General features: G+C 64.9%; 108 protein-coding genes, 6 tRNA genes and 3 pseudogenes (1 of these 117 only partly in view). 40 read left to right on the top strand and 77 right to left on the bottom strand.

Annotated elements, in window-relative coordinates; all coding sequences use genetic code 11:
- The 8 genes from fliA to AC25MA_RS21430 form a co-directional block, all read right to left on the bottom strand.
- Positions 1 to 549: the 5' portion of an RNA polymerase sigma factor FliA gene (gene fliA / locus AC25MA_RS21465; protein ID WP_028691004.1), read on the bottom strand. It extends 192 nt beyond the left edge of the window; 549 of the gene's 741 nt are visible here — the first part of the coding sequence; it begins with the start codon at positions 547 to 549; its stop codon lies off the left edge, out of view.
- Positions 546 to 1379 (bottom strand): flagellar synthesis regulator FleN, encoded by an 834-nt coding sequence (gene fleN / locus AC25MA_RS21460; protein ID WP_016393812.1) that lies wholly within the window; start codon positions 1377 to 1379, stop codon positions 546 to 548. The genes fliA and fleN overlap by 4 nt, the downstream gene beginning before the upstream one ends.
- Before the next feature lie 114 nt (positions 1380 to 1493).
- Positions 1494 to 2807 carry a flagellar biosynthesis GTPase FlhF gene (flhF, locus tag AC25MA_RS21455; protein ID WP_028691003.1) on the bottom strand — a complete coding sequence of 438 codons (1314 nt, stop codon included), beginning with the start codon at positions 2805 to 2807 and terminating at the stop codon, positions 1494 to 1496.
- 11 nt (positions 2808 to 2818) lie between these two features.
- Positions 2819 to 4948 carry a flagellar biosynthesis protein FlhA gene (flhA, locus tag AC25MA_RS21450; protein WP_028691002.1) on the bottom strand — a complete coding sequence of 710 codons (2130 nt, stop codon included), beginning with the start codon at positions 4946 to 4948 and terminating at the stop codon, positions 2819 to 2821.
- A 394-nt stretch (positions 4949 to 5342) separates the two neighbouring features.
- Positions 5343 to 5903, bottom strand: coding sequence for a DUF1285 domain-containing protein (locus AC25MA_RS21445; RefSeq protein ID WP_069017529.1), 561 nt, complete (start codon positions 5901 to 5903; stop codon positions 5343 to 5345).
- A gap of 11 nt (positions 5904 to 5914) precedes the next feature.
- The gene (locus AC25MA_RS21440) at positions 5915 to 6520 is read right to left on the bottom strand and encodes a DUF4823 domain-containing protein (protein WP_062361693.1); all 606 of its coding nucleotides are present in this window, start codon (positions 6518 to 6520) and stop codon (positions 5915 to 5917) included.
- A gap of 66 nt (positions 6521 to 6586) precedes the next feature.
- A complete protein-coding gene (locus tag AC25MA_RS21435; protein WP_463401948.1) occupies positions 6587 to 7555 on the bottom strand; it encodes a GTP 3',8-cyclase MoaA in 969 nt (322 codons plus the stop codon).
- A gap of 129 nt (positions 7556 to 7684) precedes the next feature.
- Positions 7685 to 8320, bottom strand: coding sequence for a TetR/AcrR family transcriptional regulator (locus AC25MA_RS21430; protein ID WP_486972370.1), 636 nt, complete (start codon positions 8318 to 8320; stop codon positions 7685 to 7687).
- A gap of 74 nt (positions 8321 to 8394) precedes the next feature.
- Between AC25MA_RS21430 and AC25MA_RS21425 the strand changes: the two genes are divergently transcribed.
- A complete protein-coding gene (locus tag AC25MA_RS21425; protein WP_486972369.1) occupies positions 8395 to 9528 on the top strand; it encodes an aminotransferase class V-fold PLP-dependent enzyme in 1134 nt (377 codons plus the stop codon).
- A 241-nt stretch (positions 9529 to 9769) separates the two neighbouring features.
- Here the strand turns inward: AC25MA_RS21425 and AC25MA_RS21420 are convergent, their stop codons facing one another.
- From AC25MA_RS21420 to AC25MA_RS21365, 12 genes are all read right to left on the bottom strand, one after another.
- Positions 9770 to 10552: a TatD family hydrolase gene (locus AC25MA_RS21420; protein ID WP_186597294.1), complete on the bottom strand. Its 783-nt coding sequence runs from the start codon at positions 10550 to 10552 to the stop codon at positions 9770 to 9772.
- A gap of 33 nt (positions 10553 to 10585) precedes the next feature.
- Positions 10586 to 11572: a DNA polymerase III subunit delta' gene (locus AC25MA_RS21415; RefSeq protein ID WP_028690995.1), complete on the bottom strand. Its 987-nt coding sequence runs from the start codon at positions 11570 to 11572 to the stop codon at positions 10586 to 10588.
- The gene (gene tmk / locus AC25MA_RS21410) at positions 11565 to 12197 is read right to left on the bottom strand and encodes a dTMP kinase (protein ID WP_232853710.1); all 633 of its coding nucleotides are present in this window, start codon (positions 12195 to 12197) and stop codon (positions 11565 to 11567) included. Before tmk ends, AC25MA_RS21415 begins: the two co-directional genes overlap by 8 nt.
- Entirely contained in the window at positions 12194 to 13369 is a 1176-nt protein-coding gene (gene mltG, locus AC25MA_RS21405) for an endolytic transglycosylase MltG (RefSeq protein ID WP_486972368.1), read from the bottom strand. The genes tmk and mltG overlap by 4 nt, the downstream gene beginning before the upstream one ends.
- A gap of 3 nt (positions 13370 to 13372) precedes the next feature.
- On the bottom strand, positions 13373 to 14188 hold the full coding sequence (gene pabC / locus AC25MA_RS21400; RefSeq protein WP_028690992.1) for an aminodeoxychorismate lyase: 816 nt from the start codon (positions 14186 to 14188) through the stop codon (positions 13373 to 13375).
- Entirely contained in the window at positions 14188 to 15432 is a 1245-nt protein-coding gene (gene fabF / locus AC25MA_RS21395; protein WP_028690991.1) for a beta-ketoacyl-ACP synthase II, read from the bottom strand. Before fabF ends, pabC begins: the two co-directional genes overlap by 1 nt.
- A 162-nt stretch (positions 15433 to 15594) precedes the next feature.
- Entirely contained in the window at positions 15595 to 15831 is a 237-nt protein-coding gene (gene acpP / locus AC25MA_RS21390; protein ID WP_028690990.1) for an acyl carrier protein, read from the bottom strand.
- A 204-nt stretch (positions 15832 to 16035) separates the two neighbouring features.
- Positions 16036 to 16776 (bottom strand): 3-oxoacyl-ACP reductase FabG, encoded by a 741-nt coding sequence (fabG, locus tag AC25MA_RS21385; protein ID WP_023630496.1) that lies wholly within the window; start codon positions 16774 to 16776, stop codon positions 16036 to 16038.
- Positions 16777 to 16792: 16 nt separating this feature from the next.
- Entirely contained in the window at positions 16793 to 17731 is a 939-nt protein-coding gene (gene fabD, locus AC25MA_RS21380) for an ACP S-malonyltransferase (protein WP_028690989.1), read from the bottom strand.
- Positions 17732 to 17879: 148 nt separating this feature from the next.
- The gene (gene plsX, locus AC25MA_RS21375) at positions 17880 to 18890 is read right to left on the bottom strand and encodes a phosphate acyltransferase PlsX (RefSeq protein ID WP_081791573.1); all 1011 of its coding nucleotides are present in this window, start codon (positions 18888 to 18890) and stop codon (positions 17880 to 17882) included.
- A 3-nt stretch (positions 18891 to 18893) separates the two neighbouring features.
- On the bottom strand, positions 18894 to 19076 hold the full coding sequence (rpmF, locus tag AC25MA_RS21370; RefSeq protein ID WP_028690987.1) for a 50S ribosomal protein L32: 183 nt from the start codon (positions 19074 to 19076) through the stop codon (positions 18894 to 18896).
- A 13-nt stretch (positions 19077 to 19089) separates the two neighbouring features.
- Complete coding sequence (locus tag AC25MA_RS21365) at positions 19090 to 19617, bottom strand: YceD family protein (RefSeq protein WP_023630499.1); 528 nt, start codon at positions 19615 to 19617, stop codon at positions 19090 to 19092.
- Between the two features lie 96 nt (positions 19618 to 19713).
- On the opposite strand from AC25MA_RS21365, the gene AC25MA_RS21360 reads away from it, so the two are divergent.
- Positions 19714 to 20292 carry a Maf family protein gene (locus AC25MA_RS21360; RefSeq protein ID WP_028690986.1) on the top strand — a complete coding sequence of 193 codons (579 nt, stop codon included), beginning with the start codon at positions 19714 to 19716 and terminating at the stop codon, positions 20290 to 20292.
- Between the two features lie 93 nt (positions 20293 to 20385).
- On the opposite strand, the gene AC25MA_RS21355 is transcribed toward AC25MA_RS21360, so the two are convergent.
- From AC25MA_RS21355 to rluC, 3 genes are read right to left on the bottom strand one after another with little or no spacing between them, the layout of a single operon-like run.
- A complete protein-coding gene (locus AC25MA_RS21355; protein ID WP_028690985.1) occupies positions 20386 to 21372 on the bottom strand; it encodes a S49 family peptidase in 987 nt (328 codons plus the stop codon).
- Positions 21373 to 21374: 2 nt separating this feature from the next.
- Positions 21375 to 22055 carry an HAD family hydrolase gene (locus tag AC25MA_RS21350; protein WP_486972367.1) on the bottom strand — a complete coding sequence of 227 codons (681 nt, stop codon included), beginning with the start codon at positions 22053 to 22055 and terminating at the stop codon, positions 21375 to 21377.
- A gap of 3 nt (positions 22056 to 22058) precedes the next feature.
- Positions 22059 to 23012 (bottom strand): 23S rRNA pseudouridine(955/2504/2580) synthase RluC, encoded by a 954-nt coding sequence (gene rluC / locus AC25MA_RS21345; protein WP_280060805.1) that lies wholly within the window; start codon positions 23010 to 23012, stop codon positions 22059 to 22061.
- Between the two features lie 795 nt (positions 23013 to 23807).
- On the opposite strand from rluC, the gene rne reads away from it, so the two are divergent.
- Positions 23808 to 27023 (top strand): ribonuclease E, encoded by a 3216-nt coding sequence (rne, locus tag AC25MA_RS21340; protein WP_182324764.1) that lies wholly within the window; start codon positions 23808 to 23810, stop codon positions 27021 to 27023.
- A gap of 112 nt (positions 27024 to 27135) precedes the next feature.
- Here the strand turns inward: rne and murB are convergent, their stop codons facing one another.
- The 8 genes from murB to AC25MA_RS21300 all read right to left on the bottom strand — a co-directional run bounded on the left by murB (position 27136) and on the right by AC25MA_RS21300 (position 34041).
- A complete protein-coding gene (murB, locus tag AC25MA_RS21335) occupies positions 27136 to 28155 on the bottom strand; it encodes a UDP-N-acetylmuramate dehydrogenase (protein ID WP_028690981.1) in 1020 nt (339 codons plus the stop codon).
- Entirely contained in the window at positions 28152 to 28616 is a 465-nt protein-coding gene (locus AC25MA_RS21330) for a low molecular weight protein-tyrosine-phosphatase (RefSeq protein ID WP_486972366.1), read from the bottom strand. Before AC25MA_RS21330 ends, murB begins: the two co-directional genes overlap by 4 nt.
- Positions 28616 to 29380 (bottom strand): 3-deoxy-manno-octulosonate cytidylyltransferase, encoded by a 765-nt coding sequence (gene kdsB / locus AC25MA_RS21325; RefSeq protein WP_088852510.1) that lies wholly within the window; start codon positions 29378 to 29380, stop codon positions 28616 to 28618. The genes AC25MA_RS21330 and kdsB overlap by 1 nt, the downstream gene beginning before the upstream one ends.
- A complete protein-coding gene (locus AC25MA_RS21320; protein WP_011532874.1) occupies positions 29377 to 29562 on the bottom strand; it encodes a Trm112 family protein in 186 nt (61 codons plus the stop codon). The genes kdsB and AC25MA_RS21320 overlap by 4 nt, the downstream gene beginning before the upstream one ends.
- A 34-nt stretch (positions 29563 to 29596) precedes the next feature.
- Positions 29597 to 30601: a tetraacyldisaccharide 4'-kinase gene (lpxK, locus tag AC25MA_RS21315; RefSeq protein ID WP_088852511.1), complete on the bottom strand. Its 1005-nt coding sequence runs from the start codon at positions 30599 to 30601 to the stop codon at positions 29597 to 29599.
- Positions 30601 to 31035: an ExbD/TolR family protein gene (locus AC25MA_RS21310; RefSeq protein ID WP_028690977.1), complete on the bottom strand. Its 435-nt coding sequence runs from the start codon at positions 31033 to 31035 to the stop codon at positions 30601 to 30603. Before AC25MA_RS21310 ends, lpxK begins: the two co-directional genes overlap by 1 nt.
- Positions 31032 to 31667 (bottom strand): MotA/TolQ/ExbB proton channel family protein, encoded by a 636-nt coding sequence (locus AC25MA_RS21305; RefSeq protein ID WP_028690976.1) that lies wholly within the window; start codon positions 31665 to 31667, stop codon positions 31032 to 31034. The genes AC25MA_RS21310 and AC25MA_RS21305 overlap by 4 nt, the downstream gene beginning before the upstream one ends.
- A 160-nt stretch (positions 31668 to 31827) precedes the next feature.
- Positions 31828 to 34041 carry a DNA internalization-related competence protein ComEC/Rec2 gene (locus AC25MA_RS21300; RefSeq protein WP_486972365.1) on the bottom strand — a complete coding sequence of 738 codons (2214 nt, stop codon included), beginning with the start codon at positions 34039 to 34041 and terminating at the stop codon, positions 31828 to 31830.
- A gap of 144 nt (positions 34042 to 34185) precedes the next feature.
- Here AC25MA_RS21300 and AC25MA_RS21295 point away from each other — a divergent pair, with 144 nt between their 5' ends.
- A complete protein-coding gene (locus AC25MA_RS21295) occupies positions 34186 to 34827 on the top strand; it encodes a DUF2062 domain-containing protein (RefSeq protein ID WP_139121109.1) in 642 nt (213 codons plus the stop codon).
- Here AC25MA_RS21295 and AC25MA_RS21290 read toward each other — a convergent pair.
- The 3 genes from AC25MA_RS21290 to AC25MA_RS21280 form a co-directional block, all read right to left on the bottom strand.
- Complete coding sequence (locus AC25MA_RS21290) at positions 34711 to 35490, bottom strand: ABC transporter permease (protein ID WP_028690974.1); 780 nt, start codon at positions 35488 to 35490, stop codon at positions 34711 to 34713. The two genes, AC25MA_RS21295 and AC25MA_RS21290, sit on opposite strands and share 117 nt — an antisense overlap.
- A complete protein-coding gene (locus AC25MA_RS21285) occupies positions 35487 to 36419 on the bottom strand; it encodes an ABC transporter ATP-binding protein (RefSeq protein ID WP_028690973.1) in 933 nt (310 codons plus the stop codon). Before AC25MA_RS21285 ends, AC25MA_RS21290 begins: the two co-directional genes overlap by 4 nt.
- 132 nt (positions 36420 to 36551) lie before the next feature.
- Positions 36552 to 37175, bottom strand: a complete 624-nt coding sequence (locus tag AC25MA_RS21280; protein ID WP_069017520.1) for a glutathione S-transferase — start codon at positions 37173 to 37175, stop codon at positions 36552 to 36554.
- A gap of 546 nt (positions 37176 to 37721) precedes the next feature.
- Here AC25MA_RS21280 and AC25MA_RS21275 point away from each other — a divergent pair.
- From AC25MA_RS21275 to AC25MA_RS21260, 4 genes are all read left to right on the top strand, one after another.
- Positions 37722 to 37961, top strand: coding sequence for a hypothetical protein (locus AC25MA_RS21275; protein ID WP_062361654.1), 240 nt, complete (start codon positions 37722 to 37724; stop codon positions 37959 to 37961).
- Complete coding sequence (locus AC25MA_RS21270) at positions 37958 to 38197, top strand: DUF3077 domain-containing protein (protein ID WP_028690971.1); 240 nt, start codon at positions 37958 to 37960, stop codon at positions 38195 to 38197. The genes AC25MA_RS21275 and AC25MA_RS21270 overlap by 4 nt, the downstream gene beginning before the upstream one ends.
- Positions 38198 to 38403: 206 nt before the next feature.
- The gene (locus AC25MA_RS21265) at positions 38404 to 40851 is read left to right on the top strand and encodes an acyl-CoA dehydrogenase (RefSeq protein ID WP_028690970.1); all 2448 of its coding nucleotides are present in this window, start codon (positions 38404 to 38406) and stop codon (positions 40849 to 40851) included.
- Positions 40852 to 41050: 199 nt separating this feature from the next.
- Entirely contained in the window at positions 41051 to 41461 is a 411-nt protein-coding gene (locus AC25MA_RS21260; RefSeq protein ID WP_263157002.1) for a PA2817 family protein, read from the top strand.
- A 63-nt stretch (positions 41462 to 41524) separates the two neighbouring features.
- On the opposite strand, the gene AC25MA_RS21255 is transcribed toward AC25MA_RS21260, so the two are convergent.
- The 6 genes from AC25MA_RS21255 to AC25MA_RS21230 form a co-directional block, all read right to left on the bottom strand.
- Positions 41525 to 41749 carry a hypothetical protein gene (locus tag AC25MA_RS21255; RefSeq protein ID WP_028690968.1) on the bottom strand — a complete coding sequence of 75 codons (225 nt, stop codon included), beginning with the start codon at positions 41747 to 41749 and terminating at the stop codon, positions 41525 to 41527.
- A 247-nt stretch (positions 41750 to 41996) separates the two neighbouring features.
- Positions 41997 to 42072 (bottom strand) — tRNA-Gly (locus AC25MA_RS21250).
- Between the two features lie 80 nt (positions 42073 to 42152).
- A tRNA-Gly gene (locus tag AC25MA_RS21245) sits at positions 42153 to 42228 on the bottom strand.
- Between the two features lie 5 nt (positions 42229 to 42233).
- Positions 42234 to 42309, bottom strand: a tRNA-Glu gene (locus AC25MA_RS21240).
- A gap of 92 nt (positions 42310 to 42401) precedes the next feature.
- Positions 42402 to 42477: transfer RNA gene (locus AC25MA_RS21235), tRNA-Gly, on the bottom strand.
- 4 nt (positions 42478 to 42481) lie between these two features.
- Positions 42482 to 42557: transfer RNA gene (locus AC25MA_RS21230), tRNA-Glu, on the bottom strand.
- A 433-nt stretch (positions 42558 to 42990) separates the two neighbouring features.
- Here AC25MA_RS21230 and AC25MA_RS21225 point away from each other — a divergent pair.
- Positions 42991 to 43758, top strand: coding sequence for a hypothetical protein (locus tag AC25MA_RS21225; protein WP_028691717.1), 768 nt, complete (start codon positions 42991 to 42993; stop codon positions 43756 to 43758).
- Positions 43759 to 43835: 77 nt separating this feature from the next.
- Here AC25MA_RS21225 and AC25MA_RS21220 read toward each other — a convergent pair whose 3' ends face one another.
- Both AC25MA_RS21220 and AC25MA_RS21215 read right to left on the bottom strand, forming a co-directional pair.
- Complete coding sequence (locus AC25MA_RS21220) at positions 43836 to 44318, bottom strand: GAF domain-containing protein (protein WP_486972364.1); 483 nt, start codon at positions 44316 to 44318, stop codon at positions 43836 to 43838.
- Positions 44319 to 45206, bottom strand: a complete 888-nt coding sequence (locus tag AC25MA_RS21215; protein ID WP_028691719.1) for an ATP-binding protein — start codon at positions 45204 to 45206, stop codon at positions 44319 to 44321.
- A gap of 103 nt (positions 45207 to 45309) precedes the next feature.
- Between AC25MA_RS21215 and AC25MA_RS21210 the strand changes: the two genes are divergently transcribed.
- Positions 45310 to 47664 (top strand): response regulator, encoded by a 2355-nt coding sequence (locus tag AC25MA_RS21210; protein WP_028691720.1) that lies wholly within the window; start codon positions 45310 to 45312, stop codon positions 47662 to 47664.
- On the opposite strand, the gene AC25MA_RS21205 is transcribed toward AC25MA_RS21210, so the two are convergent.
- Both AC25MA_RS21205 and msrB read right to left on the bottom strand, forming a co-directional pair.
- Complete coding sequence (locus AC25MA_RS21205) at positions 47654 to 48142, bottom strand: glutathione peroxidase (protein WP_028691721.1); 489 nt, start codon at positions 48140 to 48142, stop codon at positions 47654 to 47656. The genes AC25MA_RS21210 and AC25MA_RS21205 overlap by 11 nt on opposite strands.
- Positions 48143 to 48154: 12 nt before the next feature.
- Positions 48155 to 48550 (bottom strand): peptide-methionine (R)-S-oxide reductase MsrB, encoded by a 396-nt coding sequence (gene msrB / locus AC25MA_RS21200; RefSeq protein WP_028691722.1) that lies wholly within the window; start codon positions 48548 to 48550, stop codon positions 48155 to 48157.
- Positions 48551 to 48717: 167 nt separating this feature from the next.
- Here msrB and AC25MA_RS21195 point away from each other — a divergent pair, with 167 nt between their 5' ends.
- Entirely contained in the window at positions 48718 to 49929 is a 1212-nt protein-coding gene (locus AC25MA_RS21195; RefSeq protein ID WP_028691723.1) for a pyridoxal phosphate-dependent aminotransferase, read from the top strand.
- A 219-nt stretch (positions 49930 to 50148) separates the two neighbouring features.
- The gene (gene htpX / locus AC25MA_RS21190) at positions 50149 to 51036 is read left to right on the top strand and encodes a protease HtpX (RefSeq protein ID WP_028691724.1); all 888 of its coding nucleotides are present in this window, start codon (positions 50149 to 50151) and stop codon (positions 51034 to 51036) included.
- 85 nt (positions 51037 to 51121) lie between these two features.
- Here the strand turns inward: htpX and AC25MA_RS21185 are convergent, their stop codons facing one another.
- A complete protein-coding gene (locus tag AC25MA_RS21185) occupies positions 51122 to 51772 on the bottom strand; it encodes a thiopurine S-methyltransferase (RefSeq protein WP_028691725.1) in 651 nt (216 codons plus the stop codon).
- A gap of 101 nt (positions 51773 to 51873) precedes the next feature.
- Here AC25MA_RS21185 and AC25MA_RS21180 point away from each other — a divergent pair, with 101 nt between their 5' ends.
- A complete protein-coding gene (locus tag AC25MA_RS21180) occupies positions 51874 to 52626 on the top strand; it encodes a DODA-type extradiol aromatic ring-opening family dioxygenase (RefSeq protein ID WP_213884080.1) in 753 nt (250 codons plus the stop codon).
- Between the two features lie 111 nt (positions 52627 to 52737).
- Here AC25MA_RS21180 and AC25MA_RS21175 read toward each other — a convergent pair whose 3' ends face one another.
- Together AC25MA_RS21175 and AC25MA_RS21170 are read right to left on the bottom strand one after the other, a co-directional pair.
- Positions 52738 to 54414: a DEAD/DEAH box helicase gene (locus AC25MA_RS21175; RefSeq protein WP_028691727.1), complete on the bottom strand. Its 1677-nt coding sequence runs from the start codon at positions 54412 to 54414 to the stop codon at positions 52738 to 52740.
- Between the two features lie 319 nt (positions 54415 to 54733).
- Entirely contained in the window at positions 54734 to 55489 is a 756-nt protein-coding gene (locus AC25MA_RS21170) for a spermidine synthase (RefSeq protein ID WP_028691728.1), read from the bottom strand.
- A gap of 116 nt (positions 55490 to 55605) precedes the next feature.
- On the opposite strand from AC25MA_RS21170, the gene AC25MA_RS21165 reads away from it, so the two are divergent.
- Positions 55606 to 56952, top strand: coding sequence for a class II 3-deoxy-7-phosphoheptulonate synthase (locus AC25MA_RS21165; protein WP_028691729.1), 1347 nt, complete (start codon positions 55606 to 55608; stop codon positions 56950 to 56952).
- On the opposite strand, the gene AC25MA_RS21160 is transcribed toward AC25MA_RS21165, so the two are convergent.
- On the bottom strand, positions 56933 to 58153 hold the full coding sequence (locus AC25MA_RS21160; protein ID WP_213884081.1) for a winged helix-turn-helix domain-containing protein: 1221 nt from the start codon (positions 58151 to 58153) through the stop codon (positions 56933 to 56935). The two genes, AC25MA_RS21165 and AC25MA_RS21160, sit on opposite strands and share 20 nt — an antisense overlap.
- 76 nt (positions 58154 to 58229) lie before the next feature.
- A complete protein-coding gene (locus AC25MA_RS21155; protein WP_062361634.1) occupies positions 58230 to 58448 on the bottom strand; it encodes a DUF1127 domain-containing protein in 219 nt (72 codons plus the stop codon).
- A gap of 96 nt (positions 58449 to 58544) precedes the next feature.
- Between AC25MA_RS21155 and AC25MA_RS21150 the strand changes: the two genes are divergently transcribed.
- Complete coding sequence (locus AC25MA_RS21150) at positions 58545 to 59396, top strand: LysR substrate-binding domain-containing protein (protein WP_069017542.1); 852 nt, start codon at positions 58545 to 58547, stop codon at positions 59394 to 59396.
- Positions 59397 to 59547: 151 nt separating this feature from the next.
- On the opposite strand, the gene AC25MA_RS21145 is transcribed toward AC25MA_RS21150, so the two are convergent.
- Entirely contained in the window at positions 59548 to 60297 is a 750-nt protein-coding gene (locus AC25MA_RS21145; RefSeq protein ID WP_088851867.1) for a sulfite exporter TauE/SafE family protein, read from the bottom strand.
- 117 nt (positions 60298 to 60414) lie between these two features.
- Here AC25MA_RS21145 and AC25MA_RS21140 point away from each other — a divergent pair, with 117 nt between their 5' ends.
- The 3 genes from AC25MA_RS21140 to AC25MA_RS21130 all read left to right on the top strand — a co-directional run bounded on the left by AC25MA_RS21140 (position 60415) and on the right by AC25MA_RS21130 (position 62441).
- Entirely contained in the window at positions 60415 to 61371 is a 957-nt protein-coding gene (locus tag AC25MA_RS21140) for a LysR family transcriptional regulator (RefSeq protein WP_213884072.1), read from the top strand.
- Between the two features lie 55 nt (positions 61372 to 61426).
- Positions 61427 to 61882 carry a MarR family winged helix-turn-helix transcriptional regulator gene (locus tag AC25MA_RS21135; protein WP_062361615.1) on the top strand — a complete coding sequence of 152 codons (456 nt, stop codon included), beginning with the start codon at positions 61427 to 61429 and terminating at the stop codon, positions 61880 to 61882.
- Between the two features lie 130 nt (positions 61883 to 62012).
- A complete protein-coding gene (locus AC25MA_RS21130) occupies positions 62013 to 62441 on the top strand; it encodes an organic hydroperoxide resistance protein (protein WP_027596038.1) in 429 nt (142 codons plus the stop codon).
- A 101-nt stretch (positions 62442 to 62542) separates the two neighbouring features.
- On the opposite strand, the gene efp is transcribed toward AC25MA_RS21130, so the two are convergent.
- On the bottom strand, positions 62543 to 63112 hold the full coding sequence (efp, locus tag AC25MA_RS21125) for an elongation factor P (protein WP_028691737.1): 570 nt from the start codon (positions 63110 to 63112) through the stop codon (positions 62543 to 62545).
- A 48-nt stretch (positions 63113 to 63160) separates the two neighbouring features.
- Positions 63161 to 64294: an elongation factor P maturation arginine rhamnosyltransferase EarP gene (gene earP / locus AC25MA_RS21120; RefSeq protein ID WP_213884071.1), complete on the bottom strand. Its 1134-nt coding sequence runs from the start codon at positions 64292 to 64294 to the stop codon at positions 63161 to 63163.
- A 135-nt stretch (positions 64295 to 64429) separates the two neighbouring features.
- Between earP and AC25MA_RS21115 the strand changes: the two genes are divergently transcribed.
- Both AC25MA_RS21115 and AC25MA_RS21110 read left to right on the top strand, forming a co-directional pair.
- A complete protein-coding gene (locus AC25MA_RS21115) occupies positions 64430 to 64828 on the top strand; it encodes a hypothetical protein (RefSeq protein ID WP_028691739.1) in 399 nt (132 codons plus the stop codon).
- 2 nt (positions 64829 to 64830) lie between these two features.
- Complete coding sequence (locus tag AC25MA_RS21110) at positions 64831 to 65313, top strand: GreA/GreB family elongation factor (protein WP_028691740.1); 483 nt, start codon at positions 64831 to 64833, stop codon at positions 65311 to 65313.
- A gap of 21 nt (positions 65314 to 65334) precedes the next feature.
- Here AC25MA_RS21110 and AC25MA_RS21105 read toward each other — a convergent pair whose 3' ends face one another.
- The gene (locus AC25MA_RS21105) at positions 65335 to 66276 is read right to left on the bottom strand and encodes a LysR family transcriptional regulator (protein WP_062361610.1); all 942 of its coding nucleotides are present in this window, start codon (positions 66274 to 66276) and stop codon (positions 65335 to 65337) included.
- Between the two features lie 116 nt (positions 66277 to 66392).
- Here AC25MA_RS21105 and AC25MA_RS21100 point away from each other — a divergent pair, with 116 nt between their 5' ends.
- On the top strand, positions 66393 to 67142 hold the full coding sequence (locus tag AC25MA_RS21100) for a 3-oxoacyl-ACP reductase family protein (RefSeq protein WP_213884070.1): 750 nt from the start codon (positions 66393 to 66395) through the stop codon (positions 67140 to 67142).
- A gap of 74 nt (positions 67143 to 67216) precedes the next feature.
- On the opposite strand, the gene AC25MA_RS21095 is transcribed toward AC25MA_RS21100, so the two are convergent.
- Positions 67217 to 68095 carry a LysR family transcriptional regulator gene (locus AC25MA_RS21095; RefSeq protein WP_213884069.1) on the bottom strand — a complete coding sequence of 293 codons (879 nt, stop codon included), beginning with the start codon at positions 68093 to 68095 and terminating at the stop codon, positions 67217 to 67219.
- Positions 68096 to 68203: 108 nt separating this feature from the next.
- Between AC25MA_RS21095 and AC25MA_RS21090 the strand changes: the two genes are divergently transcribed.
- Positions 68204 to 69391 carry an MFS transporter gene (locus tag AC25MA_RS21090; RefSeq protein ID WP_182322991.1) on the top strand — a complete coding sequence of 396 codons (1188 nt, stop codon included), beginning with the start codon at positions 68204 to 68206 and terminating at the stop codon, positions 69389 to 69391.
- Between the two features lie 97 nt (positions 69392 to 69488).
- Here the strand turns inward: AC25MA_RS21090 and AC25MA_RS21085 are convergent, their stop codons facing one another.
- The 5 genes from AC25MA_RS21085 to AC25MA_RS21065 form a co-directional block, all read right to left on the bottom strand.
- On the bottom strand, positions 69489 to 70841 hold the full coding sequence (locus AC25MA_RS21085; protein ID WP_028691745.1) for a TolC family outer membrane protein: 1353 nt from the start codon (positions 70839 to 70841) through the stop codon (positions 69489 to 69491).
- 10 nt (positions 70842 to 70851) lie between these two features.
- Positions 70852 to 72144 carry an HlyD family type I secretion periplasmic adaptor subunit gene (locus AC25MA_RS21080; RefSeq protein ID WP_028691746.1) on the bottom strand — a complete coding sequence of 431 codons (1293 nt, stop codon included), beginning with the start codon at positions 72142 to 72144 and terminating at the stop codon, positions 70852 to 70854.
- The gene (locus AC25MA_RS21075; RefSeq protein WP_213884068.1) at positions 72141 to 73862 is read right to left on the bottom strand and encodes a type I secretion system permease/ATPase; all 1722 of its coding nucleotides are present in this window, start codon (positions 73860 to 73862) and stop codon (positions 72141 to 72143) included. The genes AC25MA_RS21080 and AC25MA_RS21075 overlap by 4 nt, the downstream gene beginning before the upstream one ends.
- A 44-nt stretch (positions 73863 to 73906) precedes the next feature.
- Positions 73907 to 74272, bottom strand: coding sequence for an AprI/Inh family metalloprotease inhibitor (locus tag AC25MA_RS21070; RefSeq protein WP_232108913.1), 366 nt, complete (start codon positions 74270 to 74272; stop codon positions 73907 to 73909).
- A 66-nt stretch (positions 74273 to 74338) separates the two neighbouring features.
- A complete protein-coding gene (locus AC25MA_RS21065; RefSeq protein ID WP_028691749.1) occupies positions 74339 to 75796 on the bottom strand; it encodes a serralysin family metalloprotease in 1458 nt (485 codons plus the stop codon).
- Between the two features lie 440 nt (positions 75797 to 76236).
- On the opposite strand from AC25MA_RS21065, the gene AC25MA_RS21060 reads away from it, so the two are divergent.
- Complete coding sequence (locus AC25MA_RS21060; RefSeq protein ID WP_028691750.1) at positions 76237 to 76614, top strand: hypothetical protein; 378 nt, start codon at positions 76237 to 76239, stop codon at positions 76612 to 76614.
- A gap of 261 nt (positions 76615 to 76875) precedes the next feature.
- Positions 76876 to 79008 carry a TonB-dependent siderophore receptor gene (locus AC25MA_RS21055; protein WP_486972363.1) on the top strand — a complete coding sequence of 711 codons (2133 nt, stop codon included), beginning with the start codon at positions 76876 to 76878 and terminating at the stop codon, positions 79006 to 79008.
- A gap of 129 nt (positions 79009 to 79137) precedes the next feature.
- On the opposite strand, the gene AC25MA_RS21050 is transcribed toward AC25MA_RS21055, so the two are convergent.
- A tRNA-Ser gene (locus AC25MA_RS21050) sits at positions 79138 to 79227 on the bottom strand.
- 290 nt (positions 79228 to 79517) lie between these two features.
- Here AC25MA_RS21050 and AC25MA_RS21045 point away from each other — a divergent pair.
- The 3 genes from AC25MA_RS21045 (at position 79518) to AC25MA_RS21035 (ending at position 82163) form a co-directional block, all read left to right on the top strand.
- Positions 79518 to 80207, top strand: coding sequence for a crotonase/enoyl-CoA hydratase family protein (locus tag AC25MA_RS21045; protein WP_263156104.1), 690 nt, complete (start codon positions 79518 to 79520; stop codon positions 80205 to 80207).
- Between the two features lie 189 nt (positions 80208 to 80396).
- Positions 80397 to 81116, top strand: a complete 720-nt coding sequence (locus tag AC25MA_RS21040; RefSeq protein ID WP_028691753.1) for a lysophospholipid acyltransferase family protein — start codon at positions 80397 to 80399, stop codon at positions 81114 to 81116.
- 75 nt (positions 81117 to 81191) lie between these two features.
- Entirely contained in the window at positions 81192 to 82163 is a 972-nt protein-coding gene (locus AC25MA_RS21035; protein ID WP_028691754.1) for a magnesium and cobalt transport protein CorA, read from the top strand.
- A 42-nt stretch (positions 82164 to 82205) separates the two neighbouring features.
- Here the strand turns inward: AC25MA_RS21035 and AC25MA_RS21030 are convergent, their stop codons facing one another.
- The gene (locus tag AC25MA_RS21030) at positions 82206 to 82931 is read right to left on the bottom strand and encodes an amidotransferase (RefSeq protein ID WP_062361585.1); all 726 of its coding nucleotides are present in this window, start codon (positions 82929 to 82931) and stop codon (positions 82206 to 82208) included.
- Positions 82932 to 83459: 528 nt separating this feature from the next.
- Here AC25MA_RS21030 and AC25MA_RS21025 point away from each other — a divergent pair.
- A complete protein-coding gene (locus AC25MA_RS21025) occupies positions 83460 to 84263 on the top strand; it encodes a c-type cytochrome (protein ID WP_486972362.1) in 804 nt (267 codons plus the stop codon).
- A 14-nt stretch (positions 84264 to 84277) separates the two neighbouring features.
- Here AC25MA_RS21025 and AC25MA_RS21020 read toward each other — a convergent pair whose 3' ends face one another.
- From AC25MA_RS21020 to AC25MA_RS21005, 4 genes are all read right to left on the bottom strand, one after another.
- Positions 84278 to 84610, bottom strand: a complete 333-nt coding sequence (locus AC25MA_RS21020) for a ribonuclease E inhibitor RraB (RefSeq protein ID WP_028691757.1) — start codon at positions 84608 to 84610, stop codon at positions 84278 to 84280.
- A 185-nt stretch (positions 84611 to 84795) separates the two neighbouring features.
- Complete coding sequence (locus AC25MA_RS21015; RefSeq protein ID WP_028691758.1) at positions 84796 to 85032, bottom strand: hypothetical protein; 237 nt, start codon at positions 85030 to 85032, stop codon at positions 84796 to 84798.
- Between the two features lie 144 nt (positions 85033 to 85176).
- A complete protein-coding gene (locus tag AC25MA_RS21010) occupies positions 85177 to 87252 on the bottom strand; it encodes an LTA synthase family protein (protein ID WP_088851856.1) in 2076 nt (691 codons plus the stop codon).
- A gap of 186 nt (positions 87253 to 87438) precedes the next feature.
- Positions 87439 to 87630, bottom strand: coding sequence for a PLDc N-terminal domain-containing protein (locus AC25MA_RS21005; RefSeq protein ID WP_023629733.1), 192 nt, complete (start codon positions 87628 to 87630; stop codon positions 87439 to 87441).
- Between the two features lie 126 nt (positions 87631 to 87756).
- Here AC25MA_RS21005 and AC25MA_RS21000 point away from each other — a divergent pair, with 126 nt between their 5' ends.
- Positions 87757 to 88695, top strand: coding sequence for a ZIP family metal transporter (locus AC25MA_RS21000; protein WP_028691760.1), 939 nt, complete (start codon positions 87757 to 87759; stop codon positions 88693 to 88695).
- 169 nt (positions 88696 to 88864) lie between these two features.
- Here AC25MA_RS21000 and AC25MA_RS20995 read toward each other — a convergent pair whose 3' ends face one another.
- The gene (locus AC25MA_RS20995; RefSeq protein WP_062361581.1) at positions 88865 to 89395 is read right to left on the bottom strand and encodes a hypothetical protein; all 531 of its coding nucleotides are present in this window, start codon (positions 89393 to 89395) and stop codon (positions 88865 to 88867) included.
- 60 nt (positions 89396 to 89455) lie between these two features.
- Positions 89456 to 89977, bottom strand: a complete 522-nt coding sequence (locus AC25MA_RS20990) for an ankyrin repeat domain-containing protein (RefSeq protein ID WP_028691762.1) — start codon at positions 89975 to 89977, stop codon at positions 89456 to 89458.
- 284 nt (positions 89978 to 90261) lie between these two features.
- On the opposite strand from AC25MA_RS20990, the gene AC25MA_RS20985 reads away from it, so the two are divergent.
- The gene (locus AC25MA_RS20985; protein ID WP_028691763.1) at positions 90262 to 90534 is read left to right on the top strand and encodes a DUF3509 domain-containing protein; all 273 of its coding nucleotides are present in this window, start codon (positions 90262 to 90264) and stop codon (positions 90532 to 90534) included.
- An 80-nt stretch (positions 90535 to 90614) separates the two neighbouring features.
- Here AC25MA_RS20985 and AC25MA_RS20980 read toward each other — a convergent pair whose 3' ends face one another.
- From AC25MA_RS20980 to aroC, 3 genes are all read right to left on the bottom strand, one after another.
- Positions 90615 to 91151 (bottom strand): oxidase, encoded by a 537-nt coding sequence (locus tag AC25MA_RS20980; RefSeq protein WP_486972361.1) that lies wholly within the window; start codon positions 91149 to 91151, stop codon positions 90615 to 90617.
- Complete coding sequence (locus AC25MA_RS20975; RefSeq protein ID WP_486972360.1) at positions 91151 to 92305, bottom strand: MFS transporter; 1155 nt, start codon at positions 92303 to 92305, stop codon at positions 91151 to 91153. Before AC25MA_RS20975 ends, AC25MA_RS20980 begins: the two co-directional genes overlap by 1 nt.
- A 128-nt stretch (positions 92306 to 92433) precedes the next feature.
- Complete coding sequence (aroC, locus tag AC25MA_RS20970) at positions 92434 to 93519, bottom strand: chorismate synthase (RefSeq protein WP_028691766.1); 1086 nt, start codon at positions 93517 to 93519, stop codon at positions 92434 to 92436.
- A 152-nt stretch (positions 93520 to 93671) separates the two neighbouring features.
- Between aroC and AC25MA_RS20965 the strand changes: the two genes are divergently transcribed.
- Positions 93672 to 94631 carry an alpha/beta hydrolase gene (locus tag AC25MA_RS20965; RefSeq protein WP_486972359.1) on the top strand — a complete coding sequence of 320 codons (960 nt, stop codon included), beginning with the start codon at positions 93672 to 93674 and terminating at the stop codon, positions 94629 to 94631.
- A 151-nt stretch (positions 94632 to 94782) separates the two neighbouring features.
- Positions 94783 to 95565: a hypothetical protein gene (locus tag AC25MA_RS20960; RefSeq protein ID WP_062361571.1), complete on the top strand. Its 783-nt coding sequence runs from the start codon at positions 94783 to 94785 to the stop codon at positions 95563 to 95565.
- A gap of 146 nt (positions 95566 to 95711) precedes the next feature.
- On the opposite strand, the gene prmB is transcribed toward AC25MA_RS20960, so the two are convergent.
- Complete coding sequence (gene prmB / locus AC25MA_RS20955) at positions 95712 to 96620, bottom strand: 50S ribosomal protein L3 N(5)-glutamine methyltransferase (RefSeq protein ID WP_028691769.1); 909 nt, start codon at positions 96618 to 96620, stop codon at positions 95712 to 95714.
- A gap of 179 nt (positions 96621 to 96799) precedes the next feature.
- Between prmB and AC25MA_RS20950 the strand changes: the two genes are divergently transcribed.
- The 5 genes from AC25MA_RS20950 (at position 96800) to AC25MA_RS20930 (ending at position 99521) form a co-directional block, all read left to right on the top strand.
- Positions 96800 to 97390 (top strand): cysteine hydrolase family protein, encoded by a 591-nt coding sequence (locus tag AC25MA_RS20950; RefSeq protein WP_028691770.1) that lies wholly within the window; start codon positions 96800 to 96802, stop codon positions 97388 to 97390.
- A gap of 88 nt (positions 97391 to 97478) precedes the next feature.
- Positions 97479 to 97799, top strand: coding sequence for a hypothetical protein (locus AC25MA_RS20945; protein WP_028691771.1), 321 nt, complete (start codon positions 97479 to 97481; stop codon positions 97797 to 97799).
- Between the two features lie 116 nt (positions 97800 to 97915).
- On the top strand, positions 97916 to 98476 hold the full coding sequence (locus AC25MA_RS20940; protein WP_062361568.1) for a Smr/MutS family protein: 561 nt from the start codon (positions 97916 to 97918) through the stop codon (positions 98474 to 98476).
- Between the two features lie 69 nt (positions 98477 to 98545).
- A complete protein-coding gene (folE, locus tag AC25MA_RS20935; RefSeq protein WP_028691773.1) occupies positions 98546 to 99091 on the top strand; it encodes a GTP cyclohydrolase I FolE in 546 nt (181 codons plus the stop codon).
- Positions 99092 to 99149: 58 nt separating this feature from the next.
- Positions 99150 to 99521 carry a glutaredoxin family protein gene (locus AC25MA_RS20930; protein WP_486972358.1) on the top strand — a complete coding sequence of 124 codons (372 nt, stop codon included), beginning with the start codon at positions 99150 to 99152 and terminating at the stop codon, positions 99519 to 99521.
- Between the two features lie 30 nt (positions 99522 to 99551).
- On the opposite strand, the gene AC25MA_RS20925 is transcribed toward AC25MA_RS20930, so the two are convergent.
- Positions 99552 to 100154 (bottom strand): glutathione S-transferase family protein, encoded by a 603-nt coding sequence (locus AC25MA_RS20925; RefSeq protein WP_263156106.1) that lies wholly within the window; start codon positions 100152 to 100154, stop codon positions 99552 to 99554.
- A gap of 144 nt (positions 100155 to 100298) precedes the next feature.
- On the opposite strand from AC25MA_RS20925, the gene AC25MA_RS20920 reads away from it, so the two are divergent.
- A complete protein-coding gene (locus AC25MA_RS20920; protein WP_486972357.1) occupies positions 100299 to 101489 on the top strand; it encodes a benzoate/H(+) symporter BenE family transporter in 1191 nt (396 codons plus the stop codon).
- A 30-nt stretch (positions 101490 to 101519) separates the two neighbouring features.
- Here AC25MA_RS20920 and AC25MA_RS20915 read toward each other — a convergent pair whose 3' ends face one another.
- The 3 genes and pseudogenes from AC25MA_RS20915 to AC25MA_RS20905 form a co-directional block, all read right to left on the bottom strand.
- Positions 101520 to 102383: a methyl-accepting chemotaxis protein gene (locus AC25MA_RS20915; RefSeq protein ID WP_374982302.1), complete on the bottom strand. Its 864-nt coding sequence runs from the start codon at positions 102381 to 102383 to the stop codon at positions 101520 to 101522.
- A pseudogene (locus AC25MA_RS20910) lies at positions 102378 to 102605 on the bottom strand (HAMP domain-containing protein); the annotation flags it as partial. The gene AC25MA_RS20915 and the pseudogene AC25MA_RS20910, both read right to left, overlap by 6 nt.
- 969 nt (positions 102606 to 103574) lie before the next feature.
- Positions 103575 to 104972 (bottom strand): aminotransferase-like domain-containing protein, encoded by a 1398-nt coding sequence (locus AC25MA_RS20905; protein WP_197866340.1) that lies wholly within the window; start codon positions 104970 to 104972, stop codon positions 103575 to 103577.
- A gap of 123 nt (positions 104973 to 105095) precedes the next feature.
- Between AC25MA_RS20905 and AC25MA_RS20900 the strand changes: the two genes are divergently transcribed.
- Complete coding sequence (locus tag AC25MA_RS20900) at positions 105096 to 106277, top strand: MFS transporter (protein WP_486972356.1); 1182 nt, start codon at positions 105096 to 105098, stop codon at positions 106275 to 106277.
- Here AC25MA_RS20900 and AC25MA_RS20895 read toward each other — a convergent pair.
- Positions 106228 to 106440, bottom strand: a pseudogene (locus tag AC25MA_RS20895) (SDR family oxidoreductase); the annotation flags it as partial. The gene AC25MA_RS20900 and the pseudogene AC25MA_RS20895 sit on opposite strands and share 50 nt — an antisense overlap.
- Before the next feature lie 126 nt (positions 106441 to 106566).
- On the opposite strand from AC25MA_RS20895, the gene AC25MA_RS20890 reads away from it, so the two are divergent.
- On the top strand, positions 106567 to 108417 hold the full coding sequence (locus AC25MA_RS20890) for an LTA synthase family protein (protein WP_486972355.1): 1851 nt from the start codon (positions 106567 to 106569) through the stop codon (positions 108415 to 108417).
- Between the two features lie 279 nt (positions 108418 to 108696).
- On the opposite strand, the pseudogene AC25MA_RS20885 reads toward AC25MA_RS20890, so the two are convergent.
- A pseudogene (locus AC25MA_RS20885) lies at positions 108697 to 109601 on the bottom strand (IS5 family transposase); the annotation flags it as partial.
- Positions 109602 to 109695 lie beyond the last annotated feature (94 nt).

Genomic DNA, 109695 nt, shown 5'->3' with positions numbered 1-109695 from the left:
CTGGAAGCGCTCGTCCTCCAGGTCCCGCGATGGCTCCAGCTGGCCGCTGGCTCCGTCCTCGTGCAGCCCCTCGTGTTCGCCGTCCTGCAGCAGGTCGTCGAAACTGAACAGGCGACTGCCCAAGGTGTCGTTCAGAATCCCGTAGTAATCATCGAGACTCAATTGGAGTTCGGCAGCAACCTCGTGATCTTTAGCGTCGCGCCCTGTCTTTGCTTCAACACAGCGGATCGCGTCGCTGACCATACGCGTGTTGCGGTGCACCGAGCGCGGTGCCCAGTCGCCCTTGCGCACTTCGTCGAGCATGGCGCCGCGGATGCGGATGCCGGCGTAGGTTTCGAAGCTGGCGCCCTTGCTGGCGTCATACTTGTTGGCCACTTCCAGCAGGCCGATCATCCCAGCCTGGATCAGGTCCTCGACCTGGACGTTGGCCGGCAAACGCGCCAGCAGGTGGTAGGCGATGCGCTTGACCAGCGGCGCGTAGCGCTCGATCAGCTCGTACTGAGCGTCCTTGGCGGCCTTGCTGTACATCTTGAAACCGCTCGCGTTCATAGCACCGGCCCTGCACTGGTGGGCTGCACCAGGCGCTCGACGAAGAATTCCAGGTGTCCGCGCGGGTTGGCAGGCAGCGGCCAGCTGTCGACCTTCTGCGCAATGGCCTTGAAAGCCAGCGCGCACTTGGACCGCGGGAAGGCCTCGTATACAGCCCGCTGCTTCTGCACGGCCTTGCGCACACATTCGTCGTACGGCACGGCACCGACGTATTGTAGGGCGACGTCAAGGAAACGATCCGTGACCTTGGTCAACTTGGCGAACAGGTTGCGCCCTTCCTGCGGGCTCTGGGCCATGTTGGCCAGCACGCGGAAGCGATTCATCCCGTAGTCGCGGTTGAGCAGCTTGATCAGGGCGTAGGCGTCGGTGATCGAGGTAGGCTCGTCGCACACCACCAGCAGCACCTCCTGGGCGGCGCGGACGAAGCTGACTACCGAGTCACCAATACCCGCAGCGGTGTCGATCACCAGCACGTCGAGGTTGTCGCCGATCTCGCTGAAGGCCTGGATCAGGCCGGCATGTTGGGCTGGCGCCAGGTGCACCATGCTCTGGGTGCCGGAAGCCGCCGGGACGATGCGCACACCGCCAGGCCCCTGCAGCAGCACATCGCGCAGCTCGCAGCGACCCTCGATGACATCGGCCAGGGTACGCTTGGGCGTGAGCCCCAGCAGAACGTCGACATTGGCCAGGCCCAGGTCGGCGTCCAGCAACATGACCCGGCGGCCGAGCTCGGCTAACGCCAGAGACAGGTTCACTGAAACGTTAGTCTTGCCGACGCCACCTTTGCCACCGGTCACGGCGATCACCTGTACGGGATGCATGCTACCCATGTCTGTTCTTTACCTTGTCTCGCTTGGACCCAGGCCACATGAGGGGCTGAACGTTCAAGGCCACGGTACGGCCGGGCAACCCCATGATGTAGGTACTTTGCACAGTATTCACCCTCAACCCGCACGCTTGCCAGGGTTGTGGTAGAGATCAGCGAACATGTCGGCCATGGCCTCGTCGCTGGGCTCGTCCTGCAACTGCACACTGACCGCGCGACTCACCAGCTGGTGCTTGCGCGGCAGTTGCAGGTCGTCAGGAATGCGCGGCCCATCGGTCAGATAGGCCACCGGTAGTTCATGACTGATGGCTAGGCTCAGCACTTCGCCGAGGCATGCCGTTTCATCGAGTTTGGTCAGGATGCAACCGGCCAGGCCGCAGCGTTTGTAGCTGTGGTAGGCGGCGGTGAGCACCTGCTTCTGGCTGGTGGTCGCCAGCACCAGGTAATTCTTGGCGGCGATACCGCGCCCGGCCAGGGTCTCGAGCTGCATGCGCAGCGCCGGGTCGCTGGCCTGCAGGCCGGCGGTGTCGATCAGCACCACGCGCTTGCGCAGCAGCGGCTCCAGCGCCTGGGCCAGCGACTCGCCCGGATCGACATAAGTGACCGGCACATTGAGGATACGCCCGAGGGTCTTGAGCTGCTCCTGGGCACCGATGCGGAAGCTGTCCATGCTCACCAGCGCCAGGTTGTTCGCGCCGTACTTGAGTACATAGCGCGCGGCCAGCTTGGCCAGGGTGGTGGTCTTGCCCATGCCGGCCGGGCCGACCATGGCGATGACACCGCCCTCCTCGATCGGTTCGATCTCAGGTATGTCGATCATCCGCGCCAGGTGCGCCAGGACCATGCGCCAGGCATGACGCGGCTCTTCGATCTCGGCAGTGAGGTCGAGCAGCTCGCGCGCCAAGCCGCCTGACAGACCCAGGCGCTGCAGGCGGCGCCAGAGGTTGGCCTGCTGTGGCTTGCTGCCCTGCAACTGACTCCAGGCGAGCGAACCGAGCTGGACTTCCAGCAGCTCGCGCAGACCGGTCAGTTCGAAGCGCATGGCGTCGAACAGGCGCGGATCAACCGGGGCCGGCGCTGCGGCGGCGATCGGTGCAGGCTCATCCACATGCGCTTCGATCAACGGCTCGGACGCGGTCAGCGACTGGCCGGCGAACAGCTGACGGTTGCCGCCCTCGACGGCATCGCCGCGCCCGGTCAGTTCGGCCTGGGCGGTGACGATGCGCGACTGGGTCTTGCGTAGCTCGTCCTCGAGCTCCGCATTGGGCACGCGTGGGGCCAGGGCGGACAGTTTGTAGTCCAGCGCAGCCGTCAGTTCGACACCGCCAGCGATGCGCCGGTTGCCGATGATGGCGGCGTCGGAGCCGAGCTCATCCCGGACCAGCTTCATGGCCTGACGCATATCGGCGGCGAAAAAACGCTTAACTTGCATAACCCACTACCTCAGCCGTTCGGGCCCACGGTGGCAACGATGGTGACTTGCTTGTTGTCAGGTATTTCCTGATACGCCAAAACATGCAAATTCGGTACTGCCAGGCGACCGAAGCGCGACAGCATGGCGCGGATCGGGCCGGCAACCAGGAGGATAGCCGGCTGACCCTGCATTTCCTGACGCTGGGCCGCCTCGATCAACGAGCGCTGAAGCTTTTCGGCCATGCTCGGCTCAAGAAGAACACCATCTTCCTGACCCTGCCCGGCCCTTTGCAGACTATTGAGCAAGATCTGTTCCAACCTTGGCTCCAAAGTGATCACAGGCAGCTCGGACTCAACGCCAACAATGCTTTGCACGATGGCGCGGGACAATCCGACCCGCACCAACGCAACCAGCGCGGCGGTATCTTGACTCTTTGTCGGATTGTTGGCGATGGCTTCGGCAATGCTGCGGATGTCACGCACCGGCACCTGTTCGGCGAGCAACGCCTGCAAGACCTTGAGCAGGCCCGACAAGGAAATGACACCCGGCACCACCTCCTCGGCCAGTTTCGGCGAGACCTTGGCCAGCACCTGCAGCAGCTGCACCACCTCCTCGTGCCCGATCAGCTCGTGGCAGTGCTTCTGCAGGATCTGGTTGAGGTGGGTGGCGACCACGGTGCTGGCGTCGACCACGGTATAGCCCAGCGACTGCGCCTGGGCGCGCTGGCCGACATCGATCCACACCGCCTCCAGGCCGAACGCCGGATCGCGCGAGGCGATGCCGTTGAGGGTACCGAATACTTGGCCGGGGTTGATTGCCAGCTCCCGGTCCGGGTAGATCTCGGCTTCGGCCAGGATCACGCCCATCAGGGTCAGACGATAGGCGCTGGGTTGCAGGTCAAGGTTGTCGCGAATGTGCACGGTGGGCATGAGGAAACCCAGGTCCTGGGACAGTTTCTTGCGCACGCCCTTGATCCGCGCCAGCAGTTGGCCGCCCTGGTTGCGGTCCACCAGCGGGATCAAGCGATAGCCGACCTCCAGGCCGATCATGTCGATGGGGGTGACGTCGTCCCAGCCCAGCTCCTTGGTTTCCATGGCGCGCTGCGGCGATGGCAGCAGGTCCTGCTGGCGCTGGGCCTCCTGTTGGGCGACGGCTTTGGCCTTCTGTTGTTTCTTCCATACCAGGTAAGCGCCGCCACCGGCCAGTGCGCCGAGGCTGAGGAAGGCGACATGCGGCATGCCTGGGACCAGGCCCATGATGATCATCAGCGCGGCCGACACACCCAAGGCCTTCGGCGAGTCGAACATTTGCCGGTTGATCAGCTTGCCCATGTCCTCGGAGCCCGAGGCACGGGTGACCATGATCGCGGCCGCGGTGGACAGCAGCAGCGATGGCAATTGCGCCACCAAACCGTCACCGATGGTCAGCAGGGCATAGACCTTGCCGGCATCGGCAAAGGTCATGTTGTGCTGCAGCATACCGATGAGCATGCCGCCGATGAGGTTGATGAAGAGGATCAGCAGGCCGGCAATGGCGTCACCGCGGACGAACTTGCTGGCACCGTCCATGGAGCCGTAGAACTCGGCCTCCTGGGCGACCTCGGCGCGACGGGACTTGGCCTGGGCCTGGTCGATCAGGCCAGCGTTGAGGTCGGCGTCGATGGCCATCTGCTTGCCCGGCATGGCGTCGAGGGTGAAGCGCGCGCTCACCTCGGAGATGCGCCCGGCGCCCTTGGTCACCACGACGAAGTTGATGATCATGAGGATGGCGAACACCACCGCACCGACGACGTAATTGCCGCCAATCACCACTTCACCGAAGGCCTGGATCACCTTGCCCGCGGCGCCGTGACCTTCCTGGCCGTGGAGCATGACCACTCGGGTGGAAGCAACGTTCAGCGCCAGGCGCAGCAGCGTGGCCACCAGCAGGATGGTAGGGAACGCGGCGAAATCCAGAGGACGCAGGGCGTAGACGCAGACCAGCAAGACCACGATCGACAGGGCGATGTTGAAGGTGAAGAACACGTCGAGCAGGAACGGCGGGATCGGCAACATCATCATTGCCAGCATCACCAGCAGGAGCAGCGGCACGCCGAGGTTGCCCCGACCGAGACCGGCCAGGTTGTTACGGGCGCTGCTGATTAACTGAGTGCGATCCACCGCGATTCCTCTTCAAGCAAAACTTTGACGCCTGCGTGGCGACTGGCGCTGCCTTTGCAAGAAGCTTTCCAACTTTTCTGGGGGGGCTTTTCGGGGGGTCGGGTTCGGGTTCGGGTTCGGGTTCGGGTTCGGGTTCGGGTTCGGGTTCGGGTTCGGGTTCGGGTTCGGGTTCGGGTTCGGGTTCGGGTTCGGGTTCGGGCAAAGAGTGTGGGCTTTGATTTCCGCATGCGCACTCTTTGGCGCTGTCGCCGCTCACTCACCTTTCAGTACGGGCGAACAAGCGTCGACATTGCCAATGAATGCGCATACAACTTACAAAACCACCGCACAATCGGTAATCGGCCAACCCATTAAAGCTGCCTTTGAAAGGGGCTATGGAAGCCCAGAAAAACCACTACCCATTGCGCCCAATAAGATAAAACTCACCCCGACTCCAAACCCCAAGCCACTCCTCCCCGTCGATCTCCCGGGAAACCGCCAGTTCCACCAACTGATAGAACACATTGCGATGCACCAGCGCTTCAAGGTTTCCACGCATCAACAGGTAAGGAGAGGGTTCATCGGTAACCGGATCGAGCTCCACCCGCAGCGGATGGCCCGGCCCAGCCTCGACCTGATCGTCGACATTGCTGGTAAACCGCAGCACCTGCTGCTCCCCGCTGCCCTCGACATCCAGTAGCACGGCGACAAATGGTGCGTCATCGACCCGGATCCCGACCTTCTCCACCGGCGTAACCAGGAAGTAGTCGTCCCCGTCACGCCGAATGATGGTAGAGAACAACCGCACCATCGGCTTGCGACCGATCGGCGTCCCCAGGTAGTACCAGGTCCCGTCCCGGGCGATCCGCATGTCGATGTCACCGCAGAAGTCCGGGTTCCACAGGTGTACCGGGGGCAGCCCCTTGTGCGCGGGGATCTGCGCCAGCAGATCGTTGGCCTTGCCGGAATCGCTCATGACACGCTCGCTCAGTTGCTCATGCCCAGAAGGCTACGAGCGTACTCGCGCATCGGCGCGGCAAGCAAATCCTGTGGCGTGTTGTCGTGGAACGTCAACAAACCGCCGCGACTCTTGATACGCGCGGTGTCGATCAGGTAGCGCGTGCTGGTTTCGATCAGCATCATCTGCACCACGCCACGGTCCCAACCCAGGCGATCGACAGCCTGCTCGTCATACCACTCGTCACCGTTGCCGATGCGATCGTCGGTGCGGGCGAAACGGGTGTAGAGCACATAGTCGGCACCCACCGCGCGGGCCTCGGCGATCGCGTCTTCCAGACCCAGCGGCCCCTGGGCGCGACGCACCAGCGGGAAGTACTCGACGAAGCTTTTGAAGGCCTCCTCGGCGACTGCGTTCTGCCGTGGCAGCGGCCCCTTGCCCGGCGGCACGAATGCGCCCTGGCCGATGAAGATGAACGAGTCCGGCTGCAGGCGGATCGACAGGGTACGGGTGGTGTCGCTGTGGTCCAGCAAGCCCGCATCACTCATGTGGTAACGGACGCCCTCCCCCATATCGCTGACATTCATGCAGCCGCCCAACGCCATCAGCGCCAGCAGCAAGACCAGGCTACGCATCTTTCCTCCAGAAACCGGTGACGAAAAACCGGCGAATAGCCGCAGGATGCAGCTTTTGCGCCAGAGTCAGCCGCCGATTACCTTCATCACCATCACATCGCCAGAGAACGCCACGTCCTGCTTGTCCGCCAGGGCCCTCACCAGCAGCCTCTGCAATGCCGGGAGCGCCTGATGTCGGGGCTTGTCCAGCAGGTCGCCGACAAAGTGACGATTGCTCGACGACAGGCAGCCATGCAGCCAGCCGGTGGACGACAAGCGCAGGCGCGAACAGCTGCGACAGAACGGCACGCTCTCGTTGGCGATCACGCCGAAATGCCCCCTGCCGGGAATGCGGTAGCGCAGGGCCGTGGCATCCAGCGGGCGCGGCGCCTGCTCATAGCTGTACGACTCGCCGATCAGCGCCAGCAGTTGCTCCAGGCCAACGAACTGCTGCAGGAAGGCATTTGCGTCGCGCGCCAGGTGGCCCATGCGCATCAGCTCGATGAAGCGCAGCTCGTAGCCCCGTTCGAGGCAGTAGTCGAGCAGTGGCAGCACCTGATCGAGGTTCTGTCCGCGCATGGGCACCATGTTGACCTTGATCGCCATGCCCGCAGCACCGGCCTGCGCCATGCCCGCCAGGACGCTGGCCAGGTCGCCGCCCCGGGCGATCCGGCGAAAGGCACTGGCGTCGAGAGTGTCGAGGGAAACATTGAGCCGGCGGATACCGGCATCACGCAGCAGCGGCAGCTTGCGGGCGAGCAACTGACCGTTAGTGGTCAGGCTGATGTCGTCCAGCCCCAGGCCCGCCACCGCGCCGAGAAACGCTTCCAGTCGCGGGCTGACCAGCGGCTCGCCGCCAGTGATGCGCAGCCGTTCGACCCCGGCCGCCTCCACCAGGTAGGCCACGCCCCGGGCCAGGGCATCCGCCGTGAGCTCGTCCTGCGCCGCTACCAGGCGCTTGCCATCGGGCACGCAGTAGGTGCAGGCATAGTTGCAGGCAGCAGTCAGGCTGACGCGCAGGTTGCGAAAGCGCCTGCCTTGACGATCGACGATCATGGATGACTCCGGCGTGGAAGATTCTGGCGGGCAAAACCTGACTCAAAAATCAGGTTTTTGCAAGCCTTCCCGTCGAAGCCTGGATGCAACGCGCCCGCCGAAGACTCGACGGGCGCGCCTTGGACGGCTTTAGTTCGGGGCTTCCGGGTCGCGCTTGCGCTTGTTGCCCATGCGCACGCCGATGTCCATGAGGAACTGGAAGAAACCTTCCTGATCTTCGAGCACATTGCTCCAGAACGGCGAGTGGTACAGCGCCACCGCGCCATGGACCAGCGCCCAGGCCGCGCAGTAGTGGAAGTACGGCGGCACGTCCTCGAGCTTGCCCTCGCTGATGCGCCCCTTGATCAGCTGGGTGAGGCGATCGAAGTTGGAGGCGCGGATGCTGTGTAGCTGCTCGACCATTTCCGGCACCTGATTGCCCTTGACCACCTTCTCTTCCAGGCGGTCGAACAACCGGTAGCGCTGCGGGTCGCGCATGCGGAACTCGAAGTAGGCACGCGACAGGGCTTCCTTGTCGCGGTCGACGTCAGCCGAATGCAACAGCTCATTCAGGTCGCGCTCGTAGTCGAGCATCAGGCGCAGGTAGATTTCCGCCTTGGACTTGAAGTGCTTGTAGATCGTGCCTTTGCCGATACCGACGGCGTCGGCGATCATCTCGACGGTGACGCTGTCTTCACCCTGTTCGAGAAACAGCTTGAGCGCCGTGTCGAGGATCTCTTGTTCGCGACGGCGAAACTCACGGACCTTGCGAGGTTCTTTCTGCATAAAGAAGGACTGGGATGACAATCGAAGCGGATTATTATGCCTAACTGGCGGCAAATTGCACGGATCTTCCAACCATGTCTGTGTTTCTTGATGAGTTCGAGCAGGCGCCGGGCCTGTGCTACCTGAATCACGCGGCGATCGCCCCCTGGCCGCGCCGGACCGCCGAGGCCGTGGCGCGCTTCGCCCAGGATAACGTCCGCCTGGGCGCCCACGAATATCCCGCCTGGCTGGCCACCGAGCGCCGCCTGCGCGAACGCCTGGCACGCCTGCTGAATGCGCCCACCATCGGCGACATCGCCCTGGTGGGCAACACCTCCCAGGCGCTGTCGCTGGTGGCCTTTGGCCTGGACTGGCGGCCCGGCGACCAGGTCGTCATCAGCGACGAGGAATTCCCCTCCAACCGCGTGGTCTGGCAGGCCCTGGCTGATCGCGGGGTCGAAGTGGTCGAGGCAAGCCTGGCCGTCGCCGATCCGGAAGCGGCGCTGATCGCCGCCTGCGGCCCGCGAACGCGCTTGCTGTCGGTCAGCGCCGTGCAGTTCGCCGGCGGCCTGCGCCTGGACCTGGCACGCCTGGGCGCCGCCTGCCGCCAGCGCGGCGTGCTGTTCTGCGTCGATGCGATCCAGCAGGTCGGCGCCCTGCCCTTCGATGTGCAGCACTACCAATGCGACTTCGCCATGGCCGACGGCCACAAGTGGATGCTCGGCCCCGAGGGGCTGGGGGTGTTCTATTGCCGTAGCGAGCTGCGTCGGCAGTTGACGCTGCATGCCTATGGTTGGCACATGCTCGAACGCCTTGGCGACTTCGAACGCCGCCAGTGGCAACCGGCGCGCAGTGCGCGGCGCTTCGAGTGCGGCAGCCCGAACATGCTCGGCGCCTGCGCGCTGGAGGCCAGCCTGTCGCTGCTGGAGGATGTCGGCATGACGGTGGTCGCCGAACAGTTGGCGCAGCGGATCGAGCAGCTGTATCGAGGGCTCACGGCCATCCCTGGTGCGCAGTTGCACAGCCCGGGCGATCCTTCACGGCGGGCCGGCATCGTCAGTTTCAGCCTGGACGGCCATGCCAACGCCGACATTTATCGGGCCCTGAGCAATAACGGAGTAATTTGTGCAGTACGCGGCCCTGGGGTACGGTTTTCCCCACATTTCTATACCGACCACCGCCTGATCGACGAAGTACTGCGGCAGGTAGGACAGATTGCCATGCACTGAACGCGCAAGGGGCTGCGATCGTATTCCAAATCTGTTTAAAAAACGATCAATCGCCGCTGGCGAGGCGCCAATCCTGACCAATACTTGAAGTGTTGGCGCGGCGCATCCCCCCCAAGTGGCGCGTCGATAAAGGTGCCCAGGGACCGTGTGCCTTTGTTTTACTCCTAATGGTCTTAACCCGGATTCCCCCCCCAGAACCCGGGTTTTTTTTGCCCGGCTCGGAAGGTTCGGCGCAGCGACTTCAGGCCACTCTTGCCAGCGGGAACAGTCGCTTGAAGTTGCTGGTCGTCTGCCCAGCCAACTGCTCGTAGCTCACCCCGCGCAGCGACGCCACATACTCGGCCACTTCTCGCACATACTGCGGCAGGTTCGGCTTGCCGCGATGCGGGATCGGCGCCAGGTACGGCGAATCGGTCTCCACCAGCAGGCGATCCACCGGCACCTGCCGGGCCACCTCGCGCAGGGCGTCGGCATTGCGGAAGGTGACGATGCCGGACAGCGAGATGTAGTAGCCCAGGTCCAGCGCGGCCCTGGCCATCGGCCAGTCCTCGGTGAAGCAGTGCAGCACCCCGGCCTGGGGCAGGCTGGCCTCGCGCAGCAGCGCCAGGGTGTCCTCGCGGGCCGCCCGGGTATGCACGATGACCGGCTTGCCGGTCTGCCGCGAAGCCTCCAGATGCAGGCGGAACGAGGCCTGCTGCAACTCGGCGGCCTCCGGCTCGTAGTGGTAGTCCAGCCCGGTCTCGCCAATGGCCACCACATGCGGGTGGGCCAGTTCGCGCAGCAGCCACTCCAGGGCCGGCGTCTCGCCGGGCGCCAGGTCGAGCGGGTGCACGCCCACCGAGCAGTCCACGTCGGCATAGCGCTCGCTCAGCGCCTTGACCGCGCCGGCATTCTCGGCGCTCACGCCGATGCACAGGAAGTGCCCTACCCCGCGCTCACGGGCCGCCTGCAGGGCGGCGTCGAGAGAGCCCTGGTGGGCGCTCAGGTCGAGACGGTCGAGGTGGCAATGGGAATCTACGAGCATGGGAACACGACACACATGAATGAACGGTGGAAATCAGCGCATGCCCGGCAGCTGCACCCAGTGGGCGAGCAAGGCTTCGAGCAGCAGTACACGGTTGAGGTTGGCCTTGCCCAGCACCTTCTGGCGCTGTTCGAGGATCCACGCCTGGACCTCCAGCACCTTGCCCTGGCGGCTCTTCTGCGCCAGGTACTGCAGCACCTTGCGCATGTCGGCCAAGCCTAGTCCTTCCTCATCCTGGGTCAACTGGTAGCGCAGGATCAGGTGCGACCAGTCGCAGAACCAGTCGAACAGCAGCAGCAACGGCACGTTGCTCCAGGCCTCGGCCAGCTGACTGGGCGACTGCTGCTGCTTGAGCAACTTCTTCACCCCCTCGGCCACCAGCGCACGCTGCTCGCGCACGCCCTGGGCCTGCAGGCTCACGGCCATCAGCGGCGAACCGGCGGCCAGGGTCAGCAGCTCCTCGCGCTCTTCCTCGGCGCTGCCGGCAAGGGCGGCGGCCAGCCAGGCGCGGCTCTGCTCCTGGCTCGGCTGCGGGCAGGCGACCTGCTGGCAGCGGCTCTTGATGGTTGGCAGCAGACGGCTGGGCTGGTGGCTGACCAGCAGCAGCACGGTATCGCCGGAGGGCTCTTCCAGGCTCTTGAGCAGGGCGTTGGAGGCATTGATGTTCATCGCCTCCACCGGCTCGATCAGCACCACCTTGCGCCCGCCCTGCTGGGCGGTTTGCACCACGAACGACACCAGATCACGCACTTGGTCGATCTTGATCGGCTTGTCGGCCTCCTCCGGCTCCAGCACGAAGTTGTCCGGGTGGCTGCCTGCCTTGAGCAACAGGCACGACTTGCACTGGCCGCAGGCATCCAACCCCTGCGGCTGCTGGCACAGCAGCCGCGCCATCAGGCGCTCGGCCAGGGCGCGCTTGCCGATGCCCTGGGGGCCGTGCAGCAGGTAGGCATGGGCATGCTGGGCACGCCCGGCCAGTTGTTGCCAGAGCGCCTGCTGCCAGGGGTAGGCATCAGCCACGGCAACGCTCCAGGATACCCGGCACCAGGGCGTCGATGGCCTGCTGCACCGCGCTCAGCGGCTGGGCGGCGTCCAGCAGCCGGTAGCGCTGCGGCTGCTGGCCGGCACGCTGCAGGTAGGCCTGGCGCACCGCCTCGAAGAAGGCCTGGCCTTCCTGCTCGAAGCGGTCCAGCCGGCCACGGGCCGCGGCACGGGACAGGCCGACCTCCACGGGCAGATCGAAGACCAAGGTCAGGTCAGGACGCAGCTCGCCCTGGACGAAGGCCTCGAGGATGGCGATGCGCTCCACCGGCAGGCCGCGGCCGCCGCCTTGGTAGGCGTAGGTGGCGTCGGTAAAGCGATCGCACAGCACCACGGCGCCACGGGCCAGCGCCGGGCGGATGACTTCGGCCAGGTGCTGGGCACGGGCGGCGAACATCAGCAGCAGCTCGGTGTCGACCGCCATGCGCTCCTCGCTCGGCGCCAGCAGCAGTTCGCGGATGCGCTCGGCCAACGGCGTGCCACCAGGCTCGCGGGTCATGACCACATCGACGCCCTGCTCGCGCAAACGTGCCGCCAGGTAATCGCGGTTGGTGCTCTTGCCGGCGCCTTCAGGGCCTTCCAGGGTGATAAACAAACCGCTCACGAGTGTTCCTTAGTGTCTGCTGGCACCGACGTGTCGGCCGGCGCGGATTCATCGGTGGGGGCCGGCGCATCGCTTTGCGGCGCGGGAGCAGGCGCCGCGTCCGGGGTCGCCTGCGGCGCTGACGTCGCCGGCTCGGCCTGCGGCGCAGGGCTGGAACGATAGTCTGCCCGACGCTTGAGCTGGAACTCGCGCACCGCGCTGTTGTGATCATCCAGGTCGTCGGAGAACACATGGCTGCCATCACCCCGGGCAACGAAGTACAGGCTCGAACCGTCGCTGGGGTTTAGCGCGGCGTGAATCGCCTCGCGTCCGACCATGGCGATCGGCGTCGGCGGCAAGCCGGTCATGGTGTAGGTGTTGTAAGGGGTCGGCTCGCGCAGGTCGGCGCGGGTAATCTTGCCGTTGTAGCGCTCGCCCATGCCGTAGATCACGGTCGGGTCGGTCTGCAGCATCATGCCCAAGCGCATGCGCCGCACGAACACGCCAGCGATCTGCCCACGCTCCTGGGGAATGCCGGTTTCCTTTTCCACCAGCGAGGCCATGATCAGCGCCTGGTACGGATCGCGATACGGCAGGTCGGCGCTGCGTTCGGCCCACTCCTTGGCCAGCACTTCGTCCAGACGCATGTAGGCCTGCTGCAGCAGCTCGACGTCGCTCATGCCGCGCACGAAGCGATAGGTGTCGGGGAAGAAGCGGCCCTCAGGGAACACACCGGTGTGGCCGAGCTTGTCCATCACTTCGGAATCGGACAAGCCTTTGAGGGTGTGCTTGAGCTTTTCATGCTTGGCCACCGCGGCACGCACCTGGCGGAAGGTCCAGCCCTCGACCAGGGTGAGGTTGTACTGCACCACGTCACCGCGCTTCCAAGCGTCGAACAACTGCCCCACGGTCATGCCCGGGGTCACCCGGTATTCGCCGGTATGCAGCGGCGTGCCCGCCATGTTGAAGCGCCAGTAAAGGCGCAGCCACAGCGGATCGTCGAGCAGGCCTTCGCTTTGCATGCGATAGAACATACGGTTGGGCGTCGTGCCGCCGGGCACGTCGAGCAGGCGCTCCTGCGCCACTTGCAGGGGCTGCTCCAGGACCGAGTTGACCTTCCAGGCGGCCCAGCCCAGTGCCAGGCCGGCGAGGATCAAGCTCATTTCCAGCAGCAGCAGGAATTTGCGTCTCACGAATCAGGTATCCAGTAACGTACGGGCAACGGCCTGCAGTTTACGGGTGAGCGGCCCGGCCGGCCAGTTCAGCGCGGCGAATTCACGCACGGGCCAGATGCCGTAGACACTGTTGCAGACGAACACTTCGTCGGCCTGCTCCAACGCCTCCAGCGGCAAGTCCCGTACCTGGGTGGGAATACCCAGCAACCGCGCCTGCTCCAGCAATGCCGCGCGCATCACCCCGGCCACGCCACAACGGCTCAGCTCGGCAGTCAGCAGCACGCCGTCACGCACCAGGAACAGGTTGCTGTACACCCCTTCGATCACCCGCCCTTGGGCGTCACGCATCAAGCCCTCGGCAAACGCCGGATCCTGCCATTCGGCGCGGGCCAGCACCTGCTCGAGGCGGTTGAGGTGTTTGAGCCCGGCCAGCAGCGGTTGTTCCGCCAACCGCGTCTGACAGGCGTACAGGCGCACGCCCTGTTCGGCATGTTCGCGAGGATAGGCCGGCAAGGGGCTGCCCTGAAGGATGCGCCGCGCCTGGGCGCCAGCCACCGGGGCATAGCCACGCTGACTGTCGCCGCGGGTCAGGATCAGCTTGGCGACGCCCTCGCCCAGCAGCTGGGCGAATTGCAACAGTTCATTGCGAACCAGCGCCAGGTCGGCCTCGATCGCCAGCCGCTGGCAACCCAGCGCCAGGCGGTCGAGGTGCAGGGCCAGCAGGCTGGGCCTGCCGCCGCGCACGGCAATGGTCTCGAACAGGCCATCGCCGTAGGCCAGGCCGCGGTTCTGCAGATTGACCGCAGCCGCGTCCTGGCCATCGATCCAGCTGTGCATCAGTCGGCGAACCGACGGAATACCAGCGAACCGTTGGTGCCACCGAAGCCGAACGAGTTGGACAGCACCACGTCGATCGGCATGCTGCGCGCCTGGTGAGGCACGAAGTCCAGGTCGCAGCCTTCATCGGGCTCGTCCAGGTTGATGGTCGGCGGCGCCATCTGGCTGTTGATCGCCAGGACGCTGAAGATCGCCTCCACCGCGCCGGCGGCGCCGAGCAGGTGGCCGGTCATCGACTTGGTCGAGCTGACCGCCAGCTTGTAGGCATGCTCACCGAACACGCGCTTGATCGCGGCCACTTCGGCCACGTCGCCGGCCGGCGTCGAGGTGCCGTGGGCGTTGATGTAGCTGACATCCTCAGGCTGGATGCCGGCATCACGCAGGGCATTGGCCATGCAGCGGGCAGCACCTTCGCCGGAGTCGGGCGGCGAGGTCATGTGATAGGCGTCGCCGCTCATGCCGAAGCCGACCAGCTCGGCGTAGATGGTGGCGCCACGGGCCTTGGCGTGTTCCAGCTCTTCGAGCACCAGGGCGCCGGCACCGTCGGACAGCACGAAGCCGTCTCGGCCCTTGTCCCACGGCCGGCTGGCACGGGCCGGCTCGTCGTTGCGGGTCGACAGCGCGCGGGACGCACCGAAGCCGCCCATGCCCAGCCCGCAGGCGGCCATTTCGGCGCCACCGGCGATCATCACGTCGGCTTCGCCGTAGGCGATGTTGCGCGCGGCCATGCCGATGCAGTGGGTGCCGGTGGTGCAGGCGGTGGCGATCGCGTAGTTCGGCCCTTGCAGACCCAGGTGGATCGACAGGAAGCCGGAGATCATGTTGATGATCGAGCCCGGCACGAAGAACGGCGAGATCCGGCGCGGCCCTTGCTCGTGCAGGGTCTTGCTGGTCTCTTCGATGTTGGTCAGGCCGCCGATGCCCGAGCCCATGGCCACGCCGATGCGCTCGCGGTTGGCGTCGGTGATTTCCAGGCCGGCGTTGCGTACCGCCTGGAAGCCGGCCGCCAGGCCGTACTGGATGAACAGGTCGAGCTTGCGGGCCTCCTTGGCCGACAGGTACTGCTCGACTTCGAAGCCCTTTACCGAGCCGCCAAAACGGGTGGAGTAGGCAGACAGATCCGTATGCTCGATCGGACCGATGCCACTGCGGCCAGCCAGAATGCCCTGCCAGGTGCTCGGTACATCGGTACCCAGTGGCGACAGCATACCCATACCAGTGACCACGACGCGTCTACGCGACACAGTACTCTCCTCATTTCCAAATTACAGAGTCTCTTGCCAGTGCACTGGCGCGGCCAATGGCCTGGCAACAGACTCCGCTGATTGCAGGGCTTGCAAAGAAAAAACCGCACGCCGGCGACGGCAGTGCGGTTTTTCCCGACAAGTAGCGTCGACTGAAACGTCTTAGGCCTGGTGGGCGTTGACGTAGTCGATGGCAGCTTGAACGGTAGTGATCTTCTCGGCTTCTTCGTCAGGGATTTCGGTCTCGAATTCCTCTTCCAGAGCCATCACCAGCTCAACGGTGTCAAGCGAATCGGCACCCAGGTCCTCAACGAAGGAAGAGGTGTTCTTCACTTCATCTTCCTTGACGCCCAGTTGCTCGGCGACGATTTTCTTGACGCGTTCTTCGATGGTGCTCATACCTAGTTTTCACTCCTAATGGACATATGTCAGGCAGCTGGCCGGTGACCAAGTTTATAGGAAGACGCCTGCTTTTCAAGCGTAACGCGCCTTCCACCAGGCCACCGGGCCCTCTGCCCGGAATCTGGTTGCAGCTTTATAACGGATTTTAGGCTCGCAGTATGACTCTTTTTTGAAGCAATCCGTCACATTGAGTTGCGGTTTTTACATGTACATCCCGCCGTTCACCGGCACGGTGGCGCCGGTGACATAGGCTGCGCCGTCGGAAGCCAGGAAGGAAACCACTTTCGCGATCTCCTCGGCCTGGCCCAGGCGGCCCAGCGGAATCTCTTTTTGCAGGGCCTCGCGCTGCGCTTCTGGCAGCTCGCGGGTCATGTCGGTGTCGATGAAGCCCGGGGTCACCGAGTTGACGGTGATGCCACGCGAGCCCACTTCACGGGCCAGGGCACGGCTGAAGCCTTCCAGGCCGGCCTTGGCGGCGGCGTAGTTGGCCTGGCCGGCGTTGCCCATGGCACCCACCACCGAACCGATGCTGATGATACGACCCCAGCGGGCCTTGGTCATGCCGCGCAGCACGCCCTTGGACAGACGGTAGAGGCTGTTGAGGTTGGTGTCGATCACGTCGAACCACTCGTCGTCCTTCATCCGCAGCATCAAGTTGTCGCGGGTGATGCCGGCGTTGTTGACCAGGATGGCCGGCGCGCCGAACTGCTCGCCGATGGCGCCCAACACCGCGTCCACGGACTCGGCACTGGTGACGTTCAGCTCAAGACCGGTACCGTTGATGCCGTGTTCTTTCAGGGTGGCGGCAATGCGCTCGGCGCCAGAGGCGGTGGTGGCGGTACCGATCACGGTCGCGCCCTGGCGGCCCAGCTCGAGGGCGATGGCCTGGCCGATACCACGGCTGGCGCCGGTGACCAGTGCAACTTTACCTTGCAGGCTCATGCAAGCTTCTCCGAATTCAGGCCAGCGCCGCACGGGTGGCGGCGACAGCGTCTGGGGTGTTGAGGTTGTAGGTGGTCACGCCGTCGGCGCAACGCTTGTTCAGGCCGGCCAGGACCTTGCCCGGACCGCATTCGACCAGGTTCACCGCGCCGCGCTCGGCCAGGGCCTGCACGCACTCGACCCAGCGTACCGGCTGATACAGCTGCGCCAGCAGGTCCTGCTTGAGGGCGTCGAGGTCGGCGGCGATGGCGGCAGTGACGTTCTGCACCACCGGGATCTGCGGGGCCTTCCATTCGATGGCGTTGACCGACTCGGCGAAACGCTCGGCGGCCGGCTTCATCAGCGCGCAGTGCGACGGCACGCTGACCGCCAGCGGCAGGGCGCGCTTGGCACCGGCCTCTTTGCACAGCTCCATGGCGCGATCCACCGCTGCCTTGTTGCCGGCGATGACCACCTGGCCAGGGGAGTTGAAGTTTACCGCGCTGACCACTTCGTCTTCGGCAGCCTTGGCGCAGATCTCGACCACGACCGCGTCGTCCAGGCCAAGGATCGCGGCCATCGCGCCATGACCGGCCGGCACGGCTTCCTGCATCAGCTGACCGCGGCGCTCGACCAGGCGCACCGCGTCCTTCAGCGACAGGCTGCCAGCGGCGACCAGGGCGCTGTATTCACCCAGGCTATGACCGGAGACGTACGCAGGCTGCGCGCCACCCTCTTCCAGCCACAGGCGCCACAGGGCAATCGAGGCGGTCAGGATGGCCGGCTGGGTCTTGTCGGTCTGGTTGAGTTGTTCTTCCGGGCCTTCCTGGACCAGTTTCCACAGGTCGTAGCCCAGGGCCTCGGACGCTTCCTTGAAGGTCTCGACGATTACCGGTTTTTCGGCGCCCAGCTCCTTGAGCATGCCCAGCGACTGGGAACCTTGACCAGGAAAGACGAATGCGAGGGATGCAGACATTGAACAAGCCCTTATGATCTTGTCGTCGGATGGGGTGCGCCGGGCCTTGGGCCGGGCGCGCAATCTGAAAGCTTGGATGGAGCGGCAGACCAAGCGGTCACATTTAAGCACTTCATTGCGGATATGCCTAAGACCTGTTTTAGCCTTATCACGGCAACAGGTCTTCGAGGCGTCCGTGCAGACGCTGCGGCAGGTTTTCCTGGATCTCGATCAACGCCCGCTGGATCGCACTCTGCAAGCCCTGCACGCCGGCAGAACCATGGCTCTTGATGACGATGCCCTGCAAGCCCAGGAAGCTTGCGCCATTGTGTCGCGCCGGCGCCAGGTCGGCCTGCAGGCGCTTGAGCAACGGCATGGCCATGGCCCCGGCCGCCCGCGCCAGCAGCCCGCCACGGAACAACGCCTCGATGCGCGCGCCGATCATGGTCGCCAGGCCTTCGCTGGACTTGAGCAGGATATTGCCGACGAATCCATCGCACACCACCACGTCCGCCTCGCCGCGGTACAGCCCGTCGCCTTCGACGAAGCCGATGTAGTTCAGGCCCCGGGCGTTCTGCAGCAGACTGGCGGCCAGCTTGACCTGCTGGTTGCCCTTGATGTCCTCGGTACCGATATTGAGCAGCGCCACCCGCGGCCGGTGCACGCCCAGGGCCTGGGCGGCCACCGCGCCCATCACGGCGAACTGGTAGAGGTTTTCCGCGCTGCAATCGACATTGGCGCCGAGGTCGAGCAACTGGCAATAGCCCGCCTGGGTCGGAATCGCCGCCACCATCGCCGGGCGATCGATACCAGGCAGGGTCTTGAGCACCAGGCGCGACAGGGCCATGAGCGCGCCGGTGTTGCCGGCACTCACGCAGGCCTGGGCCTTGCCATCACGCACCAGTTCGAGGGCGACGCGCATCGACGAGTCCGGCTTGCCACGCAACGCCTGCGATGGCCGCTCGTCCATGCCGATCACTTCGCTGGCCGCGACAATCTGCAGGCGCGCGCGATCCGCAGCCGCAAGGCCGCTGAGGAGATCTTCAAGGAGGGAGGGTTGACCGACAAGGGTCAGGTGCAGCGAGGGGGTAGCCGAAAGGCAGGCAATGCTAGCCTGGACAATGTTGCGGGGACCGAAGTCCCCGCCCATTGCGTCGATCGCGATGATCTGAGCGGACAAGGATTACTCGTCGGCGCCCTTGTCGATCACTTTGCGACCACGGTATACGCCTTCTGGCGATACGTGGTGACGCAGGTGTACTTCACCGGTGCTCTTCTCTACCGACAGAGCTTCTGCCGACAGGGCGTCGTGCGAACGGCGCATGTCACGGGCAGAGCGGGATTTTTTGTTCTGCTGAACAGCCATAATTGATTAACTCCTAAACGTTTGGGTCACGCTTTAACTGCGCCAATACACTGAACGGGTTGGACCGCGATACCTCGTCCTTGCTCGGCTCGGGCTCATCGAGTCCCGCCGGCTGCTGGCATTCTTCCGGATGATGAGCAGGCACGATCGGCAGGGCGAGCAACAGCTCTTCCTCGACCAACGCCTGCAGATCCAAAGGATCTTCGCCCAGTTCCAGCACGTCATAGCCTTTCGGCAACGACTGGGTGTTCGCACCCTCCTTCACCACGGCGTATGTGCATTCGCTGTGGATCGGCAGGGTGACCAGCTCAAGACAACGCTGGCAAACCATCTTGACTTCGACGTCCAGCGCGCTGTGGATAACCACCACGTGCTGTTCATCTCGTTCAAAATCGAACTTCGCCTGCACCGTACCGACATTGTCGGAAAGCGGGTCGCAGAGTCTTTCCAAATCAGCGAGTTGCAGCGAACCTTCGAGGGTTACGCCACGATCAGCCAATTTGCGCGGGTCAACGTGAGGTGGAATCGGGTCATTCAACATAGGCGCAGCATTCTAGGGATGCACCCCCTCCCTGTCAAAGGAAATTAGGTGTCATCTCGCATGTTAGAATTCGGGGTAATTGCCCAGGAGTCTACCATGCTTCCCTTGTTACTGGCTTCCAGCTCTGCGTACCGCCGTGAACTGCTCACCCGCCTGCGCCTGCCCTTCACCTGGGCAAGCCCCGACCTTGACGAACGGCGCCTCGATGACGAACCCGCCGTCGAGCTGGTCCGCCGCCTGGCTCGACAGAAGGCCGAAGCCCTGGCCGCCAGCCACCCCGACCACCTGATCATCGGCTCCGACCAGGTGGCGGTGCTGGGCGAGCAAATCCTCGGCAAACCCCACACCTTTGAACGCGCCTGCGAGCAATTGCTGGAGAGCAGCGGGCAGCAGGTCACTTTCCTCACCGGGCTGGCGCTGCTGAACAGCGCCACCGGCCACTGCCAGGTCGATTGCGTGCCGTTTACCGTGACGATGCGCGAGCTGGATCGAGAGCGCGTGGAGCGCTACGTGACGGCCGAGCAGCCGCTGGATTGCGCCGGCAGCTTCAAGGCCGAGGGACTGGGGGTCAGCCTGTTCCAGAGCACCCACGGCTGCGATGCCACGAGCCTGATCGGGCTGCCACTGATTCGACTGGTGGACATGCTGCACAAGGAAGGCGTGCAGGTGCCTTGAACATGCAATCGCGGGGCAAGCCCGCCCCCACGAGGCCAATGAGCGACCAGTGGGAGCGGGCTTGCCCCGCGATGAATGCCACGCCGATTCAGCTCAACGCAGCGAAGGCCCCTGGAAGCCCATATACAGCGCCAGGCGCTCCGCCACGCTGGCACCGATACGCTTGGAGAAACGATCAAACGGCGACTCCTGCACAGTGAAGTCCACCAACTCCTTCTCGCCCACGATGTCGCGGGCGACATAGCTGGCACTGCCCAGCCCGTCCACCAGACCCAGCTCCTTGGCCTGCTCGCCCGACCAGATCAGCCCACTGAACAGCTCAGGGTGATCCTTGTCTTTCAGGCGCTCGCCACGCCCCTGCTTGACCATGGCGATGAACTGGCGGTGCGTGGTGTCCAGCACACCCTGCCAGAACGCGGTTTCTTCGGGTTTCTGTGGCGAGAACGGATCAAGGAACGCCTTGTGCTCGCCAGCCGTATAGGTACGACGCTCCACCCCCAGCTTGTCCATGGCCCCGACGAAGCCGTAGCCGGCCGCGGTGACACCAATGGAACCGACCAGACTGGCCTTGTCGGCATAGATCTCGTCGGCGGCGCTGGCGATGTAGTAGGCCCCGGACGCACCGAGGTCGGCGATCACCGCATACAGCTTGATGGCAGGGTACTCGGCGCGCAGGCGACGGATCTCGTCGTACACATAGCCCGACTGCACCGGACTGCCGCCCGGGCTGTTGATACGCATGACCACAGCCTTGGTCTTCGGATCCTTGAACGCCTCGCGCAGGCTCTTGACGATATTGTCGGCGCTGGCCGGCTCCTGGTCGGCAATCACGCCGCGCACCTCGACCAGCGCGGTGTGGTTGCCGCTGCGCGAGGCCGCCTTGTCCACATCCATCAACGGCGTGAACAGGAACAGGATGCCAAACAGGTACACAAAGGTCAGCAGCTTGAAGAAGATCCCCCAGCGCCGCGCCCGGCGCTGCTCCTGGACGCCTGCCAGCAAGGTCTTCTCCAGCAGCTTCCAGCTCTTGCGCTCCTCACCGGCTTCGTCCGGCTCGGGCGCCTTCCATTCGTCAGTCATGCTCACCTACCTTGGAAATTGATCTGCGCAGGCTCGGCCAGCCATTCGCGCAACTGGGAAAAATGCTCGATGCACACTTGCGGGCCGAATTCGGCCAAGGCCTGCAGCGACATGGCGCCGTAGCCCACCGCTACCGAATGCATGCCAGCGTTGCTGGCCATCTGCAGGTCGAACGCCGAATCTCCGACCATCAGCGCCCGCCCGGGTTCGACCCGGCAATGGGCGAGAATCTCTTCGAGCATCAGCGGATGCGGCTTGCCACGGGTTTCGTCGGCAGCCCGGGTGATGTCGAAATAGCCTTCCCAGCCATTGGCCTTGAGCACCCGGTCCAGGCCGCGCCGCGCCTTGCCGGTGGCCACTGCCAGACGATACCCCTCGGCACGGAACGCCTCCAGCGACTCGACCACGCCGTCGAACAACGGCGACGGCTGCTGGTCCAGCGCCATGTACACGTCGGCGTAGTGCCGGCGGAACGCCTCGACCTGCGGCGCATCGAGGTGCGGGTACAGGGTGGCGATCGCCTCCCCCAGCGCCAGGCCGATGATGCCCTTGACCGCCTCGTCGCTGCTGGGGGCCTCGCCGGCACGCCCGGCGGCCACGCTCATGGCCTCGACGATGCGCCCGATGGAGTCGGCCAGGGTGCCGTCCCAGTCGAAGATCAGCAGGTCATAACTTTTATTCATGGCTCAGGACGCCAGTCGCTCGATGGTCTTGGCCCACATCTCATCCACCGGCGCCTCGAGCTTGAGCTCACCACCATCGGGCAGCGGCACGGTCAGCTGGTAGGCATGCAGGAACAGACGCTTGCCGCCCAGCTCGCGGATCTCGCGAGTGAAGTCTTCATCGCCGTACTTGCTGTCGCCGGCGATCATGTGCCCGGCATGCAGGGTATGCACGCGGATCTGGTGGGTACGCCCGGTGATCGGCCGCGCCTCGACAATGGTGGCGAACTCGCCGAAGCGGCGCAGCACGCGGAACATCGTCAGCGCGTCCTTGCCCTCGTCGTTGACCTCGACCATGCGCTCGCCGGAACGCAGGTTGCTCTTCTGCAGCGGCGCATTGATCTGCTTCTTCGAGGTCGGCCAATGGCCGCGCACCAGCGCCATGTAGCGTTTGTCGACGCCATCGCCGCGCAGGGCGGCATGCAGGTGGCGCAGCATGCTGCGCTTCTTGGCGATCATCAGCAGGCCCGAGGTGTCGCGGTCCAGGCGATGCACCAGCTCCAGCTCCTTGGCGTCCGGGCGCAGTTGGCGCAGCGCCTCGATCACGCCAAAGCTCAGGCCGCTGCCGCCGTGCACGGCGATGCCGGCCGGCTTGTTCATCACGATCAGCGCCTTGTCCTCATAGACAATGGCCGCCTCGAGGCGCTGCAGCAGCCCTTGGGCCACCGGCGCCGGCTCGTCGCGCTCGGGCAGGCGCACCGGCGGCACGCGCACCACATCGCCGGCCTGCAGCTTGTACTCGGGCTTGATCCGGCCCTTGTTGACCCGCACCTCACCCTTGCGCAGGATGCGGTAGACCAAGGTCTTGGGCACGCCCTTGAGGGCCGTGATGAGGAAATTGTCGATGCGCTGGCCGGCAAGCTCCGGCGGGACTTCGATCAGCTGAACGCCGGAAGTCGGGGGGGTATTGGTCGTCATGGCGGGATCATAACAATTTTTTATGGAATTGAAGCACTTAATCATTGCTGCTATAGTCGCGAACGCCGCCAAAAGCGGCAGGCCAGCGGCACCAGGCTCTACGCCGGCCCTGACCATCGCAATTCCCGAGGACGCGAGGCCGTCCTACGGAGCGTTCGCCAGTTTAACTAAATGCCTGGAATCGCCACCAGCGCTGTGTAGAGAAGACCGAAAAAAACGACAAGTGCGGTGTTTCACCTGCTTATCCCGATTCTTTTCGCCGTACCTCTGCCCGCCACCGTCGTTTCCGCGCATTCGGGCGAATGCTTCGGAAATACCTGCCTTGGATATGTTATGGCGCCAGCCCGGAACCGGGCTGGCGAAAAATGCAACCCGTTGCGGATTCAGCGCGCGGCAGCACCGAATTTTCAGGGATACGTGCAGGGTGGAGATGTACAGCCCTCGGACCGTGTGGCACCGAACCCGCCCCAGCGCCCCACTCAACGGGCAATGAGCGGACAAGGTCCTGAACAGACGCCCTGGTGGCGTCCACGGACGACCGGTTGATTCCTCCTCCTGACTGAGTGCACCAGGCCCGCTCGATTGATTCGGATAACCTTCGAAAAGCTCGACAGGTCTTTTGGCACCGCAAAACAGGACGCGTCGTCGCGACAACGGCAGGCTGGGCAACCGGCTGGTGCCGAACGTCGCCAGACACGGGGGTGGCCCGCCACCCTTTGCGCACCTTGGCACCGACCCTGACAAGTCGTGTGTGCCGCACGCCGTTTCCGGCAGCCCGGAAACCGACGGTACAACATGAAAAGAATGCTGATTAACGCAACTCAGCCCGAAGAGTTGCGTGTAGCCCTGGTGGACGGCCAACGTCTCTACGACCTGGACATCGAGTCCGGCGCCCGCGAGCAGAAAAAGGCCAACATCTACAAAGGCAAGATCACCCGGATCGAGCCCAGCCTCGAAGCGGCCTTCGTCGACTTCGGCTCCGAACGACACGGCTTCCTGCCGCTGAAGGAAATCTCCCGCGAATACTTCAAGAAAGCCCCTGAAGGCCGGGTCAACATCAAGGAAGTCCTGAGCGAAGGCCAGGAAGTCATCGTCCAGGTCGAGAAGGAAGAGCGCGGCAACAAAGGCGCCGCCCTGACCACCTTCATCAGCCTGGCCGGCCGCTACCTGGTACTGATGCCCAACAACCCGCGCGCCGGTGGCATCTCCCGCCGCATCGAAGGCGAAGAGCGCAACGAACTGCGCGAAGCGCTGAACGGCCTGACCGTTCCGGGCGACATGGGCCTGATCGTGCGCACCGCGGGTCTGGGCCGCAGCAGCGAAGAAATGCAGTGGGACCTCGACTACCTGCTGCAGCTGTGGACCGCCATCAAGGAAGCCTCGCAAGACCGCGCCGCGCCGTTCCTGATCTACCAGGAAAGCAACGTCATCATCCGCGCCATCCGCGACTACCTGCGCCAGGACATCGGCGAGGTGCTGATCGACAGCATCGACGCCCAGGAAGAAGCCCTGACCTTCATTCGCCAGGTGATGCCGCAGTACGCCAGCAAGGTCAAGCTGTACGAAGACAGCGTGCCGCTGTTCAACCGCTTCCAGATCGAAAGCCAGATCGAAACCGCCTTCCAGCGCGTGGTCGACCTGCCGTCCGGCGGCTCGATCGTCATCGACCCGACCGAAGCCCTGGTGTCCATCGACATCAACTCGGCGCGCGCCACCAAAGGCAGCGACATCGAAGAAACCGCCCTGCAGACCAACCTGGAAGCGGCCGAAGAGATCGCTCGTCAGCTGCGCCTGCGCGACATCGGCGGCCTGATCGTCATCGATTTCATCGACATGACCCCGGCCAAGAACCAGCGCGCTGTCGAAGAGCGCGTGCGTGAGTGCCTCGAGGCCGACCGCGCTCGCGTTCAGGTTGGCCGCATCTCGCGCTTCGGCCTGCTGGAAATGTCCCGTCAGCGCCTGCGTCCATCGCTGGGCGAAAGCAGCGGCATCGTCTGCCCGCGCTGCTCCGGCACCGGCATCATCCGTGACGTCGAGTCGCTGTCGCTGGCGATCCTGCGCCTGATCGAGGAAGAAGCACTGAAGGACCGCACCGCCGAAGTGCGCGCCCAGGTACCGATCCCGGTGGCCGCCTTCCTGCTCAACGAGAAACGCAACTCGATCACCAAGATCGAACTGCGCACGCGCGCGCGCATCATCATCCTGCCGAACGATCACCTGGAAACCCCGCACTTCGAAGTCCAGCGCCTGCGCGATGACAACCCGGACGTGCTGAACAACCAGTCCAGCTACGAGATCGCCTCCGCCGAGACCGAAGAAGCGCCGCAGCCGACCGCCACCCGCACCCTGGTGCGCCAGGAAGCCGCGGTCAAGACCGCGCCGGCCCGCGCCAACGCCCCGGTGCCGACCACCGCTGAAGAGCAGCCGGCCCCTGCCGCGCCGGTCGCCGCCCCTGTCGCCGCCGAGCCGAGCCTGTTCAAAGGCCTGGTCAAGTCGCTGGTCAGCCTGTTCGCCGGCAAGGAAGAGCCTGCCGCCGCACCGGTCGCCACCACCGAGAAGCCAGCCACCGAACGCTCGCCACGTAACGAAGAGCGCCGTAACGGTCGCCAGCAGAGCCGCAACCGCAACGGCCGTCGCGAAGAAGACCGCAAGCCACGCGAAGAGCGCGGCGAGCGCGCCCCGCGTGAAGAGCGTCAGCCTCGCGAAGAGCGTGCCCCGCGTGAAGAACGTGCGCCACGCGAAGAGCGTCAACCGCGCCAGCCGCGTGAAGACCGCCGCGGCAACCGCGAAGAGCGCGTGCGCGAACTGCGCGAGCCACTGGACGCCGCACCGACTGCCCGCGAAGAACGCGCACCGCGTGAAGAGCGTGCGCCACGCGAAGAACGCGTAGCCCGTGAAGAGCGCGCGCCACGCGAAGAGCGTGCACCGCGTGAAGAGCGTGCACCGCGTGAAGAACGTGCTCCACGCGAAGAGCGCGCTCCGCGTGAAGAGCGCGCTCCGCGTGAAGAGCGTGCTCCGCGTGAAGAACGCGCCCCCCGCGAAGAGCGTGCACCGCGTGAAGAACGTGCCCCACGCGAAGAGCGCCAGCTGCGCCCTGAGGTGCAGGCCGCCGAACAGGCCGTGGAGCTCGCCGAGGAGCAACTGCCGAACGAAGAGCTGCTGCAGGACGAGCAGGAAGGCGCCGATGGCGAGCGTCCACGCCGCCGTTCCCGTGGCCAGCGTCGTCGCAGCAACCGTCGTGAGCGCCAGCGCAACGCCAATGGCGAGCTGATCGACGGCGGCGACGAAGACGCCGGCGAAGAGCAGCCACAACAGCACCAGGCCACCGAGCTGGGTGCTGAATTGGCCGCCGGTACAGCCGTGATCGCTGCCGTTGCCACCAGCAACATCAGCGCCGACGCCGAGGCCCAAGCCAACCAGCAGGCCGAACGCGCCAGCGCCGCTGTCGCCGAGACCCAGGTGCAAATCACCGAAGTCGTGGCCGAGCAGGTCGCCATCGCCCCGGTGGTCGAGCAGCCTGTCAGCGAGCCAGTGGTCGCTGCCGAGCCGAGCATCGAGCCTGTCGTTGAAGTGGCGCCACAGCCTGTGGTCGAAGAAGCCGCCGCCGAGCAGCCGGCCGCCGCCGTTGTCGAGGCAGCGGTCGAGCCGGCCGCGGTCGTGCAAGCCCCAGTAGTGGAAGCGGGCGAGATCGAGAAGGCACCGGTTGCCGAAGCGGTTGAAGCCAAGGCGCCAGTCGCCGAACAGCCTGCCCCGGTAGCTGAAGCCGTCGAAGCCCAGCCTGAAGCGGTCGAAGCCCCGGTGGCCGAGCCTGCGCCAGCCGTGGTTGCCGAGCAAGCACCGGTCGAGCCGTCCACCATCATGCTGCCGAACGGCCGTGCGCCGAACGACCCGCGTGAAGTGCGTCGCCGCAAGCGTGAAGCCGAAGCCGCCGCCGCTGCTCTGGCCGCCGCCCAGGCTACCCCGGCCGAAGCCCTGGAAACCGCTGACGAGCACAAGCCTCATCACGGTTGATAGCCTCGGCTGAATGAAAAAGCCCCGCCAGTGCGAACTGGCGGGGCTTTTTCTTTGCCGGTGGATGGCACCGGCTCTGCCGGTGATCGCGGGGCAAGCCCAGGCCACCCCATCAGTACAGGTTCGGCTCCATCTCCAGCTCAACCCCGAAGCGCTCGAGGATATCCGCCTGGATCCGCCGCGCCAGCGCATGCAACTGCGCCCCGCTCGCCTGGCCGTAGTTGACCAGCACCAACGACTGCAAGCGGTGCACCCCCGCATCGCCATCGCGATAGCCTTTCCACCCCGCCTGCTCGATCAACCAGCCGGCCGCCAGCTTCACTTGGCCATCGGCCTGGGGATAGGCCACCACGCCAGGATGCCCGGCACGAATACGCTCGGCCAACTCAGCGGACACCACCGGGTTCTTGAAGAAGCTCCCTGCATTGCCCAACTCAGCCGGATCCGGCAGTTTCTCCCGACGGATACTGCAGATCGCGTCGCTGATCGCCTGCGCGGTCGGCTGCTCGACGCCCTGCTCCGCCAGGCGCTGACGCACCGGGCCGTAGTCCAGGTGTGCCTGCAAGGTACGATTCAAGGCAAAGCGCACGCGTACAATCAGCCAGCGCCCGGGGTTGCGTTTGAACACGCTGTCGCGATAACCGAACGCGCACTCTTCCAACGAGAAATCCCGCAGCTCGCCGGTCTCGCGGTCCAGCGCGGTCAAGCCGGCGAACACATCCTTGATCTCCACGCCATAGGCACCGACGTTCTGCATCGGCGCGGCGCCCACGGTGCCGGGGATCAAGCTGAGGTTTTCCAGCCCGCACAAGCCCTGCCCAAGGCTCCACTGCACGAACGGGTGCCAGGGCTCGCCGGCCTCGGCCTCCACCACCACCCGCTCACCATCATCGCTGAGCAGGCGTCGGCCACGGCTGGCCATGTGCAGCACCAGGGCCTCGACATCGCGGGACAACAGCAGGTTGCTGCCGCCGCCAATCACCAGCACCGGCACCTGCCGCTCGGCGGCCTGGGCCAGGGCCTGGCGGGCTTCGTCGTCGTCATGGGCCTGGGTGAAGTAGCGGGCACTGACATCGATGCCGAAGGTGTTGTAGGGCTTGAGCGACACGCGCTCCTGCCAGTGCGCCGTCATAACCGCCCCTTGATTTCCACGACCAGCTCGCGGCAGGCCGCCTCGATCAGGTCCAGGACCTGCTCGAAGCCTTCGGCACCGCCGTAGTAAGGGTCCGGCACTTCGTCCAGGGCCGCGCCATAGCGGCGCAGGAACAGGTCGAGCTCGCCCTTGGCGTTGTGCGGACGCAGGGCCTGCAGGTTACCCAGGTTGCTCTTGTCCATGGCCAGGACCAGGTCGTACTCGGCAAAATGCGCCGCCTTGATCTGCTGGGCACGCTGGCGCGACAGGTCGTAGCCACGGGCCAGGGCGGCCTTGCAGGTGCGACTGTCGGGCGCCTTGCCGACATGCCAGTCGCCGGTGCCGGCGGAGGTTACCTGCACCACATCACCCAGGCCTGCGGCCTCGAGCTGATGGCGCAGCACGCCTTCGGCGGTCGGCGAGCGGCAGATGTTGCCGAGGCAGACGAACAAAACGCGCATCAGGCCTCCAGCAAGCGCCGAACGCGCTCCAGGTCTTCAGGGGTGTCCACGCCCACGGCCGGCGCCTCGATGGCGTCGGCGACATGGATGCGCACGCCGTGCCACAGGGCGCGCAGCTGCTCCAGCGATTCGGTCTGCTCCAGCCAGCATGGGCCCCAGGCGACGAAGTCCTGGAGGAAGCCCACCCGGTAGGCGTACATGCCGATATGACGGCGATAAGGCACGCCTTCCGGCAGCTGGTCGCGGTTGTGGGCGAAGGCGTCGCGGGCCCAGGGCAGCGGCGCGCGGCTAAAGGTCAGGGCCAGGCCGTGCTTGTCGCTGACCACTTTGACCGCATTGGGGTTGAAGAGGGTTTCCGGGGCGTGGATCGGCTCGGCCAGGGTGGCGATGCCAGCCTCCGGGTGCGCGGCGAGGTTGGCCGCCACCTGGTCGATGATCACCGGCGGTATCAGGGGCTCGTCGCCCTGCACGTTGACCACGATGGCATCGGCGGCCAGGCCCAGCTGGGCGGCCACCTCGGCCAGGCGATCGGTGCCCGACTCATGGTCGGCACGGGTCAGCAGCACCTCGGCGCCAAACGCCTGGCAGGCCTCGACGATGCTGGCATCGTCGGTGGCGATGACCACGCGGCTGGCGTCGCTCTTGCGCGCCTGCTCCCACACATGCTGGACCATCGGCTTGCCGGCGATCGGCAGCAATGGCTTGCCCGGCAGGCGCGTGGAGCGCAGCCGGGCGGGAATCACCACGGTGAAGTCCAGGCTCATTTGTCCAGGCGCTCTTCGTCGGTCAGGGTGCGCGCCTCGCTTTCCAGCATCACCGGGATGCCATCGCGGATCGGATAGGCCAGGCCGGCGCCCTTGCTGATCAGCTCGGTCTTGTCGGCGCTAAGCTTGAGCGGGCCCTTGGTGATCGGGCAGGCCAGGATATCGAGCAGTTTGGTGTCCATGGAGGTGTCCTTGCGACGAAAAATGAAAAAAGGCTCAGGGGCGGCCGGGCAGCAGGCGGTCGAGCTGGGCGTCGAACCAGGCGCTGAAGGCGGGCGTCGGCACGGCGTCGACCGCCAGGTACCACCAGTCGTCGGCGGCGAAGGGCCGGCATTTCACCGCATCCTTCTCGGTCATCACCAGCGGCAGCGGCGGGCTGAACGACAGCACTTCACGGCTGTAGGGCGCATGGTCGGCGAAAGGGTGCGGCACCGGCTGCCAGTGTAGCCCCAGCAGGGTGTTGAAGAAACGTTGTGGATTGCCGATGCCGGCCACGGCGTGCAGCGCCTGGCCAGCCGGGAACAGGTCGAGCTCGCGGCGCTCGCCGCTGCGCAGGTTGATCAGCGCCGAGGGTTGCAGGCGGAAGGCGAAGCCGTCGGCGCGGTCGGTCTCGGCGCCGTTGAACAGCACCGCGTCGGCCTCGCCCAAGCGCTCGGCCGGCTCGCGCAATGGGCCGGCCGGCAGGCAGCGGTGATTGCCCAGGCCCCGGGCGGCGTCGATCAACACCAGCTCCAGGTCGCGAGCCAGGCGGTAATGCTGCATGCCGTCGTCGCACAGGATCAGGTCCGGCGCATCGCTGGCCAGCAAGGCCTGCACGGCGCGGGAACGGTCGGGATCAATCACCAGCGGCACGCTGGTGCGCTGGACGATCAGCAAGGGCTCATCGCCGGCCTGATCCGCAGGCTGGTCAGCCTGGACGCGCCAGGGATAGTGCGGCGGCTTGGCGCCATAGCCACGGCTGACCACGCCGACCTTGAGCCCCTGCCGGCGGCAGTGCTCGATCAGCCAGAGGATCATCGGCGTCTTGCCGGTACCGCCGACGGTGATATTGCCCACCACGATCACCGGTACCGGGGCACGGTAGCTCGGGCTTTCGCCGCTGAGGAAGCGCGCGCGCTTGCGCGTCACCACGCGACGGTACAGGGCCTCCAGCGGCCGCAGCAGGGCCAGCGCCGGGTGCCCGGCGTACCAGGCGGCGAGCAGACGGTCGGCGAAGGCCATCAGGGCTTGCCCTGCGCGGCCTCGACGGTGGTCATGCGCAACTTGCTGAAGCCGAGCTTGCCGGCCGCGTCCATTGCGGTGATCACAGCCTGGTGCGGGGTCTTGCCGTCGGCGCTGATGGCCAGCGGCAGGGTGATGTCACCGCCGGATTCCTTCTCGATCGCCTCGGTCAGGGTGTCCAGGTCGCTCTTGGGCAGCAGGTGGTTGTTCACCGAGTACACGCCGTCGGCGCTGATGGTGATCTCCACCAGCTTGCCCTGGTCGGCCGGCGGCTGCTCGGCGCTGCTGGCCTCCGGCAACTCGACACGCAGCTGGGTCTCGCGGGTGAAGGTGGTGGTGACCACGAAGAACAGCAGCAGCACGAACACCACGTCGATCAACGACGCCAGGTTGATGTCGACGTTCTCGCGCTGGCGATTGCGCCGGAACTTCACGCCTTGCCTCCGGCCACTTCCACTTCGCGGTCGCCCTGCAGCACTTCCACCAGCTTGATCGCCTCCTGCTCCATGCCCACCACCAGCTCATCGATGCGGCGCAGCAGGAAGCGGTGGAAGAACACCGCCGGGATACCGACCATCAGGCCGGCCGCGGTGGTGACCAGGGCCTTGGAGATCCCCCCGGCCAGGACGGCGGCGTTGGCGGTCATCTGCGAGCCCATGAAGGCGCTGAAGATGTCGATCATGCCCAGCACGGTGCCCAGCAGGCCCAGCAGCGGGGCCATGGCGGCGATGGTGCCGAGGGTGCTGATGTAGCGTTCCAGCTCGTGGATGACCCGCGAGGCGGCCTCCTCGATGCACTCTTTCATGATCTCGCGGCCGTGGCGCGAGTTGGCCAGGCCCGCGGCGAGGATCTCGCCCAGCGGCGAGTCGGCGCGCAGGGCCTTGAGCTTGTCACTGGTGAGTTGCTTGTCCTTGATCCACATCCACACCTGGCCCAGCAGGTGCGGCGGGGTGACACGGCTGGCGCGCAGGGTCCACAGGCGCTCGACGACGATCGCCATGGCGGCGATCGAGCTCAGGATGATCGGCAGCATCATCCAGCCACCGGACTTGACCAATTCCCACACAGTTAGCATCCCCTCGGAAAAAGGCCGCCACTCTACCATAGGACCGCCTGGGGCTCATCTGCCGGAGGTCAGGGAATTCCTGTGTTGCCCCAGGGGGCTGCTTTGCAGCCCTTTCGTGACGCAAGGCCTGGTCGGAAGGGGGCGCAAAGCGCCCCCCGGTTCAATCCTCGATGGCGCGCCAGAACCGACGTTCCCGCCGCACACCTTCCACCCCACCCCGACTCCCCAGCACCAACCGCAACGCCCCCTCCAACGCCGTGTCATGCATCACCACCCCGTGCCGGCGATAGCGCTCGACCACCTGCCCATGGGGATGCCCGAAACCATTGTGCCGCCCCCGGGAAACCAACACCCCGCGCGGCGCCGTGGCCTGGACGAACGGCTCGCTGGACGACGTGCGGCTGCCATGGTGCGGCGCCTGCAACCAGTCCACCCGAGGATCGTCGGTCGCGGCCAGCCAGGCCCGCTCCGCACCGGCCTCCATGTCCCCGGCCAGCAGCAGGCGTTCGCCCTTGGCCTGCACGCGCAACACACAGGAGCGTTCGTTGCTGGAAGCCCCCTGCGGCCAGTGCCAGAGCTCGAAATCGACGCCATCCCACTGCCAGCGCTCGCCACTGCGGCACAGCGAGGCCGCTTCCAGCCCGGCAACCTCGCCGGCCAGCACTCGCGCCACCGAAACCCCACGCCGCACGGCCGCCGCCCCACCGGCATGGTCGGCATGGCCATGGCTGATCAGCATCACATCCAGCGCCTTCACCCCAAGCTTGCGCAAGGTCGGCAGCACCACCGTCTCGCCCAGGTCACTGCCACCCTGGGCCGGGCCTGCGTCATACAGCAGCGCGTGATTGCGGGTGCGCAGCAGCACCGCCAGGCCCTGCCCCACATCCAGCTGCCAGACCTCCACCTGCCCCGGCGGCACCTGTTCGCGTGGCGCCCACAGCGCCAGCAGCAGGACCACGCCCGGCGCCCGCAACGGCACGCCCCGGGGCAGCAACACCAGCACGGCGCCCAGGCACACCAGCAGCCAGGCCCACAACGGCAGTGGCTCGGGAATCCAGGCCGGCCGCAGCCCTGCCAATCGCGTCAGCACGGCAAACAACCCATCCAACGACAGGCCCGCCAGCCACAGCATCCCCTCCCCCAGCCCAGGCACCGGCAGCAGGGCCGTACCCAGCAACGCCAACGGCAGCACGCCCCAGCTGAGCCACGGCACCGCCAGCAGATTGGCCAGCGGCGCGCTGAGACTGACGGGCAGCCCCAAGGCCAGCAGCACCGGCAGCAACCCCACGGCGATCACCCACTGGGCGCGGGTCCAGGCCTGCCAGGGCCGCCAGGCACCCAGCCGGGCGGCAAAACACAGCACCAGCACCGCCACGGCAGCGAACGACAGCCAGAAACCCGGCAACAGGCTGGCCAGCGGCTCGACCAGCAGCACGCCCGACAGCGCCATCAGCAACGGCACCCAGGCGCCCAGATGGCGAAAGCGCAAGCGCCAGAGCAGCACCACCGCCAGCATCAGGCACGCCCGCTGCACCGGCACGCCGAACCCCGCCAGCCAGCCGTAGCCCAATGCCGCCGCCATCGCCAGGCCACAGGCCCAGGGCAGCCACGGCAGGCGCCGTGGCCACCCCCCCAGGCGTGCCAGCCCCGCCACCAGCCCGTAGACCAATCCGGCCAGCAAGCCGATGTGCTGCCCGGAAATCACCAGCAGGTGTACCGTGCCGGTGGCCTGCAGCACCTGCCAGTCCTCCCGCGCCAGGCCTGCGCCATCCCCGAGCACCAGGGCGGCCAACGCCGCCTCCCGGCCATGGGCATCGGTGGCCAGCAGGCGCTGGCGCAGGCCGTCGCGCCAACTGCTGGCCTCCTCGCCCTGGCGCATGCCGGCCTTGACCGTGCCGGTGGCACCGACCCGCCGCGCCAACAGCGTGGCCTCCTGATCCGGGCCATGGGGGTTGAGCAGGCCCTGCGGCCGACGCAGGTTGACCGCCAGCCGCCAGTGCTCCCCCGCTCGCAGCGGCGGCCCCTCGAACCAGCTCAATTGCACCCGCTGCGGCAACCGGGCCCGACGTGACTGCGGCTGCTCCAGCTCGAAACGCACGCCGCGCTCGGTACGGGTCGGCAGGCCGACCACCCGCCCCTCCAGCCACAGCGTGCGGCCATCCAGCGCGGCCGGCAGGCGGTCGTCCAGGGCCTGCTGCGCCGACCAGCAGGCCCAGCAGCCACCCAGCACGAACCAACCCAGCGGCCTGGCCCGGGTGCGCAGGCAGGCCAGGGCCAGCAACAGCAATGGAATCAGCCATCCGACCGGTGGCAGGGCAGGTAAAAAGCGCAGGCTCAACAGCCCGAGGACCAGCGCCAGCATCCCTGTGCGCATGAGATAGAGCTCCAGAAGCGAAAACGGCCCCTGAGGCTTAGCCGATTGGCGGGAGAAACCTGCTAAACAATTGTCACAAACTCTGAACGAGGCTGCGCTTCAATCAAGGCATACTGACGCCCTTCAACCCAGCCGGGAGCCCACATGCCGCGCCGTCTGTTCAAACGCTACATGCCGGACCCGACCAGCATCCGCGAACACAAGTCCTTACGCTTTTTCGGCAAGCTGCTGCACGACCCCAACCTGTGGCACCTGAATCGCCATTCGGTGGCGCGGGCCATGGGCGTCGGCCTGTTCGCGGCGCTGATCCCGATCCCCATGCAGATGCTGCTGGCCGCCGCGCTGGCGATCCCGGTGCGCGGCAACCTGCCAATCGCGGTGAGCCTGGTGTGGCTGACCAACCCGCTGACCATGCCGCCGGTGTTCTTCGTCACCTACATGACCGGCGCCTGGCTGATGCAGGTGCCGCCGCGCACGCTGCCCGAGGAAATCACCGTCGACTGGGTCACCGACCAGCTGGCGACGATCTGGCAACCGTTCCTGCTGGGCTCGGTGGTGTGCGGGGTGGTGCTCGGCGTGCTCGCCTACTTCACCACCATGGGCTACTGGCGCTGGTGGGTGGGCCGGCAGTGGCGCCGGCGCCAGTGCCGTTGTGCCCTCACCCGCAGCTCAGGCACGCATGCCGCGGCCGCTGACCAGCAGGCGCACGCACAGCAGGTAGAGCAGCGCGGTGGCCACCAGCATGAAGCTGATCGCCGTGCCGATGCTGATGTCCGACACCCCTAGGATGCCGTAGCGGAACGAGTTGACCATGTGCAGCACGGGGTTGGCCAGCGACACGGTCTGCCAGAACGGCGGCAGCAGGTTGATCGAGTAGAACACCCCGCCCAGGTAAGTCAGCGGCGTCAGCACGAAGGTCGGGATGATCGAGATGTCGTCGAAGTTGCGCGCGAACACCGCGTTGACGAAGCCCAGCAGCGAGAAGATGGTCGCGGTCAGCAGCACCACGACGATGGTCACACCCAGGTGATGCACCTGCAGGTGGGTGAAGAACAGCGACAGGATGGTCACGATCACCCCCACCGCCAGCCCGCGCAGCACACCGCCCAGCACATAGCCGACGAGGATGGTGTGCGGCGACACCGGCGACACCATCAGCTCCTCGATGGAGCGCTGGAACTTGCTGCCGAAGAAGCTCGACACCACGTTGCCGTAGGAGTTGGTGATCACCGACATCATGATCAGCCCCGGCACGATGTACTCCATGTAGGTGAAGCCGCCCATGTCGCCGATCTGCCGGCCGATCAGGTTACCGAAGATCACGAAGTACAACACCATCGTGATGGCCGGCGGCAGCAGGGTCTGCGGCCAGATGCGCAAGAAGCGCCGCACTTCGCGGTAGACGATGGTGTTCAGGGCGACCCAGTTGGTGCGCAGTTCCACACTCATACGGCCACCTTCGACAGGTTCTTTTCCACCAGGGACACGAACAGCTCCTCGAGTCGGTTGGTCTTGTTGCGCAGGCTTTGTACCTCGATGTTCTTCAGCGCCAGCTGGCCGAACAGCGCGGTGATGCCGATGTCCTTGTCCACCTGCACCTCCAGGGTGTGCGGGGTGATCAGCCGGCACGGGTAGCCCTGCAGCTCAGGCGCGGCGGGCAGGTCGTGCTTGAGGTCGAGGACGAAGGTCTCGACGTGCAGCTTGCCCAGCAACTGGCGCATGCTGGTGTTCTCGACGATGGTGCCGTGGTCGATGATGCCGATGTTGCGGCACAGCTGCTCGGCCTCTTCGAGGTAGTGGGTGGTGAGGATGATGGTGATGCCCTTCTGGTTGAGCTCGGTGAGGAAGCTCCACATCGAACGGCGCAGCTCGATGTCCACCCCGGCGGTCGGCTCGTCGAGGATCAACAGGCGCGGCTCGTGGATCAGCGCCCGGGCGATCATCAGCCGGCGCTTCATGCCGCCGGACAGCGAACGCGACGGCACGTCGCGCTTGTCCCACAGCCCGAGCTGCGTCAGGTACTGCTCGGCGCGCTCCTTGGCCACCTTGGGCGGGATGCCGTAGTAGCCGGCCTGGGTGACGACGATGTCGAAGGTCTTCTCGAACTGGTTGAAGTTGAACTCCTGGGGCACCACGCCCAGGCAGCGCTTGAGCGCCGCAGGCTCGCGGTCCAGGTCGTGGCCGAACACGTTGACCGTGCCGCTGGTCTTGTTCACCAGGGTCGAGAGAATGCCGATGGTGGTGGACTTGCCGGCGCCGTTGGGGCCGAGCAAGGCGAAGAAGTCGCCTTCGGAAACGTCCAGGTCGATGCCCTTGAGGGCCTGGAAACCGTTGCCGTAGGTCTTGGTCAGCTGTCGGATGGACAGGGCGGAACTCATAGCGGGTCGGGTACCGAGAAAAGGGTGCGGGACACGCCAGGTGAAGTCACTGGCGCAGTGAGTGCGGCCATGGTGCAAGGGCTGGCCGCACAAGTACAGTCACATGTATCGATAGTGACTATCGAAGTGGCGTCACGTCAGGGCGCTCATCACCGCCGCCTGGTAGGCCGGGCGTTGCTTGAGGCGCTCGTACCAGGCTTGGAGGTGGTGCATGGCCGGGCGTTCAATCGGCATTTCGAACCAGGCGTAGATGAAGCTGCCCAGGGGAATGTCGCCCATGCCGATCTGCTCGCCGGAGAGGTACGGCTGCTTGGCCAGGGTCTCGTCGGCGATGGCCAGCAGTTGCGCGCACTGCTTGTGCGCGGCGTTGATCGCCACCCAGTCGCGCTGGTCCTCGGGGGTGCGCAGCAGGCCCCAGAACAGCGGGCGGAAGGGGCCGGCGAAGGACGAGGTGGTCCAGTCCATCCACTTGTCGGCCAGGGCGCGCTGGCGCGGGTCGTCGAGGTACCAGCCTTGTTCGGCGCCGTACTCGGCGCATAGGTAGCGCACGATGGCGTTGGACTCCCACAGCACCAGGTCGCCGTCTTCGAGCATGGGCACCAGGCCGTTGGGGTTCAGGGCCCGGTAGTGCGGTTCGTTGACCACGCCGAAGGCGCCGCCGGCATCGATGGACTCGAAGTCCAGGCCCAGCTCGTGGGCGATCCACAACGCCTTGCGCACATTGCTCGAATTCTTGCGGCCCCAGATCTTCAGCATGGCAACGTCCTTAATGAATGCGGGAGGGGGGTCAGTCTACTCCAAGCGGTGGGCGGTGCCAGTGAAACCGGGGGGCCGCTTTGCGGCCCTTTCCGACCGGTCCGACGCCTCGGCAAGGCCACTCCCACAGGGTATACGCCAGCTCTGCCATGGCGCGGTCCCTGTGGGAGCGGCCTTGTGTCGCGAAAGGGCTGCGCAGCAGCCCCGGCGATTTCAAAGACTGTCAGATCTTTCCGAACCTGAAACCAAATGCTTCAGCCAGCAAAGCTTGGGAACTATCCTACGCGCTTGCCGGAAGCCGCCGCGTTGTCGGGGAAATACCCCGGGGATAACTTCATCGGGTCGCCCAATTGGGTGACCGGGTGTGAGAAACCCGATTTCCACAACGGTAACGCGCCTCCGTCATGGTGGCCGTGTACGGGCAGACCTCGGTCTGGCCGGGTTTACCTTGTGGCCCGGATTTCTCACCTCGTACATGGCTGCCACCTTGATCTCGTGAGAAAGGATGCGGGTGGTGGTTACTCGTAACCACAAGGAAGCTCGACCATGCAAAAAATCGTCCCCGACCCACCCCGTCTCTCCCACTTCCTCACCATCCGCCCCACCCTCCCCCGCGACGATGCCATGGCCGCCGCCGTCGAAGTGGCCACCGCCATCTCCGACGTCCTCGACATCTACTTCAAGACCGAGCCCGGCGAAGTCCAGGACCGCCTGTTCATCGCCAGCGACTACCTCGGCCAGCTGGCCTGCGCTCTGCTCGAGCACAAGCCGCAGGTGCAGCCATGAGCCGCGGCCACACCGCAGGCCGCACCACCTGCCTGGACCTGTTCAAGGTCGAGCCGGGCGTTACCTTCGAGGATGCCTTCAGCGAGTTGTCGGTGCTGCTCGGCTGCATCCGCCACCTGACCTGCGAGGCGGAGATGGAAGGCGACCTGCTGGCCGGCAGCTCGGCGCGGATCCTCAGCGCCATGGCCAAGGCGCTGATCGATGATATGGAGGTGGGGTTGAACCGCTCCAGATGATCTGATGACCGCATCGCGGGGCAAGCCCACTCCCACGCCCACATTGCATATCTGGCGTGGGAGCGGGCTTGCCCCGCGATGACTGCATGACATTCCCTACCGAACTCCCAGCGCCCCACCCTGTCATCTCCTAGGCAGGCCATCCACCCCAACACGTCTAAGCTCTGTGGATCGCCCCCGCCCCCCGCTTCCAAGGAGGAAGAATCATGCTGCTGTTGTGGTTGCTGGTCCTGGTGCTTGGCGCCGCGTATCTACTGCACCGGCGCCTGGCGCCCCTGCAAATCCTCGCGGCCATCGCCGCGTACACCCTGCTGATGGGCATCTTCAGCACCGCGCCAGGCTGGCTGCTGGCGCTGATCTGGGTAGTGATCGCCGCCAAGGCGGCCTTCTTCGCCCTGCCGGAGCTGCGCCGTAAACTATTCACCGCGCCGATGTTCAACTGGTTCCAGCGTACCCTGCCGCCGATGTCGCAGACCGAGCGCGAAGCCATCGACGCCGGCACCGTGTGGTGGGACGGCCACCTGTTCAGCGGCCGCCCCGACTGGAACACCCTGCTCGACTACGACGCGCCCAGGCTCAGCGAGGAAGAGCAGGCCTTCATCGACGGCCCCACCGAGCAGCTGTGCGCCATGGTCAGCGACTGGCAGATCGGCCAGGACCTCGACCTGCCGCCGCAAGCCTGGGACTTCATCAAGCAGCACGGCTTCTTCGCCCTGATCATCCCCAAGGAGTACGGCGGCAAGGGCTTCTCGGCCTACGCCCACTCCCAGGTGGCGATGAAACTGGCCACCCGCAGCGGCGACCTGGCCTCCACGGTGATGGTGCCCAACTCCTTGGGCCCGGCCGAACTGCTGCTGCACTACGGCACTGACGAGCAGCGCAGCCACTACCTGCCGCGCCTGGCCCGTGGCGACGACATCCCCTGCTTCGCCCTCACCGGCCCCCTGGCCGGCTCCGACGCCGGGGCCATGCCCGACACCGGCGTCATCTGCAAAGGCCAGTGGCAGGGTGAAGACGTCATCGGCCTGCGTCTGAACTGGGAGAAGCGCTACATCACCCTTGGCCCGGTCGCCACCCTGCTGGGCCTGGCCTTCAAGGCCTACGACCCCGACCACCTGCTGGGCGAGCAGACCGAGCTGGGCATCAGCCTGGCGCTGATCCCCACCGACCTCCCCGGCGTGGAGATCGGCCGACGCCACCTGCCACTGGGGGCCGCGTTCATGAACGGCCCCAACAGCGGCAAGGACGTATTCGTGCCGCTGGATTGCCTGATCGGCGGCCAGGCCATGCTCGGCAAGGGCTGGATGATGCTGATGAACTGCCTGTCGGTGGGCCGCTCGATCTCCCTGCCGGCGGTCGGCACGGGCGCGGCCAAGTACACAAGCCTCGTCACCGGCCAGTACGCCCGGGTGCGCGAACAGTTCAACGTGCCGCTGGCCGCCTTCGAAGGCATCCAGGAATCCCTGGCGCGCATCGGCGGCAACGCCTGGCTGATGGACAGCGCCCGCCTGCTCACCGCCAAGGCTGTCGACCTCGGGGAAAAACCCTCGGTGCTGTCGGCGATCCTCAAGTACCACCTCACCGAGCGCGGTCGCGAGTGCATCCAGCACGCCATGGACGTGCACGGCGGCAAGGGCATCATTATGGGCCCGAACAACTACCTGGGCCGCAACTGGCAAGGCGCGCCGATCTTCATCACCGTCGAGGGGGCCAACATCCTGTCGCGCAACCTGATGATCTTCGGCCAGGGCGCGATCCGCTGCCACCCGTTCGTGCTCAGGGAAATGGCCCTGGCCGGGCGCGAGGACCACGACCAGGCGCTGAACGAGTTCGACGACCTGTTGCTGCAGCACATCCTGTTCGCCGCCGGCAACGCCGCCAGCACCCTGGTGCTGGGTTTGGGCCTGGGGCATTTCGAGAAGGTCCCGGGCGATGCCCTGAGCCAGGGCTACTTCCGCGCCCTCAACCGCCAGGCGGCGGCGTTCGCCTTGCTGGCCGACCTGTCGATGATGCTGCTGGGCGGCGCGCTCAAGCGCCGCGAACGCCTGAGCGCCCGGCTGGGCGATGTGCTCAGCTACCTGTACCTGTCCAGCGCCGCGCTCAAGCGCTACCACGACCTAGGCTCGCCCGAGTACCTGCGCCCGCTGCTGCGCTGGGCGCTGGAGGAAAGCCTGGGGCAGGCCGAGAACGCGCTGGACGCGCTGCTCGACAACTTCCCCAACCGCTTCCTGGGCTGCGCCCTGCGGGTGCTGGTGTTCCCGTTCGGCCGCCGGCATACCGGGCCCAGCGATGAGCTGGACGCCGAGGTGGCGGCGCTGATCGGCCGCCGCAAAGGCGACCCGGCGCTGGAAGAGCTGCTGGCGGGCTGCTTCAGGCCTCAGGCCGACGGCGACCCAGTGGCCGCGCTGCAGACAGCCTGCGACCTGCTGGACGATGCCGCTCCACTGCACAAGGCCCTGCATCAGGCGGTCAAGGAAGGCAAGGTGCAGGCGGCACCGGGGCAGTCGGTGATCGACGCCGCCATCGAAGCGGGCGTGTTGCAGGCGGAGGAAGGCCAGCGCCTGCATCAGGCCGAGCAGGCGCGGCGGGTGGTGATCGATGTGGATGCGTTTGACAAGGACGTGCTGCTGCCCGAGGCAGGCAAAGTGCGCTGAGCATTGGTCGACCGCATCGCGGGGCAAGTCGCATCGGCGCACCGCCGCTCCCACGCCAAATATGCGATTGGCGTGGGAGCGGCGGTGCGCCGATGCGACTTGCCCCGCGATGAGGCCAGCACAGGCAGCTACGCTGCCAGCCTATGCAAAACCGGCGTATACTCCGCCCCCCGTTTCAACCACCCCGAGGACCGCCGCCATGGCCAACCCCCACCTGGAATACCACCTGCAACTGCTCCACCACCTGCGCACCATCCTGGCCGCGCTGGGTGAAGCCGAACAGGTCCCGGAGGAAAGCCACGCCCTGTTCCTCGAGCGCTTCGACGAGCTGCTCACCCTGCTGCCGCAGGACCCGCTGCAAAGCCAGTACCTGGGCCAGGACCTGATCTGCCAGGTGATCCAGCGCTATCCCCAGATCGCCCATCTGGTACCGCGTGATCTGCTGTGGTTCTTTGGTGGGGATTGCTTGCATTTCATGCCGGATGACGAGCTGGAGCTTTACCAGACGCTGGAAGAGCGACGCTACGAGGCAGAGCAGAACGGCGAAGCGTTTGATTGGCACCAAGAAAAGCAACTGCTAGCCAAGCCTGCTAAGGGTGATATTCACTGATGTAGATGCATCCCGGCCCCATTTGGGCCGGGAACCCCAATCACCTGAGCGGGACAAGTGAATTCACTCCGCCAAATCACGATCTAGCAAATCAGGGGGAATCCTAGCCTTACCCCCGAAAAAATGATGCGCCGAAGAACATAAGAACTCTGCTTCCAGTCGAAGTCGTTCTACCTGAGAAGGGGGCTGCTGCCCTTTACTTTCTTCATAACGCCTCCACGCATCGACCGCCCGTTTACATATCTCCAGCTGGACTTCCAAATCCGTCTTTTCGATCGTCACGGTCATTGCTCCTTCCTTGTTCAAGGCAGAATGGAGTGGGATCAGGCGCGCCCAACATTCTCCCCCGACAGAGTAATAACTGATGGTATGAGTACGAACATCGGGCACGTAACGAGTAGCGCCATGCCGTTGTACGCCCTCAGACGACATTCGCCAACTAGCAAAATTGATAGGTGTGCTGAGCCAGCTCGCCCCAAAAACCAACCACGCGAGCAAAAAAAACGCCACTTCAAACGAAGTGGCGTTTTCAATGTGGAGCGGGAAACGAGACTCGAACTCGCGACCCCGACCTTGGCAAGGTCGTGCTCTACCAACTGAGCTATTCCCGCAGGGTGAAGCTTTACCGCATGTGGCCTGAAGCGCCTTGACGACCTTCAGCACCGGCACCGTCGGAACGATGCGTTAAAACTGGAGCGGGAAACGAGACTCGAACTCGCGACCCCGACCTTGGCAAGGTCGTGCTCTACCAACTGAGCTATTCCCGCAAATATGGCGTCCCCTAGGGGACTCGAACCCCTGTTACCGCCGTGAAAGGGCGGTGTCCTAGGCCACTAGACGAAGGGGACTAAGCCGACGCTTTTCAGCGCACCAGAACATGAACCTCACGATTCAGCCTGGATTTTCTTTTCCTGCCCTGCCGAAGCAGTGCCGGAGAAACTGGAGCGGGAAACGAGACTCGAACTCGCGACCCCGACCTTGGCAAGGTCGTGCTCTACCAACTGAGCTATTCCCGCAATATGGCGTCCCCTAGGGGACTCGAACCCCTGTTACCGCCGTGAAAGGGCGGTGTCCTAGGCCACTAGACGAAGGGGACACACTGCTCGCATTACCTATTAAAGTACTGCTTGCTTTCACTCCCTGCCGCGTTTCGCTGTGTGCTTTACGCTGCAAGTGGCGCGCATTCTATGGATGCCTTGAAAGGTCGTCAACCCCTTTGTAGAAATTTATTTAAATCAATGACTTCCCGTCGTCATGGGTGGTGGTGCAGGATGCGTCCGGGGATTGGCGTTGCTTTTCTGACGTTGGCTCGGCAAGCTCGTAGCGATGTGCCAGTACCTGTAGGTTTTGGATGATGGGCCGATACATATAAGCAAGGCTTGAGGACCTGATCGCAGGGCTAGCCCGCTCCCACGAATGCTTCATGGATTCAAGGGCGAGCAGGACTGTCCGCCAGGCTGCACTGTTCGCTTTCGGGCGGACTCACTACACTCTCGATAGATGCAAAACTTCTTCATGAGGCGTTAACGGTGACACCACTTCTGATCACCCTGCTTATCGTTGCGGGTATCGCGCTGCTGATCGTGATCGGCTACCTCAACAATGTGGTCGAGAACGGCAAGCTCGAGCGCGCACGGCTCAAGGTCGAGCTGGCCGACCGCCTGCGCCGTTGCGGCGAAATCACCGAGACCTTCCCCGGGCAATTCATGACGCCCGCGCTCAAACTGCTGCTGACCCGCCTCGAACTGAACCTCAACCAGCGCCAGCTGGCCCTGGACAAGCACAGTGGCGACCTCAAGGCACGCATCGCCGAGCTGGAAGGGCTGATCGCCCAAGGCGAGAGGATACCGGTCAGTAACCCACCCTCGCCCATCCAGACCGAGGTAAAGGCCAAGGACGTGCGCTTTTTGCTGGAACTGCTGCACAACCAGATCGTGCGTGCCACTCAGGAAGGTTTCCTGGCGACCAACGAAGGCAAGTATTGGGTCAAGGAAATCCGTCATATCCTCGTGCTGCTGCATATCGAGTTCTTCAACAACCTCGGCCAGCAGGCCCTGCAGCAGAACCAGCCAGGCCAGGCGCGCCTGGCCTTCGAGCGTGGCGTGCAGTACCTGCGCAAGCAGCCTGAGCCCAAGCAGTATGAAGAGCAGTTGACCTACCTTGAGAAACTGCTGAACCGGGCCAATGCCCAGGTGCTGGACCAGATGGAACCGGCGGAGAATGAACAGAACGCGCTGACCCAAGGGCTCAAGACCGACGAGGATGAGACCTGGAAGAAGAAGGTCATCTACGACTGACAGCGCTGGCTCTATCGCGGGGCAAGCCCGCTCCCACGACCCAAAAGAAAGGGGCCTTCGCAGGCCCCTTCTTCATTTCAGCAATCGGTCAACGCGAGGAACACCTCGACCAACCGCTCCAGCCCTGCCTGGTCGGCCTCGCTGAAGCGCGCCAGCTTCGGGCTGTCCAGGTCGAGCACGCCGATCAGCCTTCCGGCCTTGACCAACGGAATTACCAGTTCGCTGTTGGACGCGCTATCACAGGCGATATGCCCGGGAAACGCGTGCACGTCCTCGACCCGCTGGGTCGTGCGGGTGGCCGCCGCGGCGCCGCATACGCCCCGACCGAACGGGATGCGCACGCACGCCACCTGACCCTGGAACGGGCCGAGCACCAGCACTTCGTTGCGGTTGATATAGAAGCCCGCCCAGTTCAGGTCCTCTACCTGGTTGTAGAGAAACGCCGAGAACTGCGCGGCGTTGGCGATGAAGTCGCGCTCGTCGGCGAACAGCGCCTGCACTTGCGCGGCCAGCAAGTCGTAGCCGTCGAGGCCTTGGCCACTGGCGTTGAGGTCGATCATTTATTTCTGCTCCAGCAATTGCAGCCCGACCCAGTAGCGGGCGAACTGATAGGCACAACGGCCATTACGGTTACCGCGGCCGGTGGCCCAGCGCACGGCGAGGATGTCGAGCGCTTCGCTGCGCTGCCACTGCAGCCCGGCCGGGCGCGCCAGCTGGCCGATCCAGTGCTCGACCACGTTGAGGAAGTGCTCCTGGCTGAACGGGTAGAACGACAGCCACAGGCCGAAGCGGTCGGACAGGGCGATCTTGTCCTCCACCGCTTCGTTGGGGTGCAGCTCGCCGTCGACCATCTTCCAGTTCTCGTTGTCGCTCTGTTTCTCCGGCACCAGGTGGCGGCGGTTGGAGGTGGCGTATAGCAGCACGTTGTCCGGGGCCTGTTCCAGCGAGCCGTCGAGCACGCTCTTGAGCACCCGGTAATCGCCCTCCCCGGCTTCGAACGACAGGTCGTCGCAGAACAGGATGAAGCGTTGTTCACGTTTTTGCAGTTGCTCGACCACCCGTGGCAGGTCGGCCAGGTGGTCGCGCTCGATTTCAATCAGGCGCAGGCCCTGGCCCGCATGCTCGGCCAACAGCGCCCGCACCAGCGACGACTTGCCGGTGCCGCGCGAGCCCCACAGCAGGGCGTGGTTGGCCGGCATGCCGTTGATGAACTGGTGGGTATTGCGGCCCAGCTGTTCGCGCTGCTGGTCGACACCGATCAGGTCGGACAGGCGGATGTCGAGGCTGACCTCCAGTGGCATCAGGTAGCCGCTGCGGCCGTCGCGTTGCCAGCGGGCCGCCAGGGTACGGGTCCAGTCGATGTCCGGGCGTGGGGCCGGCAGCAGGGGTTCGAGGCGGGCGAGGACGGATTCTGCGCGGTCGAGAAAAGCATTGAGACGGGCGTCCATGACGACTCCTATTGATTTCAGTTTTTTGGGGGCGCAGCGGCCCTTAATCGACGATCAACTGAAATGAACAGACAGACCCGCCAGCAGCCAGGGCTGATCGGCTATGCTTGCGCAGCGCACGGAGCAAGTAACCGGCTTGGGACCCATGGATATCAAGTTCACCAATCGCCTGTCATACAAGCAAGCCCGGTTGACAGTCCTGGTCGGCTTCATCCTGGGAACATTGCTCAGTCTCATCCAGATCGGCATCGATTATGCCAGCGAAGACGCGTCCATCAACCGTGAAATTCAGGCACTGCTGAAGATCAGCCACGACACGGCCTCGCGCATCGCCTACAACATCGACACGGAACTGGCCCAGGAGCTGACCGGCGGCCTGCTGAAATCGCCGGCGCTGATCCGCGCGCGGCTGATCGACAACAACGACACGGTGCTGGCCGATGTGCAGCGCCCCAGCATGGAAAGCCGCTACCGGGCGCTGTCGGACTTCCTGTTCGGCGAGCAGCGCCAGTTCCAGGACCGGCTGTTCCTCGCCCATATGCCCGATGAATACCTGGGCACCCTTTACCTGGATGTCGACACCTACACCTTCGGCGCACGCTTCCTCGACCGCGCCGGGGTCACCCTGGTCAACGGTTTCGCCCGCAGCCTGGTGCTTACCGGCATCCTCCTGGGGCTGTTCTACCTGATGCTGACCAAGCCACTGGTGACGGTGATCGGCGCGCTCAGCGGCAACGATGCGCGCACGCCCAGGCAGAACCGGGTGGACTGCCCCAAGGGCCACGAGAACGACGAGATCGGCGTGCTGGTGCGGGTCGCCAACCAGCAGTTCGTCAGCATGGCCACCGAGATCCAGCAGCGGCGCACCGCCGAGAACCGCCTGACCCAGTACCTCAACGAGCTGGAAGACATCGTCTCGGCACGCACCAACGAGCTCAAGGCCAGCAACAGCCGCCTGAGCCTGTCCAACCAGGAGCTGGACGAGGCGCGCCAGCGCGCCCTGGACATGGCCCAGGCGCGCGCCGCCTTCCTGGCCAACATGAGCCACGAGATCCGCACCCCGCTCAACGGCATGCTGGGCATGATCGCCCTGGCCCTGGACAGCGGCCTGGCGCCCGAGCAGCGCCAGCAGCTGTCGATCGCCCACGACTCGGGCAAGGTGCTGGTGGAGTTGCTCAACGATATCCTCGACCTGTCCAAGTTCGATGCCGGCCAGCTGGAACTGGAGCGCATTCCGTTCGACCTCGGCGCGATGGTCGAAGACACCGCCAACCTGCTGTCGCAAAATGCCGCGCCCAGTGTCGAGCTGACCTGCCTGGTCGCCCCGGACTTCCCAAGCACGGTGCTGGGTGACCCGACCCGGGTGCGGCAGATCGTCAGCAACCTGTTGTCCAACGCCCTCAAGTTCACCCGTTTCGGCCGCGTCGACGTGCGCCTGAGCAGCATCGTCGGCGGCGTCCGCCTGGAGGTGAGCGACACCGGCATCGGCATCCCCGAGGAGGCCCAGGCGCGGATCTTCCAGCCGTTCACCCAGGCCGGCGCCGGCATCACCCGCCAGTATGGCGGCACCGGCCTGGGCCTGGCCCTGACCCGCAACCTGTGCCAGGCCATGCAGGGGCATCTGCATATCCATTCCGAAACCGGCTTCGGCAGCCGCTTCAGCGCCGACCTGCCGCTACCGGCGCACACCGCGGCGATCCCGCCGGCGCCGCTGAGCGGGCGGGTGGTGGCCCTGGGCAACCCCGGCAGCGGCCTGGCCGAGCTGCTGCAGGGGCTGCTGCCACGCTGGGGGCTGGAATACGCGCGCCACGAGAACGCCAGCGAACTGACCGGCACGGCCGTCGACCTGCTGATCACCGACGATCTGGACCACGTGCTCGACCTGCGCCCGGCCATCGAGGCGCCAATCCTGCTGGTGACCGCCTACGGCAATTTCCTGCCCGCCGAGCAGGCCGAGCAGCTGGCGCCCCTGCAACAACTGGCCCGCCCCCTGGCGCGCAACGCTCTGTACCAGACCCTGCGCCGCACCTTGCAGGGCGAGCCCAACGCGCCCCTGCCCCACGAGGTGCCGGCCTCGCGCGAGCTAAGGGCGCGTATCCTGCTGGTGGAGGACAACCCGGTGAACCAGCTGGTGGCCAAGGGCATGCTGGGCAAGCTCGGCTGCCAGGTGCAGGTGGCCGCCCACGGCCAGGAGGCCCTGGACAGCCTGGAGCAAGGCAGCTTCGACCTGGTGCTGATGGACTGCAACATGCCGGTGATGGATGGCTACGAGGCCAGCCGGCGCATCCGCCAGAGCAGCCGCTGGCCAGAGCTGCCGATCGTCGCGCTGACCGCCAACGCCATGCCCGAGGAGCGCGAGCGCTGCCGCGCCGCGGGCATGAACGACTACCTGGCCAAGCCGTTTCGCCGCGAGGAACTGCTGGCGCTGATCGAGCACTGGGTGCCGATCAGCGGTTGAGCAGCGGCTCGATCGCCGACTTCAGCGCCTCGGGCTTGGTGGTCGGGGCAAAGCGGCTGACCTTGCCGGTGCGCGGATCGACCAGGAACTTGGTGAAGTTCCACTTGATCTTCTGCGTGCCCAGCACGCCCGGCGCGCGGCGCTTGAGCTCGGCGAACAGCGGGTGGGTACCGGGGCCGTTGACCTCGATCTTGCGAAACAGCGGGAAACTCACGCCGAAGTTGAGCTCGCAGAACTGCGCGATCTCGCGGGCATCGCCCGGTTCCTGCTTGCCGAACTGGTTGCAGGGAAAGCCCAGCACCACCAGGCCCTGGTCGCGGTAGTCCTGCCACAGGCGTTCGAGGCCCTTGTACTGCGGGGTGAAACCGCACTGGCTGGCGGTGTTGACCACCAGCAGCGCCTTGCCGGCGAAGTCGCCCAGCACTTTCTGTTCGCCACCGAGGGTGACGCAGGGGATGTCCAGCAGCGCATCGGCCATGTTCGCTCTCCGTCAATCGCGTGGCTTGAGGTCCAGGCACACCGAGTTGATGCAGTAGCGTAGCCCGGTCGGCGGCGGGCCGTCGGGAAATACATGGCCCAGGTGGGCGTCGCACCGGGCGCAGGTGACTTCGGTGCGGATCATGCCGTGGGAGGTGTCGCGGATCTCGATCATCGCGGCCTCCTGAATCGGCTCGTAAAAGCTCGGCCAGCCGCAGCCGGAATCGAACTTGGCCTTGGCGTCGAACAGCGGCAGGTCACAGCAGATGCAGTGGTAGATGCCGTCGCCGCGCTCGCTGTTGTACTTGCCGCTGAACGGACGCTCGGTGCCCTTGAGCCGGCACACCTGGTACTGGGCCGGATCGAGCATGGCGCGCCATTCGTCCAGGGTTTTGTCGATCTTTTGCATGATGGAACCTCGGCAGGCTGATTTTCACCTCGCACCGGCTTTTCCCTGGCGCGGGTGGCACGTATATTAGTTGGCTTCGTGTGCAAGGCAGCCAGTCTGGCACCCGCTTCCCGCCCTTTCAAACCTTTCGAGCAAGGGCGGCGCGTATTCTCACTCGGGATCTCATCATGCAGTTCAGCAAATCGAACAAGCTCGCCAATGTCTGCTACGACATTCGCGGCCCAGTGCTCAAGCACGCCAAACGCCTGGAAGAGGAAGGCCATCGCATCCTCAAGCTGAACATCGGCAACCCGGCGCCGTTTGGTTTCGAGGCGCCGGACGAGATCCTCCAGGACGTCATCCGCAACCTGCCCACCGCCCAGGGCTACAGCGACTCCAAGGGCCTGTTCAGCGCGCGCAAGGCGGTGATGCAGTATTGCCAGCAGAAGGAAATCGAAGGCGTCACCATCGAGGACATCTACCTGGGCAACGGTGTGTCCGAACTGATCGTGATGTCGATGCAGGCGCTGCTCAACAATGGCGACGAGGTGCTGATCCCGGCGCCTGACTACCCGCTGTGGACCGCCGCGGTGAGCCTGGCCGGCGGCAAACCGGTGCACTACCTGTGCGACGAGCAGGCCGACTGGTTCCCGGACCTGGACGACATCAAGGCCAAGATCACCCCGAACACCAAGGCCCTGGTGATCATCAATCCGAACAACCCGACGGGCGCGGTGTACTCCAGGGAGCTGCTGCTGGGCATGCTGGAGCTGGCGCGCCAGCACAACCTGGTGGTGTTCTCCGACGAGATCTACGACAAGATCCTCTATGACGAGGCCGTGCACATCAGCACCGCGTCGCTGGCTCCGGACCTGCTGTGCCTGACCTTCAACGGCTTGTCCAAGTCGTACCGGGTGGCGGGCTTCCGCTCCGGCTGGCTGATCATCTCCGGGCCCAAGCATCACGCCCAGAGCTACATCGAAGGCATCGACATGCTGGCCAACATGCGCCTGTGCGCCAACGTGCCGGCCCAGCACGCGATCCAGACCGCCCTGGGCGGCTACCAGAGCATCAACGACCTGGTGCTGCCACCGGGCCGCTTGCTCGAGCAGCGCAACCGCACCTACGAGCTGCTCAATGCCATCCCCGGGGTAAGCTGCGTCAAGCCGATGGGCGCGCTGTACGCGTTCCCGAAGATCGACCCGAAGGTCTGCCCGATCTTCAACGACGAGAAGTTCGTGCTTGACCTGCTGCTGTCGGAAAAGCTGCTGATCGTCCAGGGCACGGCGTTCAACTGGCCGTGGCCGGACCACTTCCGCGTGGTGACGCTGCCACGGGTGGATGACCTGGAACAGGCCATTGGCCGGATCGGTAACTTCCTGCGGACCTATTCGCAGTAACACGGCCCCGAGGTAGGAGCGAGCCTTGCCGAGGCGTCGGACCGGCCGCTCCTACCCCCTTACATCCTGCAACGCTCTATCCCACAGCCCTCTCGGCATCCTCTGCCATACTCCTCGCGTACACAGTTTGAAATAGTCGCCCGGTTGAATAGCCGCGCCCTCCCCCTTATATACCCCGCAGTACGCAACGAACTTATCCGTCAGGAGAACGTAACAACCATGATGCGCATTCTGTTGTTTGTAGCCACCAACCTCGCGGTGGTGCTGGTTGCAAGCATTACCCTGAGCCTGTTCGGCTTCAACGGGTTCATGGCGGCCAACGGGGTTGACCTCAACCTCGGCCAGCTGCTGGTCTTCTGCGCCGTGTTCGGTTTCGCTGGCTCGCTCGTCTCGCTGTTCATCTCCAAGTGGATGGCAAAGATGACCACCGGCACCCAGATCATCACCCAGCCCCGCACCCGCCACGAACAATGGCTGCTGCAGACCGTCGAGGAGCTGTCCCGCGAGGCCGGCATCAAGATGCCCGAGGTGGGTATCTTCCCGGCCTACGAGGCCAACGCCTTCGCCACCGGCTGGAACCGCAACGACGCGCTGGTCGCCGTTTCCCAGGGCCTGCTGGAGCGCTTCTCGCCCGATGAGGTGCGCGCGGTGCTGGCCCACGAGATCGGCCACGTGGCCAACGGCGACATGGTCACCATGGCGCTGGTGCAGGGCGTGGTGAACACCTTCGTGATGTTCTTCGCCCGCATCATCGGCAACTTCGTCGACCGGGTGATCTTCAAGAACGAAGAAGGCCACGGCATCGCCTACTTCATCGCGACCATCGTCGCCGAGCTGGTACTGGGCATCCTCGCCAGCATCATCGTCATGTGGTACTCGCGTCGCCGCGAGTTCCGCGCCGACGAAGCCGGCGCCCACCTGGCCGGCACCGGTGCGATGATCGGCGCGCTGCAGCGCCTGCGCTCTGAACAGGGTCTGCCGGTGCACATGCCCGACACCCTGAAGGCCTTCGGCATCAATGGCGGCCTCAAGCATGGCCTGGCCGGCCTGCTGATGAGCCACCCGCCGCTGGAAGACCGTATCGACGCCCTGCGCCGTCGCGGTTGATCCAGGCAGCAACAAGAAAGGGCGACTTCGGTCGCCCTTTCTATTTGCTATTTGCCATGTCGCCCTCCCCTGTGGGAGCGCCAGCTCAGCGTCTTAGCCGATAAACACGCTCCAGCAGGCTCGTCACACCGGCCTTCAAAAACTTCGGACTCTCGTCGAGAATCTCCCGCGCCTCGACCTCATCGACCCGCCACCCGACAAAACCTGCCCGCACTTCGGCGTCCGGCACCGAGAACGGCGGTCCGTCGATCAATGCCTGGTCGTACTCCAGGGTCACCAGCAGCCCCCGACAGGCCGCCGGCAACCGCTCTCCCAGCAACGCCATGTACCGCTCGCGCATCGCCACCGGCAAGGCGATCAGCGCCGCCCGGTCATACACCCCCGCGCAATCCGCCAGATCCTCGGCACGCAGGGCGAACACATCCCCGCACCACAGCTCCACCTCGTCGCTGCGCCACACCTCGAAGGCACCGTGCCGGGAAATTTGCGCCACCAAGCCATGCTCGGTGAAGAAGTCCGCCACCGCCCTGCGCGAAAGCTCCACCCCCAGCACCCGATAACCTTGGGCGGCCAGCCAGAGCAGGTCCAGGCTCTTGCCGCACAGCGGCACCAGCACCCGCGACCCCGGGGCCAACCCCAAGGTCGGCCAGTGCGCCTGCAGATATGGATTCACCCGCGGTTGGTGAAAGCCAATCTGGTTGTCCGCCCACCGCTTGTGCCAGAACGCTGGCTCCATGATCCCTCCCGGTTTTTCGATAAAAGGCTGTGAAAACTTATATTGGATCTTGATCGAAGGCTGATCGAAGATGGCTGCATCTTACCTGCCAGGACCCCGCCATGCTGCCCAGCCTGTTCATCTCCCACGGATCGCCCATGCTCGCCCTGCAACCCGGCGCCAGCGGCCCGGCCCTGGCCACGCTGGCCCGCACCTTGCCCCGCCCGAAAGCGATCGTGGTGGTGTCGGCGCACTGGGAGACCCGCGAACTGCTGGTGATGGGCAACCCGCAGCCGCAGACCTGGCATGACTTCCATGGTTTTCCGCCGGCGCTGTATGCGGTGCAGTACCCGGCACCCGGCGAACCGGCACTGGCCAGGCGGTTGTCCGAACTTCTGGGGGCCCGACTGGATGAGCAGCGGCCCTTCGACCATGGTGCCTGGGTGCCGCTTTCACTGATGTATCCCGAGGCGGATATTCCAGTGGTTCAGGTGTCGCTACCCAGCCAGGCCGGTCCTGATCTGCAACTGAAGGTTGGCCGGGCGCTGTCGGCACTGCGCGAGGAAGGCATCCTGCTGATCGGCTCGGGCAGTATCACCCATAACCTGGGCGAGCTTGACTGGCACGCCGGGCCGGATGCGGTCGAGCCCTGGGCGCTAGCGTTTCGTGACTGGGTGGTGGATCGGTTGAGTGCCGGGGATGAGACGGGGCTTGTGGATTATCGGCGGCAGGCGCCGTTTGCGGTGCGCAACCATCCCAGTGATGAACACCTTTTGCCGTTGTTCTTTGCCATGGGGGCTGGCGGGCGATTTGGCATCGTGCACCAGGGGTTTACGCTGGGGGCGCTGGGGATGGATATCTATTGGTTCGACTGATGTGCGCCAGGGGGGCGCGAGGCGGCCCCTACAGGGATCGGGGTCAGCTGATCGCCAGGCAAAAAAAATCCCCGGCCAGAAGGCCGGGGATTTTTTATTGCAGCGTCAAGATCAATCTTCGCGGTAGCGACGCAGCTTCAATTGCTTACCGGCAACGCGGGTGTCCTTGAGCTTGGTCAGCAGGCGCTCGAGGCCGTCTTCCGGCAGCTCGATCAGACTGAAGCTGTCACGCACCTGGATGCGACCGATGGCGTCACGCGCCAGGCCACCCTCGTTGAGGATCGCGCCCAGCAGGTTCTTGGCGGCGATGCCGTCACGGGCACCCAAGGCGGTACGGCAACGCACGCGGCCTTCGGCCAGCGGCATCGGCGCGCGGCGCTCGCGGTCACCACGGTCCGGACGCTCGCCGCGCTCGGTGCGCTCACCACGCTCACGCGGGGTGTAGGTCGGCACCAGCGGCTGCTCGCGCTCCACCGAAGCCAGGTCCAGCGCCTGGCCGTTGGTGGCCTTGCGCAGCAGCGCCGCGGCCAGGGCACGCGGGGTGCAGCCCAGGTCGGCGGTCAGGCGGTCGAACAATTCGCCGTGGCTGGCCTCGGACTCGGCCACCAGCGGCGCCAGGCTCTTGGTCAGCTTCTTGATGCGCGCATCCAGCACGGCTTGCGGGTTAGGCAGGCGGGCTTCGGCGACTTTCTGACCGGTGACACGCTCGATCACCTGCAGCATGCGGCGCTCACGCGGGGTAACCAGCAGCAGCGCACGGCCATCGCGACCGGCACGGCCGGTACGGCCGATACGGTGCACGTAGGACTCCGGATCGTACGGCATGTCGACGTTGAACACGTGGGTGATACGCGGTACGTCCAGGCCACGGGCAGCGACGTCGGTGGCGACGACGATGTCCAGGCGGCCATCCTTGAGCGAGTCGATCACGCGCTCACGCTGGTTCTGGGCGATGTCGCCGTTCAGCGCGGCAGCCTTGTAGCCTTTGGCTTCCAGGGCGGCGGCCAAGTCCAGGGTAGCCTGCTTGGTGCGCACGAAGGCGATCAGCGCATCGAACTCTTCCACTTCCAGCAGGCGCAGCACGGCCGGGATCTTCTGGTCGGCGTGGACCATCAGGTGGGCCTGCTCGATCGCGGTCACGGTCTGGGTCTTGCTCTGGATCTTGACGTGCTTCGGCTCGCGCAGGTGGCGCTCGGCGATGGCACGGATCGAGGCCGGCAGGGTGGCGGAGAACAGCACGGTCTGGCGGGTGGCAGGGATGGCATCGAAGATCACTTCGAGGTCATCCATGAAGCCCAGCTTGAGCATTTCGTCGGCTTCGTCGAGCACCAGGTACTGGACGGTGGACAGGACTTTCTCGTCGCGGCGCAGGTGGTCGCACAGGCGGCCCGGGGTGGCGACGACGATCTGTGCGCCATTGCGAATGGCACGCAGCTGTGGGCCCATCGGGGCACCACCGTACACGGCCACCACGTTAACGCCCGGCATCTGCTTGGCGTAGGTTTCGAAAGCGGTGGCTACTTGCAGCGCCAACTCACGGGTTGGCGCCAGGATCAGGGCTTGCGGTTCGCGCTTGCTCACGTCGATCTTGTTGAGGATCGGCAGGGCGAAGGCAGCGGTCTTGCCGGTGCCAGTCTGCGCCTGGCCGATCATGTCGTGACCGGCGAGGATGATCGGGATCGACTGTTGCTGGATGGCCGACGGCTCTTCATAGCCGGTGGCCAGGACGGCAGCAACGATGTTCGGATTGAGTTCGAGAGCGGCGAATCCGCCGGTTTCCTGGGTCATGGGTCTGCCTCTAGGTGCATCCGCAAAGACCCATGCTCCAAAGCTGCACATGCCTTGAAAGACCAAACGGTCACCCAGGCAGCTTTGGCGGCGGGGATTTGCGAAAACGATTGAAATAGGAACGTCTTGGGGAGGTCCGCCTAGCGGACGCGCAGCCGAAGCTGGATTCGGAGGATTTGCACCACCTGATTTTGAGGTCCGCTAAAAGACCGGCGCGTACTATACCCGAAATAGCCGTGAGTTGTGAGAAATATTTCGAAGATCCAGACTCACATTGGATCCAGGCTGAATCGTTTCCCTGCAGACGCGTACATCCGGATCAGGTCGCCGGACGGATGGCCTTGATCAGGTACTCCAGCGAATAGCCCAAACGTGGCGCCAGCGCGGCGGCCCGCGCCCGCACGGCATCGATGTCCAGCGTCTGCTCAAGGTCCGCCGGCACCAGCAGGATCACGTTGCCCTCCTTCACCGGCAGCTCCCAGTAATGCCGGTGATACAACCCACGCAACAAGGCCGCGCCCAACGGCTTGCCGTCGTCCCCGGCCCACTGGTTGATCACCAGCCAGCCATCGGGGTTGAGCTGCTTCTGGCAGTTCTCAAGGAAACCCCAGGCCAGATGGCCGACGCCGGGGCCATAGTCGGTATACAGGTCGACAAACAGCAGGTCGGCCTTCTCCGCGCTGGACAGCAGTTCGAGGGCGTCGCCCACCCGCACATACAGCCTCGGGTCGTCGTCCAGGCCCATGTACTCCATGGCCAGACGCGGCACATCAGGGCGCAGCTCGATGGCCTCGACATCCTCCAGCGGCAGGAACTTCAGGCACGCCTGGGTCAGGGTGCCGGCGCCAAGGCCGAGGAACAGCGCGCTCTCCGGCTGCCCGTGGCACAGCGCGCCGACCAGCATGGCGCGGGTGTAGTCGTACTCCAGCCAGCTGGGGTCGGCGGTGAAGGTGCAGCTCTGCTCGATGGCGTCGCCGAACTCGAGGAAGCGATAGTCATCCACCTCGTAGACGCTGATGACGCCAAAGGCGTCCTCGACCCGTGCCAGCAGCCGCTCTTCCCGCTCCGTCGCCATCCCTACCACCTGCCCGCGCAAAAGGCCCATTGTCCGCCAATGCCGGTGGTGCAACAAGCACACCCGGGCGTACCATGACCGGCAGGCCTTAACGACACTTATGGATAGAGCTTGCAATGACCCGACAATGGACCCCTGACAGCTGGCGCGCCCTGCCGATCCAGCAGCAACCGATCTACCCCGACGCCGCACACCTGCTGAAGGTGGAGCAGACTTTGGCCAGCTACCCGCCGCTGGTGTTCGCCGGCGAAGCCCGCGAGCTGCGCCGGCAGTTCGCCGAGGTGACCCAGGGCCGGGCGTTCCTGCTGCAGGGCGGCGACTGCGCCGAGAGCTTCGCCGAGTTCTCCGCGGCGAAGATCCGCGACACCTTCAAGGTGCTGCTGCAGATGGCCATTGTCATGACCTTTGCCGCCGGCTGCCCGGTGGTCAAGGTCGGGCGAATGGCCGGCCAGTTCGCCAAGCCGCGCTCGGCCAACGACGAGACCATCGGCGACATCACCCTGCCCGCCTACCGCGGCGACATCGTCAACGGCATCGGCTTCGACGAAAAAAGTCGCGTCCCCGACCCCGAGCGCCTGCTGCAGGCCTACCACCAGGCCACCGCCAGCCTAAACCTGCTGCGCGCCTTCGCCCAGGGCGGCTTTGCCGACCTGCACCAGGTGCACAAGTGGAACCTGGACTTCATCGCCAACTCGGCGCTGGCCGACAAGTACCACCAGTTGGCCAACCGCATCGACGAGACCCTGGCCTTCATGCGCGCCTGCGGCCTGGACACCGCGCCGCAACTGCGTGAAACCAGCTTCTTCACAGCCCACGAAGCGTTGCTGCTCAACTACGAGGAAGCCTTCGTGCGCAGCGACAGCCTGACCGGCGACTACTACGACTGCTCGGCGCACATGCTGTGGATCGGCGACCGCACGCGCCAGCTCGACGGCGCCCATGTCGAGTTCCTGCGCGGCGTGCACAACCCGATCGGGGTCAAGGTCGGCCCGAGCATGAACCCCGAGGAGCTGATCCGCCTGATCGACGTGCTCAACCCGGACAACGACCCGGGCCGCCTGAACCTGATCGTGCGCATGGGCGCCGGCAAGGTCGGCGACCACCTGCCGGGGCTGATCCGCACCGTGCAGCGCGAGGGGCGCCAAGTGCTGTGGAGCTCCGATCCGATGCACGGCAACACCATCAAGGCCAGCAGCGGCTACAAGACCCGCGATTTCGCGCAGATCCTCGACGAGGTCAAGCAGTTCTTCCAGGTGCACCAGGCCGAGGGCAGCCACGCCGGCGGTATCCACATCGAGATGACCGGGCAGAACGTCACCGAGTGCATCGGCGGCGCCCGGCCGATCACCGAAGATGCACTGTCCGACCGCTACCACACCCACTGCGACCCGCGGATGAACGCCGACCAATCGCTGGAGCTGGCGTTCCTGATCGCCGAAACCCTCAAGCAGGTACGCCGCTGAGCAACGCCTGACGCAGCCGGCTGCCCTCGGCGCGGGGGCAGTTGAGCTGCACCCTCTCCAGCCCCAGCCAGGCGGCTAGCCGCTGCAAGTTGGCCGCCAGCGCCAGATACCCTTCCCCGTCCAGCCCTGCCGGTTCCTCGTGCACTGCATGCACCGCCAACCGCCCGTGGGCGCGCTCGGCGCGCAGATCCACCCGCGCGGCAATGCGCTCCCGATAAAGAAACGGCAGCACGTAGTAGCCGTACACCCGCTTGTGCGCCGGGGTGTAGATCTCAAGGCGGTAGCGGAAGTCGAACAGGCGCTCGGTACGCTCACGCGCCCAGACCAGTGAATCAAAAGGCGAGAGCAAGGCGCTGGCTTCGATGCGCCGAGGAACCCGTGGCACGCCCGCGACATAGGCTGGTTGTTTCCAACCCTGCACCGTGCAGGCCTGCAGGCGCCCGTCCTCGACCAATACGGCCAGGGCGGCCTTGCTCTGCTGCGGCGAGAGGCGAAAGTAATCACGCAGGTCCTGTTCGGTGGCCACGCCCAGGGCAACCGCGGCATGCAGCAGCAAGCCCTGGTGCGCTTCGGCCTCGTTGGGTTGGGCCTGCTCTAGGAGGGTCGCCGGCAGCACCCGCTCGGGCAGGTCGTACAGGCGCTCGAACCCGCGACGCCCGGCCACGGTGACCTCGCCGGCGGCGAACAGCCATTCCAGCGCATGCTTTTCTTCGCTCCAGTCCCACCAGGGGCCGGCGCGCTCCTCGCGGGTGGACAGGCTGCCCGCGCCCAGCGCGCCCTGGTCGCGAACCGCCGCCAGTACCCGCTCGATCACCTCGCGCCGCTCGCGGCCGAACGCGGCCAGTTGCCGGTAGATGCCCTTGCCGTCGGCGGCATGGGCCATGCGCCAGCGCATCAGCGGGTACAACGCCAGCGGCAGCAACGATGCTTCATGGCCCCAGTATTCAAACAACCGGCGCTGGCGGCGCTGGCCCCAGGCGAGCTGGTCGAGCAGGTCGCGCGGATAGTCGCCCAGGCGCGAGAACAGCGGCAGGTAGTGGGAGCGCACCAGGGCATTGACCGAGTCGATCTGCACCACGCCCAGGCGCTGGAACATGCGTGTGAGACTGGCAAGGGTCGGCGGGCCGCCGGGCGACTTGCCGAAGCCCTGGGCAGACAAGGCCAGGCGGCGGGCCTGGGCGAGGGACAGGCTGAGGGACATGCAGTGGGCTCCGTCTGATGTTCAGACAGTAAAGACGCAATCGCCGGACAGGTTTGTCCGGCGATTGTAGCCCTCTTCATTTACGCAGCGGGTCTTCCCAGAAATGCCGGTCGGCTTCCTGCTGGATATCGGCCCGCGACAACCCCAGGTCGTGCAGCGTGGCATCGCTCAGGCGCGCCAGTTCATCGCGCTGGCGGTGCAGTTCGTACCAGCGCAGCAGCCGCCCGCCGACATCGTGCAACAGGTGGCCGAGGGTAGACCCAGGCTGGTGAGCAACGTTGAAATGACCTTTCATCTTGACGCCCTCCGTGTGGATGGCTCCAGTCTCTGCCCAGGCCTAAGATCAATCCAACGAATGTTTCTGATGCCATGCATCTCGGAGATTGATGCCATGTCCCAGTATCAGAGTCTCGACGCGGACGTGCTGCGCACCTTCGTCGCCATCGCCGAGCAAGGCGGCTTCACCCGCGCCGGCGAGGTGGTCAACCGCACCCAGTCGGCGGTGAGCATGCAGATGAAGCGCCTGGAAGAGGACATCCTGCAGCGCCAGCTGTTCGAACGTGACGGCCGCCAGGTGCGTCTCACCGCCGAGGGCCAGGTCCTGCTGGGCTATGCCCGGCGTATCCTCAAGCTGCACGGCGAGGTGTTCAACACCCTGCGCATGCCGCACATGGTCGGCGTGGTGCGCATCGGCACCCCGGACGACTACGCCATGCGCTACCTGCCGGGCATCCTCACCCGTTTCGCCCAGGCGTACCCGCTGATCCATGTCGAGGTGCACTGCGATTCGTCCAAGCAGTTGATGCTGCGCCAGGACCTGGACCTGACCATCGTCACCCGCGAGCCGGGCAACGAAGTTGGCCAGCTGCTGCGCCAGGAGCGCCTGGTGTGGGCCGCGGCCAAAGGCTTCTGCCCCCACGAGCAGCGGCCGATGCCGCTGGCGCTGTTCAACACCGACTGCTTCTGCCGCGCCTGGACCTGCAATGCCCTGGAGCGCGAGGGCATCGAGTACCGCATCGCCTACACCAGCCCGAGCCTGGCGGCGATCTTCGCCATCGTGCATGCCGGCCTGGCGGTGACCGCGCAGCTGCAGAGCCTGATCGGTGGCGACCTGCGCATCCTCGGCGCGGACGACGGCCTGCCGCAGTTGCACATGGCCAATGTGATGCTGCTGCGCAACGACCAGCAGCATTCGCCGATCACCGACTGCATGGCCGAGTACATCGTCGAAGGGTTCAAATGAAGGATGGGATCCGGAGGCCGCTTTGCGGCCCTTTCCGACCGGTCCGACGCCTCGGCAAGGCCGCTCCCACAGAGGTACGCGATCTTCTGTGGGAGCGGCTTTGCCGAGGCGTCGGACCGGTCGGAAAGGGCTGCGCAAAAGCCCCTACATACTAAAGCTCGAACCCAAGCATCACCGCACACACCACCAAAAACCCGCAGAACAGCGTGCGCAAGACCTTCTCCGGCAACGCATGGGCCAGCTTCACTCCCCAACTGATGCTCAGCAACCCACCCACGGCCAGCGGAACGCCGATGCCCCAGTCGACACTCTGGTGCATCCCGTAGGTCAACAGTGTCACCATGGTGCTCGGCGCCGCCAATGCCAGCGACAGCCCCTGGGCCACCACCTGGGTAGTGCCGAACACCGAGGTCAGGATCGGCGTGGCCACCACCGCCCCGCCCACGCCGAACAGCCCGCCCATGGTCCCGGCGAAGCTGCCCAGCACGCCCAGCCAGGGCCACGGATAACGCAGCTGGTTGCTCGGCGGTCGCACCGGCAGGAACATCCGTGCCACGTTCCAGATCGCCAGCGCCACCAGAAAACCGACGAAGTACAGACGCATCGACTGGGCATCGATGCCCACCGCCCAGATCGACCCCAGCCAGGCGAACACGAAGCTGCACAGCGACAACGGCACAGCATGGCGCAGCTCGATGCGGTTGCGCTGGTGGTAGCGCCACAGCGCCAGCAGCACGTTGGGCACCACCATCACCAGGGCGGTGCCCTGGGCCAACTGCTGGTCAAGGCCGAACAGCACGCCCAGCGCCGGAATGGCGATCAACCCGCCGCCGATGCCGAACAGCCCACCCAAGGTGCCGAGCGCGGCCCCCAGCACGATATACATCACCCACTCGATCATCAGCGCCTCATCCGCCTGCTTTCAGAGAATGAGGGCATGCTAGCCAGTCACGGCTGGCGGGGAAACGCACAGCAGCGCACAATGGCTTTGCGTATTTCGCACAAGCACCGAGCCGCCATGAGCCCCGACATCCTCACCGAACAACTCAGCCTGTTCCTCGACGTGCTGGAAACCGGCAGTTTCTCCGCCGCCGCCCGGCGCCACCCATTGACGCCCTCCGCCGTGGCGCGGCGCATCGACAGCCTGGAAAGCGCGGTTGGCAGCCGCCTGTTCTCGCGCAGCACCCACGCCGTGCGCCCGACGCCGGCCGGCAACGCCTTCGCCGAGCGGGCCCGGCGCATCATCGAGGAGCTGCGCCTGGCGCGCGCCGAGGCGGTTTCATTGAGCAGTGCCCCGGAAGGCTTGATCCGCATCGACGCACCAGCCGCCTTCGGCCGTCGCCACCTGGCCCCGGCCATCGCCGATTTCCTGGTGGCCTATCCCGGGCTCGACGTGCAGCTGCGCCTGATCGACAGCTTCGTCGACCTGCACGGCAGCCACCTGGGCGAGGTGGACCTGGTGCTGCGCGCCGGCCCCCTTGCCGACACCCGCCTGGTGGCCACGCCCTTGGCCTACATGGTGCGCATCGCCTGTGCCAGCCCCGGGTACCTGGCCAGCCGCGGGGTGCCGGCCTGCCCCAGCGAGCTACCCGGGCACGACGGCCTCGACTGGGACGGACTGGCTCCGCCGTTCGCCTGGCGCTTCGCGGTCGACGGCCAGCCCCGCCTGTACCGCCCGGCGCGCATGCGCATGGCCGCCAACAACGCCGAGACCCTGCTGTTCGGCGCCCTGGCCGGCTTGGGCGTCGCCCACCTACCCACCTGGCTGATCAGCGACTACCTGCTGCGCGGCGAACTGCTCCCGCTGTTCTGCGACAACGGCCTGCCGGAGCCCGAGACCAGCGGCATTTATGCCCTGCGTCTGGAACATGAAACGAACTCTCGCAGCCGCTTGCTGCTCGAATTCCTCAAGAGCCGTTTCAGCCCGGTGCCGCCCTGGGACCTGGCGCTGAGAAGCGAGCTGCGCTGGCAATGAGCGCACCAAGCTTTGGCGTGCTAGATTTTAACCCTTACCGATTCCAAGGACCTGCATGAACGCCGACACCCAAGCCCCCTGCGACGCGCTGCTGCTGGACAACCAGGTCTGCTTCGCCCTGCACTCGACCTCGTTGCTGATGACCAAGGTCTACAAGCCCCTGCTGCAGGCACTGGGCCTGACCTACCCGCAATACCTGGCCATGCTGGTCTTGTGGGAACAGGACGGCCTGACCGTGGGCGAGATCAGCCAGCGCCTGCTCACCGACCCCGGTTCGCTGACACCGCTGCTCAAGCGCCTGGAAAGCGAGGGTCTGCTCAAGCGCAGCCGCAGCCGTGAGGATGAACGGGTGGTGCTGGTGCAACTGACCGACCAGGGCCGCGCCCTGCAGGCCGAGGCCCAGCGCGTGCCGCAGTGCATCCTGCAGGCTAGCGGCCACAGCGCCGAGCAGCTACGCAAGCTGCAGGCCGACCTGGTCGCCCTGCGTGCGCAGCTGCAAGAAAACCTCTGACGTCTAAGCTGTGAGATGGCTGTTCGGATGAATGGTCGATTATTTAACTTGCGCACTAAATAATTGCACGCTAAATTAAATTCATACCCACTCAGCGCCGACGGCGCGCAGCACTCAAGCGAGGCTCAAGATGCAAAAGGTCACTCCGCTGTACATCGCAGAAGCCACCTCCACCGGTGGTCGTGATGGCAAATCCCGCTCCAGCGACGGCAAGCTGGAAGTCAAGCTGAGCACCCCCAAGGAACTGGGTGGCGCAGGCGGTGACGGCACCAACCCCGAGCAGATGTTCGCCGCCGGCTACTCGGCCTGCTTCATTGGCGCGCTGAAGTTCGTCGCCGGCCAGGAGAAAAAGGCCCTGCCTGCGGATGCGTCGATCACCGCCAACGTCGGCATCGGCCAGATCCCGGGCGGTTTCGGCCTGGACATCGACCTGCACATCAACCTGCCGGGCCTGGCCCAGGCCGACGCCGAAGGGCTGGTGGAAAAGGCGCACAAGGTCTGCCCTTACTCCAACGCCACCCGCGGCAATGTGGATGTGCGGTTGCATGTGACTGTCTGAGGACGCCGATGCGACTTGCCCCGCGATGAAGGCGACACGGTTTCACAGGCACAAAAAAACCCGGCCAAGGCCGGGTTTTTTCGTGCTCATCGCAAGAAGAATTACTTCTTGGAACGGCCCTTGAAGCTGTTGTCGCGAGTGTCGATGTCGATCCACTCGTCGATCTGGATGAAGTCGGCAACCGAGATCTCGGTACCGTTCTTCAGCTTGGCAGGCTTCATGACCTTGCCCGAGGTGTCGCCACGTGCGGCGTTCTCGGTGTAGACGACCTGGCGGCTGATGGTGGTCGGCAGTTCTACCGATACCAGGCGGCCTTCGAAGAACACGGCTTCGCAGACGTCTTCCATGCCTTCTTCGATGTACGGCAGAACGGCGTCGATGTCTTCGGCGTTCAGTTCGTACATGGTGTAGTCGGTGGTGTCCATGAAGGTGTACGAGTCACCGCTGATGAACGACAGGGTCGCTTCTTTGCGATCCAGGATCACGTCGTCCAGCTTGTCGTCCGCACCGTATACGGTTTCGGTCTTGTAGCCGGTCAGCAGGTTCTTCAGCTTGGTCTTCATGATCGCGCTGTTACGGCCCGACTTGGTGAACTCAGCTTTTTGAACCAGCCACGGGTCGTTGTCGATCCGCAGTACGGTACCGGGTTTCAGCTCTTTACCAGTTTTCATTACGAAGTATCCGAATCTGGATGGATTTATAAAAATCGAGGCCGCGTATCATAGCGAATTTCGGTAAAACTGTACCAGCCTCGTGGCAAGGTCCGGCCGAGCGGCCTGCGCGGCCTGCCACTGGCGGGCGTGTTCGCGCACCTCGTCCCAATGCGGCTGCAGCGCCAGCCAGGCCTGGCCCATCGGTCGATCCATGTTCCAGGCGCGCCACAGTTCGGTCAGTGCCTGCCCGGCGGCGGCCGACAGGCCTTGGCGATAAAGGGCGAGGAATGCCTCGAGCTTTTCCCAGTGGGCGTTCTCTTCCTGGATGTAGATGTGCCAGAGCATCGGCACGCCAGCCCATTGCGCGCGCACGAAAGAATCCTCGCCGCGAACGGCGTTGAAATCGCAGCTCCACAGCAGCCGGTCGTAGTCGTCCTGGCTGACGAAAGGCAGGACCTGCACGGTCAAGGCCCCACGCCGATGCAGCGCGCCCACCGGCAAGTCTGCCTCGCCCAACCAGTTGCCGAGGTCACCCAGGATGCGCCCCTGCGGCACCAGCAAGTGGGTCGGGTGCGCATCGGCGGCCAGCACATCGAGCCAGTTGCCCAACTGCGGGTTCTCGTAGGCGAACAGCGAGATCAGACGGGCCCCTTCCTGGGGATGCACTGCCAATCCCGCCAGGAACTTCGCCCGCTCATCAGGCGAATGCCGGAATGCTTCGCAACGCGGCAGCAAAGAGGCTTCACGCAACAAACCACCGGTGTTCTCGGTGAAGCCCGGGAAGAAGAAAAACTTGCGCAGCCCATTGGCCTGAGGCGAAGGCAAGCCGTGGCAACCCTCCACCCAGTCTTCGGCGCTCAGGTAGTCCAGGTTCAGCCACAAGGGTGGCGTGGGCTGACGGGCCATGGCCTCGATGTAGCCGTCCGGCAGTTGGCAGGCAAAGGCACCCACCACCACCTGGGCTGGCTGCGCATCGTGCCACGTGACAGGCCAGTGGCATATCTCGACGCCCTGCTGCCACTGTTGCCCGGCCTGGATGCTGGCCTGCGGACACAGGCGCGCGAAAGCCTGCAGGTCGTCCACCCACAGGCGCACCGCCAGGTCGTGCTCGGCCACCAGCTGGCGCGCCAGGCGCCAGGTGACGCCGATGTCGCCATAGTTGTCGACGACCGTGCAGAAGATGTCCCAGGTGGTTTTCATCGCCACGTTCCGTTACCTGCGAAAAAAGACCGCGGATTTTGCGGATATTTGCCCGCCAGCAAAAGCGCGGCGCTGAAAAAACCTGTCGCGCCATGCGAGAATGGCCCCCACTAACCTGCCTGCCAGGAGGCCGCCATGCCCCGCCCCCGCGAATTGAAGATCACCCTCAGCCCCGTGCAACTGGTGCTGTGCGTCGCCCTGGGCCTGTGGCTCGGCGCCGTGGCCATCGCCCTGAGCCTGTGGCTGGCCTTGCGCCTGTGGCCGGCACAGGTGCAGCCGCTGGTCGAGGCCGCCGTCCCCGCCGTGGTCCAGCCTGCGCCTGCTAGCGCGCCAGCACAACCGGCCGACGCCCAGGCGCAGATGTTCGAGCACTACAAAGAGATCCTGCACAAGCAGGAACTGCAACAGGCCGCCGAGGCTGCCCAAGGCAACCCGCGCAACCTCAACAGCCCCAAGTGCCAGTTCTGGCTGCAGCAGAACCGCACCGCGCCGACCGACAAGAGCCAGGCCAACGTGCTGGAGTTCTGCTACTGACCATGGACAAGGCCAGCCTGCTGCAACGCATCATCGCCACCCTCGAGCACGACATGGAGGTGCTGCGTCGCGCCGCCCAGACCGCCTACGAGGCCGCCACCGCCGAAGAGAACATCGCCGAGAACAAGTACGACACCCTGGGGCTTGAGGCGTCGTACCTGGCCACCGGGCAGGCGCGGCGCACGGCCGAGATCCGCCAGGCGTTGCTGACCTACCAGCAGTTGGCGCTGCGCGATTACGACCCGGCGCGGGGGATCCAGATCGGTTGCCTGGTGACCCTGGAAGACGAGGCGGGCCAGCGGCGCCGGCTGTTCCTCGGGCCGGAAGGGGCCGGCCTGAAGATTGGCGAGGGGGATGGGCTGGTAACGGTGATCACGCCGCGCGCACCACTGGGGCAGCAACTGCTCGGCAAGCGGGTGGATGATGAAGTGAGCCTGGTGGTGTCCGCAGTGGCGCAGGTGCAGTTCATCATCGAGATCACCTGAGCCAGCGCGATCGCGGGGCCATCAATGACCCCGCAGCGCATCGAACCGCCCCGCCAGCCCCCGCTCGGCGAACTGCTCCACCACGAAATCGATGAAGGCCCGGGTCTTGCCCGGCAACAGCTTGCGCTCGGCGTAGTACAGGCTGATATGTCCATCGTCCACGTACCAGTCCGGCAATACCCGGCTCAGGCGCCCTTCGGTCAGGTAGGGCAAGGCGAACGGCAGGCTGACCAGGGCGATGCCCAGGCCTTGCTCGGCCACCGCGCAGGCGGCGTCCGAATCGCTCATGGTCAGGCGCTGGGGCAGTTGCAGCGGCTGTTGCTCCTGCCAGCGACTGGTCAGCGGCCAGCTGCGCACCCGGCCGGTCTGCGGCGAGCGGATAAGGATGCCGGCGCACGCCTGCAACTGCTCCGGGCGACTCAGTGGTCCGTGCTGTTGCAGGTAGCCCGGCGAAGCGACCAGCACCCGGTGCGCCGGGGTCAGCTTGCGTGCCACCACCCCGGGCGGCAGTTCGAAGCCACCACCGATGGCGGCATCGAAGCCCTGGCCGATCAGGTCGACCTGGCGGTTGTCGAAGTGCCAGTCCGCGGTCACCGCCGGAAAACGGGCGAGGAACTCACCTAAAAGCGGCAACACGTACAGGCGCCCGAATACCGTGCCCATGCTGACGCGCAGCACGCCCGAAGGATGCCCTTCGCAGTTGGCAAGGTTGGCCACGGCATATTGGATGGTGCGGAAACTCTCGCTCACCTCGGCCAGAAAGCGCTGCCCGGCCTCGGTCAGGGTCAGCTTGCGCGTGCTGCGCAGGAACAGGCGCACGCCGAGCCGCGCCTCGAGCTGGGCGACGTTCTTGCCGACCGCCGCCGGGGTGAGCGACAGGCGCCTGGCCGCCTCGGCAAAGCTGCCGACTTCGGCGCTGCGGATGAAGCATTCCAGGCTGCTGAACGATTCCACCACGGCCATTATCAACTCCTGGTTTATTCTAAGTAACTCGATTGCCATCTTATCAACAGGTAATCGAGCGCGGATACTGCGTCCATCCCAAGGCATCCGGCCTTGCTTCACCGCAGGAGATCAGCATGTCCCAAACACTTCCCCTCACCGGCAAGGTGGCCCTGGTCCAGGGCGGTTCACGCGGTATCGGCGCGGCCATTGTCCGGCGCCTGGCCCGCGACGGCGCCAAGGTCGCCTTCACCTATGTCAGTTCCAGCGCCAGCGCCGACGCCCTGGCCGGTGAAATCAACAACGCCGGCGGCCAGGCCCTGGCCCTGCGCGCCGACAGCGCCGATATCCAGGCCGTGCAACAGGCCGTCGCCGACACCGCCAAGGCCTTCGGCGGCCTCGATATCCTGGTCAACAATGCCGGCGTGCTGGCGGTGGCGCCGGTGGCCGAGTTCGACCTGGCCGACTTCGACCGCCTGCTGGCAATCAACGTGCGTAGCGTGTTCGTGGCCACCCAGGCGGCGGTGAAACACATGGGCAAGGGTGGGCGGATCATCAACATCGGCAGCACCAACGCCGAGCGCATGCCGTTCGCCGGCGGCGCCCCCTATGCCATGAGCAAGTCAGCACTGGTCGGCCTGACCAAGGGCCTGGCCCGGGACCTGGGGCCGCAGGGGATCACCGTCAACAATGTGCAGCCGGGGCCGGTGGACACCGACATGAACCCGGCCAGCGGCGAGTTCGCCGAGAGCCTGATTCCGTTGATGGCCATCGGGCGCTACGGACAGGCGAATGAGATCGCCAGTTTCGTGGCTTACCTGGCGGGGCCTGAAGCGGGCTACATCACCGGGGCGAGCCTGCTGGCCGATGGAGGGTTCGCGGCCTGATTCGCGATCTCTGGTTACCCAGATCGCGCAAGGAGCAGCGTTGCAAGCACCGCCAATGTCGAAGCGATCAGACATCAGATGGCGAGGAGGCTCTGCTCCATGACATCGAGAAAAGCCCGCGCCGCGGGCGTGGGGCTCGACGACCAGACCGCGTAAAGATGCCGCACCGGCGCATCCACCAGCGATACCGTGGCCACGCCCTGAAAACCCCGGGCGATACGCTCGGGCACCAACCCCAGCGCCATCCCGCGCTGGACGAACTTTTCCACCAGGCGAATATGGCCGATCTCGAACTGCACCCGATGCCGCAACCCCGCCGCGTGGAACGCCTCGTCGGTCTGCCGACGCGCCCCGGTACCCTCGGGAAAGTCCACCAGCACCTCATCGGCCAGATCGGCCAGGGCCAGCTGCGCCCTGCCCGCCAGCCGGTGGCCGGGCGGCAACACCGCCACCAGCTCCTCCCGCGCCAGCAGGCGATGCTGCACGCCATGCAGCGTTTCGCCCTGCCACAGGCCGATGAAGCCCACATCCAGGCGCCGTTCGCAGACATCCGCCACCAGCAACTCGCTCTTGGCGGTCAACCAGCGCACGTCCACATCCGGATAACGCTCATGGAACACCGCCAGCAGATCGACCAGGTCCAGCGCGGTGAGCGAACTGATCTCACCGATCGACAGACGCCCACGCACCTGCCCGCAGGCGGCGGCCACATCCTCGGCCACCCGCCGCGCCGCCGCCACCGCCGGTCGGGCGCTGAGCACGAAGGCCTCGCCGGCCGGGGTCAGGCGCACGCGCCGCGAACTGCGCTCGAACAGGCTCACCCCCAGTTGTGCCTCCAACCGCGCCACCTGGTGGCTGAGGGCCGACTGCACCACGTGGCAGCGCTCGGCGGCGCGGGTGAAGCTGCCGGTGTCGGCCACGGCCAGGGCGTATTCGAGCTGCTTGAGGTTCATCGAACTATCTGCTTTCAAGATGGATAAGTTGAAAACTATACATTGGTGTCATGCCAGACACTTCCTGATACTTGTCGCCACACACCCTTGCCTGCAACGAGACTATCCATGACCGCCCCGACTCTTGGACGCGCCCTGATCCTGCTGATGGCCACCGCCACCGGCCTGGCCGTGGCCAGCAACTACTATGCCCAACCGCTGCTGCACAGCATCGCCCAACAATTCGGCCTGAGCACCGCCAGCGCCGGCACCATCGTCATCGCCGCCCAGCTCAGCTACGGCGCCGGGCTGCTGTTGCTGGCGCCGCTGGGCGACCTGTTCGAGCAGCGCCGGCTGATCGTCACCATGGTGCTGATCGCTACCGCCGGGCTGGTGATCAGCGCCTGCGCGCCGAGCCTGCCTTGGCTGCTGTTGGGCACCGCGCTGACCGGGCTGTTCTCGGTGGTGGCCCAGGTGCTGGTGCCCATGGCCGCCGCCCTCAGTGCCCCGGAGCAGCGTGGGCGCGCCGTGGGCACGCTGATGAGCGGGCTGTTGCTGGGCATCCTGCTGGCGCGCACCGCCGCCGGCTTCATGGCCGAACTGGGCGGCTGGCGCAGCATCTACGTGCTGGCGGCGGTGCTGATGGCGATCAGCGCCCTCGCCCTGTACCGCAGCCTGCCGCGACACCACAGCCACGCGGGGCTCAAGTACCCGGCGCTGATCGGCTCGGTGTTCCGTCTGTTCGTCGAGGAGCCGGTGCTGCGCCTGCGTTCGCTGCTGGGGTTGCTGGCCTTCAGCCTGTTCGCGCTGTTCTGGACGCCGCTGGCGTTCCTGCTGAGCAATGCGCCCTACCACTACTCCGACGCGGTGATCGGCCTGTTCGGCCTGGCCGGCGCGATCGGCGCGCTGGCGGCCAACTGGGCCGGGCGCCTGGCCGATCGCGGCAAGGGCCCGCTGGGCACTACCGTGGGGCTGGTAGCACTGCTGCTGTCGTGGGTGCCGCTGGGCTTCGCGCAGCAGTCTCTGGTGGCGTTGCTGGTGGGGGTGCTGCTGCTCGACCTGGCGGTGCAGCTGGTGCATGTGAGCAACCAGAACGCGGTGATCGTGCTGCGGCCGGAGGCGCGTACACGGCTCAATGCCGGGTACATCACCTGCTACTTCATAGGCGGGGCGCTGGGGTCGTTGCTGGGGACGCAGCTGTTCGAGGTGCATGGCTGGGATGGGATCGTGGTGGCCGGGCTGGTGATCGGGGCGCTGGCGCTGGTGGTGTGGGGGTTGGCTGAGCGCAAGCGCGGGAAGCTGGTCGTGGCCGCCTGAATGCCCGGCCCCTCTGTGGGAGCGGCCTTGCCGACCGGTCCGACGCCTCGGCAAGGCCACTCCCACAGGGATTTGTGCATGACCTGGAGCCTTGGGCTCAGCCTGACTTGCCCTCGATGAACGCTTCATCCACCCGCGCCAGTTGCGTCTCGCTCAGCACCCCGGCCTGGTAATGCAGCTTGATCCACGCCAGCAGGTAGTCGTAACGCGCCTGGGCCAGGTCGCGGCGGGTAGTGGCCAGCTGCTGCTCGGCGTTGAGCACATCCAGGTTGACCCGCTCGCCGCCCTGCACGCTCTTGCGGGTGGACACCACCAGCGCCTCGGCCGCCACCAGCGCCCGCTCGTAGGCGCGCAGGCGGCTGGCACCGGACTCGCAGGCGTTGTACTGCTTGCGCAGCTCGATCAACGCGCTGCGGGTGTTGCCGTCGAGCTCATACTCGGCCTGCTCCAGATGCCGGCTGGCCTGGCGGGTCGAGGCCAGCACCCCGCCCCCGGCGAAGATCGGCACGCTGACTTCGATACCCACGGTGTTGGTGTCGTAGCGCTGGTTGTAGGTGTTACCGCTGTCCGACTCCTGGCGCCGCGAGGTGGCGAAGGCAGTCACCTTGGGCAGGTGCCCGGCACGGTTGCGCTCGACCTCATACCGCGCCACTTCCAGCGCCTGGCGCGACGAGGCCAGTTGCGGGTTATTGGCCAGGGCCCGCTCCTGCCACGCCTCGTAGCCGCTGGGATCGACCACCGGCAGGGCGAAGCCCAGGCGCAGCGGCGCCAGGTCTTCTACCCGCACCGCCGGCTCGCCGATCAGCGCCCCCAGCTCGCGCAGCGCGGCATCCTGCTCGTTGCGCGCCTTGATCTCCTCGGCATCGGCCAGCTCATAGCGGGCCTGGGCCTCGAGAATGTCGGTGCGGGTGCCTTCGCCGGCGTCGAACAGGCGCTGGTTCTGCTGGAACTGCTGGCGGTAGGCCTGCTTGCTGGCCACGCTGATGGCGATCTGGTCCTGGGCGAACAGGGCCTGGGTGTAGCTGGTCATCACCCGCACCAGCAACTGCTGGCTCTGGTCGCGGAAGCTTTCGTCGGCGAACAGCGCCTGGGCCACGCCCTTGCGATAGCTCGAATAGGCTTCGTAGTCGAACAGCGGCTGCTGAAGGATGAAGGTCGAGCCCATGCTGTTGTAAGTACGGTCCTCCTTCTGCCGACGCGAATCGCCGAGATAACGCACCTCGGAGTCGTTGCGCCCCTTGTTGTAGCTGTACGACAGGCTGGGCAGCAGGCCGGCGCGACCGATGGCGCGGTATTCCTGGCCGGCCTCGCGGGCCTTGAACGCCGCGAGGTAGGTCGGGTCGCGACGCAGGGCCTGCTCGTACACCTGGAACGGCCCCATGGCCGCCTGGACGGCGGTCGGCAGCCAGACACAGGCCAGCAGCAGCCCGATCAGTGGGAACTTCTTCACTGGGCGGTCCTTATTGTTCGGTCAAGGCGGTGCCTGCACGGTCGAGCAGGGGTTTGAACAGGTAGTTGAGCAGCGAGCGCTCGCCGGTGCGCACGAACAGCTCGGCGGGCATGCCCGGGCGGATCGCCAGTCCCTGCAGACGCGCCAGCGCTTCTTCGCTGACGGTGCTGCGCAGCACGTAGTACGGCTGGCCGCTGCGCTCGTCGATCAGCTGGTCGGCCGACACCAGCGCCACCTCCCCGGTCACCCGTGGCGTGCGGTTCTGGTTGAAGGCAGTGAACAGGATGTCCACCGGCAGCTGCGGCGCTACCTTGTCCACCAGGTTCACCGGCAGGCGCCCTTCGACTTCCAGCGCGGTGCCCTGGGGCACGATTTCCAGCAGGGTGTCGCCAGCCCGCACCACGGCTCCCTCGGTATGCACGCCGAGGTTGACCGCCACGCCGTCCGCCGGCGCCAGGATCTCACTGTGCTGCAATTCGAAGTGCGCGGAATTGAGCTGCTGCTCCAGGGTCGCGGCCTTGACCTGGGCTTCGGCAAGCTGGGTGCGCACTTCTTTCTGATACTCCTCACGGCGCTGCTGCAGATTGAGCCGGGCCTCGACGATCACCTGCTCCAGGCGCGCGCTCTCGCCGGCGTTCTGCGCCAGGTCGCGCTGCACCTGCGACAGCTGGCGCTGGTACTCGAGCACACGGTTGCGCGGGATATAGCCGTCGCCGGCCAACGGGCGCAGGCTGTCGAGCTGCTCGCGCAACGAATCGGCCTGTGCCTGCAGGTCGCTGCGCGCGCGGCGCATGCCGGTCAGCTGGGCCTGGGAGCCGTCAATGCTGGCGGCCAAGGCGCCCTGCTCGCGGGCCTGGGCCTGGCGGCGGCTGTCGAACAGCTGGCGCTGGCCTTCAACAATCAACGCCAGGCGGGCATCGGAATCTTCCAGCAACTCAGCGGGAAACTGCACCTGCCCCAGGTTGTCGCGCTCGCTCTGCCAGCGCGCCAAGGCGGCGCGGGTCATGCGGTACTGGGCCTGCAGCGCATCGACATCGGCCTGCACCTGGGTGCGGTCGAGGCGGAACAGCGGCTCGCCCTGGCGCACCAGCTGGCCTTCGCTGACCAGAATGCGGCTGACCACGCCGGCGGCCATCGACTGCACCGCCTTGCGCTTGCCCGACACCACCACGGTGCCCTGCACCGGCACGCCCTGGTCGAGCGGGGCGAGACTGGCCCAGGCCATGAAACCGCCGAAACCGACCAGGGTCAGCAGCCACCCCAGGCGAACATGGAAACGTGCATCACGGGTGTGCTGGCTCATGCGCCACCTCCGGCTTGCAGCGGGCGTTGCGCCGGGGCCTGGCCCATGGCATGGAGGATGTCGCGGGCCGGGCCGAAGCCCTGCATGCGCCCTTCGTTCATTACCAGCAGCTTGTCGGCTTGTGCCAGCGCCGCGCTGCGGTGGGTCACCAGCACCACGGTGCGGCCCTGGGCCTTGAGCTGGACAATGGCACTGGCGAGCGCGGCCTCGCCGTGGCTGTCGAGGTTGGAGTTGGGTTCATCGAGCACGATCAACCGAGCATCGCCGTACAGGGCGCGGGCCAGGGCGATACGCTGCTTCTGACCACCGGAAAGGTCGACCCCCTCCTCGCCCAGGCGTGTGTCGTAGCCCTGGGGCAAGCGCAGGATCAGATCATGCACGCCCGCCAGGCGGGCCGCCTCGACCACCTTGACGCCGTCCAGCTCGCCGAAGCGGGCGATGTTCTCGGCGATGCTACCGCGCAACAGTTCGATGTTCTGCGGCAGGTAGCCGATATGCGGGCCCAAGGCATCGCGATCCCACTGGCTGAGCTCGGCGCCGTCGAGGCGCACATGGCCGCTGATGGTCGGCCACACACCGACCATCACCTTGGCCAGGGTCGACTTGCCCGAGCCCGAAGCGCCCAGCACGCCGAGCAATTCACCCGGCGCCAGGGCGAAGTTCACCTGCTGCAGGGTGGCCAGGTTGCGCCCAGGCGGGCCGGCGCTGACCTGCTCCACCGCCAGTTGCCCGGTGGGCACCGGCAGCGGCATCGGCGTCGGCGGCTCGGGGTGCTCGCGCAGCAGGACGTCCAGGCGCTGGTAGGCCAGCTGCGCGCCACTCCACTGCTTCCATACCGCGATCAGCTGGTCGATCGGGGCGAGCACACGGCCCATCAGGATGGAACCGGCGATCATCATGCCCGGGGTCATCTGCCCCTCGATCACCAGCAGTGCGCCCAGCCCCAGCACCAGCGATTGCAGGCACAGGCGCAGGCCCTTGCTGGTGGCGGTGATCACCGCCGAGGTGTCGCTGGCCTTGTTCTGCAGGTCGAGGAAGCGCCCGTGCAAGGTGTACCAGCGCTGGCGCAGGGCGCCGAGCATGCCCATGGCCTGGATGCTCTCGGCGCTTTGCAGCTGGCTGCCGGCCAGTTGCGTCGACTGCTGCTGGAAGCCACTGGCTTCGGCCAGGGTGGCGTGGGTGAGGCGTTCGTTGAGGATCGCCAGGGCGATCAGCAACAGCGCGCCGACCGTGGCCATCACCCCCAGCCAGACGTTGAAGGCGAAGATCACTGCCAGGTAGATGGGGAACCAGGGGGCATCGAAGAAGGCGAACAGCGCGGGGCCGGTGATGAACTGGCGCAGCTGGGTCAGATCGCCCAGGGCCTGCCCGGCGGCGCCGTCACGCTGGCGCAAATTGCGCTCGAAGGCCGCGCGGTAGACCTTCAAGTTGAAACTTTTCTCCAACTGGTTGCCCACGCGGATGACAATGAAACTGCGGATTGCTTCAAGCCCGCCTATATAAACGAAGAAACCGACCACCATCAGCGTCAACACCCACAAAGTTGTGGTGTTCTGCGAACTCAGTACACGGTCGTACACTTGAAGCATATAGATCGATGGCACCAGCATGAGCAAGTTTATCAATGCCGTGAAACAGCCCACGCTGATCAAGGTCGACTTATGTTCGCCGAGTGCCGCCCACAAAGGCGCCCCGGGCTTTTTGCTCGGTAGTTTCATGTTTCGCCCTGGCTCAACTGGAACTTTTTAGTTCCAGGCTGGGATTATTTGTCGAGGCGCTCAAGCACCAGTTGCTTGCCGTCCGGGGTGGTCCAGGCGTAACGCTGGGCGCCTTCGCGACTGAAGTGCACCACGCTGCTGCCGTCACCGCCCACCAGGGCCAGGGTGTCGGGGGTCACCAGCCAACTGCCGGGGCGCAGGCCTATCAGCCCCTTGGCACACTCCAGATCACCTTCGATTTCGCCTTCCGTGGCGCCAAGACGCAGGTCGCAAGCCTGGGCCTGCTGCTGTTCGGGGTAAAGCTGCCAACGGCCGGCCAGTTGCGCGGCGTTGGGGAGTAACAGGCTGCTCGCCATGACTACCTCGGTCATCGACACCATGGGGATCGCGGCCAGCGCGATCGTTCTCAAGTTTGCTTTCATTGGTTCGCCTCACCGGCAAAAAGGGGCGACGCGCAGGCGCCACCCCCTGTTGCATCAGACCACGATGTCGGTGACAGCGGCCTGGCCAACGGTGGTCACCAGGAAGTCAGCCGAGCTGTTTCCGGTGAAGTCGATGGCCAGGCTGCCCAGGTTGGTGGCCTGGTCGTAGGTCAGCAGCGCCTCGCCGGCATGACCGGTAAAGGCGTTGACGAACTGCAGCGGCAGCTTGTTCACGGCGAACGCGGAGATGGCCGACAGGTCGATCTTGTCCACGCCCGAAGTGAAGTCCATGATGCGATCCGGCGCCGCCTTGGTGGAGTCGCTGACGGCCGCGAACACGAAGGTGTCCGAGCCGCTGCCGCCCCACAGCTGGTCGGCACCGCCGCCGCCGTAGATGATGTCGTTGCCGGCACCACCCTTGAGCACGTTGGCCAGCGCGTTGCCGATCAGCAGGTCGTTGCCCGAGCCGCCGATGGCGTTTTCGATGGTCACGCCCTTGGCGATGGAGACGTTGCCGACCATGCCGCCGACGTCGGAGAACGACGCTTCGTTGAGGTTGATCTTCTGGTTCTGGGTGAACCCGGAGAAGTCGAAGGTGTCGTTGCCGCCACCGTCCCACACCGAGAACACCAGCTTCGACGAGGCCGAGGTGGCCGAGTAGAAGTCGCGATCAGCGGTGGAGTTGAAGCCGTAGGTGGTGTCGCTGGCACGGGTGGCGTAGTTGGCGCCGTAGAGCTTCTGGATCGCCAGGATGTCGTCCATCAACGGGGCCGAGGCGTAGTACTGACCGCCGCCCTTGATGAAATTCTGCCCGTTGTTGCTCTCGCTCCAGTAGCTCATGACGCTGTAGCCACGGGTATCCTGGGCATAGTCGGCGTCACGGTAGGTCGGGTTACCCTCGCCGGCGTTGTAGTCGCCGGGGTGGGACAGGCCCAGTACGTGGCCGATCTCGTGGGTCAGGGTCTGACGACCGTAGTTACCGGTACCCGGGTTGATGTTGACCTGGTAGCCGCTGTTGATCAGGTACCAGGACTCCCCTTTGTGCGAGCCAGGCCCGTCGAACGGCAGGTAGGCGAATGCCGCGCCGCCGTTGCTGGCGCTGAAGTTGCCGAAGGTCATGTGACCGTCGCCGCCCGATGCCGCCTCGGTGAAGGTGACCTTGGCCACGTCAGCCCAGGACTGCATGGAGAGCTTGGCCTGTTGCTTCTGCAGGTCGCTGAACTGGCTGAAGGAGCCCAGTCCGCGGCTGTAGAAGTCCGACGGTGCCTTGGTCAGGAAGGTGTAGGTGAGGCTGATCGTGCCGTCCTTGTTCAGGTCTTTCCAGGCAGCGCCGTCACGCAGGATGTGATCGGCGGCCTGGTCGGCCGTGAAGGACTTCTTGCCATTGATGTTCGCGCCGCCGCGGTCGTACTGGTGGGCAAAGCTGTCGATCAGGCCGAAGGACGAACTTGGCCCCTTCGGTTGCAGTGCGGAAACGGCGGAAACAATGGCGTTTTCTTTGACTTTCGACATGCAGATTACTTCCTTGTGTACAAAAAAGCAGTTGATGTCCGACAGGGTTCTCCCACCGGGCGAGAACTTCCTGTCACTCGCCTTTATGAGGCGCAAAAAAACTGACACACATTGAAACTTAATGTCCAGCGTTTTTTGACGCCATTTTTTCGTTTTCGAAAATTAACTGTGCCGCACTAATTTGCGCAAACTGCGATGGATCAACGGCGCCAGCGATAAGCATTAGTTACAGTCATGACCCATGGCAGTTATAGACAACGGTTCGAAGTTTACTTTCGAAAATGCGACTTTCACTTGTTGAGCGCCGCCGCTCGCTCGTCTATGCGCTTTACTGCGCGACAACCCGCCACACGACCCTCCGTCGCCTGCTCGTTGACTTGCCGGCGTGGCAAGCGCTCAGTAGGCGTTGGTCAACGACCCCTTCCTGACAGGACGACACAATGACAAGACTCACGGTGCAATCCGGCGATTTCTTGCAAGGTGAAGGCGAGTATCGCAATGGAGCGCTCACACTCAAGACCCCGCGCAGCCCCTCGCCCGGCGAGCGCATTTCGCTGGCGCGGATCGAGGATCTGAAGCTGGCCAACCTCGAATCGACCCGTAGCCTCGGTAGCGCCCTTGGCTGGGGCGTGGCCGGCGCCCTGGTGGCCGGCCCGGTCGGCCTGCTGGCCGGTCTGCTGCTGGGCGGCAAGGAGGAGGAAGTCACCTTCCTCGCCACCTTCAAGGATGGCCGCAAGCTGCTGGCCATCACCGACGGCAAGACCTGGTCGAAGATCGACGACAGCTGGCGCCGGCACCAGCGGCCGGCGGCGGCTTGAATCGACAGCGACTTCGCTCGTATTGACTGTACTGGCGTCATCGTCGGCAAGCCGGCCCCCACAGCAGATGCGCATGCCCGAAGACTGATGCGGGACTGTGGGAGCGGGCTCGATCCGCGATAGCGCCTGCATCGCAATCGCCTCCGGCCTCCCCATCCTCTGCCCCTGAAAGATTGCCCGGCAGCCTGCTACCATGGCGCCCTTTTGCCTGCCCGACAGCTGCCGAGCGATAACGGCGCGTCCTCTTTCAAGGAGCCTTGCATGACCCCGCTTCGCCCCCGCCTGCCCCTTGGCCTGCTCGGCCTGGGCCTTGCCCTGCACAGTGGCCAGGGCCTGGCCGAGGACAGCGTGACCCTCGCCCCGGTGCACATCTTTGAGGTTCAGGACGACACCAGCTACCAGGCACGCGAAGCCCAGGTCGGCGGCCTGCACAGCGCGCCGCTGCTCGACACCCCGGCCTCGGTCAGCGTATTCAGCCGCCAGCTGCTGGACGACCGCCAGGTGCGCAAGCTGAGCGAGGTGCTGCAAAGCGATGCCTCGGTGGGTGAAAGCTACGCGCCCATCGGCTATTACGAGAACTTCAACGTGCGCGGCTTCGAGCTCAACGCCGCCAGCAGTTATCGGATCAACGGCCAGACGATCGCCGGCGAGCAGAACGTGGCACTGGAAAACAAGCAGCAGGTGGAGTTGCTCAAGGGGCTGTCGGGGTTGCAGAGCGGCGTGTCGGAGCCCGGCGGACTGGTCAACTATGTGACCAAGCGGGCCGAGGACGTGCGCACGGTCACAGTCTCGAGCAATGAACAGGGCGAACGCTATCTGGCCACCGACCTAGGCGGCTGGTTTGGCGCCGAGCGCCAGTTCGGCCTGCGGGTCAACCTGGCCCACGAGGACATCCGCTCGTACGTCGACCACGCCGACGGCAAGCGGGATTTCGCCTCCCTGGCGCTCGACTGGCAGATCAACCCGAATGCCGTGCTGGAACTGGACGCCGAGTACCAGCACCGCGAGCAGTATTCGGTACCGGGCTATCAACTGCTCGGCGGCAAGCAGCTACCCCACAACGTCGACCCCAAGGATCACCTGGCCTGGCAGTCCTGGGCCAAGCCGGTGCAGAACGACTCGCTGAACCTGGGCGGGCGCTTCAAGTACCAGTTCAACGACAACTGGAACGGCACCCTGAGCGCTTCGCGGAGCAAGGTGGTGATCGACGACTACAGTGCGTTTGCCTGGGGCTCGAGTGAGGGCGCCTTCTTCGGCAGCAACGGCGAGTACGACATCTACGATTTCCGCAGTCCCGACGACACCCGTCGCATCGATGAAGCACAGGCCACGCTCGATGGGCACTTCGACGCCTTGGGCGTTGGCCACGAACTGACCGTGGGTACCAGCGCGCAACGTCGCACACTCGATCAGCGGCCGTACTACAACGAATGGATCGGCACCGGCAATGTTAACACCAATGCGCCAGCCTACGCGCCCTCCGGCAAACCGATCGGCGCCAGCGAGCGCCGCCTCGACAGCCGCCAGTACGGCCTGTTCTTCAGCGACCGCATCACCTTCAACGAGCACTGGCAGACAGTGGTCGGGGCCCGCGAGGTCCGGCTGGACGAGAAGACCTGGAACGAGAACGGCGTCGCCGGGCGGCATACCCAGCAGTACCAGTTGCTGCCCAATGCGGCACTGATCTACAAGCCGCAGCCCGATACCACGCTCTATGCCAGCTATTCGAAGGGCCTTTCCGCAGGCGGCACTGCGCCCTGGTTCGCCAGCAACGCCGCCGAGATCCTCGCCCCCACCCTGTCGCGCCAGCTCGAAGTCGGCATCAAGCGCGACTGGCAGGGCATGAGCTTCAGCGCGGCACTGTTCCAGATCCGCCAGGCCTACCAATACGCCCGCCCCGACGCAACCCCAATGCCGACCTACGTGCAGTCGGGCCAGCAGAAGAACACCGGCCTCGAACTCGGTGCCAGTGGCTGGGTGACCTCCAACCTGCAGATCCAGGCCAGTGCCGCGGCAATCCGCGCCCGCGTGCAGAACAGCGACACCGAAGCCTACGAAGGCCACCAGGCGATCAACGTCCCGCGCCTGCGCGCGGCGCTACAGGCCGACTACGCCCTGCCCGTCCCCGGCCTGGCCCTGCTCGGCGGCGCCCGCTACAGCGCCAGCAAATATGCCGACCACACCGGTGGTGTCGAAGTCGGCGGCTACACCGTATTCGACATCGGCAGCCGCTACCGCACAACTATCGGCGGCTACGACACGGTACTGCGCCTGACCGTGGACAACGTCTTCGACAAGCGCTATTGGCGTGATGTGGGTGACTACCTGGGAGACAACTACCTGTTCCAGGGAACACCGCGCACGGTACGGTTGTCGGCTTCCGTCAGTTTCTGACAGCGCCATCGCGGGGCAAGCCCGCTCCCACGCCAAAGGGAGCGGGCTTGCCCCGCTACCAGGGCTTCAAAAAAACGCGACAAACAAAAAGCCCCCGAACCTTTCGATTCGGGGGCTTTTCGCAGAATGTGGCGGTGAAGAAGGGATTTGAACCCTTGATACGATTTCTCGTATACACACTTTCCAGGCGTGCTCCTTCGACCACTCGGACACTTCACCGTTTTCTCTTCAAGCTATTCAGCCTGTCGAGGCGCGCTAATTTAGTAGAAGCCTTTTCCTTTGGCAAGCATTTTTTTCAGAATTTTCATGCGCTTAAGCCAACCGACCAAAAAACCGGGTCAATCAGGGCAATGCTGCCATTGTGCCCAGCGCTTTTCCCGCACCTTGCGCCGCTGCCCCGAGGCTACAGGGCGCAAGGACGCAGCGCTGACTGACCAGTCAGTCTTGGCGCTTTACCTGACCGGTGCCGCTGGGTAACGTCATCGCCACGCCATCCAAAGGACTCTGCCATGAGCGAGCTGATTACCTACCATGCCGAAGACGGCATCGCCACCCTGACCCTGAACAACGGCAAGGTCAACGCCATCTCCCCGGACGTCATCAAAGCCTTCAACACCGCGCTCGACCGCGCCGTCGAGGAGCGCGCGGTGGTGATCATCACCGGCCAGCCGGGCATTCTCTCCGGCGGCTACGACCTCAAGGTGATGACCGCCGGCCCCAAGGAGGCCGTCGGCCTGGTCACCGCCGGCTCCACCCTGGCCCGCCGCCTGCTGTCGCACCCCTTCCCGGTGATCGTCGCCTGCCCCGGCAATGCCGTGGCCAAGGGCGCTTTCCTGCTGCTGTCGGGTGACTACCGCATCGGGGTCGAAGGCCCCTACAAGATCTGCCTGAACGAAGTGCAGATCGGCATGACCATGCACCATGCCGGTATCGAACTGGCCCGCGACCGTCTGGGCCGCGCGGCGTTCCAGCGTTCAGTGAACAACGCCGAGATCTTCGACCCACAGGGCGCCCGTGAAGCCGGCTTCCTCGACAAGGTGGTGCCCGCCGAGCAGTTGCAGGAAACCGCCCTGGCCGCGGCCCGCGAACTGAAGAAGCTGAACATGCTGGCGCACAAGAACACCAAGCTGAAAGTGCGCAAGGCACTGCTGGAAGCGCTGGACGAGGCGATCCTGGCGGACCAGAACCACCTGGGCTGATCCCGTCCACAGGCTTTTCTAAGTACGCTTTGTGGGAGCGGGCTTGCCCCGCGATGGTATCCGCCTGGCGATCGCATCGCGGGGCAAGCCCGCTCCCACGAGGTCAAAGCCCCATACGCCATAGCAACGTTTGCCCCTGACAGTGCACACCCGTACACTGCGCCGCGACTGTCCGGTGTGAGTCGTACCATGCTTTTTATGCTTCGCATGCTCCTGTTGGCGCTGCACTTCCTGCTCGTAGGTGTCGTCGGTCTGGTGATCGGCCTGCTGCGCCCGTTCAATCCCGACAACAGCCGCCTGTTCGCCCGCCTGTACAGCGTGCCGGCCGCCTGGCTCATGCGCATCAAGGTCAAGGCCGAGGTCGGTCCGCTGTGGGACCAGCCCCCCGGCTGCGTGATCATCGCCAACCACCAGTCCAACTATGACCTGTTCATCCTCGGCCAGGTCGTGCCGCGCCGCACCGTGGCCATCGGCAAGAAGAGCCTGGGCTGGATTCCGCTGTTCGGCCAGCTGTTCTGGTTGGGCGGCAATGTGCTGGTCGACCGCAAGAACGCCTACCAGGCGCGCAAGGCCATGCAGACCACCACCCGGACCCTGCGCGACGACACCTCGATCTGGATCTTCCCGGAAGGCACGCGCAACCCCGGCGAGCAATTGCTGGCGTTCAAGAAGGGCGCTTTCCACATGGCCATCGAGGCCGGTGTGCCGATCGTGCCGGTGTGCGTCAGCCGCTACACCCAGCGCCTGGGCCTGAACAGCTGGCGCCAGCGCACCGTGATCATCCGCTCGCTGGCACCGATCGCCACCGCGGGCCTGACCCAGCAGGACTTGCCCGCACTGATCGAGCAATGCCGCAGCCAGATGCAACACTGCATCGACCATATGGAAAGCGAAGTCACCACGCCCTGACCTGCGTGCGGACTTGCCCCGCACCGCTACACAGCCCAAGCTGTGTAGCGTGTTCAATCGGATAAGCGGACAACCATGGGTCGAGTCGTCGCATCGGCGGTGTACAGCGCCGGCAGGAAGGTCACCAACATCAGCCTTGACGAGGGCGCCGAATGGGCGCGCAAGCCCGGACACTTCGTCTGGATCGGCCTGGAAGAGCCCAATGCAGAGGAACTGGCCAACCTGCAGCGCCAGTTCGGCCTGCATGAGCTGGCCATCGAAGACGCCCTGGAGAAACATAGCCGGCCAAAACTCGAGACCTTCGGCGACGCGCTGTTCATCGTTACCTACTCGCCGGTACGCCACGAAGGAAAGCTCGAGTTCATCGAGACCCATATCTTCGCCGGCAACGGCTACATCATCACCTGCCGCAACGGTCACTCGAAGTCCTATGCCCTGGTGCGCCAGCGCTGCGAAGCGCGCCCGCTGCTGCTCGAACACGGCGAGGACTTCGTGCTCTACGCACTGCTGGATTTCGTCACCGAGAACTACCAACCGGTGAGCGAGGCCATCCACGGCGAGATCGAGGAGCTGGAACAGAGCGTGCTCGGCAATTCACTCAAGGAAGAAGACATCCAGCGCCTGCACAGCCTGCGCCGCGACATCCTGCGCCTGCGCCGCTACGTGGCGCCGATGGTGGAGATCAGCGAAGAACTGCAGCGCCTTAGCTTTCCGTTCATCGACAAGAACATGCGCCCGTACTTTCGCGACGTGCAGATCCATGTCACGCGGCAGATGGAGGACCTGGCCGGGATCCGCGACATCGCCAGCCAGACCATCGAGATCGGCATGCTGCTGGAGTCGTCACGGCAAAGCATCACCCAGCGCAAGTTCGCCGCCTGGGCGGCGATCCTGGCGTTTCCCACGGCGGTTGCCGGGATCTACGGGATGAACTTCGAGAACATGCCGGAGCTGGCCTGGCACTATGGTTACTTCGGCGTGCTGGGGGTGATCGCCCTGGGCTGTTCGGGGTTGTACTACAGCTTCAAGCGTTCGGGCTGGCTGTAACGCCAATCGCGGGGGAACCCGCGATTGAGGTCGATGCGCCTCTCAGATCGCGCGGCGGCCGGGCTGCTGGACGAAACGCAGCATCCACTCGCCCACCAGATCCCCCTGGTGTTCGGTGGCCAGGCTGGCCACCGCCTTCTCATAGACTTCATTGCCCAGCGACGCCTGCCGCGCGTCGAGCAATGCCCGGGAGTAGTCGTGGACGAACTCCGGGTGTCCCTGGAAGCACAGCACCTGGTCACGGATGTGGTAGGCGGCGTTCGGGCAGAAGTCGCTCGAGGCGATGACCGTGGCCCCTTCGGGCAGCTCGGTGACCTGGTCCTGGTGGCTGATCAGCAGGGTCAGCTCGGACACCTGCGGGTCCATCCACGGCGCATGGGCCGCCAGACTGTAACGGTGCACGCCCACCCCCCAACCTTTGTCGGCGCGCTCGGCCTTGCCGCCGAGGGTCAGCGCCAGCAACTGGTGGCCGAAACACACGCCCAGCAGTTTCTCGCCACGTTCGTAGAGCTTGAGCAGGTAGGCCTTGAGCGTCTGGATCCAGGGATCGTCGCCGAACGAGTCGGCCTTGCTGCCGGTCACCAGGTAGGCATCGAAGCGTTCGCCGTCCGGGGGGTAGTCGCCATTCATCACGTTGTACACATCGAATTCGGCCGCGATCGGCTGACGCGAAAACAGCTGCTCGAACATCCTGCCGTAGCCCTGGTACTGCGCGATCAACTCCGGTCGCAGGACATCGGTTTCAAGGATGCAGATGCGTAACGACATAGGGGTAGTCCTGAACGACATGTGGGTGGGATTTGCTGTAGAGACTGACGCGAAAGGGCCGTACAAGCAAGTAGGATATCCGGACGAACGGTAGGCCCTGTAACCCTTCGTAACCCCTGCCGCGCACTCGTCTAGCCTGAGCGTGCCAGCGGGGTGGCCAGTGGCCTTAAAGCCATGAGGAATCGACATGATAAATCTTAGAACAAAGGGTTCTGAATCAGGGATGACGCGGGCCCTACTGTTGGTTGTATATCCAGATGTACGCGGCAAGCAGGAACGGCGTGCCATCACGCCGCTGCGATCGACCCGACGCTAGACAAGGAAGCCAAGGGTTATTCAGGAATAACAACAAGAAGGCGGTCCGCCATGTTCAGACAATCCAAGGTACGCCAAGCCGGCCTCATACTCTTCGCCACGACGCTGCTGCTGATCCTGCCGAACCTCACCCGGCTCTTCGGCTGAACGCGGCAGTGGCATTTTCCGATTGCGCGCAGGTACTCTGCCGACCTTGATGGTTGGAGATCGCCCATGCGCCTGTGTCTTGCCCTGTTCTGCCTGCTACTCGCCCCGACATCGCCAGCGGCACAGCTGACGCTGGAACTGGGTGGGGATAGCCGGCACTGGAGCAGTGAACAGCTACTTGCCCATCCGCAGGCGCGGGATATCACCATCGAACAGGACGTGGCCTACAAGCGCACCTTGCATTACCGCGCCGTGCCTCTGGCGGTGCTGCTGCCGGGCGTGATCCCGAGCGATCACCTGCAGGCCGTGGCCCTCGATGGCTTCGCCGCCGAGATGCCCGCCGGGCCGCTGTTGCAGGCAGGCCCCGCGCAAGCCTGGCTGGCCATCGAGGACCCCAGCCACCCTTGGCCCGCGCTGAGCAAAGGCAAGCCAGGCGCAGGGCCGTTCTACCTGGTATGGACCCAACCGCAGGCCAGTGGTATTCGCCCGGAACAATGGCCGTATCAGATCGCCAGCATCCGCCGCCTGCCCCCGGTCGAGACACGCTTCCCCGCCCTGCTGCCCGAGCCGGCCCTGGCCGAGAACGACCCGGTGCGCCAGGGTTTTGCCCTGTTTCAGCAGAACTGCCTGGCCTGCCATCGCCTCAATGGCGCCGGCGACGCGCACCTGGGCCCGGACCTGAACCTGCCGCACAACCCCACCGAGTATTTCCAGCCGGCCTTCCTGCGCCAGTACATTCGCGACCCGCAGAGCCTGCGGCGCTGGCAACAGGCGAAGATGCCCGGGTTTTCCAGCCAGGTGCTGGATGAGCCGGCGCTCGATGCCGTGCTGGCGTACCTGAAGCATATGGCGGGGCGCAAAGCGCACTAATGGCCTCGCAGGGCCTAGGCGATCGGCCTTTCCTGCTTGACGCCCCAGCCCTCGACTTCGCCGCCATAGGGTGACACGACCCGTTCGAAGGCCTGCTCGAAGGCGCCGATGCCGCCATGGGTGGCGTACATCACCTTGCTCAGTTCCAGGTGCCAGGCACCGTCGTCGCGCTCGCTCACCTGGGCGTTGAGCGATTCGCCACGAAATTGCCCCGCCGCCCTGCGGGCACCGGCCTCGCTGGGGAACACGGCATAGAACTCGATGGGGTGGATGCGGGTGAAATCGAAACCGCCAGCTTTCATCTGGCGCAGGACACTGCTGCTGATGTCGTCGTTCTGGCTGCTCATGAAACGTCCTCCTGCAAAGCAATGGATAGACTTTCCGTGCACAACGCACCTGCCTGGCACACAAGGAATGCCTGACAATACGAGCGGATTGCAAGACGCGATGAAAACGGCGGCGGCCCGCAGAGAAGGCCGGCGCCTGACTTGAGCGTAGCGCCTGCGTGGGCGCTACGCCAGAGACACCCGGTTCAGGGCGCTTCGCGAATGGTGGTGATGGTCACGCCGCTCTGTTCCTTGAGCCAACGTGCCGTGGGGGAAAAGCTGCGGTCCTGGAAGTCGTTGAGGTCCAGTTCGTCCATGAGCGGAAACAGCCGCGAGCGGATCGCCCGGGCGGCATCCTCCTCGCTGGGGCATTGCTCGGCATTGAGCAGCAGCGTCTGCGGCTCGCCCTTCTGGTCGGCAAAGCTGACTTCCCATGCTTTCATCGATCGACCCTCGCTGGCGCAACGGTGAATGGAACGGCGTACTCACTTGACCATCGCGCCGGAATGAATGTTCAGCCACGTAGATGAAACCGCATGAAAAAAGCCCGCCGGTTCAGGGCGGGCTTCATGAGGCAGGCGGCGACCTTACTTCGGCGTGCCGTGGACGACACCGGCGGTGTTGTCCAGCAGGCTCTTGGTCGCGGTCTGGATATAGGCCTCGAGTTTCTTCAGCATTTCCGGCTGGTCCGGGCTTTCGATGAGTTCGGCCTTGAACTCGCGCCCCAACTGATAACGGTACATCCGCGGGGTCATGTCCTTGGACTCGATGAGGATGCGGTCGCCCTGCACCAGGCCAACGATCTGCTCGCTGCCCGACGGCTTGATCATGCCCACGCCCTGGTCGCCCTCAGGCAGGTTGAGCAGGTCGCGGCCCCAGCACTGGTGACGGGCCTGGCCACCCAGGCGGCCCATGATGGTCGGCACGATGTCGACCTGGGTGCCCACGGTGTGGTTGACCGCGCCGAACTTCTCCTGGATACCCGGGGCGATCAGCAGCAACGGCACGTTGAAGCGGCCCAGGTCCAGCTCGGTGACCTGCTGGTGGTTGCCGAAGCCGTGGTCGCCGACGATGACGAACAGTGTGTCCTTGAAATACGGCTCCTTGCGGGCCTTCTCGAAGAACTGGCCCAGCGCCCAGTCGGAATAGCGCATGGCGGTCAGGTGCTCGTCCAGGCGCCCTTGCCCGGTGACCTTCTCCACCGGCAGGTCCTTGGGCAAGGCGTACGGCGTGTGGTTGGAGAGGGTCTGCAGCAGCGCGTAGATCGGCTTCTTGCCGTCATGTTTGGCCAGCTCCTCGTTACCACGGTCGAACATGTCCTGGTCTGACACGCCCCAGGTCGGGTCGGAGAACACCGGATTGACGAAGTCGTTGCGGCCGATGAAGGTGGTCATGCCCTGGTTGCCGAAGAACCCGGACTGGTTGTCCCAGGCAAAGTCGCCGTTGTAGACGTAGACATCGTCATAGTCACGGGCACTGAGCAACGCCGGCAGGCCGGACAGCTTGTGGCCGCCTTCGGGGGTTTGCATCAGGTATTCGAAGCCCGGCAGGTTGGGGAAGCAGGCCATGGTGGCGAACATGCCCTGGTGGGTATGGGTGCCGTTGGAGAAGAAGCGGTCGAACAGCAGCCCCTCCTTGGCCAGCTTGTCGAAGTACGGGGTGATATTGTTCGGGCTGCCCAGGGCGCCCACCGAGTGGCCGGCGAAGCTTTCCATGAGGATGACCACGACGTTCTTGACCGCCAGGGTGTTCTTCTGCGGCGGCAGGAAGTCACGACGGATCGGTGCTTCGTCGGCATCGACCAGGGTGTCGTTGGCAGTCAGCAGTTGCTCGCGCACGGTCTGGGTGGCCAGCGGCTGGTCGAGTACCGGCTTCCAGATGTTGGCGCGGTCCTCGCCGAAGCGGCTCTTGGCGGCGTCGATCAGGGTCAGCGTACCGTTCAGGCCCAGCTGGTTGACGAAGTTCGAGTCGGTGGTGAAGGCATCGCCCCAGCGCATTGGCGGGCCCTGGCGCAGGGTGCCACGTGCGGCGACCACGGCCACCAGCAGCACGACCATGAACACCGCCAGGCGGCCATACCATGGCGCGACCTTGCGGCTGCCGGCGGGCTGGACGCTTTGCTCGCCACGGGTCAGGCGATCAATGCCCTTGAACAGCAAGCTCAGCAGCCAGGTGCCGACCAGCCAGGCCAGCAGGTAACGGACCACCGGGAAGCCGTACCAGAGCATGCTCATGACGGTCTTGGGGTCTTCCTTGATGTACTGGAACACCAGGCCATTCAGGCGCTGGTGGAACTCGCGGTAGAAGTCCATCTCCATAAGGCCGAGGAACATCACCACGCTCGAGGCGATGGTCAGCCAGAAGCGGAACAGCCCACGGCGCGCCATCAGCCAGGGGCTGAGCAGCGCCAGCAGCAACGGGATGCTGATGTACACCACCACCCGCAGGTCGAAGCGCAGGCCATTGAAGAAGCCTTCGGCGACAGTGGAGTACGGCGTGTCGCCGATCATGTCGCTGTTGTAGGCCAGCAGCGCCAGGCGCACCAGGCTGAGCATCAGCATGATCACCAGGCCACTGAGCACTGTGTAGGCCAGGTGGGATTTCAGGGTCGGCGAGAACGAGCCTCGCACGCCCTGTTGCTTCAAGGCGTCCGTGTTAGCCATGAATGGAGAGGTCCTAGGATTGCGGTTTGCGGGAAGGCGAGATCGCCGACAGCCTGGTGGTCGGCCCCTCGAACGCGAGGTGGGACCAAGGCCGCATTGTGCGGCGCGGATTTTCAAAAATCGAGTGTGAAAATTTTGTCGAGAGCAGCCGGCCCTTACAAAGTTACACAGTTGGGATGAGCGGCTTCAGATCCGCACATTGCCCCGTGGCCCGGCAATCGCCCAGATGATCAGCCCCAGCACCGGCAGCAGCAGGATCAGCAGGATCCACAGCACCTTGATGCCGACCTCGGCGCCGCTCTTGAGCACATTGAGAATGGCCCAGATATCCAGGGCCAGGATGATCAAGCCGACCAGGCTATTGAAGGTGGACCCCATGGCGCCGCTCCCGCACGGTAAATGTGTTCAAGAGCATAGCTGGCTATGGCCTCGATAGAGGGGAATCCTTGGCCCGGCGCACAGGTCAGTGGATAAACTGCTGTCATTCACTGCTCCGAGGTTCACATGCCCCCCGCCCACACCCAAAGTGTCGCTCCCGACTCAATGCTCAGCGCCTGGCGACAACAGGCCCGGGAAACGCCCTGGCTCAGCGCCGGCCTGGCCCTGAGCCTGCTGGCCGTCGCCGCGCTGTTGCTGGCGAGCCTGTGGAATGCGGTCAACGGCGACCACGCCGACAACCTGCACCTGGCCCTGCTCGGCGGGTTGTCGGGCTTCGGCGCCACCGCCCTGGGCGCTGTGCTGGCGGTGATCCTGCGCGACGTCAACGCCCGCACCCAGGATGTGATGCTGGGCTTTGCCGCCGGCATGATGCTCGCCGCCAGTTCGTTCTCGCTGATCCTGCCGGGCCTGGACGCCGCCCGCGAAATCACCGGCAACGGCCCGGCGGCGGCCTTCACCGTGGTCCTGGGCATGGGCCTCGGGGTGCTGCTGATGCTGGGCCTTGACCGCTTTACCCCGCACGAGCATGAAAGCACCGGCCCTTGTGGCCCGCAGGCCGAGCGGGTCAACCGGGTGTGGCTGTTCGTGCTGGCCATCACCCTGCACAACCTGCCCGAGGGCATGGCCATCGGTGTGAGCTTCGCCAACGGCGACATGAACATCGGCCTGCCGCTGACCAGCGCCATCGCTATCCAGGACATTCCCGAAGGCCTGGCCGTGGCCCTGGCCCTGCGCGCCACGGGGCTTTCGAACTTCAAGGCGATGATGGTGGCGATCGGCTCGGGCCTGATGGAGCCGCTGGGCGCGGTGATCGGCCTGGGCATTTCCACTGGCTTCGCCTTGGCCTACCCCATCAGCATGGGCCTGGCGGCGGGGGCGATGATCTTCGTGGTGTCCCACGAGGTGATTCCGGAGACCCACCGCAACGGGCACCAGACCGCAGCGACGCTGGGGCTGATGGGCGGATTCGCGGTGATGATGTTTCTTGATACCGCGTTAGGTTGAGGCACACATCCTCCGGCCGTCCGCAATCCCTGTAGGAGTGGCCTTGTGTCGCGAAAGGGCTGCGAAGCAGCCCCAGCGATATCAGCTTGATACACGAATCCTCGGGGCGCTTCGCACCCCTTTCGCGATACAAGGCCGCACCTACAGGGGAAGGTGCAAAATTCGTTGCTTAGACGTGCACCGCCACCTTCAGCGCCTCCAGCGCCGGCTCCACCTTGATGCCGACTGCCTCACCCAACTCCAGCACACGGGCCAGGTCGTTCTGCCCCACCATCACCATTTGCAGCTCGTCATCGAGCAACTGGCTGAAATTCAGCAGCACGTAGCCCCCGGCTTCCTTGTTCAACGCGCCCATCTGCACCTGGATGCGGTTGAGCGCGGTCAGCGCCTCGGTGCGCGCCAGTTGCTTGGGCTTGAGGGTGAACGGCACGCTCTTGTCGAACGAGTCGCTGATCTGCTGGAACAGGTCCTGGTAGCTGTCGGCCTGGAACAGCACGGTGTCGGGCAGGCTGCCGACCACCACCCATTCACCCAGCGGGAACGGGAAGGTGTCGTCATAGTTGATGTCCGGGTTGGCGGCGAGGAAGGCGGCGGGGTCGGCGTAGGCCTGGGCGGCCTCGGCGGCGATGCGCTCGATGTCCTCATCGCGCATGCAGCCGGCGCCGATGAGGCGGATGAGTTCGAGCAACTGGTCTTTCATGGGGGGCCCTGCGGGTTGGCGTGAAAGGCGCCAAGGATAGCCGCAAACGCCCCCGAAGGGTTAGCCGGCCTTCGCCTCCAGGCGTGCGGCGGCATCCACCGCGCCCATGGTGCGCGCGGCCGTCAGCGCGGTGGCGCCGGCCGCGTCACGCCGTGTCGGATCGGCCCCCTGGGCCAGCAGGTAGTCGATGATCTCCAGGCGGTTGAACATCGCCGCCAGCATCAGCGCGGTGCGGCCGTCCGCGGCGGCGGCATCCACCGGCACGCCGTGCTCGAGCAGCAGGCGGATCATGGCCAGATCGCCCTTGAAGGCAGCGCCGGCAATCGGCAACTGGCCGTTGTCATTGGCAATCAACGGATCGGCGCCATGGGCCAGCAGCACCCGCACGGCGTCGTGGTGGCCATGGTAGCTGGCCAACATCAACAAGGTGTCGCCCTTGTGGTTGCGCAGGTCGGCGGGCAGGCCACCGTCAAGCAAGCGGCCGAGCATCGTCGCGTCGCCGCGGCGGGCGCGCTCGAAGACCTCGTCGGCGAAGGCCGCGGTTTCTTCGGCGGTCATGGTGGCGGGCTGGTGATCGGACATCGGGAACCTCCTGGCATCTGGCAATGGGCCAAGTGTCCATCAGGCAACGGCGAGCGGTCCAAGGTTCAGATTCTATCGGCGGCACAGAGCCAGGCTATGACCATGGCCAGACCATGACCGTGCAAAATGCACTGTGCAAAATGCACGGGCGTGCAGATTGCAATGCACAAACTTGAGCAAACAAATTTAAATCATTGATTTAAAAGGATTTTTTTCAAGTAAAAGGCTGGCACGGTCACTGCAATATCAACTCAAGTCTGCCAGTACAACAGTCAGGAGTTGATATGGACCTCATCCAGGAAAAATTTGCCTCGGTTTTCGCCGCCTACCAGGTCACCACTCAGCCGCGTCCGGACGGTGGTGTCCTGCTGACGCTGCGCGCCAGCGACGGCGTGGTGACCCGCCGCGTGCTGACCTACGCGCAACTGCACAGTGCCGAGCAACTGTCCTGGGCGATCAGCGCCATCCGCCGCGACCTGGCCGGGCAGCCAAGCGAGCTGCCGGTAATCTCGATGCTGCAGAGCCAGCAGCGCTTCGCCCTGCCGACCTACCGCTGATCGCGTAACCCTCTTCGCGGGACATGCCTGCGCTCACCCAAGGACAGCGTGAGCACAGGCGGCCCCGCGAGCCAATTCCTTTAGAATTCGTCGAGTCCGGCAAATTGCCGGGCCGTGGCATCGCCGGTGAACCGCGGCGGCACCGCCGAGTCACTGGCGAACAGACGCAGGGCCAGGCAGAACGGCGTGGCGCCTAGGTCCAGCCAGCGGCGCGTGCCGGCCGGCACCACCAGCACATCATCCTTCTCGCACAGCACGGCGTACACCGCATCCCCCAGGCGCAGGCTGACCTGGCCGCGCCCGCTGATCAACGCGAACACTTCCTCGCCGTCATGCACATGCTCGTCGCGCAGGTCAGCCTGGCTCGGGTCGTCGCCATCGCGGCTGAGCACGCCAAACACCCGGCTGCCATGGGCAGTCATCAAATGGTCGAGCGGCCCACGGCACGCGGCGACCACCTCATCCTGGCTGCTGCCCGGGCGCAGGCGCGCACCAGACTGCCAGCGGCCGAAGCGCACGCCCTGCTCGGCCAGGGTCGCGGCGATGTCGTCGTGGTGGGTCAGCACCTTGTGCGGCAGTTCCGGGCTGGACGGGTCGAATACGCTGAGGATGCTCATCAGGGGTGGTTCCTGCTGTCTTTGAGTCGGAAGGCAATGATAACGGCTGCCGCGAGCGCCGCGACGCTGGCCATACCAAAGGTGAAGTGCGGGCCCAGCAATTTCCAGCTGTAGCCCGAGTACAGGGCGCCCAACGCGCCGCCGGTGCCCGAGAGCGCCGCGTACAACGCCTGGCCCTGGCCCTGCTGGCGGGCGCCGAAACTGGCCTGGACGAAGGCGATGGCCGCGGCGTGGAAGCAGCCGAACGTGGCCGCGTGCAGCATCTGGGCGAACACCAGCACTGCCGGGATATCCGCCAGGTTGCCCAGCAGCCACCAGCGCAAGGCGGCCAGCACAAAGCTGGCCAGAAGCACCTTGCGCACGGAAAAACGGGCAAAGATCCGGCTCATGGCCATGAACACCAGTACCTCGGCCACCACTCCGAGCGCCCACAGCAGACCGATGGCACCACGGCTGTAGCCCAGATGCTCCAGGTGCAGGGTGAGGAAGGTGTAGTACGGCCCGTGGCTGAGCTGCATGAGGGCCACGCACACATAGAAGGCCAGCACGCCGGGTGCCCGCACCTGCGCGAGGAAGCCCCCTGCCCCGCGCCGCTCGGTCTGCTCCACAGGTTGCGCGTTGGGCACCCAGAGGCTGGCGGCGACAATCCCGGCCATGATCGCCACCAGCGCCACCGGGTAGATGTCCAGACTCAGCCATTCGAACAGGCGCCCAAGCCCGACCACCGCGAGGATGAAGCCGATCGAGCCCCATAACCGCACCTGGCTGTAGCGCGCCGTCTGGCCATGCAAGTGGGCCAGGGTAATCACCTCGAACTGCGGCAGCACCGCATGCCAGAAGAACGCGTGCAGGGCCATGACCATCGCCAGCCAGGCATAGCTCTTGGCGAAGAAGATCAGCGAAAAGGTCGCCAGTGTCGCCAGCGCGCCCAGGCGCACGATCAGCAGGCGCTGGCCGCTGCGGTCGCCCAGCCAGCCCCACAGGTTGGGAGCGATGCAGCGCATCAACATGGGGATGGCCACCAGCTCGCCGATGCGTGCAGGGGAGAAACCAAGGTGGTCGAAATAAAGGGCCAGGAACGGCGCAGTGGAACCGAGCAGGGCGAAGTAGAAGAGGTAGAAGCTGGAGAGGCGCCAGTAGGGGATCGGGGGCATGCTTCAACCCTGTGGGGGCGCTGCGCACCCCTTTCGCGACACAAGGCCGCACCCATAGGATCCGCATGCATCCTGTGGGTGCGGCCTTGTATCGCGATGGGCCGCCACGCGGCCCCAGGATGAGTCGATCAACGCAAGACCGGCGTATCTACCCGAACATCGGCATTCTGCGCCCGGTGGCGCAGCAGGTGGTCCATCAAGGCGATGGCCATCATCGCCTCGGCGATCGGCGTGGCGCGGATGCCCACGCACGGGTCGTGACGGCCCTTGGTAATCACCTCGACCGGGTTGCCGTCGACGTCGATCGAGCGGCCCGGGGTGGTGATGCTCGAGGTCGGCTTGAGCGCCAGGTGGGCGACGATCGGCTGGCCCGAAGAGATACCGCCGAGGATGCCGCCGGCATTGTTGCTGAGGAAGCCCTCCGGGGTCAGTTCGTCACGGTGCTCGGTGCCACGCTGGGCGACGCTGGCAAAGCCGGCGCCGATTTCCACGCCCTTGACCGCGTTGATGCTCATCAGCGCATGGGCAAGCTCCGCGTCGAGGCGGTCGAAGATCGGCTCGCCCAGGCCCGGCATCACGCCTTCGGCGACCACGGTGATCTTCGCTCCCACCGAGTCCTGGTCACGGCGCAGCTGGTCCATGTAGGCCTCGAGCTCCGGCACCTTGTCCGGGTCGGGGCTGAAGAAAGCGTTCTGCTCGACCGAGTCCCAGGTCTTGAACGGGATCTCGATCGGGCCGAGCTGGCTCATGTAGCCGCGCACGCGGATGCCCTGGGTGGCCAGGTACTTCTTGGCGATGGCGCCAGCCGCCACACGCATCGCGGTTTCGCGCGCCGAGCTGCGGCCACCGCCGCGGTAGTCGCGGATACCGTACTTGTGGTGGTAGGTGTAGTCGGCGTGGGCCGGGCGGAAGAGGTCCTTGATCGCCGAATAGTCCTTGGACTTCTGGTCGGTGTTGCGAATCAGAAGCCCGATCGAGCAACCGGTGGTGCGGCCTTCGAATACGCCGGAGAGGATCTCCACTTCGTCCGGCTCCTGACGCTGGGTGGTGTGCCGGCTGGTGCCGGGCTTGCGCCGGTCGAGGTCGTGCTGCAGGTCGGCGAGCGAGATTTCCAGGCCTGGCGGGCAGCCGTCGACAATGGCGACCAACGCCGGACCATGGCTCTCGCCAGCGGTGGTGACAGTGAACAGCTTGCCGTAGGTATTGCCGGACATGGACGCTCCGCGAATCTGCCTGAAGTGGTCGAAACCGGCAGTATACGGAAAACAGCGGGGATTTGGGGGCCGTGCTTGCCCGGCGACGAGCCCCGCGAACCTTCAGCTTGGCCCAAGGTCGAAACATCAACTTCCCATGTAGTCCCCCATCCATGAAGTCGCGCCTCGCCGCCCTGCTCCTGCTGTTCTGCGCCAGCCTCGCCCAGGCAGCCCCCACCGTGCTGCAACGCCCCATCGACCTGGACACCGGCCAGGGCGTGCTGCATGGCAGCATGCTGCTGCCGCAACAAGCCATCCCACCGCCGGTGGTGCTGATCATCGCCGGCTCCGGCCCTACCGACCGCGATGGCAACAACCCCGCCTCCGGACGCATCGACAACCTCAAGCGCCTGGCCCTGTTTCTGGCCGGCGAGCACATCGCCAGCGTGCGCTTCGACAAGCGTGGCGTGGCCGCCAGCCAGCCGGCCACGCCCGACGAGCGCGACCTCAGCGTCGAACGCTATGTCGCCGATGTGGTGGCCTGGGGGCGCGCGTTGCGCCAGGACCCGCGCTTCGGCCCACTGATCCTGGTCGGCCACAGCGAAGGCGCGCTGATCGCCAGCCTGGCCGCCGAGCAGGCCGGCGCCAGCGCGGTGATCACCTTGGCCGGCAGCGGCCGGCCGGTGGCTGATGTGCTGCGCGAACAACTGGCCCTGCGCCTGCCCCCGGCGCAACTGGCCGGGGGCGTGGCGCTGATCGACCGGTTGCAGGCCGGGCAGACCAGCCTCGACGTGCCCGCTCCGCTGCGTCAGGTGTTCCGCCCCAGCGTGCAGCCGTACCTGATCACCCTGCTGCATCAGGACCCGGCGGCGGCGTTCGCCCGGCTCAAGGTGCCCGCGCTGATCGTCCAGGGCCGCAACGACATCCAGGTGGAGGTGGCCGACGCCGAGCGCCTCAAGGCCGCCAAGCCCGACGCCCAACTGGCGCTGATCGACGGCATGAACCACATGCTGCGCATCAGCCCTCGGGAGATGGACCAACAGCGGGACAGCTACCGCAATCCTGAATTACCGCTGGCCCGAGAGCTGGGAGAGCGCATCGTCCTGTTCATCCACGGGCTGCCGCAGGCCTGAAAGCACCCTCAGGTATTGGCTTGGCCTGCCGATAACGCGGCTAAGAAGGCAGTGATCCGGGGGCATGCGCGCCCGAATCGCGGGCAAGCCCACATCTGCGATGTCCTTGCAGGTAATGGCACCCGGCCGCCGTGCACCTGAGGATTCCCTGATGACCGATGCCCCCGCCGCCGAGGCGACCGAAGAACAAGCCCCGGAAAGCGCCCCGCTGCCCTGGGCGGAGCTTGCAGCCGAGCACTTCCAGTTGCTGCGCCTGGCGCCGCTGCCGACCGACCGCAACAGCGGCGCCCGCCCCCTGCGATTTGTCCAGTTCGGCTACGCCGAGCGCCACGACAAGGCCCACAGCCTGCTGCGCATGGAAATCCGCCTGCCGGGGCAGAAGGTGCGCAAGGAGCAGAACCAGCTGGACATCCGCGTTGACCATGAAACGCGCACAGTGCGCATCGGCGACCCGGCCGGCCTGCAGCTGGAGCCGCTGAACCGTGGCCTTGGCCGCTACCTACTGGCGCAGGCGGTGCAGTGGCTGCAGCAGCGTTGCTCGCACTATCAGGTCGAGGGTATGAGCTTGCCGAACAAGGACGCTCTGAACGAAGACACCCGCCTGCGCCGCGACCGCGTGCTGAGCAGTGTCGGCCTGGCGGTGGAGTACACCGACGGCCAACTGCTCAAGGGGCGCTTGGTGGAAACGCCAGTGGGCCAGCTCAAGGGCGGCTGGAACACCGAGAAGGTCCAGCGCGTGGACAATCTCGAGGCCGCCGGCATGCTGCAGCAAGCCGAGCAGAACCTGATGGAGAAGGAAGCCCAGTTACGCGAACGTGACGAGCGCGTGGCCAAGTACCGCCGCGAGGACAGCGGCCTGCGCTTCACCATCACCTGCCTGGTGGCGTTCGCGGTATTCCAGGCCGGGTTGCTGATCTGGATCGCCACCCGCTGACCCGCCCCACGCGATCCCTGAGCGGCCTTGCGTCGCGAAAGGGCCGCAAAGCGGCCCCAGCAATCTTTACATCAACACTGAATCCTGGGGGCTGCTACGCTGCCCCTTTCGCGACGCAAGGCCGCTTCAGGGGCGGTGTGAATCCGTCAGACCCGCGCCTTGAACAGCTCCTGATGTTGCCGGCACTGCTCGGCCGTCAGCATGAACACCCCGTGCCCACCGCGCTCGAACTCCAGCCAGGCGAAGTCCACCTCGGGATAGAGCGACTCGACGTGCACCTGGCTGTTGCCCACCTCGACGATCATCAGGCCCTTGTCGGTCAAGTGGTCGGCCGCCTCGGCCAGCATGCGCCGCACCAGGTCCAGGCCATCGTTGCCGCAGGCCAGGCCCAGCTCGGGCTCGTGGTGATACTCGGCCGGCATGTCGCCGAAATCCTCGGCATCGACATACGGCGGATTGGACAGGATCAGATCGAAGCGTTGCCCCGGCAGGCCGGCGAAACCATCGCCCTGCACGGTGTACACCCGCTCATCGAGGCCATGGCGCTCGATGTTCTGGTTAGCCACCTCCAGCGCGTCAAAGGACAGGTCGGCCAACACCACCTCGGCGTCCTGGAACACCTCGGCGGCGACGATGCCGATGCAGCCGGAGCCGGTGCACAGGTCGAGGATGCGCGCAGGCTCCGCAGCCAGCCACGGCTCAAAGCGTTTCTCGATCAATTCGCCGATGGGCGAGCGCGGTACCAGCACCCGCTCGTCGACGATGAACGACATGCCGCAGAACCAGGCCTCGCCCAGCAAGTAGGCGGTGGGCACGCGCTCTTCGATACGGCGCTTGAGCAGGTGCTGCAGGCGTACCGTTTCGTCATCCTCCAGCGCGCAGTCCAGGTAGCTGTCGGCCACCTCCCAGGGTAGGTGCACCGCGCCGAGCACCAGCAGGCGGGCTTCGTCCCAGGCGTTGTCGGCACCGTGGCCGAAGAACAGCTCATGCTCATGGAAGCGGCTGACCGCCCAGCGGATATGGTCGCGCAGGGTGCGCAGGCGGGATGTGATCACGGGGTACTCCTTTTCAGACAGGACAAAAGTCTAACAGCCCACACCACACATTTGTTTCCTCCGATGGCCAAACCGATAGCCACAAGCCAGCAACCACGCTGCCTGCGCTGTCAACCATTCACATTGGCGTCAAGGCAAGGGAGAATAGGAGCACAAAAGCCCTCCCCAAGGAGCCCTTGATGTCCGTTCCAACCACGATGTTCCGCCTCACTGGCCGCGACTACCCGCCGGCCAAGCTGGGCCAAGCCAGCCTGATCGTCATCGACGCGCAGAAGGAATACCTGAGCGGTCCGCTGGCGCTGTCGGGCATGGACGAGGCCGTGGCGAACATTGCCAGGTTGCTCGATGCCGCCCGCAAGGCCGGCCGCCCGATCATCCACGTGCGCCACCTCGGCACCGTCGGCGGTCGCTTCGACCCCCAGGGCCCGGCGGGCGAGTTCATCCCGGGCCTGGAGCCGCGCGCCGGTGAGATCGTCATCGAAAAGCGCATGCCCAACGCCTTCAAGAACACCAAGCTGCACGAAACGCTGCAGGAGCTCGGCCACCTCGACCTGATCGTCTGCGGTTTCATGAGCCACTCCAGCGTCAGCACCACCGTGCGCCGCGCCAAGGACTATGGTTATCGCTGCACCCTGGTGGAAGACGCCTCGGCGACCCGCGACCTGGCCCTGAAGGACACCGTGATCCCCGCCGCGCAGATCCACCAGTGCGAAATGGCCGTGATGGCCGACAATTTCGCCTGCGTCGCCCCCACCGCCAGCCTGGTCTGAACCACGACCGCCCGGCGGACGGGCGGAACCCCAAGGTGACCCGCAGGTCGAAATCCGGATCAGCTCTACCAGATCCTGAGGAATTCGAATGAAGCTCAAAGGCAGTTTCGATGCCAAGCGCCTGCGCCAGCGCGAGCCTAGCAACTGGGGCGCGCGGGTTGCCGCCGCCCTATCCGTGCTGCTGGCCACCCTGGGCATACTGCTCGCCATGGCCGGCTTCGCCGGCCTGCTGGGCAATTACGCCGCGCTGGCCGAGCTCAATGCCAACCGCCCACTGTCGGCGATTCTCGTCGTGGTCGGGTTGCTGCTGCTGTGGATCGGCGTTCGTGTCTGGCGACGCAGCCGCATCCGTCTGCGCCGTGGCCGCGAGTTGAACCTGTCGCCGCACCTGATGAAGAAGCACGACTGACACACTCACACCTCCCCTGTAGGCGCAGCCTTGTGCTCCTGCACATAACAGCGCACAGCTCAAGGCTTCACTCCGACGCACAGTCGCGTAAACTACGCCGCCCACGTGGAGGCACCATGCAAGACGACGACTTTTCCCTCTTCCGCAGCCAAGTGCAGGGCGTCAAGCCGATCAAGCACGACCGCGCCGAAGTCGGCAAACCCAAGGCCGACCGCAAGCAGCTGGCCGGTCTGCGCCAGGCGGCGACCGTCCGCAGCGACCAGCCGCTGGTGATTGATGGCCTGTCCGACCAGTTCGTCATCGACGTTGGCGCCGAGGATGAACTGATGTGGCGCCGCGACGGCGTCCAGGAAACCCAGATCCGCAAGCTCAAGCTCGGCCAGATCGCCTTCGAGGGCAGCCTCGACTTGCATGGCATGAGCGTCGAGAAGGCCCGCGAGACACTTTGGGACTTCATCGCCGAGGCGACCAAGCTCGAAGTGCGCTGCGTGCGCGTCACCCACGGCAAGGCCGCGCGCCTGGACGGCAAGCGCCCGATGATCAAGAGCCACGTCAACACCTGGCTGCGCCAGCACCCGCAGGTGCTCGGCTTCGCCTCATGCCAGGCCCGCCACGGCGGTACCGGCGCGGTGTACGTAATGCTCAAGCGAACCATGCTCGAAGGCCGCGACGAGTGACATCGCGCTTGCAGCGCCGCCGTCGCCGCCGTACCCTTCGTCTTTGCGAAATTTTCCACAGGTAGATCCATGTCCCTGGAACAAAACTACACCGCGATCCTCAGCCAGATCGGCGAGGACGTCTCCCGCGAGGGCCTGCTCGACACGCCCAAGCGGGCCGCAAAGGCCATGAAATACCTTTGCCGCGGTTATGAGCAAACCCTGGAAGAAGTGACCAACGGCGCGTTGTTCACCTCCGACAACAGCGAAATGGTGCTGGTCCGGGATATCGAGCTGTACTCGATGTGCGAACACCACATGCTGCCGTTCATCGGCAAGGCCCACGTGGCCTACCTGCCCAAGGGCAAGGTGCTTGGCCTGTCCAAGGTGGCGCGGATCGTCGACATGTACGCCCGTCGCCTGCAGATCCAGGAAAACCTCAGCCGCCAGATCGCCGAGGCCGTGCAGCAGGTGACCGGCGCCGCGGGCGTGGCGGTGGTCATCGAGGCCAAGCACATGTGCATGATGATGCGCGGTGTCGAAAAGCAGAACTCGACAATGCTCACCTCGGTGATGCTCGGCGAGTTCCGCGAGAACGCCTCCACCCGCAGCGAGTTCCTCAGCCTGATCAAGTGATCGGCCTGTGTTCCGAGCCGACCCCATGGGGTCGGCTTTTTCATTTCAGGAGTTGCCCATGATCGTCAAAGCCCTGCGAGTCGGCCTCGGCCAGCTAATCGTGTTCGGCGACTGGATCAGTCGCCCGGCGAAAAAACAGCGCGATGCCTCGGCCCAGGCCCAGGTCGAGCAGCAGGCCAAGGACCTGGCGCTGTACCAGTTCCACGCCTGCCCGTTCTGCGTGAAGACCCGTCGCACCTTGCACCGCCTGAACGTACCGGTGGCACTGCGCGATGCCAAGAACGACCCGCAGCACCGCCAGGCGCTGCTCGAAGGCGGCGGCCGGGTGAAGGTACCGTGCCTGCGGATCGAGGAGGACGGCAAGGTGACCTGGATGTATGAGTCCAAGGACATCATTGCCTATCTGGACAAACGCTTCGCGGCGGCCTGACCGCTCCTACACAGGGTGCAATGAGGCCGGTCAATCCACCATCGGCACATGCCGTGGATGACTGGCCACCCGCGCCAGCCAGGCTTTCACCGCCGGATATTCAGTCAGGTCAAAGCCCCCCTGATGCGCCACATGGGTATAGGCGTACAACGCCACATCGGCAATCGAGTATTGCTCACCGACCAGGTAAGGCGTCATTTCCAGCTGTTTGTTCATCACCTTGAGCGCCTTGTAGCCGCCCTTGTGCAGCCCCCTGTACTCCTCCAGGCGCTCGTCGGGCAAGCCCAGGTAGAACTGGATGAAGCGCGCCACGGCAATGTACGGCTCGTGGCTGTACTGCTCGAAGAACTGCCACTGCAGGACCTGGGTACGCAAGCGTGGCTCGCTGGGCAGGAACTCGCTGCCATCGGCCAGGTAGTTGAGAATCGCGTTGGACTCCCACAAGCACGTGCCGTCCTCGAGCTTGAGCACCGGCACCTTGCCGTTGGGGTTCATGGCCAGGAACGCGGGGGTTTCGGTCTCGCCCTTGAGAATATCCACCGGGTGCCACTCATACGGACGGTCGAGCAGGCTCAGCATCAGCTTGACCTTGTAGCAGTTGCCCGACTGGTAATCCCCATACACCTTGTACATCGCCCCTCCCCATTCACGCAGTTGCGCAGTAATACCCCATAGTTGGCGACTGTACGGCTAAATGCAATGCCTGCTGTATGGCAAGGATCACGCCATTGCACGGTAGCCTGAAAAAACTGCTTACACCTGTACAAGGAATTCCCCATGACCGATGCCACCTCCGCGCGCCTGCGGCCGCTGGCGGACAGCTCCCCATCGGCGGTCGTCGCCGGCTTCATCGCCATGCTCACCGGCTATACCAGCTCGCTCGTGCTGATGTTCCAGGCCGGCCAGGCCGCCGGCCTGACCAGCGCGCAGATCTCGTCGTGGATCTGGGCCCTGTCGATCGGCATGGCGGTGTGCAGCATCGGCCTGTCGCTGCGCTACCGTACCCCGGTCACCGTGGCCTGGTCGACACCCGGCGCGGCGCTGCTGATCACCAGCCTCGGTGGCGTCACCTACGGCGAGGCCATCGGCGCCTATATCACCTGCGCCGTGCTGGTGCTGATATGCGGCCTGACCGGCAGTTTCGAGCGCCTGGTGCGGCGCATCCCCGCCTCGCTCGCCTCGGCCCTGCTGGCCGGCATCCTGTTCAAGATCGGCAGCGAAATCTTCGTCGCCGCCCAGCATCGCACGGTGCTGGTGCTGGGCATGTTCTTCAGCTACCTGCTGGTCAAGCGCCTGTCACCGCGCTACTGCGTGCTGGCCGCTCTGCTGGTCGGCACGGCGCTGTCCGGCACCCTGGGGCTGCTGGACTTCAGCGGCTTCCAGCTGGAGATCGCCACTCCGGTGTGGACCACGCCGAGCTTCTCGCTGGCGGCGACCATCAGTATCGGCATCCCACTGTTCGTGGTGGCCATGACCTCACAGAACATGCCCGGCGTCGCCGTGCTGCGCGCCGACGGCTACCAGGTGCAGGCCTCGCCGCTGATCTCGGCCACCGGGTTCGCCTCGCTGCTGCTGGCGCCGTTCGGCTCCCACGGCATCAACCTGGCGGCGATCAGCGCGGCGATCTGCACCGGGCCGCATGCCCATGAAGACCCGGCCAAGCGCTACACGGCGGCGGTGTGGTGCGGGATCTTCTACGGCATCGCCGGCACCTTCGGCGCGACCCTGGCGGCGCTGTTCGGCGCCCTGCCCAAGGAACTGGTGCTGTCGATCGCCGCCCTGGCGCTGTTCGGCTCGATCATGAACGGCCTGAGCGTGGCCATGGGCGAGGCGCGCGAGCGCGAGGCGGCGCTGATCACCTTCATGGTCACGGCGTCGGGGTTCACTCTGTTCTCGATCGGCTCGGCGTTCTGGGGGATCGTGGCGGGGGTGCTGACCTTGCTGATCCTCAGTCCGCGCAGGGGCTGACAACGCTATCGCGGGGCAAGCCACAGCCAATCACAGGCGAAAGTGCCCCACCATCCCCTTCAGGTCACTGCCCAACTGCGCCAGCTCGACGCTTGAGCGGGCATTGTCCTGCATCGCCAGCGCCGCCTGGTCGGCGCTGCCACGGATCTGGGTGACGCTGCGGCTGATTTCCTCCGCCACCGAACTTTGCTGCTCGGCCGCCGCAGCAATCTGCTGATTCATCTGCTGGATCAACGACACCGCCGCGGCGATGCTGCCCAGAGCGCTCTCGGTCTGCAGCGTGTCGGCGACCGCCAGGCGCACCAGCTCGGTACTGCCACGGATCTGCGTCACCGACTGCTGGGCGTTGCCGCGCAGGCTGGCGACCAGCCGTTCGATCTCCTCGGTGGACTGCTGGGTACGCCGGGCCAGCGCGCGCACTTCATCGGCCACCACGGCGAAGCCACGGCCCTGCTCGCCGGCGCGGGCCGCCTCGATCGCCGCGTTGAGCGCCAGCAGGTTGGTCTGTTCAGCCACGCTCTTGATCACCTCCAGCACATCACCGATGGTATGGATCTCGGCGCTGAGACTGTCGATACCACTGCTGGCGGTTTCAGCCGCCACCGCCAGCTGCTCGATGCGCTGCATGCTCTGGCGTACCACCTGCTGCCCCGACTCGACCTTGTCGTCGGCATCCTGGGCCGCCTGGGCTGCCTGCTCGGCGTTGCGCGCCACATCGTGAACCGTCGCGGTCATCTGCTGCATGGCGGTGGCCACCTGCTCGGTCTCGTCCTTCTGGCTGCCCACTTCGCGGTTGGTCTGCTCGGTCACCGCCGACAAGGCCTGGGCGCTGCCGGCCAGCTGATCGATACCCTGCTGCAGGCCACTGACGATGCCCGACAGCCCCTCGGCCATCTGCTGCATGGCCTGCAGCAGTTGACCGACCTCGTCGGCACGCGGCGGCTCGGCCTCGATACCCAACTCGCCTGCGGCAATGCGCCGGGCACGGCTGATCACCCGCTTGAGCGGCGCGACCACGGCGCGGGTGATCAACCAGGCCGCCAGCACGCCTACCAGCAGAGCCAGGGCCGTGGCCGCGGCGATGGCCACGGTGTTGCGCGCAAGCTCCGCCTGCATGGCCTGCTCCTGGGCGACGTAGGCCTGGTCGACCCGCGTGGTGACCTGCTCGGCCCGGGCCTGCAACTGATCCTTGATCCCCCGCTCCTGGCCCAGCAGGTCGGTGTACTCGTTGAGTTTTTCGGAAAAACTCGCGATATGCCCGGCCACTTCGCCCAGCACGCTCTGGTAGCCGGCGTCGGTGACCGCCGACTTGAGCTGCTCCACCAGGCCGGCCGCCTCCACCGTTTGGGCGATGCGCCCCTCGGCAACGGCCTCGCCGCCCTTGCGGCTCTGCTCCAGGCGTACCCGGGCCTCGTCCATGGCCTGCAGCATCAGCCGCGACACCTGCGCCACCTGCCCGGCCTGCTCGAGGAACTCACCGCCCTGCTGCCCCTGGGACTGCTTGAGGGTATAGGTGCCATCGTCGGCCAATCCGGCCTGTAGAACATCGAGGTTGTTGGCCACGCTCGACACCGACCAGCTGGCCATGTCCAGCGCCAGCTCCTTGGCCTGCACGGCCTGGACGAACTGATCGAAGGCCTGCCCGTAGGCGTTAAGGTCGGCCTCGGCCCAAGACAGCGCCGGCACCGCGCGGGCCCGCTCCACCAGCCCCTGCAGGCCAGTACGCAGGGCATCGGCCTCCTTGACGTCCGAGCGCAGGGCGAAGGCCTGTTCGTGCTGGCGCAGCTTTAACAGGTCAGTGTTGAACTGGGCCATCTGCCGCAGCTCCTCGAAGCGCTGGCCGACGTTGCCCAGGGCGTACACACCGATGGCGGCCACCACCAGGGTGAGCAGCAACACCAGGGCGAAACCCAGGCCCAGCTTGCGCGCCATGCCCAGGTTGGCCAATACACCGTGCTTGGTCGCCGTCATCACCGCCCTCCTCTCCTTTTGGCCCTCTGCCAACGGCAAGAGTGACAATGGCGCCGACCTCGTCACAAGGGGCGGGCGCGCGAATGGTGTCATTTAGCTATGAGCGTGTCGCTTTCAGACTGCCGGAGGTCGCCCCGCATGCCGGAAAAACGCCTGGGCCCGGGAATCCTGTCCATAGGCGACATTGATCCGCAGCCAGTCACTGGCCCGCCCCTGCGGATCGAAGGCGCTGCCCGGGGTGAGCAGCACCGCATGCTCCAGCGCCAATCGCTCCAGCTCGGCAAAGTCGCGCCCAGGCACCCGGGCCCATACGAACATGCCGCCTACCGGCTCGCAAAACACCTCCCAGCCGCAGGCCTCCAGCTGCCCCAGGGTCGTGGCCCGGTGCTGACCCAAGCGCAATCGCAGACGCTGCACGCTCTTGCGGTAGCCGCCATTGGCCAGCATCTGCCCGACCACCTGTTCGGCGAAGCGCGAGGTGCCAATGCCAGCCACCATCTTCAGTTCGGCCAGGCGCGCGATCAACGGCGGGTCGGCCACCAGGTAGCCGACCCGCAACGAACTGCTTAGGGTCTTGGAGAAACTGCCGATGTAGATCACCCGCTGCTCGCTGTCGAGGGTCGCCAGGCGCGTGGCCGGGCCGTCCTGGAAGTCCGCATACAGATCGTCCTCGACGATCCGCAGGTCATGCTCACGGGCCAGTTCCAGCAAGCGGTAGGCCACCTTGGGCGTCAGGCAGGTGCCAGTCGGGTTCTGGTACAGGCTGTTGATGAACAGGCACCGGGGCTGGTGCTCGGCCAGCAACTGCTCGAGCACCACCAGGTCCGGGCCAGTGGCGGTGCGCGGCACCTCGAGCATGTGCACACCTTGCAGGCGCAGCAAGTTGTACAGATTGTAATAGCCGGGGCGCTCCACCAGCACTGTATCTCCCGGATTCAGCAAGGTTCGCACCAGCAGGTCCAGGGCATGGCTGGCGCCCTGGGTGGTGACGATCCGCTCCGGCTCGGCGGCGATATCCAGCCGCGCCAGCCCCTTGTGCAGTTGCAGACGCAGGCTGGCCAGGCCCTGGGGCGGGCAGTAGTCGAATAGCGCCTCGGGCGCGCCGCGGCTGACCTGGCGGATGGCCTGGGCCAGCTCGGCTTCGGCGCGCCAGGCCACCGGCAGCCAGCCGCAGCCGAGCTTGAGCAATTGTTCATGACCTTCGCGAAACTGCCGCCAACTGCCGTCGATCGCCTCACCCCAGGACTCCCCAGGGTCGGGCCGCAGGCCCGGTTTGCGCTCGGCGACAAAGAAGCCCGCGCCATGCCGCGCCTGCAGCCAGCCGTTGGCCGCCAGGCGGTCGTAGGCCTCGATTACGCAGGAGGCGCTTACCGCCTGGGCCTTGGCCAGCGCGCGGATCGACGGCAAGCGCGCACCGGGGCGCAGGCGCTGCTGTTCGATCCAGGCCTGCAGGTGCTCGGTCAGTTGCTGGACCAAGGGGATGGGAAGATCACGATCAAGATGAAAATGCATGGCAAGTGTTCGCTGTTTTCAGGCAAACAGTTAAGCATAAATGCTCCGCGAGTGTGCCTTGGCGAGCACCACTGCCAAGGCCGATGCTGCCAACCACTGTCACTGCCTTGCGGATCCGTACCGATGCCCACTCGCCATGCCCCAGTCCTGCTGGCCTTCGCCCTGTGCCTGATCACCCTCGCGGTGAACCTGCAGGCCCCGCTTTACATCACCTACGCCGACCTGTCCGGGCAAGGCGCGGCGGCGACCGCCGTGGCCTTCTCCGGCTATGTGCTCGGCGTGCTGCCGGTGCTGTTGGCCCTCGGCGGCTTGGCCGACCGGGTGGGCCGACGCCCGCTGATCCTGGTCGCGCTGGCCCTGTCGATGGTCGCCACGCTGCTCATGCTGCTGGCACCGAGCCTGCAGATGCTGGGCCTGGCGCGCCTGTTCCTGGGGCTGAGCACAGGCCTTGCCTCGGCCACCGCCACCGCCTACATGAGCGAACTGATGGCGCCGGACGCCGATAGCCGCGCCGCCACCTGGGTCACTGCCAGCACGTCGCTCGGTTTCGGCCTGGGCGCGGCACTGACCAGCCTGTTCCTGCTGAGCGGGCCGCCCCTCACCCCCGGCAGCTTCCACCTGCAACTGGCGCTGGCCGCCGTCGCCCTGCTTCTGGTCTGGCGCCTGCCCGACCCTCGCCCGGCGCAGCGCAGCGCCATGCTGCGCCTGCCCTGCTACCCCGCCGGCAGCCTGGCCTATGGCCTGGCGATCCTGCTGGCCTGGGCTTGTGTCGGGCTGGTGATCGCCCTGCTGCCAGGGATTCTACGCCAGCACGGGCTGAGCGCCTGGTCGGGGTTCTCGACCTTCTGCGTGATCAGCTGCGGCCTGCTGTTCCAGCCGCTGGCCCGGCGCCTGGCCAGTGCCCAGGCGACCTTGCTGGGGCTGCTGATCCTGCCGTGCAGCTACGCGCTGCTGGCCTGGGGGGCTGACAGCGGCAATCTGCTGGGTGTGCTGCTGGGCGCCGTGGCCGCGAGCAGCGCCTGCTATGGCTTCATCTACCTGGGCGGCTTGGCGGCGGTGAATGAGCTGGCCGGGAGCGAGAAGACCCGGGCCAGTGCCGGGTTCTTCCTGCTTGCCTACCTGGGGTTCAGCCTGCCGGTGATCTTTACCGGGCTGCTCAGTGACCGGCTCGGCTCGCGACTGGCGCTGACCGCCTTCGGCGGCGTGTTGCTGCTCGGCTGCGCAGCCGTGGCACTGACCCTGTGGATAACCTCAGTCAGATCGCCAACGCGCCGCCATCGACAGTCAGGCTGTGCCCCGTCGTGAACGCCGCGCCATCGCTGCATAGGTACAGCACCGCGCTGGCGATCTCCTCGACCTTGCCGATGCGCCCGACCGGATGCATCGCCGCGGCGAACTCGGCCTTGCGCGGATCGGCCTCGTAGGCGCGGCGGAACATGTCGGTGTCGATCACCGCCGGGCACACCGCTCGGCGACTTTCAGCAATGTTTTCTACACAAAGAGTCGAAATTCTTGTGTTGACCAAATAGAATCCACGAACGGGCATCCCTCGACATCTATCCCAGCTTCTATAAATAGTGAGAAAAGCAACAACATGATTAGCAGTCCGTTTCTCTTTCTACGCGAGATTCTGATTTACCTTTGTTTATCGGCGCTATTGATATGCCTAGTTGAATGGAGCGCAGGACTGAATCCAGTCACGCTGGACTTCTTTCAAGCCTCCTATCGCGAGGTAGGTGTGACAGCACTACTGATGATTAGCCTACTTGTCCTGCTGGATACTCTGTCACGGCGACGCTACGTTTCGATCTTACCCCTAGCGGTGCCACTCATACTGATCGCTCTTGTCAGCAGGCAGAAGCTTGATTACCTCTCAGAGCCGCTTTATCCATGGGATTTCATTTTTGCCAAACACATCTACAACCTGCTACCTGAGCTCGCCGGCGAAAAATTAAAACAGGTAATTATTTCGACTATTTGTGGCCTCGCTCTATTTTATATCACCTTCCGTCTCACCACCCTAATTTACCGCCGACAGCAAGGTAACCCCCCAGGTCGAACAATGCTTGCCGCCAGCCTTTTGATAGTTGCAACCCTGGCAATTAGTGTCAATACTGCCCCCGGCATCAGGTGGATACGAGACACCTTGAAAATCCAGCCTTTATCTTGGGTTCAGATTGAAAACTACAAAGAAAAAGGCTTTATTCTTGCATTTTCCATGAACATGAAATCAGCGTTGATTGAGCGCCCCCATATCTCAGGCGATGTGCTAGTCAATGAACTTTCTAAAACGCTACCATCGAGTCTTGAGTCCGGCACAGCAGATAGCGAGCAGCATCCGGATATCATCATTATCATGAGTGAAGCGTTCTGGGACCCTAGCCGACTGCCCGAGGCTCATCTGAGCATCGACCCGATGCCAACAATACGCGCATTGTCTGGCGGTGATCTCTTTTCTCCCAGCCAGGGTGGATATACCTCAAATGTGGAATTTGAATTTCTAACTGGCTTTTCAAATGCATTCCTGCCAGACGGTTCCGTACCTTATCAGCACTATTTGCGCCGTAACACCCCCTCATTCATTTGGACACTTAAATCCCAAGGCTATGAAGCAATAGCCATCCACCCCTATTACAAAAAATTCTGGAATCGAGATAGCGTCTATCAATATCTGGGCTTCGACCACTTCCTTGCACTTGAGGACATGTCCGGACTGACTACCAAAGGCCCATTTGTTAGCGACAGAGCCTTGTTCGAACGTGTGCATGAAACCCTTGAGGCTGCGACGAAGCCAGCCGTACTGTTCGCCGTCACCATGCAGAACCATGGTCCTTATGAAAAAGGCCGATATGGACAGCCGACCGTACCAATCCAATTTGACACAAGAATTGATGAGCAAGACGCCATTCAGACCTTCAGTCAAGGCATACTTGAGACAGACAATGCCCTGAGCCTGCTGATCGAGCGCTTGAGCAAACGCTCACGCCCCAGCTTGCTGGTTTTTTTTGGTGACCATACACCTTATTTAGGCAAAAATCTCTCTGCCTACCGGCAGGCCGGCCTAATCAGCGATGCACCAACCGAAGAACTGAGTACGAAAGACTATGTAAGCGTACATCGAACGCCTCTGGTCATCTGGTCCTCCATACCCGAAGATCAAAATGCCCCTATCGATGAACTCACCAGTCCAAGCTTGCTTCCGAGCCTGCTAATGAAGAAGCTAAATATCCATCACCCCTTCTACTCTGGCATACTGCAAGATGTGAGACATGCATTTCCTGTAGTCGAGCGTCGCGTCCTGCATACGCATAACGGCCAATGGATCGAAAACTGGCGCGATCATCATGAAACACTACTGCAGCAATACCAAGCTATTCAGTATGACATGATGTTCGGTGATCAATCGAGTCACTCAATCCTCTTCAAGGATATGCCCATCCAATGAATACATTCGAACACACTACCGACTTGCCGCCAAATACCAGGCGAGCTTGAGAGGCATCTGAGGCTTGGCGAGCAGGTAAGCTCACCTCCCCAGAAAACAACAATACAGTGAAATGCAAGCATGGCGTAGCCAAATAGTGTTCGCCCCTACCGGTAAAATCTAGGGAACCTCCGAACAAGTCGCCCAGCAACCGACAATGGATGACTTTTAGCCTCAGAAAAGCTCGATTTACAGGCGCTGATTATTGAAAAACCAGGGTAAAACCCTGGTCATCAAGCCTTACGGGCGCACCTCTCCCACAGCAGTCAAAAAATGCCAGCGCACCATCCACAGATTCGACAGCACAAACAGCGTGGTTAGGTGCGCCGTGTTCTTGGCCAACCCACGGAAGCGGGTTTTCACATAACCAAACTGGCGCTTGATCACGCGAAAGGGATGCTCGACTTTCGCCCGTGTCTGCGCTTTGACCTTCTCGATCTGACGTTTGGCTTTGTAGAGAACACTGCGTTTGCTCAAGTGTTTGTAGGTGCTGCGTCGCGCAGCGATTTGCCAGATCACTTGCCGGCCGTCGTGCTCAGGCCGCTTCTCTACGCCGGTGTAACCCGCGCCAGCACAGACAATGTTTTCGTCACCGAGCAACAGATGAGCGACCTCCGTCACGTCAGCCACGTTGGCGGCGGCGCCGTGGACGCGATGCACCAGACCCGACTCAGCATCGGCGCCGATATGCGCCTTCATGCCGAAGAAGTATTGGTTTCCCTTCTTCGTCTGATGCATTTCCGGGTCGCGCTTGTCTTCCTTGTTCTTGGTCGAGCTGGGCGCGTGGATGATGGTGGCGTCGACAATCGTGCCCTGACGCAACGACAGGCCTTTGTCTTGCAGGTAGTTGTTGATGGTTTCCAGAATCCCTGCCGCGAGCTGATGCTTCTCCAGCAGGTGCCGGAAATTCATGATCGTCGCGTCTTCGGGAATCGGCGCGCTGAGCGTCAGTCGAGCAAACTGGCGAATCGAAGTGATTTCGCACAGTGCTTCTTCCATGGCCGGATCGCTCAGCGAAAGTCAGTTTTGCAGCAGGTGGATACGCAGCATGGTTTCCAGTGGGTACGGCTTGCGACCATCGCCGCCTTTGGGTAATGCGGCTCGATCAATGCCAGCAAACCGTTCCACGGTACGACCTGCGTAAGCGATCCATGAACCCCACCTACCGAGAATAGGAAGTCGCAGTTATCGTGGCATCTCCGGCGAGCAGTTCCACGGCAGTAGCGCTTCATAGTCTGC

The organism is Pseudomonas sp. P65(2024), assembly GCF_057480955.1.
Note: the sequence above shows the minus strand (reverse complement) of the source record. Positions and strands in the feature narration are given on the sequence as shown.

Excerpts from the sequence above, each read along its gene's own strand:
- fabD (WP_028690989.1), bottom strand. The coding sequence starts at position 17,731 with ATGTCTGCATCCCTCGCATTCGTCTTTCCTGGTCAAGGTTCCCAGTCG.
- AC25MA_RS20945 (WP_028691771.1), top strand. The coding sequence starts at position 97,479 with ATGAAGCTCAAAGGCAGTTTCGATGCCAAGCGCCTGCGCCAGCGCGAG.
- AC25MA_RS21145 (WP_088851867.1), bottom strand. The coding sequence starts at position 60,297 with ATGATCGAGTGGGTGATGTATATCGTGCTGGGGGCCGCGCTCGGCACC.
- folE (WP_028691773.1), top strand. The coding sequence starts at position 98,546 with ATGTCCCTGGAACAAAACTACACCGCGATCCTCAGCCAGATCGGCGAG.
- AC25MA_RS21115 (WP_028691739.1), top strand. The coding sequence starts at position 64,430 with ATGCCCCGCCCCCGCGAATTGAAGATCACCCTCAGCCCCGTGCAACTG.
- earP (WP_213884071.1), bottom strand. The coding sequence starts at position 64,294 with ATGAAAACCACCTGGGACATCTTCTGCACGGTCGTCGACAACTATGGC.
- AC25MA_RS21180 (WP_213884080.1), top strand. The coding sequence starts at position 51,874 with ATGCTGCCCAGCCTGTTCATCTCCCACGGATCGCCCATGCTCGCCCTG.
- rpmF (WP_028690987.1), bottom strand. The coding sequence starts at position 19,076 with ATGGCTGTTCAGCAGAACAAAAAATCCCGCTCTGCCCGTGACATGCGC.
- AC25MA_RS21330 (WP_486972366.1), bottom strand. The coding sequence starts at position 28,616 with ATGCGCGTTTTGTTCGTCTGCCTCGGCAACATCTGCCGCTCGCCGACC.
- efp (WP_028691737.1), bottom strand. The coding sequence starts at position 63,112 with ATGAAAACTGGTAAAGAGCTGAAACCCGGTACCGTACTGCGGATCGAC.
- AC25MA_RS21215 (WP_028691719.1), bottom strand. The coding sequence starts at position 45,206 with ATGGACGCCCGTCTCAATGCTTTTCTCGACCGCGCAGAATCCGTCCTC.
- fleN (WP_016393812.1), bottom strand. The coding sequence starts at position 1,379 with ATGGGTAGCATGCATCCCGTACAGGTGATCGCCGTGACCGGTGGCAAA.
- AC25MA_RS21295 (WP_139121109.1), top strand. The coding sequence starts at position 34,186 with ATGCCGCGCCGTCTGTTCAAACGCTACATGCCGGACCCGACCAGCATC.
- AC25MA_RS21035 (WP_028691754.1), top strand. The coding sequence starts at position 81,192 with ATGGGTCGAGTCGTCGCATCGGCGGTGTACAGCGCCGGCAGGAAGGTC.
- murB (WP_028690981.1), bottom strand. The coding sequence starts at position 28,155 with ATGACGGCGCACTGGCAGGAGCGCGTGTCGCTCAAGCCCTACAACACC.
- AC25MA_RS21130 (WP_027596038.1), top strand. The coding sequence starts at position 62,013 with ATGCAAAAGGTCACTCCGCTGTACATCGCAGAAGCCACCTCCACCGGT.
- AC25MA_RS21105 (WP_062361610.1), bottom strand. The coding sequence starts at position 66,276 with ATGGCCGTGGTGGAATCGTTCAGCAGCCTGGAATGCTTCATCCGCAGC.
- AC25MA_RS21010 (WP_088851856.1), bottom strand. The coding sequence starts at position 87,252 with ATGGCTAACACGGACGCCTTGAAGCAACAGGGCGTGCGAGGCTCGTTC.
- AC25MA_RS21165 (WP_028691729.1), top strand. The coding sequence starts at position 55,606 with ATGACCCGACAATGGACCCCTGACAGCTGGCGCGCCCTGCCGATCCAG.
- lpxK (WP_088852511.1), bottom strand. The coding sequence starts at position 30,601 with ATGGCCTTCGCCGACCGTCTGCTCGCCGCCTGGTACGCCGGGCACCCG.
- AC25MA_RS21350 (WP_486972367.1), bottom strand. The coding sequence starts at position 22,055 with ATGAATAAAAGTTATGACCTGCTGATCTTCGACTGGGACGGCACCCTG.
- AC25MA_RS21205 (WP_028691721.1), bottom strand. The coding sequence starts at position 48,142 with ATGGCCGATGCGCTGCTGGACATCCCCTGCGTCACCCTCGGTGGCGAA.
- AC25MA_RS21275 (WP_062361654.1), top strand. The coding sequence starts at position 37,722 with ATGCAAAAAATCGTCCCCGACCCACCCCGTCTCTCCCACTTCCTCACC.
- rluC (WP_280060805.1), bottom strand. The coding sequence starts at position 23,012 with ATGACGACCAATACCCCCCCGACTTCCGGCGTTCAGCTGATCGAAGTC.
- AC25MA_RS21060 (WP_028691750.1), top strand. The coding sequence starts at position 76,237 with ATGACAAGACTCACGGTGCAATCCGGCGATTTCTTGCAAGGTGAAGGC.
- AC25MA_RS21210 (WP_028691720.1), top strand. The coding sequence starts at position 45,310 with ATGCTTGCGCAGCGCACGGAGCAAGTAACCGGCTTGGGACCCATGGAT.
- AC25MA_RS21160 (WP_213884081.1), bottom strand. The coding sequence starts at position 58,153 with ATGTCCCTCAGCCTGTCCCTCGCCCAGGCCCGCCGCCTGGCCTTGTCT.
- AC25MA_RS21355 (WP_028690985.1), bottom strand. The coding sequence starts at position 21,372 with ATGACTGACGAATGGAAGGCGCCCGAGCCGGACGAAGCCGGTGAGGAG.
- AC25MA_RS21135 (WP_062361615.1), top strand. The coding sequence starts at position 61,427 with ATGAACGCCGACACCCAAGCCCCCTGCGACGCGCTGCTGCTGGACAAC.
- AC25MA_RS21175 (WP_028691727.1), bottom strand. The coding sequence starts at position 54,414 with ATGACCCAGGAAACCGGCGGATTCGCCGCTCTCGAACTCAATCCGAAC.
- AC25MA_RS21000 (WP_028691760.1), top strand. The coding sequence starts at position 87,757 with ATGCCCCCCGCCCACACCCAAAGTGTCGCTCCCGACTCAATGCTCAGC.
- AC25MA_RS21300 (WP_486972365.1), bottom strand. The coding sequence starts at position 34,041 with ATGCGCACAGGGATGCTGGCGCTGGTCCTCGGGCTGTTGAGCCTGCGC.
- AC25MA_RS20940 (WP_062361568.1), top strand. The coding sequence starts at position 97,916 with ATGCAAGACGACGACTTTTCCCTCTTCCGCAGCCAAGTGCAGGGCGTC.
- AC25MA_RS20960 (WP_062361571.1), top strand. The coding sequence starts at position 94,783 with ATGACCGATGCCCCCGCCGCCGAGGCGACCGAAGAACAAGCCCCGGAA.
- AC25MA_RS21155 (WP_062361634.1), bottom strand. The coding sequence starts at position 58,448 with ATGAAAGGTCATTTCAACGTTGCTCACCAGCCTGGGTCTACCCTCGGC.
- AC25MA_RS21260 (WP_263157002.1), top strand. The coding sequence starts at position 41,051 with ATGGCCAACCCCCACCTGGAATACCACCTGCAACTGCTCCACCACCTG.
- AC25MA_RS20990 (WP_028691762.1), bottom strand. The coding sequence starts at position 89,977 with ATGTCCGATCACCAGCCCGCCACCATGACCGCCGAAGAAACCGCGGCC.
- AC25MA_RS21290 (WP_028690974.1), bottom strand. The coding sequence starts at position 35,490 with ATGAGTGTGGAACTGCGCACCAACTGGGTCGCCCTGAACACCATCGTC.
- fabG (WP_023630496.1), bottom strand. The coding sequence starts at position 16,776 with ATGAGCCTGCAAGGTAAAGTTGCACTGGTCACCGGCGCCAGCCGTGGT.
- AC25MA_RS20920 (WP_486972357.1), top strand. The coding sequence starts at position 100,299 with ATGACCGATGCCACCTCCGCGCGCCTGCGGCCGCTGGCGGACAGCTCC.
- AC25MA_RS20950 (WP_028691770.1), top strand. The coding sequence starts at position 96,800 with ATGTCCGTTCCAACCACGATGTTCCGCCTCACTGGCCGCGACTACCCG.
- AC25MA_RS21090 (WP_182322991.1), top strand. The coding sequence starts at position 68,204 with ATGACCGCCCCGACTCTTGGACGCGCCCTGATCCTGCTGATGGCCACC.
- AC25MA_RS21195 (WP_028691723.1), top strand. The coding sequence starts at position 48,718 with ATGCAGTTCAGCAAATCGAACAAGCTCGCCAATGTCTGCTACGACATT.
- AC25MA_RS21095 (WP_213884069.1), bottom strand. The coding sequence starts at position 68,095 with ATGAACCTCAAGCAGCTCGAATACGCCCTGGCCGTGGCCGACACCGGC.
- AC25MA_RS21365 (WP_023630499.1), bottom strand. The coding sequence starts at position 19,617 with ATGTTGAATGACCCGATTCCACCTCACGTTGACCCGCGCAAATTGGCT.
- htpX (WP_028691724.1), top strand. The coding sequence starts at position 50,149 with ATGATGCGCATTCTGTTGTTTGTAGCCACCAACCTCGCGGTGGTGCTG.
- AC25MA_RS21220 (WP_486972364.1), bottom strand. The coding sequence starts at position 44,318 with ATGATCGACCTCAACGCCAGTGGCCAAGGCCTCGACGGCTACGACTTG.
- AC25MA_RS20965 (WP_486972359.1), top strand. The coding sequence starts at position 93,672 with ATGAAGTCGCGCCTCGCCGCCCTGCTCCTGCTGTTCTGCGCCAGCCTC.
- AC25MA_RS20900 (WP_486972356.1), top strand. The coding sequence starts at position 105,096 with ATGCCCACTCGCCATGCCCCAGTCCTGCTGGCCTTCGCCCTGTGCCTG.
- pabC (WP_028690992.1), bottom strand. The coding sequence starts at position 14,188 with ATGCACAGCTGGATCGATGGCCAGGACGCGGCTGCGGTCAATCTGCAG.
- AC25MA_RS21430 (WP_486972370.1), bottom strand. The coding sequence starts at position 8,320 with ATGCAGAAAGAACCTCGCAAGGTCCGTGAGTTTCGCCGTCGCGAACAA.
- AC25MA_RS21030 (WP_062361585.1), bottom strand. The coding sequence starts at position 82,931 with ATGTCGTTACGCATCTGCATCCTTGAAACCGATGTCCTGCGACCGGAG.
- AC25MA_RS21025 (WP_486972362.1), top strand. The coding sequence starts at position 83,460 with ATGCGCCTGTGTCTTGCCCTGTTCTGCCTGCTACTCGCCCCGACATCG.
- AC25MA_RS21420 (WP_186597294.1), bottom strand. The coding sequence starts at position 10,552 with ATGCTCGTAGATTCCCATTGCCACCTCGACCGTCTCGACCTGAGCGCC.
- AC25MA_RS21080 (WP_028691746.1), bottom strand. The coding sequence starts at position 72,144 with ATGAGCCAGCACACCCGTGATGCACGTTTCCATGTTCGCCTGGGGTGG.
- AC25MA_RS20985 (WP_028691763.1), top strand. The coding sequence starts at position 90,262 with ATGGACCTCATCCAGGAAAAATTTGCCTCGGTTTTCGCCGCCTACCAG.
- AC25MA_RS20925 (WP_263156106.1), bottom strand. The coding sequence starts at position 100,154 with ATGTACAAGGTGTATGGGGATTACCAGTCGGGCAACTGCTACAAGGTC.
- AC25MA_RS21280 (WP_069017520.1), bottom strand. The coding sequence starts at position 37,175 with ATGCTGAAGATCTGGGGCCGCAAGAATTCGAGCAATGTGCGCAAGGCG.
- AC25MA_RS21005 (WP_023629733.1), bottom strand. The coding sequence starts at position 87,630 with ATGGGGTCCACCTTCAATAGCCTGGTCGGCTTGATCATCCTGGCCCTG.
- AC25MA_RS20905 (WP_197866340.1), bottom strand. The coding sequence starts at position 104,972 with ATGCATTTTCATCTTGATCGTGATCTTCCCATCCCCTTGGTCCAGCAA.
- AC25MA_RS20890 (WP_486972355.1), top strand. The coding sequence starts at position 106,567 with ATGATTAGCAGTCCGTTTCTCTTTCTACGCGAGATTCTGATTTACCTT.
- acpP (WP_028690990.1), bottom strand. The coding sequence starts at position 15,831 with ATGAGCACCATCGAAGAACGCGTCAAGAAAATCGTCGCCGAGCAACTG.
- AC25MA_RS21045 (WP_263156104.1), top strand. The coding sequence starts at position 79,518 with ATGAGCGAGCTGATTACCTACCATGCCGAAGACGGCATCGCCACCCTG.
- AC25MA_RS21055 (WP_486972363.1), top strand. The coding sequence starts at position 76,876 with ATGACCCCGCTTCGCCCCCGCCTGCCCCTTGGCCTGCTCGGCCTGGGC.
- AC25MA_RS21255 (WP_028690968.1), bottom strand. The coding sequence starts at position 41,749 with ATGACCGTGACGATCGAAAAGACGGATTTGGAAGTCCAGCTGGAGATA.
- AC25MA_RS21170 (WP_028691728.1), bottom strand. The coding sequence starts at position 55,489 with ATGGCGACGGAGCGGGAAGAGCGGCTGCTGGCACGGGTCGAGGACGCC.
- AC25MA_RS21100 (WP_213884070.1), top strand. The coding sequence starts at position 66,393 with ATGTCCCAAACACTTCCCCTCACCGGCAAGGTGGCCCTGGTCCAGGGC.
- AC25MA_RS21075 (WP_213884068.1), bottom strand. The coding sequence starts at position 73,862 with ATGAAACTACCGAGCAAAAAGCCCGGGGCGCCTTTGTGGGCGGCACTC.
- AC25MA_RS21265 (WP_028690970.1), top strand. The coding sequence starts at position 38,404 with ATGCTGCTGTTGTGGTTGCTGGTCCTGGTGCTTGGCGCCGCGTATCTA.
- AC25MA_RS21040 (WP_028691753.1), top strand. The coding sequence starts at position 80,397 with ATGCTTTTTATGCTTCGCATGCTCCTGTTGGCGCTGCACTTCCTGCTC.
- AC25MA_RS21360 (WP_028690986.1), top strand. The coding sequence starts at position 19,714 with ATGCTTCCCTTGTTACTGGCTTCCAGCTCTGCGTACCGCCGTGAACTG.
- AC25MA_RS21140 (WP_213884072.1), top strand. The coding sequence starts at position 60,415 with ATGAGCCCCGACATCCTCACCGAACAACTCAGCCTGTTCCTCGACGTG.
- AC25MA_RS21440 (WP_062361693.1), bottom strand. The coding sequence starts at position 6,520 with ATGCGTAGCCTGGTCTTGCTGCTGGCGCTGATGGCGTTGGGCGGCTGC.
- AC25MA_RS21425 (WP_486972369.1), top strand. The coding sequence starts at position 8,395 with ATGTCTGTGTTTCTTGATGAGTTCGAGCAGGCGCCGGGCCTGTGCTAC.
- AC25MA_RS21015 (WP_028691758.1), bottom strand. The coding sequence starts at position 85,032 with ATGAAAGCATGGGAAGTCAGCTTTGCCGACCAGAAGGGCGAGCCGCAG.
- aroC (WP_028691766.1), bottom strand. The coding sequence starts at position 93,519 with ATGTCCGGCAATACCTACGGCAAGCTGTTCACTGTCACCACCGCTGGC.
- AC25MA_RS21445 (WP_069017529.1), bottom strand. The coding sequence starts at position 5,903 with ATGAGCGATTCCGGCAAGGCCAACGATCTGCTGGCGCAGATCCCCGCG.
- AC25MA_RS21150 (WP_069017542.1), top strand. The coding sequence starts at position 58,545 with ATGTCCCAGTATCAGAGTCTCGACGCGGACGTGCTGCGCACCTTCGTC.
- rne (WP_182324764.1), top strand. The coding sequence starts at position 23,808 with ATGAAAAGAATGCTGATTAACGCAACTCAGCCCGAAGAGTTGCGTGTA.
- AC25MA_RS21065 (WP_028691749.1), bottom strand. The coding sequence starts at position 75,796 with ATGTCGAAAGTCAAAGAAAACGCCATTGTTTCCGCCGTTTCCGCACTG.
- AC25MA_RS21435 (WP_463401948.1), bottom strand. The coding sequence starts at position 7,555 with ATGATCGTCGATCGTCAAGGCAGGCGCTTTCGCAACCTGCGCGTCAGC.
- AC25MA_RS21285 (WP_028690973.1), bottom strand. The coding sequence starts at position 36,419 with ATGAGTTCCGCCCTGTCCATCCGACAGCTGACCAAGACCTACGGCAAC.
- AC25MA_RS21270 (WP_028690971.1), top strand. The coding sequence starts at position 37,958 with ATGAGCCGCGGCCACACCGCAGGCCGCACCACCTGCCTGGACCTGTTC.
- AC25MA_RS21320 (WP_011532874.1), bottom strand. The coding sequence starts at position 29,562 with ATGGACACCAAACTGCTCGATATCCTGGCCTGCCCGATCACCAAGGGC.
- AC25MA_RS20995 (WP_062361581.1), bottom strand. The coding sequence starts at position 89,395 with ATGAAAGACCAGTTGCTCGAACTCATCCGCCTCATCGGCGCCGGCTGC.
- msrB (WP_028691722.1), bottom strand. The coding sequence starts at position 48,550 with ATGCAAAAGATCGACAAAACCCTGGACGAATGGCGCGCCATGCTCGAT.
- AC25MA_RS21020 (WP_028691757.1), bottom strand. The coding sequence starts at position 84,610 with ATGAGCAGCCAGAACGACGACATCAGCAGCAGTGTCCTGCGCCAGATG.
- flhF (WP_028691003.1), bottom strand. The coding sequence starts at position 2,807 with ATGCAAGTTAAGCGTTTTTTCGCCGCCGATATGCGTCAGGCCATGAAG.
- AC25MA_RS20930 (WP_486972358.1), top strand. The coding sequence starts at position 99,150 with ATGATCGTCAAAGCCCTGCGAGTCGGCCTCGGCCAGCTAATCGTGTTC.
- AC25MA_RS21185 (WP_028691725.1), bottom strand. The coding sequence starts at position 51,772 with ATGGAGCCAGCGTTCTGGCACAAGCGGTGGGCGGACAACCAGATTGGC.
- AC25MA_RS21110 (WP_028691740.1), top strand. The coding sequence starts at position 64,831 with ATGGACAAGGCCAGCCTGCTGCAACGCATCATCGCCACCCTCGAGCAC.
- AC25MA_RS20980 (WP_486972361.1), bottom strand. The coding sequence starts at position 91,151 with ATGAGCATCCTCAGCGTATTCGACCCGTCCAGCCCGGAACTGCCGCAC.
- AC25MA_RS20975 (WP_486972360.1), bottom strand. The coding sequence starts at position 92,305 with ATGCCCCCGATCCCCTACTGGCGCCTCTCCAGCTTCTACCTCTTCTAC.
- kdsB (WP_088852510.1), bottom strand. The coding sequence starts at position 29,380 with ATGAGCCTGGACTTCACCGTGGTGATTCCCGCCCGGCTGCGCTCCACG.
- AC25MA_RS20915 (WP_374982302.1), bottom strand. The coding sequence starts at position 102,383 with ATGGCCGAGGGGCTGTCGGGCATCGTCAGTGGCCTGCAGCAGGGTATC.